The organism is Neobacillus niacini (genome assembly GCF_046591715.1).
Taxonomy (GTDB): domain Bacteria; phylum Bacillota; class Bacilli; order Bacillales; family Cytobacillaceae; genus Neobacillus; species Neobacillus niacini_L.
The window spans coordinates 346028-429358 of the sequence record NZ_JAWVNQ010000004.1; the positions used below are offsets into that span (position 1 = coordinate 346028).

Consider the following 83331-nt stretch of genomic DNA (forward strand, 5'->3'; position numbering starts at 1 on the left):
TAAAGGCGTTTATTTTCAAATTATACTTGCCTGTTTACTTGCTTCAAAGTGTCATTTTCCTAGTACTTTTTGGGGTGAGAATTCTCCCGGACCTAATCGTTGTATTTTTAAATGCCTGCGCGTATGCTGTTATTTGTTTTATGATCCTAAAAAAAGCCATTCCCTTTTCATCTTCTTTTGATGAATACAATCAAAACAGCAACGTTGCCGTTTTTATCGGATTAATGCTGTTTGTTGGCGTATTTGCTGGTCTACATTTTGTCTCGACTTTGTTTTCTTTTGGAATCTACCTTTATTTTGTGCTAGCTGTTCTTTATCTGGGGACCCTTTGGAAACTAGCATTTAATATTACGTGGGATAAGATTTTAGGATAAGTGATTACGGCCAGTGCTAATTAAATCTAGGTAAAAGTAAAAAATACGGCTGCCTGCTTCCTTGCAGGCAGCCGTTCATAATAAAAATCATCTACTTTGTTTTTCTCCAATACTCAACGGTGCTAACTAAGATAAAAATAGCCATAACGACAGAAATTATGATAAGACCCCATTCAGGAAGTTTCTCCATTGAATCCAGCCAGCCAATTTTTTTCATACTGAACAAACTCACATTAAAGGCAATTCCCATGGTAATAACGGACCAAATGGAGGAAGACCGTACATAAATAAATCCATATACAAGACCTAGAGCAATTCCTAGAAGCTGCATCCAAATTCCGCCTGGTGCTTGTATCACTGCAATAATCAAGGCAATACCTAGTATCGGCCAAAAAACAGGTACATTCTTTCTGGATTCATTAAACATAATGCCAATAAATACGATTAATTCTAGGGCAGTGGTAATCACTGAGGAAACAATAAGAGTTGTAAATGAAACAGAGTTAAAATAGCTTTCGGTAAAATCATTAAGTGAAGTTATATTGTAATAGAGTAATAATTTCATTACTGACGCATTTAGCATAGTAAATGCCAATCCGATGATAACCATGAGTATCAAACTGCCCATACTCATCTTAGAAAACCCAAAGACCCTCCAAAAACTTTCCGACGGCTGTTTCAATACTTTGTATTTGGCCTTATACACTAACGCTGAAAGTCCAATAGTTCCTACTAATACAAGAAACATCTGAACCGCTATGTTCTCTCCCGTTCCAAATTGTCCCCACCCTAAGAGTGGGTTTAGAACACTATTATAGAGAAGGATCACCACAATCATAACAGCCAAATAAAGCAAATAATTTCCTACCATTGAAAAATAATTTTTCAAAAGTATCTCCCCCTTAGTAGAAAAGTCCTTATCTATCTGTTATATGATTATTCCTCTCTAGAAAAACATATTCCTTACACAAGATATTCTCAGGTCATAATGAGTGGCTAAATTGTCAACTATCGTAAAGTTGATGTTTTTTATCTGCTTTCGTAAAACTTTCTACAAGACCATCATTAATTGGTAATCCTATTTCGTTTAAAGCATATAAGACTCCACCCATGACGGGCGACAATTGAATAGGGTGGTAAGTATAATTTTTATTTGAATTACTAATGTGTAGTTCTTTCTTAAACAAATCTTCCATATAGGGCGTTTTAATGACGCCTCCACCGAGCGCCAATGGGACGAAATCGGATGTAAATGTCGATGATACCAATAGGACTCCTGTTACTAAAGATTTAACAGCCTGTTTACAAGCTCTCCTTGCTGTTTCACTTCCATTCAAGGCTTCTTTTGTAACAATGGCCCCCATACTGCTTAATCTTTTAATTGCATCCACTTTATCGGCGGTGAAACCTTTAGCTGCAAGTAATCTAAGTTCTTCTATCGTATCTACTCCCCAATAATCAATAACCTGATCAATAAGTTGCTGGTCCTTATACGATGTACGTTGTGTGATAATTTCATATATAACGGAATACGATAAATATCTTGATCCAGCAACAGAGTCGTGATGGAAATCATAATTTTTTATACTATTGCCATCTTCAGTTTTTGCGAAGACAATTGAACCTGTTCCAGCAACCGCTAACACACCATGCTTTCCTATAAATGCACCATACTGTGCAATCTCTGCATCATTTAATAGAATTTTGGGACATGATATTCCTGGTACGTTTAAAAAATTTCCAACCCATAATTTATCGGCGGGATTATTTAATCCAGCAAATCCACCAACAATGCATCGTACAGAGTTAGGCAGATGATTGGCTTTCTGTAAAACCTCGAAGATTGCATCCTTTACATTTTTCTCGGGATTTTTGTTTTTACCTGGATGAGAGCCCTCTTTTTTAGCAGAGGCTAGCACGGTACCAAATAAATCAGAAGCTACAATTCTTGTATAAGTCCCTCCCCCATCGATCCCTAATACGATACCTTGATTCAAGTTGATTCTCCTTAAACATTATTTTTTAACCTTTTGGAAGTATCGATAATGATACACAAAGAACAAGAAATCTAATAATAATACAACACAATATAAGACTAGTCGCCACCCATGGTCGGATATCCACTTTAACCAAAGTTTTTCTCCCTCAAGATTTGTTTCTTTTGCAAATAAGCTAAAATCATGACCGAATCCAAGCATAATGGATAAAATACTGAGAACACCAAACATGATAATAATGGCAATATAATTACTTTTAATCTTATTATTTTTTTCCTGATCCTTTTGAAATAAAAACGAGAATATCCCTGCAAACCAGGAAAGTGTTTTCATGATCCTGGATTGACTTTCTAATTCTAATATTTCTTCATGCTTTGGTTTTCGGAGGAAGGTTTCCCACTCTAATGCGTATTCACTTATACCCGTTCGAAGAAATAACTCTTTATGTATTTTGTCCTCAATTCTTTTAATATACTGACCAGCACGTGACATTCGTCGAACTTCACCGTTCCAAATCAAAATAATTAAATTGCACATAAACGGTATAAATACCATGTAAATTGTTTCGACAATCTTTTCTTTCCCCCATAAATTTGCACTAAAGGCAATTAATACACCAATTGCAGTTAATCCATAGTTAATAATAGATTGTTGATGTTTTAATGATTCAGCAGACTCTCCCCTTAGCGAGTTGTATTCTTGAATAACAATATCGAACCACTTTAATTGAAATTCCTTAAACTGCTCATCTCTATTCTCCAACAATCTCACCCTTCAAACCTTCTGACTAATTCTAAAAAACATAATTCTTCCGTACTTTCCACATACCAATCTGCCTTACTCATCTTTTTATTTGTTCCAATTCCAATGGAAAACATTTTGGCTGCAAGAATAGCTTGCAAACCCGCCTCACCGTCTTCAATCGCAGCACAATTTTCTGGTGAAATATTCAACCCACTGGCTGCTGCAAGAAATATTTCCGGATCAGGTTTTCCCTTTTTTAATGATGTAGGATCGACAATATATTCAAAGTAATTGATTAACCCAACCTTTTCTAAGACAGTTTTTGCATTTGTACTAGAAGAAGCGATGGCCATTTTTATCTTATTCTTTTTCAACTCCATAATGAAGGTTTTTATTCCTGGTAATATGGACTTTTCGTCAATATTATTAATCAATGTTTGATAATGTTGGTTTTTACCTTCTGCTAGCTCTTCCTTTTGTTCCTGACTAAATTGTTGATTTGATTGGGATACCATGGCTTCTATTATCTCCATTCGCCCAATTCCTCTAAATTTTTCATTATCCATTCTTGTAAATGGAATAGAAAGATAGTCTGCTACCTTCTTATTGGTTGCATAATATAGCTCAAACGTATCAACAATAACCCCATCTAAATCAAAAATGATTCCCCTTAACTGCCTTTTCAAGTTAGAAGTTCCTCCCCAAAATGACTTTGATAATTCCTATCTTTTCCATTATACCAAACATTGAATTGTCTATAGTAGATAACTCCGATAAGCTTTTATAAAAATGTTAAAATCCGTCTACTTGCGCTTTCGTTTTAGAAATGGAGGAAATAAAATTTATTTAATATTTCTTCATCAACTTCTCTTCTATGTTTTTTATTATGGAATCGATCTCTCCATAGCCATGATAACGAACATACATAACAACATTTCCTTTAGAAACAAATACTTCTTTCATAGCCTCTTCCTCATGAATTATTAATATATCAAAATATGAATGCTTTGTTAGAACATAATCTTCCTCACTAGATTCATATCTATATCTCTTAATTAAATCCGTAATCAGATGATCCGCCATTTCAGGTATACTAAGCTGATATACCCTTGTATGAATACTTGGTGAATATTCCCCGCTCCCATCCCCCCACATTTTTCCAGGTATCAGCCCGTTTTCATCTGTTTCATATTGCCCAGGTGCCAACGGGCTCCATTTATATGTATATCGGTTTCCCCAATCAACATTGTCACTCATATAGTCAGGTTCCCCGCGAACAAAGGCAGGATTCTGCTCTATATCTGCTAATCTGACAATGGGTAAGTTAGGAGTTGATTCTGGCAATGTTTTTGTATCAGCTTTTATAAGTTGTACAAATGGAAGTACTGCACTCATTCCCACAACAAGTGTAATAAGCAAACCTATAATCGAATTTCTTCTATGATGCTTTTTCCAAGGTGCATGATGATCAATCGGTTTTCCCTCAATAAGATTCTTCCGTATTAGTCGAATGGAGATGGCTGCTTGTATTGAAGTATAAGCCGTAAAACCGATGAATATCGTTAAAATCGTTTGCTGAATCGCCAGCCCTTCAACCAACACGTACACAGGTGTTCCTTCTACTAACCAAATAGAAGATAACATGGCAATCATTAAAATCATCGCAGCCGCAACGATACTCGCATTCAAAGCTAATTTCTGATTCAGTTCACTTAATGTATACGATTGTTCTGCAGGGTCTGTATGAAGCTCGGGGGCATTACGTTCATCGGGTGATGAAAACACATGAAATGATTGATAGCTAGTTACATAATCCCATCCACTATCGGCATATAGTTGAATTTGTTCTGTAGAAATCTTCTTTTTTAGCGATACATCAATTCTGTACCTCATTTTTTTCGGTTCACCTTTAGCAAACTGGACAAATTGTATCCCCATCTTTTTTAGATGTAATCCCCTTGCTGCCATGTCAGTAAACCAACTTTCATGTTCACCGATTCTCCAATAATCACTAGGACGGATTTTGTAGACTTTTTTACTCAATTACATCACCTTCCTCTAAAATGCTGCCGTCTTGAATCATGGCTTTTAACCGCGTATACTCTGTTCTCAGAGCTTGTTCTCCTGATGGTGTAATTCGGTAGGTCTTCCTTCTGCCATCATCTTCAGCTAGTGAAATAAGGCTGTCTTTTTGCATCCGTGAGAGTACACCATAAAGTGTACCGGGTCCCATGGTTATTCTGCCATTCGAAACTTCTGTAACAGCTTGCATAAGCTGATACCCATGGTTAGGATTCATCAATGCCAATAATACATAATACATTGCTTCTGTCATTGGTCCCCCACTATATGCCATTGCTTACATCCCTTCAATTATTTAATAAGATATTCTGTTATGCGATATTATGTATCACGATATATCGTATAACAGAATATTACTTCATAGACTTTCATTTGTAAATCAATGCAACTAAATATAATTGAAGAATCCATTAAAATTTTACTGTCACTTTGTCAATATAAATAAGGAGCAACATTCAATTGAAATGTGCTCCTGGAATCTTATATTTTTAGTTACCCGTGACAGCAAAACGTTTAATTCGATTTCCGATTTCATCACGGACACGTTGGAAGAATGCCCACTTTTCTTCGTCTGTTCCTTGAGCTTTGGCTGGATCATCGAAGCCCCAGTGAACTCGTTTAACATGCGGAGGTGTTACTGGGCAGTGGTCTTCGGCATGCCCGCATAATGTTACAACTAAATCAGCATTATTTAAAATTTCAGGATCAATAACATCAGATGTTTGCTTAGAAATATCTATTCCCGCTTCTATCATTGCTTTTACTGCATTCGGGTTTAATCCATGTGCAGAAAGACCAGCACTCTTTACTTCCCACTCATCACCTAAATACTTTTTTGCCCATCCTTCTGCCATTTGACTGCGGCAAGAGTTACCAGTACATAGAAAATAGATAATTTTGTTTGACATGATGATCTCCTTTTATGATTAAAGTTATATATAAATGATTAACAACCATATATAGAGGCCCACTAAAGTAATGAACAAAGTAGGTATTGTTAAAACAATACCCGTTTTAAAATACGTACCCCAAGAAATCTTAACTCCCTTTTGTGATAAAACATGTAACCATAATAAAGTTGCTAGAGAACCGATAGGGGTTATTTTAGGACCTAAATCAGAGCCAATCACATTTGCGTATATCAGTGCTTCTCTAATTACACCAGTTGTATTGGTATCTGCAATTGCTAAAGCGTCAATCATTACAGTTGGCATATTATTCATAATGGAAGAAAGTATCGCTGCAATAAAACCCATTCCAATGGTAGCGGCAAATAACCCCTGGTCAGCAGTCACCTGGATTAGGTCGGCTAATACATTGGTTAATCCAACATTTCTCAAGCCATAGACAACTACATACATTCCGAGTGAGAAAAATACAATCGCCCAAGGTGCTCCTTTAATGACCCTTTTTGTTTCAACTGCATGGCTTCTTCTGCCCATTAATAAGAAGAATATAGCCACAATACCTGCAATGATAGATACAGGAATATTTAGGAATTCACTAATAAAATATCCCGCCAATAAAATTACAAGAATTCCCCAGGATAATCGAAACATTTTTTGGTCTCTAATAGCTTCAACAGGTTCCTTTAAATGGCCCAAATCATATTTCTTAGGTATGTTTCTTCTGAAGTAGATGTATAAGACTAAAATACTTGCCATTAGCGAGAATAAATTTGGGACAAACATTCTTGAGGCAAACTCTGCAAATCCGATACCGAAAAAGTCAGCAGATACGATATTTACAAGGTTACTCACCACTAGCGGCAATGAAGTTGTATCAGCAATAAAACCGCTGGCAATAATGAACGGAAAAATCATCTTTTCTTCAAACTTTAAATTCCGGACCATGGCTAAAACGATTGGTGTAAGGATAAGTGCGGCACCATCATTGGCGAAAAATACTGCGACAAGTGCTCCCAAAATGCTCACATAAACAAACATTTTTAATCCGTTGCCTTTAGCTGCTCTTGCCATGTGGAGCGCTGCCCATTCAAAGAACCCAATTTCATCCAATATTAAGGAAATAATAATGATAGCAATAAATGAAAAGGTAGCATTCCATACAATTTTGGTTACTTCAAGAACGTCCTGGAAGTCAACCACTCCAACGATTAGTGCGAGAATCGCACCCCCACAAGCGGACCATCCGATGGATAAATTTCTTGGTTGCCATATAACCAGAATAAGTGTAAATAAGAAAATCAATGATGCGAGTATTGCAGATACCAATGTTGAAACCTCCAATTATTCACAAGAAATTCGTAAACCCTGCTCTTCCAATTCCTTTAATCTATAATCTTGGTTTGGAAGATGTCGTAATAAATCTTCAACCAATGGAAAAAATTCACCTTCTTTATTCAAAGAGTAGATGATCCATTGCCCTCTTCTTGTTTCCTTCACCATCCCAACATCTTTTAATTTACGAACATGCTGACTAATGGCTGGCTGACTCGTTTTAAAGATTTCTACAAATTCACAGACGCATGCATCATGATTATCCAGAATTTTCATCATCGTTAAACGTGTTTTATCCCCTAATAGCTTTAATACATTGGCAGAACGCTCTAATTCTAATGCTATTTTCCTCGTTTCTGACATGATTACCCTCCTCACTATATAATTAAATAATTATATCCTAATATTAAGAATAAACAGAGGTGTCCTTTTTATACAAGTCACCACTTTCAAACTAACTATCCTCAATTAGCAATAATATATAACTATCCGCTTATATAATATTTCACTTATAAATAAATTTCAAGAAGCAGAAATAAAGTAATTGTAAAATAGATACGTAACAGTTGTTACCAACAAAATAAAGGGAGTCTATAATAATTTCTCCATTGCCATTACATCCACAAATTCACCATCAAGAATCCCATGGTTTTTAAATACACCAACTTCACGAAAACCCATCTTTTTGTATAATCCCTGGCCAAGCTGATTAAATGGGAAAGTGAATAGCACCATTTTATGAAATTTATTTTCTCTGGCTATGGATTCAAGTTCAACCAAAAGCTGCTTACCAATTCCCTTTCCTCTGAAATCCCTTGAAATATAAACGGAAAGATCGGCAACTCCATCATAGGCCCTTCGATCATTGTATTGATTTAGTGACGCCCACCCAACAATTTTCTCATTATATTCTGCTACAATTACTTTAAACCGGCCTTTGTGTTTTTCATACCATTCCTTCATGTAAGAATAATCTTTTATTTTTACCTCTAACGTAGCTATTCTATCCTCAATCCCTTGATTGTATATATCTTGTATTCCGTTAATATCGGAGTCTTTAGATCCCCTGATAACTAAATTTAACAACATTCTTGTCCCTCCTATTTAATTGGGCTTATATCGAATAAACAAATTTAGTCCATTATTAGGTAACTCTATTATGAGGAATCTGTTTCCCTGCTTCGACTTTTCTCGTCTTTATTACCCATCATATTTTTTAAGTCATTTCCTGACGGATTCTGGAATAAATGAAGACCAAATTCCGGCGCTACTGCAAATAGATGATCAAAGATGTCAGATTGTATGGTTTCGTAAATATCCCAGCGAATATCGTTGGTAAATGCATATATTTCTAATGGCAATCCCATTTCAGTTGGCGCTAATTGTCTTACCAGCAATGTCATTTCCTGACTAATTCCTGGGTGATGCTGAAGATATTGGTTAATGTAGGCTCTAAAAACCCCGATATTGGTAAGGGCACGGCCATTGACTGGATTATTACGATTAATTTGATTCTTGGCATTGTATTCAGCAATTTCTTGTTCCTTAGATGTTATGTAATTTGAAAGAAATTGAATTGACTTGAATTTCTCTATCATTTCTTCGGTGCAGAAAGTAATACTGTTGGTGTCAATGAATAATGATCTCTTTATCCGGCGGCCTCCAGAAACCTGCATTCCTCTCCAATTTTTGAACGAGTCTGAAATAAGAGCATAGCTTGGGATTGTCGTTATGGTTTTATCAAAGTTCTGAACCTTTACTGTATTTAAAGAAATATCAATGATATCCCCATCGGCTTCATATTTTGGCATTTCAATCCAATCACCCACTCGCACCATATCATTGGCCGCCAATTGAATACCAGCTACAAGCCCTAAGAGAGAATCTTTAAATATGATAAGAAGAACAGCTGATAATGCACCAATACCACTTAGAAGAATAAACGGACTCTCCCCCATCAAATTTGCAATTACAACAATTCCTCCAAGGATAAAAACAATAATTTGGACGACTTGAATATAACCCTTAATTGGCTTAGTCTTTGAGATTTCAAAGGTTAAATATATATCATTACATGCTTTTAAAAAGCCATTAATGACCATTAATCCAACAACAATGATATAGGTAATGGCTCCTTTTTCAATTAAGTGCTGATAGTCAGGAAAAGTAGATGCAAAATAATAAATAATAAGGGCTGGAACAATATGGGATAACCTGTGAAAAACCTTCCTTTCTAATAGAATGTTATCCCATTCATATTTGTTATTAGTAATAATATGAGTAATAATTCTCAGCACAATTTTCTTTGTAAGAATGTTCGCTGCAATACAGAGAATCCCTATGAAAATGATTATAATAATAGCAGCAAGATAATCAGTAAGGACTGGATCTATACCATATTCAAGCAGACGATTGCGTATTAGCTTCATAAATTTCCTCCCTTATCACCTATTTCATACGTATATTCAAACTCATTCCCTTAATCTACAGTTATTTTCCCTAATTAGCATTTCATAATACCCCATTGTAATATTATGCTGGTCAAATGTTGTTTTTCCATTTCTTTATTCGCAGCTGACAAAAACTTTAACATAAAAAAAGTCAGATCTCACGAAAATACTGAGAATCCGACTTTATGAATGGGTCTATTATAAAAATCTACTATTATTTATACTTTCGGTATTTCTTCCTTTAACCTGTTTTAATGTCGCTACTATAAGAAAGCTAACAATCACCAATAAAAGCCATGAACTCACTTTTCCAAGATGAACGAGACTCCAGGCATCGGTTTGGTTTGGATATTCCCAAGCTCCAAAAAACGTTGCGATATTTTCAGCTATCCAGATAAAAAATCCAATGAGTACAAAAGCAAGTGCTAGTGGCATACGGTAACGAGTTCCACCAACCTCATATGTGACCCGCGATTGCCAAAAGACAATTATGACAAGAGCTGATAGCCACCAACGAACGTCAATCCAAAAATGGTGGGTGAAAAAATTCAAATAAATTGCAGCTGCAAGAGGAACAACTAATAAATACGGCGGCCACTTAACCAATTCCACCTGTAACCTCCTCCAAGCCTGGCAAAGATAACTTGCTACACTTGCATACATGAATCCGCTGTATAATGGCACTCCGAATATCTTGAAATACCCTTCCTCTGGATATGACCAGGAGCCCATGTGTGTCTTGAAAATTTCAAGCGTAAGTCCAATTAGATGGAACAAGGTGATAACCTTTAGTTCATCAAGAGTTTCAAGCCCAGAACGCACCATCCACCACTGCATCAAGAGGCAAATGATGAGCAGCCAATCATATCGCGGCAGGAAGGGAATTGGGATGATTTTTGTAAAAGCCAAAGAGGCAAAAATAACGACAGGAAACAAACATGATAAGGCCTGCTCCCAGCCAAATCGAACGAGTTGTTTTAATGCTCTCATGATCTTTGCCTCCAAAGTTTTATGGGGTGTCCTCATCACTTCGGTATTCTAAAATATCTCCGGGTTGACAATCTAAGGCCTTACAAATTGCCTCTAAAGTTGCAAATCGGACCGCTTTTGCTTTTCCATTTTTCAAAATAGAAAGGTTCGCCATCGTGATGCCAACTCTCTCCGAAAGTTCTGTTACGCTCATTTTCCTTTTAGCCAGCATCACATCAATATTGATTATAATCGCCATTTTTATCACCTCAGACCGTTAAGTCATTTTCAGATTTTATATCAATCGCTTCTTGTAATAGTCTTTGAAGAACCGCAGCAAAGACGGCAATCACCATCGACGCAAAAACAGGAACCATTCCAATAATGATAAGACCTGGTGCATCGTCTAGGTCTGCTACAAGAAAGACAAATGGTAAAATCACCACATAAACAGCACTGATTGTGATCGCACAGATTTTGATATTCTTTAGAGCTTTAACAGATAATTCAGAGAAAGCTTGGTTCTTGTCAATATAACTTAGAAGTTTAAAAGCCTGGAACAATGCAGCGAAAAATGGTATCACGGATACAAACATACCTACAACAATGGGATATAGTATATGGGCATAATCTGGATTTGCTGGATTTTTTGGTAACCACGTTAAACCATATATAGCTAAAGCAAGAACTGGAGTCCCAATCAGAAAAACAGCCATCCTTAAAAATAATGTTGACCCTCGTTTCATAAAAAGCACCTCACTAATTTATTTTCAATATGATATTAACATGTTATTTATCGTTTTGCAATAAATTATTATCCTTTCTTATTATAACCTTATCGTTACTAAGTTACACAATTTTAGGCATGAAAAAAAGCATTCCCTGATACAAGGAGATGCCTTATTCTTTCAACTATTTACGTTTAAAGCGATTACTTTTCAATTCATTAATGGAATAAAAAGTTCCCTTCCAACTAATCCCTCCCTTAATTAGTGTAATTAGGCAGGAGCGTAAAAATACATAGATTAAGATCAAAACAAAAATAGGGAATAATAGTACATCAAACCCTTTATCCTTTGATAGCTTATTAATATAAATCAAATATAAGATTAATATTAATATAATAGAAACATCATTGATAAATACATACCATCCATCAAACACCCAAATTCCCAAAAATGGAAGTAAATAAAAAACAATCATTCCCAGAATTACCCCAAATAGTACAAAAAGAGAGTAGTTAAGTCCGGCAAATATATTTTTTTCTAATCCTTTTAACATCGCTGAAAAACTTTGGTACCATTCGACCTCAATGAATTCTTTACCAATTAACACTCTTTGTTTTAGTCCTTTCTTTTTGACTAACATCCCTAATTGCAGATCATCGTCCGGTCTTAGTGCAATTTCTTTGTGTGTTCCTATTTTTTCATAGGCTTCACGGGTAAGTAGATTAAAGGCACCTACCCCAATTCCTTGTTTCGTCTGCCGATCATTATTCGGCATCCATGGCCATTTTGATAAATACAATGAAAAGATGAAAAGATGAATGAAGCCTCGAAGCCAAAATTGACGGGATTTTAAATAAGGGAGCAAAGTAAGATGATCTATATTATACTTTTGAAGATATGCCATTGCGGAACCAATGGTATCTGCAGAAAATTGAATATCAGCATCTGTAAAAAGGATATAGTTTCCACTCGCACGTAAATAACCTTGAAGTAAGGCATAATTTTTCCCAAGCCACCCTGTCGGCAGTTTATGGATATGAATGAGTTTGATTTCTTGGATATACCCTTTATTTTTAATTTCTCCCATAAATTTCTCTATATTTTTTGCAGTATTGTCAATTGAACGGTCATTTACTACGATGATTTCTACATTTACATACTTCTGATTGATTAAGGTTTTAAGTGTATGAGCAATAGATCCTTCCTCATCTTTGGCTGCAATGATAATAGATAAAAGGGGATTGTTTCTTATTTCACCTCCTACAACAGGCAATTCAGGGACGCGTTTCAACCCCCGCCAATGAATTAGAAACGTAGTCACCCAATAAGTGAACAAAATGAGAATCATAACTCCACCGCTCATGTTATTTCTCCTCTCCCACAAACTGAAATAGGAAATTTATGATATATAGTAATTATTATTATTCATTAATCTTATGCAGTAATTTTTTTATTGATTTATAAATTTTATAAGTAAACATACTAGATTTCTATGAGATTCTTCAATAATTTATAAGCCTTATGTATTCCCGCTGTGGAACAACACCCTGTAGTTGTTATAAGATTGAGTAAAGCTTCATCGTAAAATAATTTGTTAGAATAAAGGGGAAAGATGCAATGACAGAATCAAAGGATTGGAAAAATGGGGCACAAGGGCATAAATTCATCGCTTCTTTTAGTGGAGGAAAAGATAGTGTCTTAGCTTTATATAAGGCAATGAAAGCTGGAGAAGCGGTTGGGCTGATTGTCATGATGGAGGAAGAAGGAAAACGATCCAGATCTCATGGAATGCCTCCGGAGCTTATTCATGCTCAGGCAAAATCAATAGGTTTGCCCGTTTATTCTGCTGCCGCTAGCTGGAGCGAGTATGAGAAAGTATTTATTCAACTTTTAGAAAACGCTAAGAATCAAGGAGCGGAAGTATTAGTAACTGGTGACTTAGATATACCTGAACATGGTTGCTGGCATGAAAGAGTTGCGAATATTGCTGGATTAAAGCTTGGGATGCCTTTATGGGAAATGAATCATCGGAGAGCAGTAGAAGAGTTCATAAAACTTGGTTTTGTAACGATTATTGTAACTGTTAATCTATCATTAGGAATGCATGAAGACGATTTAGGGCGTGTCTTAACCCTTGATTATGTAAAAGAGCTAGAATCTCGCGGGATAGATCCCTGTGGTGAAGGCGGAGAGTTTCATACCACTGTTATAGATGGGCCAATTTTCGATTATCCTATTCCAGTCCGTAAATGTAAGATCATTCAGAACAGTGATTATGCCTTTTTGCCATTGGAACTGGATCGGGTCGACTAGTTGAAAACTTAGTGGTCATTTTTATTCAGGAACAAATAAACAAAGTCTTACTCCTGTTACTAACAAAGAGTAAGGCTTTGTTTTGCTGTGTACATAAACGTCTGCCTATAATTTAATTAATTATACTATTTTAGTAGAACGGGCAGACAACCAAGGGTCAATGGCAAAAGCAAATTGACCGGTTAAACACAAAGATACATGCCCCGCCTCCACATGCTGATAGGTTTTATCTTTACTTGAAATTAGGTCCATGATTGGAAGGCTTTGTGATTCTAAAACTAATTCATCCCTCGTGGATGTCAGCACCAAGGTACTGCATTTAATATTGGATAAATCTACCCTCTGACCGCCAATCATCATTTCACCTTTTACTAGCTTGTTTTCTTTATATAATTCATTCATCATTTGCTTAAATGCAGCACCCGAAAATGTAACGGCATCCTTCATCCATTTATCCATATTCCGCCACTTTTCAACATACTTCTGATCATGAGCCCGGGTGATGAGATTAATCGTTGGTCCGATGTTAAATCCTTGCAGCGCCATAAAGATTGCATATAAGAACTCCGAAGGTATCACTTCATAAGAATCAGCAAACCGGTCAAAATTGAGTGTCCCGTTTTGAAGTGCCTGCACCCACTTATTTGGCACAATGGCGTCACTGTAGTCAATGGGAACAGCTGCCAGAATGAGATTTTTAATTGGAAGATCTGTTCGTGATGTAAGCATGGCAGAAAGCATTCCACCTATACAATATCCAACCAAAGAGATTTCTTTTGCACTCGAATGCCTTAAGGCACGCTTTACCGCAATTTCTAAATAATCAATAATATAGTTATCCATAGTGAGGTCCTTGTCTTCCAAGCCAGGAGAACCCCAATCTAGCAAATAAACATCATATCCCATTTTTGTAAGGTTGCCAACGACGCTTCCTTCCTCAGAGATATCTAGAATATAAGCTTTATTTAATAGAGAATAAACCAAAAACACGGGAGTGGCATACTTTTTCTCCGGTGCTTGGTGATACCATAACACCGATTTATTTTTTTTCCAGACTGCTTTTCTTGGTGTAGACTTAATATCAGGCTTTGGTTCACTTAAAACTTTATAAATTGTGTTCCATCGTTGTTTCTCCGTATCAAGATTAAGAACAGGGATATTTACTAGTGACTTAACCGCCATCATTTATTCCACCTTCACCATTTTTTTCATGTCAGAACTGGTTCTTTTTTCTGCAATAGCTTCTTCATCTCATCAAACTCTTTTTGCATTTCCGATAATTTTGCCAGCTCCTGTGATGCCTTTTCCCATTCAGAATGGATATATTTGGTGTAATCAATAATTTCTCCAAGCATTTTGTTTTGCTCATTTGTTGCTATAGTAAAGCTTTCTTGCAAATTCCATAGCTGTTCTTCTAGAATATCTATTTTTTCTTCTGCTTGGATAGTTTGCTTGACCGCATTTGCAACATCATTTTTTGTTGGCAGATTCATATAATTAGCCATTAATTCCCGATTTCTTTTCAGCATCTCTATATATCTAGAATTTGCCTGAATGCCAACCTTAGTTATTTGGATCAATGGGTTGTTATTAAGGGATTGAAATAGTAATCCATTCAAACTCTTTTCCCACATTTCACTCACTTGTCTAAATGAATCAAAAGGATTATTTTCGGACATATTTTCTCACCTCTGTTTTTTATTTTGCTGCATTTAATCGACTTATTTCCAGACGATATTATGTCATTCCTCCTTATATGAATGAATACTCATTCATTATCTGTTACCTGTATTTTACATTGAATTATAGTAACTTACAATAGGGCAACTTGAAGATTCTGAAAACAAATTTTAAAAAAACTAGGAATGAATTTCGTTTGAGAAACAAAATTAATTCGAATATTTCCTTATAAAATCACCAATTTCTTTCACTGCCTTTTTGGCTTCAGGTAACTTGTTGCTTATCTGCCATACATGCCACATGCCTTTCCAAACTTTTAACTGTACCTCCACCCCTGACATACGAGCTTTTTCCGCTAGCAATTGTGCATCACTAAGTAGAATTTCTATACTTCCTACTTGGATAAACATTGGTGGAAATCCTCTTAAATCTGCAAAAACAGGAGAAATTAATTCATTGTCAAGAGACTCACCTGCTGCATAATTTTGAGCAGTTAATCGAACAAGCTCTGACCTCAAATATGGATCTTTATCGCTATTTTTACTATAGCTTTCCCCCTGACTCGTTAGATCTACCCAAGGTGACAGACATACTAGGGCACCAGGAAGTGGTTCAGATTGGTCTCTTAGTGCCAGAGTGGTCGCTGCTGATAAGCCCCCGCCTGCTGAGTCACCAGCAAAAATGATTTTTGAAGAATCATAGCCCTGCTTTAAAAGCCAACGATAGATTGTGAGAGTATCCTCAATTGCCGCCGGAAAGGGATGTTCCGGTGCCAGTCGGTATTCAGGAAGAAGGACTTTTACCCCCGCTTCAATCATGACTCTCGCAGCCAATGACCGATGTGTGTCTGCTGAGCAATAACCATATCCCCCTCCGTGCAAATAAAGAATCACCATATCACCTTTTGCGTGCTTATTTGAAATCCATTCAGCGTAAATGCCTTCAATTTGTGTTTTTTCAACCTGACAATTCTTTGGCAGCTTCGAGAATTTACGACCAAATGAATCGATAACCTCTCTGCTTTCATCAATTTTCTTTTCTTCTAATCTAAGCCTTTTTGCACCAGCTTTAATACCCTTCTTGAAAAAATAACTTCTTACACTTGGCAAAACAATCCTCCCCTTTTTTATAGTGTTATATATATATCTTATCAAATACAAGTTGCCATAGGGACGGATCTCATGGTCATTTAGTGAAATTATTGGCATCCAAAAAAACCCCTTCCCCACTTTTATTTTTAGAAAATTATTAATATTTTTTAAAAAAATGTGGTCATTTTCACTCACTGTGTTATATAATAACTAATAATAATATAACTGTTATATAACATAAGAAAAGAGGTAATGGGTATGAACAAAACAGATTCAATCGCTCGGAGAATATTAGGTTGGAAGCTAAATCGATGGGATCGCTGGTTTGATTATGAAAAGGGGATTTTTATTCATGATACTGAATTTCAACCTGAGCAAAACCTTGAGCATGCCATGTTGATAGTTAAAAGGCTTGAGGAAATCGGGTTTACTTTTTCTACGTCTGGGGAATCTGAAGTAAGCTTTAATAACTTCCGTGCAAAGGGTGAAACTTTGGCCGAAGCCATCACCAATGCGGCCTACTCCATTATTGAACAACATTCCGTCACCAACACCACTAGAATGTGGAGCACCTTGTGCTAGAAGAAATGCAGATGTATTAAAAATTAACCAAAAAATGACATTTTACACAAAAAAAGCAGGATACCTTCGTTAGGTTCCTGCTGCTGTCTATTTCATTGGGTGAATGCTTTTTAAGCACATTTTTAAATTAACTCTTCAGCTAATAAGGTATAAGAATGGATTTTGTCCTGGAAGTTCCAGAATTTAGTTTTTTCCAGTCAAAAAACGAGCCTTAAGATAATAGGAAACACCATCTTCATCGCATGTGAATTCTGTAACATCATCCGTGATTTCTTTAATGCGCTCAGATGCGTTTTTCATCGCTACCGAATAATTGACAAGTCTCAGCATTGGAAGGTCATTGTCACTATCGCCTATTGCCATCGTTTCTGTTACTGACAAATCAAAGTGTTTTAACATTTGTTGTATACCTGTTGCCTTATTCACGTTTGCTGCCATAACCTCGACATTATGATCAGACGAAATCGAGGTGGTAAAGTTGATTTCTTTCTTTAATTGCTCTAATTCTTCTTTCCAGCGTTTGATATGTTCCTTTGACTTGGCAAAGAAATAGAATTTAGAAAATTCATTTCCAACAATTTCATCTACCCATATAATTTCCTCTTTAATCGCTTCCTTACGGGAAAGCCACTCATTGATGCCCACACTTTCCGTCTTTGGTTCAGTTATTTCATTTTCCACATAGCTTTGATCCTGTTTCAAGGTGACACGGTCTGAATCATAAGGAAATAGTTCATAATAGATTTTGTTTTTTCTTGCTCTTTTAATTACTTCATCCACAAGTTTAAGCGAAAGGGAATGTTTGAAGATCACATCATCGCCAACATATCCAGCCATTCCATTGGAAGTAACGATTCCATCTACTTGAAAACCTGCAGGTACAATTCCCTCTATTTCATCGAATGCTCTGCCTGTAGCAATAAAAACATAAATCCCCTGATACCGTAATTGATCGATGACATCCTTTGTATGTATACTAACCTGATTTTTATGATTTAATATCGTGCCATCCATGTCTAAAAAAATCGCCTTTGGTTTAAATTTCAACCGTGTTTCCCCCTATATCTGAAAAAGTTCATTAAGTAAGTATACACTTAGGCCATAATCGATACAATTTAAAAACATTAAGCACTAGAGGCAAAAAAAAAGAGTAAGGATGGAAATCCCTACACTCCGTAATCATTTCTATACGCTTTTTGCATTTGGTGTGACTGCTGTAACTTTTCGTTTCTTGATCATCTGTCGAATATTCGAGATACTGAAAATTCCTAGTGCAATCCAAATACATGAAAAGGTCACTGCATGGTCCTTTGTAAAGGCCTCACCGTATAATAGTACTCCAAGGAGTAAACTAATGGTCGGGGCAATATATTGTAAGAATCCCACGAGGTAGAGCGGAATCTTTTGTGCCCCAATACCAAACCATAATAGCGGCAGAGCTGTAGCAATACCCGAACCTAGCAAAAATAAATCATCTGTTAGTGAACCTGCCGCGAAGCTATTCTGGCCATTTACTCCTAAATAAGCCAAAAACAATAAAGCAAACGGTACAATAAATAAAGTTTCTAACAGTAAGCCTAAAATAGAATCTACTTTTATTAATTTTTTAGACAAACCATAAAAACCAAAAGATAAGGCCAAAATCAGCGCAATCCACGGGAAAGTTCCTAGTGACAACGTCATATAAACTACACCGATTCCAGCAACCGTGAATGAGACTGCCTGCAATCTATTCATCTTTTCGCCTAGTACAAAAACCCCTAACAATACGGCAACTAGCGGATTAATAAAGTATCCTAAGCTAGCCTCCACTATGTGGTTCGAATTGACAGCAAAAATATAAACAAACCAGTTAATACTGATTAATAGAGAAGCAAGGAACAGTCCAAGCCATGTTTTTACTTGTTTCATCTGAACTTGAAAAAAGTTTTTTAATAGTTTTCGTTTCAAAATTCCTACAATTAGTAAAACAAAAACAAACGACCAAATGACTCGATGAGCTAGAATTTCCATCGCTGGTATTTGATCAATAAACTTCCAGTAGATTGGCAGTACCCCCCAAAATATATAGGCACCTGCAGTATAGTAAATTCCTTTTGTGTTTTCTCGTTCCATTTCCTTTTTTTCACCTAGTTTCTATTTTTCGTAATTGCTTAAACTACCCTCTAAAAAACAAATGTAATTATATCACACTATTCTTTTTATGACAGGATTATAACACTTCTCAATTACTGTAAATTTACTATTACCAATGACTCATTAACAGGAAGTATCTTCATGATAAACTTTATAAGTATGTTATTTTCCAATAAATACATAATTTTTACCAACTAGAGGAGGATATGTGTGAAACGACATAGCTTTTTTTTATTGCTGCTTATTTCTTTAGTCCTATTGGCATGCAGTAATGAAAAAGAAAATGAGACAGCCAAACCTGTTGTGAAGAAAGACGTTGAAAAGCAGGGTAATAGATTAATAGAAGTAGAGAGTATAAATTTGGAGGTAACCAAGGAGACATTGACCTCTCTCCCGCCTGGGAAACTGATGGCAGGTTTCTCATATGAAGAGGATGTTAAAGAAATAGGCACTGATATTCCTAAAATGGAACCTGCTATTAAAAACCAATTAACTGCACAACTAAAGCAAATGGCAAAAGACTCGGAAGATTTGGACATAATAAAAAAAGGTATGCTGAGTTTGCTTGCCAGTCCCCACTATAAACAGGTCATTGAAAAAAGCATTGCCTATCAACCTCAGTTTGAAGAACCATACCTGCCAGATCCTACAAAATCTGAGGGTGACGAAGATGTGGATACAGCCAAAAAGGCAATTATTTTACTTGATGCCAGTTCGAGCATGCTGATGCAGGCAGATGGCAGAATAAAAATGGATATTGCCAAGGATGCAGTTAAAAGCTTTGCGCAAACAATCGGGCAATCCAGCGAGGTTTCTCTCGTTGTATACGGCCATAAGGGCTCGGAGGCAGACGAAGATAAGTTTGAATCTTGTTCGGCCATTGAGGAGCTATATCCGATGGGTAACTACTCCAAACAAGAATTTCATGCGGCCGTTGATTCATTTGAAAGTAAGGGCTGGACACCACTAGCAGGAGCCATTCAAAAAGCGGCTGAAATGAGCAGTAGTTATTCAGAAGGAACAACCATCTACATTGTCAGTGATGGTGCTGAAACATGTGACGGTGATCCGGTTCAAGCAAGCAGAGATTTAGCTGCGAAAAACAGCAGCAATACCGTCAACATCATCGGTTTTGATGTCGACGGCAAAACAGAAAATCAATTAAAAGCTGTTGCCGAGGCTGGAAATGGCGAGTACTTTAAGGCTGACAGTCCAGAGGAATTAAAAAATACCATCCAATATGAATGGCTTCCCTCCACACTTGATCTTGCCTGGGCCTTTACCATGGCACCTGACGGCTGGGAGTTGGGTGATGAGTATAAAATCGGGGAACAGTATCCATTACAGCTATGGACCATTGGACAGCGCGAGTCACATCGTTTAAGAGATGCCATTACCATAATGAGTGAAAATAATTGGATTACAGATGAGCAGCATACAGAACTAAGAGATTGGGCAATGGATCGAAGTGAAGAAATTAAAGAAGTCTATTTAGTCCTGGCCAAGGAAAATCGCGAGAAAGCTGATGCGAAAAGCAAGCAAATTCGACAGCAGGTCGATGAATGGGTTGAAAAGATGAAAGCATTGAAAAAAGAACGTGGAGATATTTGGTAAACAGGATAGATTGAATTAATTCTTTCTTGTATTAAAACAGAAATGCTGCAGCATAATTAGCTGCAGCATTTCTGTTATTTACTTTAATATTAATGCGAGTACTTTTCTGCTCTCGATTTGCGAATATAATGGATAATGAATGTCACAATAAATGAGGCAACCAAGAAACCGATGAAAATTTCGTTTGCAATATGAATGTCCACTAGCGTTAATCCCATTTTTACCGCTATAAAGGTAATCAAAATATAGGCAGTTGTCTCAAGCTCGGGAACCCTGTCCATTAATGCTATGAAGAAGGTAGCAACACCCCTCATGAGCAGGATTCCAATCATCCCCCCAAGTAAGATGACCCAAACTTCTTCAGATACCGCAAGAGCAGTCAAAATACTATCGACAGAAAAGGCTAAATCCATAAGTTCTACTGAGATTACTGTTGCCCAGAAGAATCCTAATGTCTTTACAAGCCAGCCCTTTGGCTGCAGCTGTTCATCCTCTTCTCCTGCATCCTTGTGAAGAAGCTTGTCCTTAAAGAATTTAACTGCAAGCCACAACAAGTATAGGGCACCTATTAATTTAATCCACCACAATTTAATTAAAAATGTTCCTAAGCCGATAAAAATAAATCGGAAAATATAAGCTCCCCATAGTCCGTATACCAAAGCTTTCTTTTGCTGTTCTTTTGGCAATGGCTTAACAAATGCTGACAATACCAATGCATTATCTGCGGATAAAATACATTCAAGTACGGCTAAGGAAAGGATTAACCCCCAAGCCTTTGGTGAGGTTAATACCTCTGCCCACATATGCCAATCTAACATTGCTGCATAAGTTGATACAATTCCTTCCCACATTGTGCATTTCTCCTTTTAGTTGTACCTCTAGGTTCATTATTCATTTCTTTCGAATCATTAGTCACTAAACACTGTCCATTTTTTCCAGCAATTTATTTAATTTTTTTAGACCATTAATGATTTCGTGTAATGATTGGTCTGTTTCACCTTGAATAGTATTAGAAATTTTCTCGATTAATTCCTGGTTAATTTCCTCTACCACACTTTTACCATGATCTGAAAGAGCAACCTTGACCACTCGTTCGTCCCCTTCATCTCTAACACGTACAATTAGTCCCTTACCTTCAAGCTTTTTGCACATGGTTGATATATTGGTTCCCGCAATATGTAACCGTTTGGCTAAGGATCCGATTGTGTGCGAACCATGCTGCTCTATTTCTAGCAGGATTCTCCCCTGTAAAGTGGTAATCCCATGGTGTTCACATAGAGAAATAATCAAATTACTTGTTTTTTCGTTTATTTGTCTGGTATAGCTCCAGAGGATATTTTTTAGATAAATTACATCCATGCTGACCTCCTGCTAAATATGATTTATAATATACATGATTTATATATATTATAAATCATATGCTTATTCCAATCAAATCGTTTTTTAAATGAGTATTTATTAAGAGTAGTTCAAACAATAATGGTATTCCGTAATAGGAGGAATTTCATTGGAACATACTTGGCTTTCTCTTTTTCCATTTATTATAGTTATTGCCATGTCCATCTGGTTGAAAAACATCTTACCAGGTCTAGTCGTTGGACTTGTTGCAGGTTCTTTGATTTTCACATCAGATTTATTAGATGGGACCATTCAAAGTGTTACCTATATGGTCACTACCTTGTCAGATGAAACCAATATTAAAATTATTGGGTTTCTCTATTTATTTGGCGGTCTTGTGGGAATGATGAACATTTCAGGAGGAATTAAAGGTTTTTCAGAATGGGTTGGGACAAAGATTAGAAATGAACGGGGACTGCTTGGGTTAATCTGGCTCACCCTGCCATTTACCTTTATGATGCCGATGTTTCGGATCATGATGATTGGACCTGTTGTCAAATCCCTTGCAAAAAAATTGAATGTTTCGAAGCAAAAAGTCGGACTAACGATGGACATTTCGACCGAATCTGTCATTGTCCTCTTACCAGTCGCGACCGCATTTGTTGGTTTCATGGTTTCCTTAGTGGAAGGCAGTATACACGATTTGGATTTTGGTATGTCTCCATATGAAGTATTTTTACTAAGTATTCTATTTAACTTTTTTGCCATAACAACGCTTATCATTGGATTGATCCAAACCTTTTGGAATCGCGGTAAGAGTGACTCGAATGTAAAAGGTACACAGGAGCAGCTAGAAGAGGAAGAACATGAATTTCACAGAATAGGAATTAAAAAAGAATTGTCGATGGTGAAAGCTCAGCCTTGGAACTTGATTGTTCCTGTTTTTTTACTGTTAGGGTTCTCATTATTTTTGTTATGGCAGGATGGTAAGAGTAAAGGAGCAAAAACCGTTTTTGATGCCTTTTCTATTGCTGATGCCACCTTTGTCATGCTTTTAGCTGTCTTTATCACCCTGATCCTCTCTTTCATTTTTTATATTATTAGACGACAACACCTAAGTGAGTTATTGTATCATTTTTATGATGGCGGCAATCAGATGATGGAGGCTATTAGCCTGCTCGTCTTGATATGGTCATTAACTCTATCAGCAGAGGACCTTGGTTTTTCAAACTTTATTAGTTCCACCTTAGGTACATTTTTACCAGCATGGTTAACACCTGCTACAATCTTCCTGCTAGGTTCTGTTGTGGGTTACTTTATCGGATCCTCGTGGGGAACTTGGGGATTATTTATGCCCTTGGGCGTTAGTTTGGCCGTCTCAACCGGTGCATCTATCCCCTTAACGGTAGGTGCTGTATTTGCCAGTGGTGCCTTCGGAGCATTGGCCTCACCTTTAGGTGATACCACCATTACGACCGCCTCCATTATGGATTTACCAATCGTCGAGTATGCACGATATAAATTAAAGGTTTCTGTCATCGGAGGGGTCATATCCATCGTTTTCTATCTTGCAGCCGCCTTTTTAATTTAATAACCTTACATTTTGGACAGCTATCGTAATTTTTAAAAATATGCATAACTACACATTTGTAAATAGAGAACGCCCTTAGAAAAGGCAGAATAGCTTTCTTAGGGCGTCGTTTTTTTGAAGCAGAGAATAAACCACACAGCTTGGATTTTTTAATCTTGCATTGCTCCAGCCTCACGGGAAGTCATTGCACCTTGTCCCTGGCTTACATCTTTTTGAATTTGTTGTTTTACTTTTTGTGGATCCGTTCCGGCATATTCTGGCCTAATAATAGAGTTCATGTTATTTCTATCTGGTTGTTTTGGGTGCATAATCGTCCTCCTTAATTATGTTATTTTTTTCCAATCACTACACTCTCCCCTTTTTACTTAAAGTTCATTTGTGATAGTTTTTCCTAATACAAGCCTATTATTAATAGCTTAATAAAAAGGGATGAACGATGAGGTATTTAATTTAAAAAATCTTCTAGTTTATCTGTGGGAACAAGATTATAAATTCTGTCCCAATCCCCTTTTCACTTTTCACTTGTATTTTACCCTTGAAAGATGTGATGATTTGATAACTCACCATCATTCCCAGCCCTGTCCCGCTTTCCTTTAAAGAATAGTAAGGAGATCCAAGCCTGTCCATTTGCTTTTTGGTCATTCCAGTTCCTTGGTCCTTAATGGTAATCTTAATATATTGATCTTCAGTTGCATGACAGGTAACCCAGACAGTTCCACCATTTGGCATTGACTCTATTGCATTTTTCAAAATATTAATCAATGACTGGTTCAATCTTTGAGGATTTGCATAAATCATACAGTCTTCTGAAATATCCGTTTTAATTTCAACATTCCTGTTAAGCGTGTAACTTTGTATAATATTTACTACACGTTGAATTTGATAACCGGTGTTTATTCTTTCCTTATCATCTGTTGATGGTTTTCCAATAGATAAGAAATCATTAATAATTTCATTTGCACGATCTAATTCATCAAGGGATATCTGAATATATTCCTTCTTTTTATCAGGCAGATCTGGGTCGTTTAAAAGTTGCAGAAACCCGCGGGTTGCTTGCATCGGATTTCTAATCTCATGAGCAAACACACTTGTTAGTTCACCAATAATTCGTAATTTTTCTGATTTTTGCATTTCTAATCGCAGCTGATGTATGTCTCGAATGGATTCAATTAACAGAGTGAAACACCAAGTCACTGTCACTGCGAAAATTAGATGAATGATTGGTACGGTAAGATTCTCTTTGGAAAATCCTCTTAAGATACCTAACCAAGTTAAGCCCACTGCACAGTAGTAAAAAGAAAGGCTCACTGCTATTTTAACCCTCATATCTTTTTTCGAATGGGCAAATGATCTTTGAAAATATAAGATGACGGGCAGGGAGAACAGTAAGACAAGGACGGTATTATAAAAACCTAGATCGACTCCAAAGGAAAATCGATATAAGATGATAAGTGCTGATAAGACGATTCCTGGAAAAAACCCACCATATAACGTACCTAACACCAGAGGAATAACCCTTAATTCCAAGCGGGTATTATGTCCAAAAACCACAGGAAAGGACATGCAGCCTATGATTGAAATCCCCCATAAAATAGTCATAATTATTTTTCTATTCTCAGTATTTTTTACCCTTTCTGTAATAAAAGTGTTATAAATAAATATGGGAATTGCCATAAACGTAAGCTGCAGTAAAAAATCCTTTATTATACTCATCTTCGATACCTTCCGCATCTCTTCAATTTCTTATCCTGCAATATTCGCGTTCATTAAACTACAATGTTCCATTTCACCAATCAAAAATTTCAGTTTCATTACATTACACATTATACTTCAACATTACCATAATTTGTCGACCTTTGTATTATTAGAATGGAAACGTTTTCTAATAATATCCTGCTATTATGTAAAATCACACTTCAATTAGGCAGGATATGGTATGATTATAATAATTAGTTAACCACCTACAATAATAGGTTTACATAACAACGGTTAAACCTTTCGAAATGAGGGAAAATAATGTTTAAATTGAGAGGTCATCATCTATTTTGCCTTTTAGGCTATCGGGGTATGGGCTATTCTGAAGAATATGTAGAAAATATGACAGTTCTCCACCAAACTTTGAGAGAAAATCCCAAGACAAGAATACAACTTGTAAAGGGTCCGGATCAGTTGTGTGAAAAGTTTCCAAACTCAGGTATATACCACTGTCAGAATGACAATATTTATGTAAGAGATGCTGCAATCTTAGAAAAATTAGGGCTAAAAATCGGACAAATTGTGAAGTGGGAGGACATTGAATTGCTCATCCAAAAGAACATCATTCCCTCCGATCTTCAACATATATGTAATTCATGTTCTTGGAGATCATATGGAGTTTGTGAAGAAGGTATACAAGAAATTCTTGATGGGAAAGGCTTAAGGAAAGTTAAATAATTCTCCCTCATCTAATAGAATCTTAGTACAGCAAAAATCAGTATCTTTCAAACTATTCAGAATGGATATACTTCACAAATTCAATTACAATATAATCAGACTTCTTATTTGCCAAAACACTTATTAAAAATGATGTTAAGAGAGGCGGAAAACTGCAATGGAAACTTCAAAAAAAATAATTGTAGAAACCACGGTCAAAGCACCAGTAGAAAAGGTCTGGGAATATTGGACAGAGCCATCCCATATCACAAAATGGAACGCTGCATCAGAAGATTGGCATACCCCATATGCTGAGAATGATTTGAAAGTTGGCGGTAAATTTCTTTCGAGAATGGAAGCTAAAGATGGGAGTTTTGGATTCGACTTTGGCGGGGTTTATGATGATGTTAGAGTAAATGAGTTTATTGCTTATTCCTTAGAAGACGGAAGAAAAGTTACCATCACGTTTATTCCTCAAGGAGAAGAAACAAAGGTAATTGAAAGTTTTGATCCAGAAAACAGCAATCCTATTGAAATGCAAGAAGCCGGCTGGCAGGCTATATTAGAGAACTTTAAAAAATATACTAATAACTCAAAATAAGATTTGGAGAAAAACTACTAGAACCGGTTGATGAAAGGAATAATCCTTTATTCGCCCGGTTCTTTTCATGATTATTTATACAATATATCGTCTCTTAGAGATGCTACTTTGGTTAATGCTGTATCTATATCCGTTTCATTCACTCCAAAGTGAGCAAGTGCGTCGTGAAGATGTTTTTCGATTGCATTATAATGAACAGGCTGGAGATTCATCCCTTGGTGGGCTTTGGCCATGGATTGTCCGGTATATTGGTTGGGTCCGCCTAATGCATAACTAATAAATTTTGACTGGTGGCTCCGTTGTTTTTCCATATCCGTTTCTTTAAAGAAATGATTAACAGTATCATCCTTAAGAACCAATTCGGTGTAAAAATAATCCACTACTTTTGCAATCGCTTCTTCACCGCCAACTTTTTCGTAAAGGTTTTGTTCCATATGTACACTCCTATATAAAATGTGATAGGAGTATTTTTCTACAGATAAATATTTTTATTCTTTCATTATTTTCCTCAAGTTTTTAGGTTCTAGGAGAATACGTTTTATCTGTATTTATGATGTATGGGTTCAAACAAGTCTTCTTCACTTTTTCGAACGACTGCGAAGTTGTCGACATTGTAATGCCCATGCAGTGTTTTATTATGATGACTTATGATTTGTTCAGCAGTTAAGACAGAGGAATCTCTTGTAGAATGACCATCTGTTGCTAATGTAACATCAAATCCATTGATTGTGGCCGTTCTCACAGCCGAATCAATACAGTGTTCTGTTTGACAGCCCATAATAATAAGGTGTTTGATATCATGGTCTTTCAAGTAATCTAACAAAGGTGTGCCATGGAATGAATTGGTTGCCTCTTTATCAAATATCATTGATTCCGATGGAACGTTTATTTTCTGATGGACTTGAAAGCCTTCCCCTTTACCGTCAGCCACATCTTTATCTCTTATAAAAACCACTTTTGCATCTGATTCTTTTGCTTTTTTAACTACTAAATTAATATTATCCAAAAGTTGTTCTTTTTTAAAAACACTGCTCTCATTTTCATTTCCCTCGATTAACTCTTGCTGAGCATCAATTACGAGTAAAGCTTGGTTCACTTACAAAACCCCTCTCATTTGGAAAGATAATTTCTTTGGAAAGATACCATTTCCCTCTCTACTTCTATATTTCCATTGAAAATTCCTCTTTAAGATTCGGTACATACAGTTAGTTCTCCAAGTTCTCAACTACATATCATTATTACCGAATATATAAAGCCTATTGATTTTGGGTCACAAATATTCACTTATTGTGACCGAACCTTTACTGAATAATGATTTACGGGGACAATCCTACACAGATTGTGCCCGTAAATATGTTAAAAATTGAGTAACAAACCACCAAGGATGGTTACCCAAACATTGAGCATTGTCTAATTACGTGGAACAAAACCCTAGTTGATAAAAGTTTCTACAACTTATCTTCGTTTTCTTTTTCCCACTTAGCCACTTCTTCACGAACGAATGGTGCTACTTCTTTTCCTAACAGCTCAATGGATCTCATTACATCTTTATGAGGCATGGTCCCAACTGGGCAGTGGAGCATAAATCGTGTGACTCCTACATTTTTTCTCAAGTTAATGATTTTTTCAGCTACGAATTGTGAATCCCCTACATACAAAGCCCCCTGCAGGCTGCGAGCAGCATCAAAGGTTGTTTGGTCATATCTTCCCCAGCCACGTTCACGCCCTAATTTGTTCATTGCTTGTTGAGTAGATGGGAAAAACTTTGCAGCCGCTTCTTCCGTAGTTTCACCAACAAAACCATGTGAATGAGACGCAATTGGCAGCTTGGATGCATCATGACCAGCATGTTCTGCTGCTTTCTTATACAGTTCCACAAGTGGTGCGAAATGCTGCGGACTCCCCCCAATAATCGCTAGCACAAGTGGCAATCCGAGCAAACCTGCACGAACAACTGATTCCTGATTGCCGCCGCTTCCTATCCATACTGGAAGGGGATCCTGAACCGGTCTTGGATACACGCCCAAATTATTTATCGCTGGTCGATGTTCACCTCTCCAGGATACTTTCTCAGACGCCGTTATTTTCAACAATAGATCCAGTTTCTCTTCAAATAACTGGTCATAATCCTTTAAATCATATCCGAACAATGGAAAAGATTCGATGAAGGATCCTCGACCTGCCATGATCTCAGCACGTCCATTTGAGATCGCATCAAGTGTTGAAAAATCTTGAAAAACTCGAACAGGATCGTCAGAAGACAAAACGGTAACCGCACTAGTCAGACGGATTCTGCTTGTCTGTGATGCTGCAGCCGCCAGCACCACGGCAGGTGATGATGCAGCATAATCCTCGCGATGATGCTCCCCTACTCCAAAGACATCAAGCCCCACTTGGTCAGCTAATACAATTTCCTCTACTACTTCACGAATCCGTTGTGCATGACTTATGACATTACCGGTCTCAACATTCGGCGTTGTTTCTACAAAAGTGCTTAATCCGATTTCCACAAAATTGCCCCCTACTTATGTATACTAGTTTAAGAAATATTGTTATTCCACTATCCCTATCTTAGCAAGATATTACCAATTGACAAAATAATTGGATTTTATGGCTAGGGCCCATATACTGCCGCCTGCTAATAGATCTCTTTAAATCCTTTAAAATCTAAATAAATTTTTTGCATTACCTAATCCATTCCTTCCCAAGATCCCGTATATTTAGTTCTTTTTTATTCTATTGGCTGTGTTAAACTAGGCTGTTGATTTACGCTACAGGCGCTATGCTTTCCGCGGGCTCGCCCGTGAGCCTCCTCGATCGTTCCGATCTGCGGGGTCTCACGGTGTTCGTACATCCCGCAGGACATTGAATTTACTTCCTCGAATAATCACCGCACGAAGAAAATGCGATAGCATTTTCGAGGATCGGATCAAGCGCCTTCCGCTCCAATCAACAGGTTCTAAAATCACTAGTATCCTTTAACACAGCCATTCTATTAAAAAATGATTATATCATTAAAATTTTACCATTCTCTGGTTTAAATGTTTGCTGAAATTAAGAGCTGCCATATCTAAAGCAGCTCACTTTTGTAAAGGTACAAAAATTACTCTGTTCAAAAGACAACAATATATTTTCCACTACTCAAAGCCTTTCTCCTCATATTTATAGGAATTAAAATGGAATATCTGTACGTCCACTTTTACATTGTTTAAGGAATTTTTATCTAAATAGAAGTTAGATGTTCTCATTAATTTTTGATATTGCTGTGGGTGTACACGATACCATTTTTCACCCACGTTTAATAAATCTGTATTGTTTTTAACACCCTCATTATAGATTTTCATTACTTTCTTTTTTATATCGGCTTCAACTAATTTGGTTAAATTTGCTAGGGGAATATCCTTTATTTTCTCTAACAAATCAGCTTGTGCAGAAATTTCAATTGAAAATTCTGGTGAAGTCTTTCCTTTTACATATTTTATCTTCATCTTTGGTGAGCTTAGTTTGATTGCAGCTACAAGCTGATTATTATCTTCCACTTTTTGATCTAAAGAAGTACGCTTTTCCATCAGCCAATCAAGATAAACAGCATCATTCATTGAAAGGTCATTCATAAATTTTTGCTTTTGAAAGATTGCAAATCCATCAAAAAATAACACTGGATAGTTTTTTTCAGCCTTCCAACTATCATGATCAATCTTTACAGAAGGCAGCTTTGCCACACCCATTGGTTCATAAAATTCTCTTAAAAAATGCATTAACCTTTTTGGCTTTATCTCATCCTGAAACACCTCGTCAGAATTTTTTTTATAGAGTACAGTATAAACAGCTGGATAGTTAAATAATGCTTTGATATTAAAAATATCAGGTATCTTTTCATCTGTTGTAATAATTCGCATTGTATGCCGTAAAGACCGATTTCTGCCTACTTCCTCTACTACCTCCCTAAAGCGGTGTTTAACAACACTTTTACTTAAGACCAGTGTCTCTACGTGCCCGAAGAAAATAGGAGGCTCCGATTTTTTATAAAGCTTACTTACTGCTAAATTAAGTGTTTCACCAGAAGCTGAAGCGATGAAAATCGGTATGGGTTCAGTCGGTTTTGCGCCTTCCTGCTTCGCTACATTAGCGAAATTTAAGCCTTGAAGATAAGCTTTATATTCCTGCTTTTCTTCCTCGTAATCTATTCCGATTGCCACTATATAAGTTAAATCTTGAATATTCTTTAAACCCGTACAGCCCGTTAGCAGAAAACATCCAGTGATAAAGATAAAAATAAACTTCCTATTCATGATTGATTGCCACCCCTTGTTGGATCGTCAGGGCTTGTCATGGTTGTTCGCGATTTATAGAACTGACGAGGTGCCATGAAGAAATCTTTGATAAATTCATTCAAACTGAAAGGTGATAGGGATCCTAAATATGGAACTCCAAAGGATGATATGGTTGAAAAATAAAAAATTGTTAAAATAAATCCAATAATCACTCCAAACAATCCAAAAAAAGTACTCAATAAAATAATCACGAACCTGAGGATGGTAATGGCTGTGCTTAAGTTTTGGTTCACTAATGTAAATGAGGAAATATAGGTAATAGCAGCAACTACCAGCATCGTTGGTGAAGTTAAGCCTGCACGTATCGCTGCGTCCCCAACAATTAACCCCCCTAACACCGCTACAGTTTGACCAATGGCTCTTGGCAACCGCACTCCTGCTTCATTAAATAGTTCAAACAAGAATAGAACAATAAACATCTCTATTGGCGTAGATAAGGGTAATCCAAAACGCGACACAGAAATGGTCGCGACCAGTAAATAGGGTACTTGTTCTATATTAAAAGCAGAAAAGGCAATCCAAGCCCCTGGTAAAAAAGCTGAAATAATTAGTCCTAACATCCTGACAATTCTTTCTAGAGATACATATGCATAACTGATGTAAGTGTCCTCAGGTGATTTGGTCTGCAATAATAAATTAACGGGAGCGTATATGACAGTCGGATTTCCATCAACCAAAACTACAAAGCGACCTTGATTCAACGCCTGAACAACAAAGTCTGGCCGCCCAGTATAGTCCATACTTGGAAAAACGGAATACGGTCTGTCTCTTACATACGCTTCTAGCTCGTAAATGCTAGTCAAAATATCTAGTTCTACTTTCTCTAATCGTGTATGGATTTCATCTAGAACTCTCTGATCGACTAGATCTTCTATATAGATAAGAGCCACTTTTGTTTTAGTTCTTTCTCCGATTGTGTATTTCTCTAGGCACAATGAGGAGGTGTTAAGTCTTCTGCGTATTAAGGAGATATTGGTTTTTATATCCTCAACAAATCCATCCTTTGGACCTCTGATAGATGTCTCAAGGGCTGATTCTTCTGGAGCACGCTTAGGAAAGTCACATGCAATTATACTTAAAAGTGCATTACCAAATACAAATAGGACGTACCCTTCAAATAGCAAATTAGATAATTCATCTAATGACTTAGAGATAACCTCTTCTGCACGAAAAAAAGATTTAAGCTTATATTCGACTGTCCCTTGTTCATGTAATCCAATTTTCGGCAAAATATATTGATCTAAATAATGAATGTCAATTAAGCTTTCAAAAAATATCATTTCAAATGGTTCATTATCCGAATGGTGCACTTTACAAATTAAGTCATCGCTTTTCATAAATCGCTTTTTTAATTCCTCGGCTTTTTCCTTATACATTCCATTACGTAGGGGATTCGAGCTTATTGTTTTTCCCATGTTGTTTTTCATCCCTTTTCTTTAAAACTAAAACAATTAACGCTGATAACAGGATTTGAAGAAGGAAAAATACGATACAAGCAGGTAAAAAATACTTATAAATGGCTGAATAAAAGTAATAAGATTCTACTTTTATTACCATTAATCCGAATAATAAAAGGTAGATGATACCCACTAATTTTGGACTCAGTCTGTAATGTTTCATTTTCCTTGTAAAGAATGTGCCAAATAAATACATGAACAAACCGATACGAATTAACGCACCAGCAAGCCATTGATATAAGGCGAAAAAATCTAAATGGGAAATATACTCCCCTATACTTAAAACACGCCACTGTTCATATGCAGGGTACATGAAATGGATGGCTTCAGACGGACCAAACTCCATAATTGCAGCAGAAAGTGGTCCAAAAATTAAGCCAGTTAAGACTGTCAATAAAATAAACAAATGCTTTAATTTTATCCGTTCCTGAGAGAATGGCTGCAACAATATCACGATATAGATTTCGAGGAGTCCTGAGAGTACATAGATAACTCCTTTCAAAACAGGTACATACCCTTCCGCCAATATAGGAAATAATAAGCTCGGATCCTTAACGGAAGTATTGGCAAGTGCGATAAAAAAACCTAATAACATAACTAGTGGAAGTAATAACCCACTAGTGATTGCCATAGATTTAATACCAACAAAAGTAATCATAAAACAAGCCAAGACGAGAATGAAATTTATGAAAAAAACAGTAGTTTCACCGAGAAAATAGGACTTTAACCATATCATTAAGTCACGTAGCGTTACATAGGCGCTGGTGAATAAAAATATTATCACTGGAATTGATAATAGAATGGAAACAATCTTTCCCAGCCGTTGCTCGACGAATAAAAAAAATCCTTCCGTTGGGCTATTTTTTACAATGAAATAAATGAGCCATAGGAAAAAAAGCGAAATAGGATATGCAACAATCACACTTACCCAACTATCCCTGCCTGCAGCCTTAAGGAGATTGGGAATTAAAATGACATGATTTAGTAAACCTGTTGAAAGAATCAGCATTAAAAATAATTGCCGTGGAACCAAGATTTTTACCAAGCTCTGCATGTGTACCACCGAATTTCATCATTTTCCTACTATTATTCACCAAAAATTTGAGATATATGTTATTACAAGAATAAGTCATATGGTTCAGTCTTTTGATGTTATAAAATCGGAGTGTGTATAATTAAAACAAGCCAGTTTATAAGGAAACTGGCTTTAATTCTAACATTCACCTAATTCTGAACTAAATATCCAATAAATCTAAACTTCTTTAACACTTGGATAGTCATTTTTGTTTTTGGGTTTACATAATATTATTATTTTATTCAACTAATTAAGATCTTCCAGCTGTCATATCATTATATGGCAGAATTAGTTTTTTCACCTTTTCATAATTCATTGAACTGATTTCTCTCAATAATCGGGGAATCGCTTTTTCGGGATATCCATAGTCACGTAGAAGCTTTTCCATCTTTTTCATTTCTTCCATCTTAATACCTCCACAAACAATCCATTATTTTTTCATCTTTACTATTCCCTAAAGTATGGATGTGCGACATGGAAATTATATTTTTTCCTAATTCACTTTCCAGTAATCCATTTGTATAGTTCTGTGACTACTGCACAACCTATTTCTGTTTAGGAGGTGAACAACAAGAATGTCTAATCAAAAGCAAAGTAATAAAAGTGTGGCAGATGGTATAAAGGAAACAGCGGGTGCTGCTTTTCACACTCTTCATAGTGCCTTGGAAACCACTGAGAATGTGGCTATGAATGCCGTAGACGCTGCTAAAAATGCTGCAAACAATTTAACTGGCAATGGTGAAGGTCAACGCAATCGTGATTAAAAAAGCAAAATGAAAAAAATCCCTCTGAAAGGGATTTTTTTATCGTTGGAGGATTGATCTTTCGCTGCTTATTTTGTAATTTTGTAATTTTTATGGTTTACAATGGTAATCAAAGGTTCATCCTTTTCTTTAGAAACCCCATATTGAACCATTACGGAATTTTCCCTCACTCCCGTAACTACACCTTCAAATGAATTCCCCTCACGTTTAAATGAAATCTTATCGCCAACTTTTGCATTAGCCATTCTATCACCTCGACTATATAATTTCCAATATTAAGGTATTAAATACTTATGAACCCAGATGTCTAACAGCGTGGAATAACTCTATGTGTGTTAGTTAAAAAACGGAAAAAAACGGAAGAACCAATATAAGTAAAGTTAGAAAAAAAACAGCCATTGCACTAATCTTCTGTTTCCCCTTCCATAGAGTGACACCAAATCCAAAGGTATAAGCCGAAATAGCGAGTACTGTAAGGATAATAATAAATTGCAAGCTACTGCCCCACCTTTATCGGTCGATTTGTTTCTTTCCCATAATCAACAATTGTAATTTTAGCTTTTACATGTATATCTGCACGAAGGTATGACTTTGCCCAATTAAATTTTTTGTATTCCTGTATAGTTCGAAAATACTTCTTTGCATATAAAGGTAATGGGTAGGGTACACCTTTTAATTTTGTTTGTGATTTTTTAAGTAAGTCTTCATTCATTTTTTCAATATGTTCAGCGATATGTTTTCTTAATTTTTGTCTATTTTTTTCGTTACTATAATTTGTCTTTGATGGATTAGACATAATCTCAAACTCTAATGGGATCGTTATAAGAATCTTTGGCCTGATTCCTTTCAAATTCATTTTTATCTTATTGCCTCTTGTTTTCATTATTCTTGCTGCAATTTGTTTATTAGAGTCGTCCAAAAATGGATCGGGTATATTGACTAATATATCTTTTATATTCGTTGTATCATCTAGAATATTGACCGTACGTGTTTCTTGACCCGTTAGTTTATCAATCATAACGCCTTTCTTGAACACAGCCGATCCAATAAATTGGGTATCATCTAATTCACCCGTTGCATTTAATTCTCCTGCCATGTATTCGTCTTCCCGCTGAATTCTAGGATTGTCTAATCTTTTAGCTGTCGTGTACATCGCCAAAAAGAGGTCTGTTTCTCTTTCCGCAGATTGAAAATAACGGAACAGAGTAGAATCGGGAATAAGCCCATTTTCAATCCCATGATCGACCATAAATTGAAAGTATTTATGTGGTCTTGTTTCCATTCTTGGTTTATTTTTCAAAAAATATTCTGCTGCCTTTTCCTTAGAAATGGCCAAATAGCTGTTTAAACGAATTTCTTTATCCTTAAGTACCTCAAAAAATGTCGATGTAAAAATGGGATCTCTTGCAAATTCCTCAGAAACAATAAATATTCTTAACAATTCATAACTAATACTTCTTGAAATTACTGAATTTGCCGTTGCCTTAGCAGCAATGAAGTCATTAGCATCAAACGAGATGATTTCTCGCGCCTTTTCTGTTGAACCGCCGCCGCCTTGCAAACTTCCCACTTCTGGATTGGCAAGCAGCATAGTTACCTTAATTTTCCCTTCCTGTTTTGAACGATCTAACCCGAGCCCAATCACATAAGATTTATCTTCTAGTTCTCCCCGATCCCAACAACCTGTTAAGAACATAACCATTATGAAAAACAACATAAATCTACATACTGTTTTTGTTTTTGGCATGTTTAAACTCTCCTTTTAACAGTGCAACCAGCCACAGAAGGATGGAAATGAAGGCAAACAAAGGTCCTGCCATATTTTGTATTAGTGGTTTAAGTACAAGTGTGACATCCATAGGTGATTCCGGATAAATTCCAATCAAAAGATAGATGGTTGTTAGCGACGGAATTAAGTATTCAAAGTCCTTAATTTTAAAAAGTCGGCCGAACATAAGGGCATTTAAATATAAAAATGCAGTAAACCGAATAAATGCCGTCATAATCCAAATGATGAAAAATATGATTTCGACATTCGGGATATATTCTCCCAGGGATATAAAGCGAATGGCTATATGGAATGGATAAGCAATTCCCCCTAGGGACTCATCAAACATACAGATAAAAATGAGTGTTGCTACACTGATTTGGATGCATACATACACATAGGCAATCCATGCACCTTTATTGAAAACTTTGTTTGATTTAACATAAGGAATGACCAATGTCAGGATAAAAAATTCAGCAAATAGAGTCAGTCTCATTGAACTTTGCTTAAATATTTCAACATAACCAGGTCCCCATAAAGGGAACATTGCATTTATATTGCTTTTTTGTGTGCTGATCCCTAATGCAATATACAACGAGAGCAGTGAATAGAAAACAATTAGATAGGAAACAGAACCAACATGCTGCAGCCCCTTTTTAGCTCCATAGGCACAAGTAATCATTAACATGGCATAGATGATGAGATTGGGTGTTGTCGAGAAATAAAACGCCCGGATGATGTTGGTATAAGTTCTTGTATCAAACGAAACAGCAAAAGAACTGATGATAAAGATCAATAGACAAACGACAAAACCTAGATATTTACCAAGTAGTTTTTTAATAACTGCAAACAAATCCTTACCTTGATACAAAGACATTGTCTTTAGTAATAAAAAAAGAGGGATAAAGAACATCACGGCGATTAGAGGCGGTAACATCCATGCTGCATTCTGCACCTTACTAAATAGAATGGATGGGGTATCTTCAGTAGCTTTCGCCCCTACCATTAAGATAGCGATGGAAACAAGTTCACGAATTCCTAGTTTTCCAGGTTGTTGATTCATAATTTTATGATCCCTTTCTTTGTTTAACCATGTCCTTTGGCTTTAAATATCCTGGTCTAAACCGTTCTTTCATTGGAACATGCCGAATGAGTAAGTCCTTGGAAGAGAAGGAATGTGGTGTCATAGGTGCAAAATAGGGAGTACCAAACGATTTTAATGAAACTAAATAATAGAGTCCGCCAATAAATAAAGCCGTCACTCCATATATCCCCATAAACCCTGCTGAAAATATAAATAAAAAGCGAGTAATACGAATAGCAAAATTCATGCTTAAATCACTGATAATAAAGGAACTTAACCCGCTTAATGCAATTACAATAATCACAATTGGACTAATGATGTTCGCTTGCACTGCAGCTTGACCAAGAATTAATGCACCGACAATCCCAATAGTTGGACCAATGGGAGATGGTACACGTAATCCCGCCTCTCGTATAAGTTCAAATGCAATTTCCATCATAAGCACTTCTATTATAGACGGAAAAGGCACTCTCTCACGTGTACCTGCAATCGCCATCAATAAATCAGGAGGAATCATCCCGACATGGAAATTTGTAATCGCAATATAAATAGAAGAAGTAAAAACAGCTACAAACAGAGCTAAGAACCTCAAGAATCGAATGAAATTTCCATAGGGTGTTCTCAAGTAGTGATCTTCTGGTGAATGAAACAACGCCCAAAAGGTAGCTGGCAGAACTAAGCAGGCTGGTGAGTTTTCCATTAATAAAACAATATGCCCTTCTTCAATATAAGCGGCGGCTCGGTCAGGTCGTTCAGTATAAAGTAAAGTGGGAAATAAAGACCTCGGCCGCTCTTCAAGATACTGCTCTAAAATACTTAAATCAATCATACTATCAACATGAAATGAACTTAGTTTATCTTTTATGCTTTTTAGTAAATCTTCCTGTACAAGATCCTTTTGATAAACAAGAAATACATTATTCCTAGATCGAGCTGAGATCGTCTGAGTTTCAACAAGAAGATTTTCATTTTTAATTTTTTTACGAATTAAGGCAATATTGTCAATGACTTTTTCATTAAAAGCTTCTTTTGCCCCTTTAACAATTACCTCATTATCAGACTTTTCAATACCCCGGCCGCTGGTTTGAGTCGTTTCAAACAAATAACATTGTTCATCACCCTCTACAAATAAAGCCGTATTCCCACTAGTGATAAATTCTGTGATTTCACCAATATTTTTATTAGTACTTGCAATCGGGTAGGAAACAATATTAGGAATTTTATCTGATGGATGCTCGTTATCAATTAATGGCTCCATTATGCTTTCCATAATGATTTGTAAATCTGTCATAGTGCTCATGTAAATAATAAAACCCTTGCGGTGAAGGGAAGTAATGGTAAATTCTCGTACCTTGACATCAATATTATCAGGAACCGAGAAAAGAGATTTAAAGGTCGCTAAATTTTGATCATAACTAGTACTAATATCTTGTTTTTTTAGCTCAATTACTTCTATATTCGTTTGTTCTTTAAATTCAGGTTCAGTATTCAAACCCTTCTTCCATAATTTAGTTATCTTCTTCCTCATCCCAGTATCCCTCCCAGTTTTTATATCCTTTTCCATCTAAAGGAGTTTTATGTATGAATAGTACCTGTAAATAAAAGTTTGGTTTTTTGAAAAAATTTTATTTCGATAATCGAAAAAGATGATAAAATACAAGTTATTACATTAGGAAAAATAGGGGACCTGAGATGAAAAAAAAATGGATGATATACGGTATGTTGTTTATTGCAACGGCTACCTGGGGAAGTGCATTTATTGCTGGGAAAATTGCGGTACAAAGCTTTGAACCTGCAACGGTAGCATTTTTACGATTTTTAGGGGCTGCCGTGCTGCTATTTCCACTTATGTGGATCATGGAAAAAAACCGAAAGAAACCAACACTAAAAGATTATGGATTATTTGCAGTTCTGGGATTAACCGGAATTGCACTCTATAATATCTGTTTCTTTATTGCGACGAAGCACGCGCCGGTTATTAAAAGTTCACTATTTATCGCCTCAAACCCGGTATTAATCGTTCTTTTATCTGGATTATTTTTAAAAGAAAAAATCACGAAGAATCATATAATCGGTATGGTAATTGCCCTGTCTGGAGCAGCAGTTATTATCACAGATGGTCATATTCTGGCTTTGTTTCAATTAGGCTTTGAAACCATTGATTTCGTTTTACTTGGTGCTGTCGTCAGCTGGGCTTTGTACAGTGTGGTTGGGAAGGTAGTATTAATTAAATACAGTGCCGTGGAATCGACTACATACGCAGTTGCGTTTGGAACCATATTTTTAGCACCGTTTGCTTTTGTTGAAACCACTTGGCAGGACATTGGGCAGGCTGATTTCTCTGCCTGGGCGGCGATTGTTCATATGAGTATTTTTGTAACTGTCATTTCCTTTATCATGTATTATTACGGAATTAAAGAAGTTGGTGCAGCCAAAGCTTCTATCTTTATTAATGTCATGCCGGTATCTGCAGTTTTAATGGCTACGATCTATCTAGGAGAAACCTTCACATGGGCTCATGGGATCGGGGCTGCATTTGTATTGACCGGAGTCTATATAGGAACGAATACGAAGTTATTTATTAAAAAATGTTCACACATGAAAGCGGCAGATTGTTAAGATATTAGTTCCGATTACTAAGGAAAGCACCACTACTGCCAGTGGTGCTTTCTCATTTTATGCTTGCTACTCCTAATGCAAAATGATTCCAAAGAATATTTTCGACTAAGTCTGCTTGTGTATCTTCACAATCAATAATAAGAATAACCTCAGAATGCTTCCCTTTTAAAACTCTCTTTTTCTTCTTTAATACGGTTTCAGTAAAAAGCCTGATGGCCATGCCTAGTACAAAGCCGATAAAAGCACCAATAAGTCCACAGTATATGGGCCCCAAAGCTAATTTAAATCCAATACTAGCACCAATCACTGAAAAAGCAGTGGCCAGCGCCATCCCAATATCACTGAATGATGTACCATCTGAATGGTGTGTGGAATCAAGTATTTGACGTCCCTCTGTTCTATTGTCTAGAGGGATAGCATATATATTTTCTTTTCTTATCCCCCTTTTCTCCAATTGTGTGATCGCAATTTCTAAGAAGGCATTACTTTCAAAAGTCGAAAAGACCTGCAAATCTATCACTTCACCTTTTGTCCTTTTAATAGTCTAAAACCTGCTGCTTGGTAATTCTTACTCAGGTATTTGCTTTGTACCTCTTTGTAGAGTTTATTACTTTCGATTGCACTCATATAAGCATCAAACGCTGCAAAACCATAATGTGATGGGAGAAATAAGAGCCATTCAGGGTTTAAAACATGAGTGGCCTGACTTACTTTACCTAAAAATAAGAGGGAAACGGCCTCTTGGGCATGCGAAAAATAAAAGAAAACAACTACCCAAAAGATAACAAAAAAGGCTGTCATAATTCTATTTACATAAAGCTGCCCTAGACCTGGCATAAATAACGACCACACCACTGCAATAACAGGATTTCTTTTGTCTAGATAATTGATCTCTACTGCCCCTAGACTGAATGAATTAAATTGATGATCCTCACTATCTGCTAAATAGTATATTTTGTTAAGATCAACGGTTGTTCTGTAACTGTCCCATATAGTGAAAAGGTAAACGGGGATATACATTAAAAGCCATCTTGTGTCTAAAACCTCCTTGGCCAAATCAATATCCCCTTGAAAGGAGTAAATCATCGCTTGATTTACATGTGCTTTGATATTTACAACTACTTCCCAAATAAACAATACATATCCTCTAAGATATTTAGATAGAAGCATATGTCCGAATCCTGGAAACGCAGCGGACCACCACGCAATAATATAAGGATTTCGCAAGTGAATTTGAGAGATGCCTAAAATGCTGACATGTGCTTTGTATCGGCTGGCAGTGTTGTCATTTGAATAATTGTCCATTATTAGCCACCTGTAAAACCCATTTAATTTCCAATAGTTTCCCAAAAAAGTGGATAATTATCCTAACTTTGATGGCAGTTTGAATTTAAATCAAAATAAAAACTCGTCCAAATGAACGAGTTGTCTTTTACTATTTATTTTTCCAATCCCATTCCAAATTCCCCTTTACTCTCCACTCGTTATCATTGTTTTTTCCATATCAATTATTCTTTTTAAGTATTCGTATTCTGATTTTTCGAGAATGTCTATTTCTCTGTTTGTTGCCAGCAGAATTTGCTCCCTGCATTTAGCAACTCTTTGAATCATCGGGTGTATCGTTAAACTTGAAAGATTTACAAAGTCGTACAAATCATTTAAACAAACAGGCAGCTTATAGCCTTTGTTGCTGGAGGCAATTAATAATCCCGCGTCGCGCAGCTTTGAAACAATATTTGAGCGAAAATAGTGCTGCTTGATTTTATTGATTTTAATTGCATTCAGATTATCAAGAATTTCTTCGGTATACACATAATCATCTGGATTTTCTTTTAAATTGAATAAGAGAAACTTTAATAAATCAATCCCTACTTTATCGTCCTCTTCTTCGCTTTTTCGATGTTTCTCAATGTATTGATAAGCCAGATTCACAGATTGTTTAATAATAGTCTGGTCTGTTACATTATCCGTTTTTTCAAAATGGTAGTCATATAGATAGTGCTTATAATCATGAGGCCAGAGGTTAATCGTGATAATTTTATTTTTTAATAGTCTATAAAAAGAAGGATACTGATGGGAGTAGTGGTTTCGGTCATAGCCTTTTCCGATTGTTTCTGCGATAAACTCTGCAAATTCCAGTAGAATCGCTGACTGGCTGTTGTTAAAACCAAAAGTAGAGTAATTAAACAAGTCAGGTATACACTTCTGCTTTACGTATCCAATAAATTCCTGGATAAACTCCTTAGCACCCTGTTCATCCGCAACAAGGTCAAGGTTGTCAAAAGTTCGATATAAATCATCAAAGATTTTTCGATTAAAAAACTTAATAAAGGTTTTTTCATATGTAACGCCGCTGTCATCGCGAATTCGGCGTTTATCAATGACATATGCATACACCTTAAAGGGCAAGTCCTTTATATCCTGTAAGATTTCCATTCGAAGAATATCATCGATATCCCTTATTTGGAGATGCTTTTGTTTTATTCTTTCTACTTCTTGCTCTAGGATTGCTTTTTCAGAATCCTTTACTAAAATAGAAACGATTATAAAATGGGTCGAAGTCTCAGGTTGATCAAAATCGAATCCGTAATGGCCAAATTCATTTATAAAAGCATATTGAATCTCATTCAATTTTTATCCCACCTCACCAATGGAAAAACTTACTATACTTATTTCAACAAAAATTCCTTTAAACCTTTTAAATATGATTATTTTCCTGCAGAAATCCTTCGGGACTATTGTACCTATTGTAAAAAAAATCTCATATTAACGTTTTCTTGAAGAATAATAAAGTTTAAATTTGATTTTTTTGGAAGGAGATTTAGACAAAAGTTGAATGTTCAAAAACATGAAATTAGGAAGTTACATCCAGAAAGTGATGAATTTACGTTATTTATATACCTGGATGACCCGTTATCAGAGTTTGCTGCGGAACTAGGCAGCGAACCGACTACAAATAAAAGCCTGCAAAGAACTGCGAAGCAAATATTAAAAGAACGATACCCCGGTTTAAAGGTTACGATGATCAAGGTCATTCTTGGCGGTATCGCGGTAACATCGATTTCATTAGGTACAAATGATAGTAACACTGTACAAGCGGCTGAGACCACAGCAAATGCATCCCAAACAGACGGTAATTCGATTACTGTTTACACTGTTGTGACTGGAGATACAGTCTATGGTATATCGAAAAGATTTGGAACCACACCGGAGGCATTGATGAATGCGAATCACCTAGTCACTGATTTTCTTCAGATTGGACAAATATTGACCATCCCGGTAACAGGAACTAAGTATTACAATGTTACTGTGGGCGATACTTTATATAGTATTTCTAAACGCTTCGGGATAACTGTAGCGGCCTTGAAAAGTGCTAACTACTTAACAAGTGACATTCTTTCAATTGGGCAGACTTTAACCATTCCGGATGCGGGCGCCTCACCTGCTCAGCATACCGCTCCCGTACCTGCACATTATACTGTGGCTGCGGGCGATACTTTATATAGTATTTCTAAACGCTTCGGGATAACTGTAGCGGCTTTGAAAAGTGCTAACAACTTAACAAGTGACATTCTGTCAATTGGGCAGACTTTAACCATTCCGGATGCGGGCGCCTCACCTGCTCAGCATACCGCTCCCGTACCTGCACATTATACTGTGGCTGCGGGCGATACTTTATATAGTATTTCTAATCGCTTTGGGATAACTGTAGCGGCCTTGAAAAGTGCTAACAACTTAAAAAGTGACATTCTGTCAATCGGGCAATCATTAACCATTCCGGCTGCGGGCGCAACTGTGGGACAGCCGCCTGTTGCCGCGTCCCCCTCACGTGTTCAAGGTGAGAGAAAGATTTAACATATGGTGTTAAATCTGGAGACAGTCTTTCCGTAATTGCGAAGCGATTTGATGTCAGCGTCGACAGTATACGAGCTGCTAACCAATTAAAAAGTGACTTTTTACAAGTGGGTCAGGCTCTGACAATACCGAACGGGCTGAATGCACCTTCTAATGCAGGAACAAATACCATTACGTATACCACCCACACTATTGCATCTGGCGACAACATTTGGGACCTAAGCATTCGGTATGGAGTACCCCAGACTGAATTACTCAAAGCTAACAACCTAACAACTAGAAGTGTGCTCTCAACAGGTCAGAAATTGAAAATACCTGTTCACAACATCGGAGTTAAAGATGTTGTCAGTGAAAGATATGGAGAATATTTGGATTGGTGGACGGAGGCTCAATATATTTTTACGATTGGAAAGACAGCAAAAGTAACAGACTTTGCCACGGGGCGAAGCTTTTACATAAAACGCACGATTGGTGCGAACCATGCTGACAGTGAAACACTTACCACAAATGATTCAAACGTTGCCAAAAATATTTGGGGAGGATTTTCCTGGACCCCGAGAGCGGTAATCCTCGAAATAGACGGGAGAAAACTAGCAGCCAGCATGAGTTTTATGCCTCATGAACGTGAGTATATTACAAACAATGGCATTAATGGCCATTTTGACGTTTATTTTGGAAATAGCACTCGACATGTTGATGGTAAATCAGATTCCAAACATCAAGTCCAGGTGGAAAAGGCTGCTGGAATGCGGTAAATCTATATTTTTTGATTATTATTAAAAATAATTAGGGTATTGCGCTGCTTCTGTGATATACTGTTTCTACCATTTGCTTTACGTTTTACGTTTTTCGGTTACTTGCCCTGCTCTATTACAGAGCAGGGCTTTTTTGTATTGATGGCCCATCATGGATGCCAGGTTAATCTTTTAATCGTTACCTCTTTCGCTGATTTCCCTCAACCAAGGGCACGATTCTCTCCTAATCGTTACCGCCTTCACTGCTTTTCCCCGGCCAAGGGCACGATTCTCTCCTAATCGTTACCACCTACCCCGTTTTTCTTCGATCAAGGGCACGATTCTCCCTTTATCTTTACCGTCTTCTCTGTTTTTCCCCGGCCTTGGGCACGATTCTCTCCTAAGACAGCAAAAAAAGACTCTCAAATGAGAGTCTTTTTATATATGACGGTTCTTAATTAAGCTTTACGAACGTTAGTAGCTTGGGGTCCACGTTGACCTTGTTCTACTTCAAAAGTAACTGCTTGACCTTCGTCTAAAGTTTTGAAACCTTCGCTTTGGATAGCTGAGAAGTGTACGAATACATCGTCTCCTGCTTCTCTTTCGATGAATCCGAAACCTTTTTCTGCATTAAACCATTTTACTTTACCTTGTTCCATTTGTTGTTTCCTCCTCGTGTGCTATGCACACATTGTGTTACTATCCTTGCTCAGTTCTTTAGACGTAAAGTTTGAAAACTTTTTAATCCAACTGACAAACAAAAATAATTCTTCCTAACTATAACAGAGATAACTAATTAAAGCAAACGAATCTCCAAAGTTTTTTCTACACGGTTTCAAATACCTTTTTTAACATCGTACCATGCTGGGCAAAATTCATGTGCCATGAGAAGGCTTTTTCTAATACATGCGGGGTTTGTCCACCCCTTGTTAATGCCTCCTGGTAATAGTCACGAAGCTGCTCCCGGTACATTGGATGAGTACAATTTTCAATGATTAACTCCACTCGTTCTCTAGGTGCCAGCCCACGCAAATCAGCATAGCCTTGCTCGGTAACGATAACATCCACATCATGTTCCGTATGATCCACATGTGAGACAAAAGGAACGATACTGGAAATACTTCCAGCCTTGGCAATCGACTTTGTTACAAAAATAGCCAAACGGGCATTGCGGGCAAAGTCTCCTGAACCACCGATCCCATTCATCATTTTTGTACCTAATACATGGGTAGAATTAACATTTCCGTAAATATCTATTTCTAGTGCCGTATTAATTGATATCAAACCTAAACGACGTATAATTTCCGGATGATTCGAAATTTCCTGAGGTCTCATAATTAATTTGTCACGGTATCTATCAAAATTGGCAAATACCTCTTTCATTTTTGCATCCGAAAGAGTAATCGAGCAGCAGGAGGCAGTCTGCACTTTTCCGGCATCGATCAAATCAAACACCGCATCCTGTAATACTTCTGAATATACCTCTAGATCCTCAAATTCAGAATCAAGCATCCCATGAAGAACGGCGTTAGCAATGGATCCAATCCCAGATTGGAGCGGTGCCAAACGTTTTGTAAGTCTGCCAGCATCCACTTCTTTACGTAGAAATTGAATTAAATGCTGTGCCATAATTTCCGTTTCCTCATCAGGCGGGACAATCGTAGACGGTGAATCTAGCTGGTTTGTAAATACGATGCCTCTTACCTTATTGATATCAATCACTATTCCCTGTGTTCCAATGCGGTCATCTATTTTTGTTAACGGAATTGGATCACGATCACCTTGTTTCCCGGGTTCATATAAATCATGAAGTCCTTCGAGATTTTCATTTTGAGCTAAGTTGATTTCAATGATTATCGACTTTGCATTTAACGCGAACGATAAAGAATTTCCTACAGAGGTCGTTGGAATGACCATTCCATCCTCGGTAATTGACACCGCTTCCAAAATAGCGAAATCAATAGGTGAGATCACATTTGCACGTACCAATTCAGCTGTGTGCGACAGGTGTTGATCGACAAATAACAACTCACCGCTATTGATTTTCTTTCTCATTGTCGGATCAGCTTGAAACGGGAGTCTCTTTCCAAGAATACCAGCTTCAGCAAATAATTTATCTACATCAGAGCCTAAAGAAGCGCCTGTATATACATTGACTTTAAAGGTTTCGGACTTAGCTCGATTTACTAACGCAAACGGAACCGCTTTCACGTCACCTGCACGTGTAAATCCGCTTAACCCCAAAGTCATCCCATCTTCAATCCACTCTGCTGCCTCTTCTGGTGTCACAACTCTATCCCAAAGCCTTGGGTCCCTAATACGCTTTAAATTATTTTCCATAAACCATCCACCCCTTTGCCCTTATTTTAACGGAAGGGTTTCATCTAAATGGAAAATGTGGGATTAACTACGGAATTTTCAGACAAAACAGCAAATTTGATTTCTAAAGCAGCAGATTCAAAACCCAAGCAGCCTGCGAAAATAACTTGAATAAGATTGACTAACAGGAACTCTGTCCCCGTTATCCATTGAGAGAATAAAGGTGGAATGCGTATCAGGGAAAATCTCCTTAATATGATTAACATTCACTATAAACGAGCGGTGACAGCGGATAAAATGATCCTTTGGCAGCAGAAATTCGAATTCCTGCAGGGTATTTTTATGGGTTCCAGAATGTTCCTTTCCATTTACAAAGGTTTTTTTCTCCTTGGCTTCTAAATAAATCACATCAGAAAAAGGCAAGGGAATCCAGCCATCCTCTGTTTTAATCGTTACCACTAATTTACCACTTGTTAATGAAGGAAAAATCGCTGTTACGCATCCTTCCAGATTTCCTTCATGAAAGAATGGAACTGCCATCCCATGATAAGGAATGCCAAAGACATCCCGATCAATAAATTCAGATACCTTCTGTCTAGAAGTGATTGCCTTATGTGCGATGGTCCCTTCCTTCAACCTGTCTCCACGCCGAATCTTCAAATCCACCCTTTTACTAGGACGATAGTAGATGTATTCATTCGTATCAGAGACTGCAATTGAAATTTCCTCCGAAAATAGTTCACTAATGACATCCAAAAGAGAAACAACTGTAATACTCTTCAAATGATTTCTCCCCCATCCCCTATTTTATCGAAATAATATTTTACTAACTCCTGATGCTCTTGCATCTCAAGCTTTCCTTTGTCCGTTATGATATAAGTACCTCTCTTGATCCGTTCAAACCAGCCATAATAGTTTTTTGTTAAGATTGAGGGGACTTTATCGCCTGCTCCCAGATCCTTTAATGCCTTTGGGGATAACGGTCCCATTTTATCTAGGAAACAAGCAATTTGAATACAATTTTCTTTATAGGCAGTCATGATTTTCGTCCGAGTGCTGCCACCCACATTGAAATCAGCACTGCGTCCGCTAATTTCCTTTAAAATGGCTTCCCTCTTCATCTTATTTCTGCCGGCTGCCTTTTTACCAACAAAGGGAGTTGGATGGATAAGGATCTCTGCTTTGGAAGTGTTACCTGGTAAGGAAACAACAATTAAACCAAGCTCCAACCTTTTAACGAGATGGCATTTGTCTTTCCACTGCTTAGAATTCAGGCGGCCTTTTGGTCTAGGAATGGCAATGTAAACCTGATCCGTTAATTTTTGCCTTTTAGCTGCCTGAATAAGAAGGTCCACACTCAAGGTGAGTTTTAATTCCACAATGACCAGCTCATCCTCTTTCACCGCAACCATATCACAGTCCCTTACTTCACCATATACCTCATACCCTTCTCGTGAAAAATACCTTTGAATAGGTCTATATAAATCTACCTCTTGTAGTTTTTTCTTTTCTTTCATCAGAATCTCCTAATATCTTGTCTCCTTGTCATCTTAACATGAAAAGGGGCTTGGTTTAACAAAGATTTTTTAAAGAAAAAGCTGATAACATTTTTTTACAAAAGAAATGTATTGGAAATAGCCTATTCTGTCAGAATTATGTTACTATTATTTTTGTTAAAATAATTAGAGAATGTTAAGCAGTTACATGGGGGATTATTATGAAGAATAAATTCTTAGCACAGCTATATTGGGTAATACCCGGGGTCATCCTTATTTTCGGATTTCTATTATTATTTTATCAAAACTTTACTAGAGTGACAGAACCTCCATCCTCAGATTGGAGCAGGGCCCTAACGATTGGCATAACGGATTTAAATAAGCTGCCTCCTGTAAAAATAACAGAGGATGGAGATTTTGTTTTCACTAGATTTGAAGATGGAAAATTAGCCACTACAACACTAGGAACAGACTTTAAGGTTAAAGAACAGAATTCTTATAACATTCTAGTTGATAAATGGACACAAGTATATCAGAAGGCTGATTCAATTATCTACTTTGATTATAAAAATATTTACGATCAAAGTAAGGAAACGGTAATTACAAATGTAGAGAAGTTCTATCCTCTTGAAAACACCATATTGTATGTAAAAGATAACGAACTCTTTCAGCTTTCACCGGATAATAAGAAATCCGAAAAGATTATGGATGTTGATTTAAAGAAACAGAATATTATACCACAGGAAAACGAAGAGGAAGTGAATATACTAGCTTATTCTTCGGACCCAAACGGAGTGGACCTTACATTACACCAATTAGCGAACGGAAAAATTAGTACCGTTTATCAAACAAGATTAAAGGTTGATCCAGGAAAAGTTGTTAATGATATTTCCTTTGCGATGGAAAATCAAACTTTAGCAATTTTACTCCAGGAGGAACTGCAATCCACACAAGGAAATCCAGAGTTTTTCAATTATTTTATGCAAACAAAGATTACCAAAAAGGATACACCTCCGCTATTTAACCTGACTTTTTATGATCCTGCAGGGACTAAGAGCCTGACCGAAGTATCAGATGTTGTCCTAAAATTAAAGGATGATAAGGCAGCCGTATTATTTCACGCAAATGGGCAGACAGAAACTCAATTCAATGATAGCACCACCTTTAATATTTATAGTGCTGAAATAAATGAGGAAGGCAGAACGAAAACAGAGAGGCGCAGCAATACACCTGAAATTTCAACTAACCCGCAGTGGATAAATGAAGACACCATTGCATGGGTGGATTTAGATGGTGATGGACATAAAATAAAAATCTCAACCGCCAATAAAGATGATATCAATGATTTAATTGAATTCACACAAGATGATTGGCTTCATGCACTTGGAAAAACGCTCGGCATGGTGACCTCCTCGTTTTTTGGCATTGCTTTTTCTGTCATTTGGTTTATATGGCCAGTTCTTTTCATTGTGTTCATGTATATGTTCAGAAATAGAATTGCAGATCGTGACCCTGCTTGGTATTTTTATACAGGAATTGTGCTTTATGCGGCAGCAGCCATTATTTGGAGAGAGCGATTCTTTGTCGACAACATTTATCAGAACGCACCGGACTACTTAACTTTCACTGGCAGCTCCTTTATTTACATGCTTGTATTTGCAATCATATCTTTTTGGTTAACAAACCATACAAAAAAGACAAATCATTGGGCTGGTACAATTAGGATTATGTATTTTGTTGGTGTTCACATCTTACTTTTAACCATATTCTTTGGTCCATATATTATCTAATTGCATATTGAAGCTCCCCATCTGAATCTAAATGGGGAGCTTTTTTATATGGATGAAGCTTACCTTACACTAATGTCCTTCATTTTTTCATTAAGGAGATTGAAAACCTTTGATAATTCTTGTTTTGGAACCTGTGAGTACAAATCCCCAATGCTTACTTCGAAGTAACTGGTTGATTCGGCTTCTTCACGAACATAACTGGTTAAGCCAACGCCAGATTGCTCATATAAAGCTGCTAATATTATTTCCATTTCCTCTTTTGGTGCATGAAAGTGCACATGAAACATATTGGAAACTGGTTCCAATGGTTTGGTGGACACAACATGACATTTGTTAAAATAGCTGGCCAATTCTTTTGCCTCTTCATAATACTGATTCATTTTATTGATTCGTTGATTAAAATAATAATCAGCACTTAGGAAGTACGGATAAAGGCTGATTAAATCTCCGCCATGACGCCTTTTCCATATTTTTGACTCATCTGAGAAGGCTTTGTCCCCTGCAAGAATGGCACCAGCAATCCCGCCAATTCCTTTATAAAAAGAAATATAAACACTATCAAAAAGCGCACAAACCTCTGCAGCAGATTTTTGATAATATGGAAGTATCTCAAAGAGTCTTGCTCCATCTAAATGTAATTTGATACCTTTTTGCTTACAATATGCTGATATATTCTCCAGGGTTTTGTAATCTGGCAGTTGGCCGCCAATTTCCCTTTGCGGCAATTCGAGTAATAAGCAGGCAATCTCTTCCTTTAAACTCATTACATCTTCAAGCTGGATTACGCTCTCTTTATCGGCTAATAAAATAGACTCAATATGGTGTAATGTCTTTAGTCCATCTTCTTCATGAATCTCTAAATGGCTTAATGGATGGTAAGCCACTTTATTGATTCCCTTTTGGTCACACCATATACGCAGTGCGATTTGCTGAGCCATTGTTCCGCTTGGAAAAAAGACTGCAGTCTCCTTTCCAAGATACTCTGCCATTTTCGCTTGGAAATCGTCGATGACTTTGCCCTTGCCGTACATTTCGCTTTCTGTCTCTCCATCGATATTCATGATCGCCTCTTTTAACACTTGTATATTTCTTTGACCATGACCAGGTACCTTATAAGGGGTTTTTTTATAAGCTTCTGCTAAAACATTTTTCTCAGACATTATGTATCTCCCTTCAGGACATGTATTACTGAATATTATCTACTATCTCTATATTAACAGTTGTTTGTCTGACCTAAAATAAATATCACAGAAAAAAAGGACATCATCAATAGGATAATGCCCTAACCTTACTTTAATTTTTTTTGTCATACATTAATGGTTTCATTAACAAAATCTACTTCAAAACCTAAATCCTCTAGCATTTGATGATCTGCTGTAGTTTCTTGTCCTGAAGTGGTTAAGTAATCTCCTACAAAAATAGAATTCGCAGCATATAATCCAAGCGGCTGCAAACTGCCTAGGTTCACTTCACGTCCACCTGAAATTCTGATTTCCTTCGTTGGATTCACGTACCGCATAAGCGCTAAAACCTTTAAACAGTATCTTGGATTCAATTCCTTTGTACCTTCAAGAGGAGTACCATCAATCGCATGTAGAAAATTAACAGGTATGGAATCTGCATCCAATACCTTTAGACTCATTGCCACGTTTACTACATCCTCTTTCGTTTCCTTCATACCAACAATTATCCCTGAGCAAGGAGAAATCCCTGATTCTTTTACTAACTCAACAGTATTAACTCGATCATGATAAGAGTGTGATGTGGTGATGGAGTCGTGATGATCTTCTGAGGTGTTGAGGTTGTGATTGTAGCGGTCAACACCAGCTTCCTTCAGCTTGGCTGCCTGGTCTGGTTTTAAAATTCCAAGGCAGGCACAAATCTTCATCTGATATTTGTCCTTTATTTCCTTTACTGCAGAAACAACCTGGTCTAATTCATGATTACTAGGACCACGGCCGCTTGCTACAATGCAATAGGTCCCAGCATGAAGCTGATAAGCTTGGTCTGCTCCTTTAAGGATGGTATCTTTATCCACCATTCGATATTTTTGAATCGGAGCATTAGAGATACTTGATTGCGAACAATAGCCGCAATTCTCAGGACAAAGACCTGATTTCGTATTAATTAACATATTAAGCTTAACCTTATTTCCATAATAATGATGGCGAATTGTGTAAGCTCCCTGCAAGAACTCTAATAACTCCATATCCGAGGAATTAAGAATGCTTAATGCCTCCTTTTTTGTAATCTCATGTCCATTTAGCACCTCTAAAGCCAATACCTTCCATTTCCTCAAAACAATCCCTCCACTTACTATTAGCTCGCTTTTACAACATTGCTAGTCTGACTTCTCTTCAGGGTGCGTTTTAACCTATGTCCCATGATACCCGCAAAAACTGCTAGAATTATATCTTTTGGCAGTGGCACAACCATCCATAACCAAGCCATTTTATAGGAAAAAGCTTCTGGTGCAGCAACCCAAATTTTATAAGCAGCATACATCCAGTTCGTTCCAAATACATAGTTAATTGCCATCCCTATTAGAGCTGCGAAAGCATATACCCGAACAGTATTTTTCATCTTTTCAATTATGTAACCCGTTGCGTACGCTGTAAAAACATAAGAAACAATAAAACCAAATGTAGGCCTAAGTATATGACCAAATCCACCGCCAAATTGAGCAAATACAGGAACACCTACTAAACCAACAAATGCGTAAACCATCATGGCGATGGCACCCAATCTACTGCCAAGAACCACTCCTGCTAAAATAGCAAAAAATGTTTGCAAAGTAATGGGTACTCCCCCTACAACCATAAATGGTGCAATCGCTGTAATGTTAGCTCCTACCGCCATTAGAGCCACAAACATTGCTGCTAACGTGAGATCAATCGTTCTAAGTTTCATAACCAGCCCTCCAAAATATTCATTAAATTAAGAATAATTGGTCCGTTTATTTATGTCAACCAAAAATATTTTTAAGTTTACACAATTGAACATTTATTTTTGAGTAATCTTTTAAGAAGCACTACAGTATCCACATTAAACCAGTATTCATACAATAGGATAGGTATTCGACTAGATTCTAGGTATGAATTAATCTGGGCTTTAAAGGAGATGAAAAGGCTGATGACAATTAGAAAAGCCACCTACGAGGAGACTCAGCGAATCTTAAATTACCATTTAGAGGTATTAAAAGAAGCCACCATGGGTTATGTTAAGCCAAGCCGTGAAAAAGCAATAGAAATGATGACTCCTTTTTTATATGGCGGAGGGTATTACCTTGTTCGAGTAAAAAATAATGCTATTCAAGGCTGGGTGGGATTAGGACGTATCATCGATCAAAACAGTGATGAAGAGGTTGGCTTTATCAATGAAATGTATGTGCTCCCACCCTATCGAAATCAGGGTGCGGCTGAAAAATTATGTAAGGCCGCTTTCATTCAATTACGAGCGGAGGGTCATAAAAAGGTGCAACTAAATGTTTACGCTGGAAACCATGCTAAGCATCTTTACGAAAAGCTGGGCTTTAAAGACGTTTCCACTCTTATGTCAAAAAACTTAGATTAATAAGTTATGTTATCCATTTATCTTATCATTATATCATTTGCATTAGTTATGTTCCCATATAAGAAGGTCACCAGAAAATTCTGATGACCTTTATCACTTTTCTACCCTGCTGCTATTCTATTCTTTAAAGTATTGCACGACCGTCCCTTTACCTTCATCCACTTCAACCACTCCATATGCTCCATTCACAAATGTAATCTGTGGCGGTACATGGCCGCAGTCAATGTCATAGACAATTGGGATTTGGAGTTCATTGGACAAGTCTAGGTAGACATCCTCTATTGTATAATTTTCAACGGGACCATTAGCAGGACTTCGACCAAACATAATACAAGAACAGTTTTCAAACCACCCTGCTAATTTCATTTGCACTAACGACCTGCGCAGATCCGCTGTAGATAACTCACAATTTTCCAAGTACCATATGACGGGTTCATCCCTAATATGCACTTCCCTAAATTTCTGTAAATCACCATAAGGGGTACCAATTACATGTCTGATGATGTCGATGCAGCCACCCAGCAAACGCCCTTCCGCTCTTACTTTATCACCTGAAAGTGTTTTCCATTTGGTTTCCTCAGTTAGATGAAACACACATGGAGAAGGGTTATCATGCTGCCACTTCTGTTGATATTTTTCAGATGAATATTGGGTAATAGATGCTCTTGTTTTTGTAGATAACACACTTTCCCACATAGCGGTTGTCTTATCAAAATATTCGCCTCTTAAATCAATTAAGTTCGTTCCATGTGCGGTAGCGATACCTGTCTTTAATGTAATAGCCAATAACAGCAAGCTCGTATCCGAATATCCGAGAACCCATTTGTTTTTCATACTATCAAATTCAAGCTCATCAAGAATTTCAATGAGCAGCTCCCCGCCCCATGGTGGAAGGATGAGGTCTATGTTTTCATCCTTCATCATTTCATTTAACTCTTGGGCTCGCTTGGTTGCTGGAGCAGATTTCGCTTTATTCTGGGTCCAAACAGTATCCTTGCAGATAACCTTATAGCCCCTTTCCTCCAAGCGAATGCCTGAAAGTTTCACCAACTCATGTAGATCCTCTTTCACGCCGGATGAAGGTGCGGTTACTCCTATCGTTGCTCTTTTTTTCAAAAATGGATATGTAATCATTCTAGTTCTCCCCTTTCCCTAACCGTAGGATTTGTTACCATTATTCTACAGTTTTCCTCGGAAAGGTACTAGGTCAATTTGTAAGATTCTTTATGAAATGCTGCCATATATTTGAGGGAATCTTCCCCTTTTAATGGAGTGGCAGGCTTATTTTTAAGGAAAAGAACCATCGCCATGTAGTGTTGTGGTCCCCATTTATAACAATGCTGATAATCATCTAACAGCTGGAATCCACATTTTTCCCAGAATTGAATTCTTGCTTGATTTTCAGGCGTAACATCACATTCAACTTCAACCAAAATACGTTTGAATTGGGTCTCCGATCGTGCCCAATCTACCATGCAGTCACAAATTTCTATTCCTATTCCCTGACCGCGCAAATCCTGCCGTACTGCTAAATAATCCAGCAGCAGTACACTTGAGCTGGGCATAGAGCCCGTCAGTGCCATTGCAAAAACCTCATCGCCTTCCATTAACACGTGGAGAGAACTAAGCCCCCTTGCAAACATATTACGAATAATCTTTTCTGGTTTTCTTGCATGTTCTCCGAAAGCAAGATTATAGATATCTCTGGTCTTTTGCCATAGGTTTTCATCCCATTGTTTCGTTGTAATAAATTTCATCCTTTATGTTCCTTTGTTGAGAATTTTCACGATCTTTTCAGCATCCTGCCTGCATAATTTGGCTGCCTTTCCATATACCATTGGAAGAACCAAATCGATGCGGCCAGCCAAAAGCCACTGGCAAAATAACCTCCAATGACATCACTTGGGTAATGGACACCTAAATAAATTCTGCTAACTCCTATCATAAACACTACAAAGGCGCTAAACAGCAGTAATAGGATACGACCTGCTCTAATAAAGATATGGCGCCAAAGCAAAAAGGTTAGAATTCCATACACCGTAAAAGCATTCATGGCATGCCCGCTTGGAAAGCTATACCCTCCAATTTCTATCAGGCGATGTAAATCGGGACGTGCTCGTTGGAAGATTTCTTTAAGTAATAAGTTCAGTAAAGGTGACCCCGCAACGACAGCAATAAATAATATCAATTCTTTTCTGTGGTGCAGTACCTTATAAAGAAAGAAGATAATGAATAAACATAACACCACTACAACTTGTGTTGAACCAACCACCGTAAAAAACTCCATAACCCTGGTAAGGTAAGGAGACTCTTGGGCTTGTACAGCTCCAATAATACTATGATCAAAATTCATTATCATATCTGCCCTTATGAGAATGGCCACGAAACTAAAAGCCACGAGCGAAACCAGACTAACAATAAATGCACGAGTAAGTTGAAACTTAAAATTCATAGCTTTACCCCTTCATAATCGATACACATATAATTTCCCATCCAAACGAATCCTACTAACACATCACAAACAAAAAAGCACCAAATATACAAAAACCGCTGCATAAGCAGCGATTTTTGTATATTTGGTGCCTGTCACCTAGGCGAATTTCTCCGCTAAGGTTGTTTCTTGTTTTACTTGCATGATTTGTTGTGTTTTGATTTCGTTTCTTCTGTTCATTTCGAATAGTTTCAGATGCTCTGACTGAATTTTATTTTCAAATATTGCTTTGGTTAGGATTGGCGCTAAGATATGAGCGTCTTTCATTCCACAATTAATTCCGATTGCTCCTGTTGGCGTCATGGTATGGGCAGCATCCCCGATGAGGATTAATCCATCCTCTACCCATGTTTCACAACGAGAGCTTTGTACCTTTAAACATACAAAATCGTTCCATGATAAAAGGTTCTTTTTTACACTATCCTCAAGTTCTGGAAAACTTTCGATTAATGGTCCTAGAAAGGGCTGAATGGAACCTTTTCTTAGGGTTGGAAAGGAGCCTTCAGGAATATTCCAGCCAATTTGGATGAGCCCTCCAGTCTGTGAAAACAATGCCAACTGATGTCCGTTTACCAAAACCATTCTGGTTGTCGGTTCCCAGTCTTTTGGAGCCGGAATTTTTGCCCACAGAACGTCATACCCGTGGGTCATTTCGATCGTTGCAATTTTTGCAAGCTTCCTGACTGTTGAGTAGCGGCCATCTGCACCTATCGTAACCTTGCTAGAAATGTGGATTTCTTCCCCATTTTGTATGGCTTTCACACCAGTATAATATCCCTGGTCATCTTGAATCAATTCTTTAACAGTTGTGTTAAATAATAGTTGAAAATGGTTATTTTCCTCTGATTCTTCGATAATTGCAGTTAATAAATGTGCTTGTGGCACATGAATTCCTACATGTTCCTCGTGGTTTCTAGGAGTGATACTTTTTACTATATTTCGACCAGCAAAGTATTCAACTTTCTTCATTTTAAGAATACCCAGCTCTTCTATTCTCTTAAATAATTTATGTTGTTTTAGAATTTCCTCTGTTTCAGCGTTAATATGTTCCCCTCTAAATTGACGATTAACTCCAGCAGACCGTTCAATAATTAAGGTAGATACCCCGTTTTTAGCTAGTAAATGTCCGAGTAATGTCCCTGCAGGTCCGCCGCCAACGATACAAACATCTGCTTGTAAGTTCATTATACCCACCTTCTAATGTTATATTATTTTATCAATATATCATAAATGTATTATAAAAATTTAATTTAGTTCAATAAGTTTCTTCATAAGAAAAAAAGTTAAGTATAGAGTAACAAATTAATAGTTCATGGTCAATCATTATTTGTTTATGCAGCAAACAAATAGACGGCCAACAGCCGTCTTATTTTTACATTATTTATGTCTCAACAAAATATCAGACAGAATATTTATCTTCACACTGTTTTTTCTGTTATCTTTAATCTTGTCTCTTAAGAAGGATACTAGGATAGAACTTCCCAGCCAAAACAGGAGGCCAAAAATAATACTCATAGTCCAATTGCCACTGACTTGTAATACGGTCCAAACCGTCGCCACGCAGACAACACCGCCAATCATTCCAAAAACCGATCCATTTGCAATTTTTGCAGCCTTCTTTGAACCAGAAGCTATTCCCACCATTAAAACAGCTGTAATCATCACGGCTGGAAATGCTGCAAAGATTCCAGCAAGGATCTTCCACGGAGAAATAACTGTTATCATGTAGCTTATCATTACGGCTGTCCCGCCAAGAATAAAGCGAATCAGTAAATCTTTATACATAAACAGCATCCTTTCTCATGAGTAAGTTGTAATCATCACAACAGCCATAGATACGACTAACCAAAATCCCATAGCCTGTAAAAGGCCGCGTTTCCATCCTTGTCTGGGCAGCAGGTATCCTGCAAGAATGGCAACCAATATATTAATTCCCATGCCGATGATCGCGCCTTTCGATAATAGAATGGAATGTGCAACTAATTCATTTCCACTAAAATCTAAACCCACTGTCAATAAAGCCGCTAAATACACGGCTGGAAATGCTGCAAAGATACCCCCAGCTTTTTCACCTAAATTCCTAGCAACAAGTGTTGAAACAACGACAGCTGCTCCACCTAATAAAAATCTTATAAGCAAGGCACTTAACGATAGTTCTCCCATGGTGTTCCACCCCTGTTTTTATGTAAAACTAAATGAATTTGCTTATAATTGTGAATTTATTCACATTTAATGATACAATTTCATTCTACCGCATTTTTTCTTCTCCATATGTGAACATTTCCTAACTTTTTTTAAAGCGTTACCATATTAAAGAAAAAAACCCTTTAATTAGGGTTTTGTTTATTCTCTCTATTCTTAATAACCTTTTTTTGTATCAACTTTATTAATCAAAAGCTTGTTTTCTTCGATATTTTTAAGTGTTTCCAGAAAGCAGAGAGCCCCCTCATTTGCTGTTGTAACGGCTGAAATATGAGGAGTAACTTGAACCCTTGGGTGACTCCAAAATGGATGGTCTTCTGGAAGTGGTTCTTGTGCAAAAACATCGAGTACGGCAAATCTAGCATTGCCGTCATTAAGCGCCTGCAGTAAAGCTCCTTCATCTACCGAAGCTCCTCTTCCCACATTAATAAATCCTGCATATGAAAGTTGGTTAAAGATGGAACTGTTGAATAACTTTTCTGTCATTTCTGTCAGAGGCAAAGTATTGATCACATAATTCATTTCATTTAAGCGAGAAAAATGAGAATCCAGCTTAATGACTTCTGTAAAATACTTTTTTTCTTTACCGCTTAAAGAGACCCCATAAACGTTTACACCTAACCCAGAAAAAACTTTCGCAATCATTTGACCAATTTCGCCGGTTCCATACACGAGAACTTTTTGACTTCCTATTAATTTAGGCGTACGCTGCTCCCATTTTTTTTTCTGCTGTTGTTCATGGAAAGTATCATGAAATTGTAAATCCTTCAGGATGTAACTTAAACAATATTCTGCAATTCTTTGCCCAAACGAACAAATTGTTCTGGTTAATAGGATCTCATTATTCCATTCCTTCTTATATAAAAAACGGTCAACCCCTGCACCTAGCGAATGTACCCATTTGACTGAGTTATAGTCATAGTCAGCCTTTAAATTAAAAGAAACAAGAGCGTCTGCCCAGCTTAAATCATCCTGGGTCAGCTCTTCCTCAGGGATAAAACGGAAGGATTTTCCTGGGACTTCATTTTTTATTAATACTTGAAGTTCTTTATACATTGGGCTGACAAATAAAATATTACTAATATCCATTTCTTTCCCCTCTTCTAAACAAAGCTTATTCCTTTTGCACATCGAGTGCTTGGTAGGCTGTCTGATACCTCCCGCCATCTGCTACTTCTGAATGATACAGTGCCTTAAGTGCAAAGTTCTTTTCAAGATCATGTTCATTTATCAATTCTTTTAAATGCGTCTGGAGCTCTTTATTTTCTTTCACTAACTGTTTCATTTGGGATTTAAAATACTTCATTTTGATACTCCTTTTTCATTATAAAAAATAAGGACGATTATTGTATATTTAATCGTCCAAAATTAGGTAAATTATTTTAACGCCTTACTCACTTTTAGCTTTTTCCCTTTTACGGTTGTTTGTTCCATCGCCTGAAGCACTAATGAGCCTTTTCCATTTAAGATGTCCACATAGGTTAGGTTGTCCTGGATGGTGATGATGCCGATATCTTCTGCGGAAACTCCAGGTATATTAGAGATGGTCCCTACAAAGTCTACTGCGCGGAGCTTTTTCTTCTTACCGCCGCTGAAATGGAGTTTGGTAATATCCTTATTAATTCGGGCACTTTTATTATTCCTAACAACTCTCCTGCCGCTTAGTTTTTCTTCAAATGCTGCTTTCCCACTGGTAACCTCTTCAGGGGTTGGTCCTTCTACCTTAGGGATTTCAAAGCCAATGTATCGTTCTATAGCCTTAACAAATTTCACTTCATAGGGTGTTGCAAACGTAATCGCTTTTCCTTTGTTTCCAGCTCTTCCTGTTCTTCCTGTCCGGTGAACATAACTCTCTTTTTCCATGGGTACATCATAGTTAACAATCAACGTTACATTGTCAATATCGATTCCTCGAGCAGCGACATCGGTTGCTACAAGATAGCGGAAATTCCCCATTTTGAAACCATCCATTACACCAAACCGATCTTCTTGTTCAAGTCCGCCATGCAATCTTTCACAAGAATAATGGGCTTTTTCCAATTCTGCATAAACATGTTCCACATTTTCCTTTGTTCGGCAAAAAATGATACAGCTATCTGGATTTTCAACCACGGTTACATCTTTCAACAATGATACCTTCTCTTCATCCTTCACTTCTAAGAGTGCATGTTCGATTGTATTCGTAGTAACTCCAGTCGCACCAATATCAATATGGACAGGATCCATCATGTATTGATGACAAAGGTTTTCAACATCCTTTGGTAAGGTTGCTGAAAATACCATCGTAACACGGTCCTCTGGGAGTTCTTTTATGATGGCTTCCACTTCATCAATAAAGCCCATATTTAACATTTCGTCCGCTTCATCAATGATTAGATATTTGATTTTATCTAATTCGAGCGTTCCTCTTTCGATATGATCAAGCGTACGGCCAGGAGTCCCGACAACTACATGTGTTTTCTGTTTTAATTCTTCCTTTTGTTTTGAGAAAGGTTCTTTTCCATACACTGCCATCGCTTTTATTCGTTTAAACCTGCCAATATTCGTAACATCTTCCCGAACCTGGACAGCCAGCTCCCGGGTAGGTGTAAGGATTAAAGTCTGTGGGTTCTTTTCTTCCCATTCCATCTTTTCACAAATAGGGATTGCAAAAGACGCAGTTTTACCACTCCCCGTTTGTGACTTTACAACTAAATCTAGATTCTTTAATGCCTTCGGAATCACTTCTTTTTGTACTTCGGTGGGATTATCGTATTTTAATACCCTAAGCGCTCTATTTATTTCCTCACTTAATTGATAATCCTCAAACAATTTCTCACTCATTCTCTAACCTCATTTTTTTGTATTATCAAACTTCTAATTAGGATTTCTCTGAAAGAATGATCATATTCAAAATCTGAATATGTCCATTATACTTGAAATACAAGACATTTCGACTTTTTATTTCAACACATCTCTACACTACAACTTTACAAGATATAAGAGAAAGGTTACATTTAATGTATAGGATGTTTAGCACATTTCTCTATACTAATATCAGAAAAGTCAAAAATATACTAAAAAATCTGATATAATGGAAATATCCTGTTTTAGGATAGTATAGATCACTTACATAACAGCAATTTTATACATCTGTGGATCTCTTTTTTTTATTAAACTAAATTTTTCTATTAGGAGGTAATCTATGTATAAGATCAAGGATAAAGAAAAACTATTCATTTACACTGGACCCGATGGCTCTGGGAGAAAAACTATTGCCAAAATGGTCGCGACCGCATTTGATATGGAAACGGTCCTCTCGTACACAACTCGTCCTCCCCGTCATTATGAGCAAGATGGCGTAGACTACCATTTTGTGACCGTAGAAACCTTCAACAAGCTAAATGACAATCAAGAATTTCTTGAATCTGTAGAAATTGATGGATTTCATTATGGAATTCGTGAAGAAGATATTGTCAAAGCGTTTGAAGACCATAATCTTGTTTATTTGACTCTAAATCCTGAAGGCACCGAAAAATTGAAAGAGATGTATGGTGACAAGGTAATGCGATTATTCATTTATTCAGATCGTGATACGGTTATTGAAAGACACCAAGCACGAAATGATAGAGAAGAAGATATCCAAAGACATTTAGCCCACTATGATGAAATCATGGCTTATAAAAATCAATGCGAGCATGTCTTTGAAAACTATGACTCACCCCAGGTTTCCTACCAAGTTAGTGAGGTCATTGAAGCATTCCTCGATCAAAATCGCATTGTTACTGATTATTAAAAAAAGGTCCAGCGATAGGAACATCACCTATCATTGGACCTTTTTCACTTTTACTTGGCCAAAAATCTGAACGCAGTTTCTGCCATTCCGTTTTGCTTCATATAAAGCCTTGTCTGCACACTTCATCAGTGTTTGAATGGATTGTCCATTTTTTTCAGGCAAAATCTTTGCAAATGAAATGCCAAAGCTTGAGGAAACGTTGATTTTGATACCGTTTATATCACTTTCATATTCTACAATCCTGGTCCGGATATTATTCGCTAACGAGTATGCTTCCACTAAAGACGTGTATGGCAAACAAATAACAAATTCTTCTCCCCCATAGCGTCCTATTACATCTGTATCTCTAAGACTTTCCTTTGCTATAGAAGCAATATTTGTTAATACACGATCACCTGTATCGTGACCGTAGGTATCATTGATTTGTTTAAAGTGGTCAATATCAAACATGATTACTGCCACATTTCCCCCGTTTATTTTCAGGGAATTAATAACCTTTTCAGTTCTTCTCATAAAATAGGAACGATTATATACATCTGTTAACCCATCCATTCGGGCTAGCTGCTGAAGTTTTTCCTGCAATCGTACCCGATCGGAAATATCCACAAAGGTAATGATCTTACCTATTTCCTGACTATTTTTATTTAGAACGGGGGAAAAACGAATTTGATAGTGAATAATTTCCCCATCCTGATGAATCTGATAGTCTTTTTCCTTCCCCTCACTGAGAATCTTTGCGAGAGGTGAATTACCCTCCAACATTACCATTAGACTTTTTCCTATAACTCGGGATTTTAATCCAGGGATTACTTTCATGACTGCAGGGTTATAGTCTACAATCATACCCGCCTGATTTAAAACAATGACACCTTCCCTCATACTGGTAAATATGGTATCCATAGCAATTGGAGCCACATTAAACATTTGATACGAAACAATCGCAGCTCCATGAAATAAAAAGGACAAACTCATTGATACAGGTCCAAGGTCAATACCATAAGGACTCAAGCCATTCATATAGAAATACGTAGCAATAATGGGAACAAGGAGGCCTGCTGTCATCGTTAAGATTTGCATACGAAACCGAAATAATGATTTTTTCATTTGTTTAAGCAAAATAATGACACTAAACATAATGCATAAAAACGTAAAGATTGAATGAACGTAGAACCATGGTCCACCGTCTAACTTCAATATTGGAAAAGTCGTATCACTTCTTACTTCCATTGTCTTGTAGTAGAAATGATGAAGATCATTTGTACTATGAACAAAGATAGTTAAGATAGGGGCAGCAAACAGCGAATAAAAGATGCCTTTTTTTATTTTAAGCCCCACATACTCGAAGCACATAAATAAGATACATAAAGGGATGAATGGTAATGCAAGATATTCGAGACGCAGCCAAAACTTCATTTGTTCAAGTGTTACACTCGTAATCTCAAAGACGTAAGAAAAAGTAAAAACAGCTGAAAGGTAAGTTACCAAGATATAATATCTAGCTCCTGGTGCCTCCTTTGCTTTAATAAGTGTATAGCTTCCTAAAAAGGTACTTAACATACCTGCTAAGATAACTGCTATTATATATAGCATTATTTCTTGATTCATTTTTGGGTGTACTCCACAATCTATAGAATAATGATTAGTTAATTATATAGCAGGCTAAAACATCATGACTAGTTTTATTTATAGTGAAATTAGGATATCAATTTTTTCAGCACTTTAAACGGAAAGAAACATGAGAGATACAAGGTTGTAATTATCAAATTAACACTGTATAATTAAGTGTTGAAAACATTATTTAGGGGGAACTCTTTTTGTCGATCGAAGTAGGCAGCAAAGTACAAGGTAAAGTAACGGGTATTACTAATTTTGGAGCGTTTGTAGAATTACCAGGTGGCACAACGGGTCTTGTGCACATCAGTGAGGTAGCTGATAGCTATGTTAAAGATGTTAATGATCACCTCAAGGTGGGAGATCAAGTTGAAGTTAAGGTAATTAGTGAGAAAGACGGTAAAACTGCCTTGTCTATAAAAAAAGCTATTGATAAGCCAGAAGGTCAAACTTCTTCTTATTCCCAACGTCCACAGCGCCAAGGAAGAGATAACAGGCAATCAAAAGACTTCCGTTCAAAAGGCAGCAATTTTAAGCCAAAAGAGAACTTTGAAGATAAGATGGCTAAATTCTTAAAAATGAGCGAAGAAAACTTATCAAGCTTAAAGCGCAATACTGAAACGAAACGCGGCGGCAGAGGCGGAAGACGCGGATAATTATAGATAAAGAAGGCAAGCCAATTTGGCTTGCCTTCTTTTATGGATTCATAACTTCCTTAATTTTTTGCCAAATCTCTTCGATTTGGTGCTAATGGCGGCTGCTCTAACCACTCGTTTTCAATCATTAGATTTGCACCATCCTCAGATAGTTTTAAGACCTCCATATTAAAACGTGAATAATCCACAACCAGATCAGTTCTTTGGCTTTCCGAAATGGCAATCCCATAATTACCTATTCCAGCATAAATCATCAAACTAAAATGAAACAACATTAATTTGTCCGAAAACGGGGATTCAGTTGAATCTGTAACTTCCTGTTCAAAGGAGGTTGGAATAGAAAGTGAGTTCATTTCTAGATAACTGCTTAAGACTTTAATATGCTTAAGCGATACATCTTTACCTCTTAAAAGATATTTCCGAACTTTTTTGGACTTGGCTGCCTGGCTAAATGCGGTTGTAATCGCAGCGCCCAGCTGGTTCGTCAAAATGTTCGCACTTAGATTCGTAATCTCTGTTCCTGTAAGGGCCTCCCTTCTTCCTAATCCTTCAATAATAAAAGATTGCTTATGAACAAACTCTAATTTTTGTGGATACGGAATCACAGGAGGGCGCATCGCGAGTCCTTTTTCTAATAAAAGTACCGTTGCTTTTGTATCCAATTCCAGGGTATCTTTTAAACATTCTGAGTAAAATGAACGGATATCGTTACGATAAACATTCTGCAAGACTCTACCATAGGTAACCAACCCGCCTTTAGACATGTTCCGAATATACCTTAGATAAAAAACATCAGAGAATAACCGTTTTGCAAATAAATTAACATCCTGTTCTGTAAATCCTTGTGGGATTTGGATTTGTTCCTTAATAAAAATCTCCCGAATAAACTCTACATGTTTTTTTGATAAATAAAGTGCATAAGTAATTAGTGCCTTAATATCAGTGTCATCAATATGTACTAGGAAAAACTTTAAAATACAGACAGACATACTATCTGCAAGATAACTTGTCCATAGATAGGACAATTCCGATGCCGTTAATCTAATATTTTCACGGTTTTTTTCCATTAATAATTCCTCCTACAATCTGCAAGTATAATATTTCCAGATTAAGAGGAAATTATTTACGGTAACCTTTAGTCCAAACAACTTTCTGTTCCTAAGAATAAGTATATTTTAATTAACATGCAGTTACAGGAGGTTACATTGTAATGGGGAATAAGGATATGCTCCCAGAAGAACGATTAGAAGCCATTACGTCAGAGGAAAATCAGGGCGGTGACCTAAAGAAAATAGATTATCTCTATTACTTTCTGTTAGGTGTAGTTTTTCCTGGCTTACTTCTTGTTTGGGGCTGGTATTAAATGAATGCCCAAGAACAACATGAAACGGAAAATGCTTATCCGCTGCTTCCGCATGAACGAATTTGGCGACCTCGTGACCTCATGCTGGTGTCGATTAGTACATCAGTCGCCACTTGGTGTTTTTTAATGGGAGGTTTTGTTGGTAATTATTTGAATGCAAAAATGGGAATTGCTGCATTAATAGCAGGTTCCATGATCGGTATGCTGTTAATCTCTCTTGCCGTGATTCCAGCAACAGCAAAATACGGCATTGAAAGTGTTACTTCTACAAAGCCATTTTTTGGGAACCGCGGCTGGGTCCTCGCATTAATCCTTCAGTATTTATCTGTAATTGGCTGGAATTCCATTCTCCTGATATTCTTTGCAAAATCAGCCACCCGAATGCTGGTGATAACGGGTATGGTTGATGAATCCATGGGTCCATTCTCTATAAGCATGCTGTCGGTCCTAGCCGTAGTAACGATCTGGTTTCTGTTGAAACGAGGTGCTAATGCTGTTAAACATTTATCGGCCGTCCTTGCAATGCTCATTATTTTAGTAGGTATTTGGATATTTTATATGATTGTAAAAAACTTTGGTTTCCAAGCGATTATCACAGCATCGCCTTTGGTACCCTCAGGTGATCCATTATGGAATTACACCACAGGAATCGAGGTGGGTATCGTTAGTTTAATGGCTTGGTGGCCTTATGTTGGCGCTATTGTGAGAATTTCTCCAAAAACGAGTCAAACAACGATCCCTTCAATGCTGGGATTGGGTTTGCCAGTAGCGATTATGAGCATTATCGGACTTTTATCGGTATTATTAATTGGTGATTCTGACCCAACCAGCTGGATGGTAGAATTGGGGGGCGTTGCTTATGGCAGCATTGCCTTATCTTTTATTGCTTTTGCTAACTTTGGTTCAGCGGTGATAGGTGTCTATATTTCTTGTATTGGGCTGCGAAATGTAGAAAGTATTAGAAAGAAATCATGGAACCTGACTACCATGGCGGCGTTGATTCCAGTAGGATTAGTGGCGATTATTATACCTGAATTGTTTTTTTCGAAATTTGGTAATTTCTTAGCCTCTCTAGGTGTGATATTTGCCCCTTTAGTTGGTATTCAAATCATCGATTATTTTGTTTTCCGAAAAAGAAATCTAACTATTAAAGAATTGTACAATTCTAGTTCAACCTCGTCTTATCACTTTTTTAAGGGCTGGAACCCCGCAAGTATCATTGCGTTACTTTGCGGTTTTATTACTTATTTTTATTTATTGAATCCTATTACGTATGTATCGAGAGCGCCCTATCAATACTTAACCGCTGCCCTGCCTACCATGGCAGTCGGCGCTATCGTATATTGGGTTATAACTCGGTTTGTCATCATTCCATTAGGATGGGGCGGGTATCCGAAAGCCAATAAACAAAAAGGCTGACCAAGAGTCTAGTAGACTTTTGAGCAGCCTTTTATTCATCTTATTGTTTACCTAAGTTCATCCAGCAGTGGAAAAAGTTCTTCCAGGTGTTGAATTTCATAGTTTGGAATAACTTCATTTCGCTCTTTATCGTGTCGGTTAATCCATACAGACTTAATCCCTGCTCGATTGGCACCAAGAATATCAGTCATTAAGTTATCCCCCACCATGAGGACTTCATCCTTCTCTAATCCCATTAGTGACAGAGCATGCTCAAATATCCTCGGATCTGGCTTTCCTCTTCCAAAAGCACCTGAAATCACAATTTGGTCAAAATAAGGAACAAGTTCTGGTGTAATCGATAGTTTGGTATTCTGCAGATCTGGGGACCCGTTAGTTAAAAGAAGCAATTGGTACTTCCCTTTTAATGAGTCTAGTATAGTAAACGTTTCTTCATACACGAATGGTAAGCTGCTGCGCTCCTGGGGGAACCTTTCCGCTAATTCATGTCCAAATTCCTGGTCATCTATTCCCAATGCCGCAAGACCTGCCGTCCAAGCATCTTTTCGATAACCAGGGACAATTTCTTTCATTTTCCTAAAATCTTCATGATCATCTAAAAAATTACCCCATAATCCTTCAAAAGGATTGATTCCAATCATTTGTGTAAATGAGTATGTCTCATAGGAGGAGTATAGATTTCTTGCTGCCTCCCGAACGGCTTCTTCTAACTCATTTGGGTCTACTCCATAGCGTTCCTCCGCGACCTTACAAGTAGCAACAAATGCTTCCTTAATACTTTTTTGATCCCAAAGCAGTGTATCATCTAAATCGAAAAAAATTGCCTTTATCATATCCGACGCATCACCTTTCGACAAATATATTTTACTAGTTTACCATTATTTAAATTAAAAGAATATTCTTTCTTAAAATAAAAAGGATTCTGGAGTTGAAATATGTTAATTACTATTCCGAATATTTTTAATACTGGTATAATAAATACGAATATAGACTAGTTGAAACTAAACCCAAAAAGGGGATTTAACATGTTGACGTTGTTGATTACCATGGTCGAACGGTTAGGGATACTTGTGATGATTGCTTTTATTTTGACCAGGTTTCCCTTCTTTCGCGATATGATCTATCAAGAGAAATTAAATCATAGACAGCAGTTGACTGCGATTATTTTCTTTGGTTTTTTCGGGATTATTGGGACGTATTCTGGTTTGACACTCAGCACTAATAACCTAGAAATCAGCCGGTGGACTTCGGATTTGAATGCCGATGAGGCGATTGCCAATTCACGAGTAATCGGAGTTGTGTTGGCCGGTCTCCTTGGCGGCTATAAAGTCGGACTTGGTGCAGGATTAATTGCGGGAATTCACCGTTTTACCTTAGGAGGCTTCACAGGGATAGCCTGTGGTCTTGCCACTATTATCGCAGGGGTTCTTTCGGGAGTGTTCTATCGAAAAAATAAAATAGTTAAACTTAAGAAAGCTTTTTTCATTGGTGCTCTTGCAGAAATGCTGCAAATGGGAGTCATACTCCTTCTTGCCCGTCCACTAGAAAAGGCGTGGACCTTAGTAGAAATCATTGGAATGCCAATGATTCTCGCAAACGGATTGGGATGTGCACTATTTCTTCTTATTATTAAAAGTGTTATTAATGAAGAAGAAAAAGCGGGCGCCATGCAGGCTCAAAAGACATTAAGAATTGCTGAAAAAACCCTTTCTTATCTAAGAAACGGACTTACTACCAATTCTGCTAAAATCGTCTGCCATATTTTACATAATGAACTGAATACACGAGCAGTAGCAATGACAAACCTTTCAGAAATATTAGCTCATGTTGGACTTGGTCATGATCATCATCGTTCAGATAGTCCCATTCAAACCGAAATTACGATGGAGGCCATTAACAAGGGAGAGATCATAATAGCAAACCAGCATTCTATACACTGCCGAGTTAATGGCTGTCCACTCGGTGCCGCTGTAATCGCACCTTTAAAGCAAAGAGGAGAAATCATTGGGACTCTTAAGTTCTATTTTCGTACCGAGAAAGAAATCACCCCTGTTACAATGGAACTGATTGCGGGACTCAGTTCACTATTAAGTAATCAGCTTGAACTCGCTGATGCTGACAAGTCGTATCAACTTGCCAGGGAAGCAGAAATCAAGGCGCTTCAAGCACAAATCAGCCCGCATTTTCTGTTTAACACGCTAAATACCATTCTTTCACTTGTTCGCGTCGACCCTGCTAAGGCAAGAAAACTGCTTGTCTCATTGTCTCATTTCTTGCGCCAGAATTTATCTGTCACCACTCAAAACGTAACAACCTTAGAACAGGAATTAAAGCATGTGAAAGCTTATTTAGCAATTGAAGAAGCTAGATTTACAGATAAATTGAAAGTCGTTTATGATATCGAGGAATGCGCCCTTTTGGAGACGATTCCTCCACTCACCCTTCAGCCAATTGTTGAGAATGCAATTAAACATGGTATGAAGGATACCGAAAGAGACGGCATAGTAAAAATCAGTATTCATAAACAAAATCGGGCAGCCTTTGTAAAGGTAGAGGATAACGGAAGTGGAATGAGTGAGGAGCGCTCGAATCAAATATGTAAAACTCCAATCTCTTCAGAAGTAGGAAACGGCCTAGCCTTATACAACGTTAACCGCAGGCTGACAATTATGTATGGTAACTCTTCAGGACTTCAAATCAAGAGTCAGCTAAATAAAGGAACCGAAATTTGTTTTTCTGTCCCATGTGAGGAGGTAAGTTAAATGGAAACATCTATTCGAGTACTCATAGTGGATGATGAACCTTACAGCCGTGATGAATTAAAACATCTATTAGGAGGCTTTCCAGGTATAAAAGTGGTTGGTGAAGCTGAATCTGGTGAATCCGCCATTATGAATGCGATACAACTGCACCCTGATGTGGTCTTCTTGGATGTAGAAATGCCAAAAATGAATGGTATGAATACTGCTAAAGCAATGATGGAACTAAAAAAAGCTCCATTGGTTGTCTTTGCTACCGCCTATCCACAATTTGCAGCGGAAGCCTTTCGATATAACGCCATTGATTACCTTTTAAAACCCTATGATGAAGAACAATTACAGGAAACCATTAACCGTATCGAGAAAAACCTAGCGACACCAATGGAAAAAGATATTGGAAAACCTTCAGCAAAGCTCGCTGTCGAGGCAGATGGTGAAATTATTTATTTAGAACCAAAAGAGATCCTCTATATTGTCAGAGACGATAAGATAACAAAAATCATTACAAAAACAAGTGAATTTGAGACCAAGACACCGCTTAAAGATCTTGAAAGCAGACTAGTAAACTATGGATTTTTTAGAATTCACAAGAGCTTTCTTGTTAATTTAGACATGGTTAATCGTTTGTCGCCATGGTTTAACGGTGCTTATCAGCTGGAGATTGAAGGAAGGAAAGAATTGCTATCGGTCAGCAGGAATTATGTGAAATCATTAAGGTCTAGATTAGAAATATAACCAATAGGTTTTAGCTATTCTAAATCGTTTTGCATCTTAATACAGCTGACGTGCATGATATCCTTGTTTTTCTACCTTTTAATCTAGAATTGCTCTTTTCCTCCTCTTAGTCTTTTAAACTAATATTGAAAACGTATTCATCAATTGAAAAAGGAGGAGTAGAATTTGTATACTTTTTTAGCAGGAATCGCACTTTTAATTATTGGTTATTTCACTTATGGTAAATTTATTGAAAAAATGTTTGGAGTTAAGGAAGACCGAGCAACGCCCGCCTATGTTAATAATGATGGCGTTGATTATGTCCCGATGAGTACACCTAAAAATTCCTTAATACAATTATTAAACATTGCTGGAACTGGGCCGGTTTTTGGACCTATAATGGGAGCTCTTTATGGGCCGGCAGCCTTTATCTGGATTGTCATTGGCTGTATTTTTGCAGGAGCAGTCCATGATTACTTAACGGGGATGATTTCTATTCGCAATCGAGGTGCACATTTACCAGAGCTTGCGAGTAAATTTTTAGGAAAAGTAATGAAGCATGTAGTAAATGCTTTTGCTGTCCTGCTTCTGTTGTTAGTAGGTACGGTATTTGTTTCAACTCCAGCCAGCCTGCTTCATGTTTTAATGGATGGAAAAATTGCCTTAGGGATTATCATCACAGCCATTTTCATTTATTATATCGCAGCAACACTCCTGCCAGTTGATAAAGTCATAGGCCGTCTTTATCCATACTTTGGGGCATTGCTTTTAATCAGTGCTTTAGGAGTAGGAATTGGCATGGTTGTTACGGGGGCACCCATACCTGAATTATCATTGACTAATTTCCACCCTGCTAATGCACCAATTTTACCTTTGTTATTTTTTACAATTTCATGCGGCGCACTTTCCGGATTCCATGCGACACAAACACCGATTATTTCACGTACTACACAAAATGAAAAACAAGGACGTAAAATTTTCTACGGGATGATGATCACAGAAGGAATCATCGCCATGATTTGGGCAGCGGCAGGAATGAGCTTATTCAATGGCTACAATGGATTAAATGACATTTTAGCTGCAGGCGGGCCTGGTGCGGTTGTCAGCCAAGCATCTACTGCTATGCTTGGAGCGATTGGCGGAACACTTGCTGTTCTTGGAGTAGTTGTACTGCCGATCACATCTGGGGACACAGCATTCCGCAGTGCGCGTATGATTATTGCTGAATACCTAAACATTGCTCAAAAGAAATTTTCAAGTCGTTTATGGATTGCAGTGCCATTATTCGTTATTTCAGCTATTCTAACACAAATTGACTTTAACTTATTATGGAGGTACTTCAGCTGGGCCAACCAGGCTACGGCCGTAATAGCCCTCTTTGTCGGTGCCATGTATTTGTATATTGCTAGGAAAAATTACTATGTTGCCCTAGTGCCAGGTTCCTTCATGTTAGTGATGGTTATAACGTATATATTAAATGCACAAATTGGATTTGGCTTATCAATGAATACTTCTTGGATCGGCGGCTTTATTGGTGCAGCTATACTAATCGGGTTATTTTTCCGTGCCGCAAAAAAGGCAAGAGCCAATAATCTGCCTCTGGAAGATGACGTATCTGGCTGGAAGGCAGCTTAAGAGTCAATTTTGGTAATATGAAAGGGCACGCAGCTTAGCGTGCCCTTCTTATAGTTAGTTTCCCAACAAAAATCGCTCAATCGTCTTTTGTATTTCATTTTCTGTAAAGATAAATGTAATTTCACTGCCATCTTTCATAGATGGCAATTGACCAATGGCTTCTTCAGTTAATTGAAATGCTACCTTTTCGCCCTTAACATCAACCTCAACAGTATGGGGATCCATTTGACCAACAAGGATTCCTGAAGTTTTGTTATATAAGGATTTTTCAACAATTAAATCTGTTACCACCTTTGCCTGTTCTTCCTTTGCTGTTAAAAACACCTCAATCCTGTAAGTGCCATTATAAAGGTCAGAAATGGCAAACGAGTTTTGAATTTCTTGATTATTCTCTATTGTCATCTCGCTGATTGCCTGTGTAGCCATGACTTCCTCAGAATATTGTTTAATCTTTTTTCCTTTTTCATCATAGATAATGTAATCAGCTTGAAGTCCTGTAAGGAACGACAGTTTTTGAGGCTCTCCCGATAAATTTTTCACTTTATAATTTATAATGATAGAATTGTTATCTTCTTTTGTTTCAATGGATGGGTGGAATCTTGCAACAATATCATTTTGCTTTGGATTCTCCTCACGGTTCTCTTCTTTCACACCTTCGCCGTTCTGGTTTGTATCATTTCCCGATCCACAAGCACTTAAAATGCCAGCTGCTAATAGAATTATCATCAACTTTTTGTATAGCATAATTAAAAAACTCCTTTTAATCGTATTACCTTAATAGTCGCTTAAAAGGAGTTTAGAGTTACACAAATATCATTTTTTGTTACAATACTTTTCTAATATTTTATACCATTCTAATCCTATAGGCCTCCAAGGTAAGCTTTCTTAATTTCTTCACTTGCCTGTAACTCTGCTGCTGTTCCAGAGATCTCGACCCTGCCAGTTTCAATAACATAGGCACGGTCTGCTACGGATAATGCCATATTCGCATTTTGTTCCACCAGCAGGATTGTTGTTCCATCTTGGTTGATTTTCTCAATGATTTGAAAAATCGTTTTTACCATTAACGGAGCCAGTCCCATCGACGGCTCATCGAGTAATAGAAGCCTTGGCTTAGCCATTATCGCTCTTCCCATCGCCAGCATTTGCTGTTCACCGCCAGATAATGTTCCTGATAATTGCTTCCGGCGTTCTTGCAGTCTTGGAAAAAGTTCGTAAACGCTTTGAATATCATTGCGGATTCCGGCGTTATCTTTTCTTAAATAAGCACCTAATTCCAGATTTTCCTCTACACTCATATTTGCAAATACACGACGTCCCTCAGGTACATGAGAAATACCCACCTTGACAATAGACTGCGGAGCCTTGCCTGCAATCGAACGATTTAAGTACTCAATTGAACCTGATTTTGGTTTCAAGAGCCCAGACAAAGTCTTAAGCAAGGTACTTTTCCCTGCTCCGTTTGCCCCGATTAACGTCACAATTTCCCCTTCATTGATTTCTAAGGAAACACCTTTAAGAGCATGAATATTTCCATAAAAAACATCAATATCATTCACTTTAAGCATGGGTGCCTGTCACTTCCTCTCCTAGGTAGGCTTCGATCACCTTTGGATGATTACGAATCACATCCGGTGTTCCCTCCGCAATCAGTTGTCCATGGTCTAACACATAAATTCTTTCACAAATCCCCATAACCAAGGCCATGTCATGTTCAATGAGGAGAATGGTTAAATCAAACTGTTTTCGAATAAAAGCAATTAATTCCATCAGCTCATGTGTTTCCTGGGGGTTCATCCCAGCAGCAGGTTCATCGAGCAGCAATAATTTTGGACTTGCTGCCAATGCCCTGGCAATTTCCAATCTACGCTGCTGACCGTAGGGTAAATTCTTGGCCTTTTCGTCTTTATAACGGTCCAATTGAAAAATCTTTAAAAACTCTAGAGATTTTTCTTCCATTACCTTTTCCTCTGAGAAATGGGAAGGGAGACGAAAGATGGAGCTTAATATAGAATGCTTCGCTAAAGAATGATAAGCCACCTTTACATTATCTAAAACAGATAATTCGCTAAAAAGCCGGATATTTTGAAACGTACGGCTGATTCCATTACGTGTTACTTGGTAGGGTGCAAGTCCATTTAACCTTTTGCCATCGAATAAAATGTCACCCTCTGTGGGTACATATACGCCCGTTAACAAATTAAAGCTCGTTGTTTTCCCTGCTCCATTCGGGCCAATCAAACCTACCAATTCACCCTGTTTTAGTTCCATATTAAATCCTGAAACTGCCTTTAGACCGCCAAACTGAATTCCAGCATTTTTAACCTGCAGCAGCGCTCCCATGTTAAATTCCTCCTTTCGCACTATTCTTTTTTCCAAAGAAATCTGTAATCTCTCGGGTACCCATTAACCCTTGTGGACGGTAAAGCATGACTACCACTAATACCACACTATAAATAATCATTCGAGTCTCAGGATATTGCTGCAAGAATGTTGAGATAATTGTTAATAATATTGCAGAAATCACGGAACCCGATAAACTGCCAAGTCCGCCTAGAACAACGAATATTAAAATATCAAATGATTTTAAGAAACCGAAATTAGTCGGCTGAATAATGTAAAAATTATGAGCAAACAAGCCGCCGGCAATTCCGGCAAAGAATGAACCAATGGCGAAAGCACAAACTTTGTAAAATGTCGTATTAATTCCCATTGCATCTGCCGCAATTTCATTTTCCCGAATCGCTATACACGCTCTGCCATGACGCGAGTTGGTAAAATTCGATATTACGAGAATCGTGATGACAAGACATACAAATGCGCTTGTCCATGTTGTCATATTAGAAACCATCATTCCAGCAGCGCCGCCAACATACTCAATATTTAGGAAGACAATTCTAATAATCTCACCAAAGCCTAATGTTGCAATAGCCAGGTAATCTCCTCGTAATCTTAAAGTAGGTATACCAACAAGCAGTCCTGCTAATGCTGCTACAATTCCTCCAATGATGATCGCTAACACGAACGGCAGTTCAAATTTCATCGTTATTATTGCTGAAACATAGGCACCAACAGCAAGGAAACCAGCATGTCCAATTGAAAATTGTCCAGTAATCCCAATGACCAAGTGAAGGCTCACTGCTAAAATAATGTTAATAATCATTAAGGTTAACATATTGCTATAAAAAGCATTTAATATGCCTGTTTGAATTAAGGCTTGGCCAATTCCATAGATAACGCCTGCTAAAATGAGAAATAGCCAGAATTTATTTGCTTTTTTCATCTGTCTATCTCACCTACACTTTCTCTCTTGTATTTTTACCAAAGATGCCTGTTGGTCTAAAGAATAGAATAAGGATTAAAATGATAAACGCTGCTGCATCTCTCCATAAGGAAAAGCCTAAGGCACTTACAATCGATTCAACAACCCCTAAAATAAGTCCGCCAACCATGGCTCCTGGGATAATTCCAATTCCACCTAATACCGCCGCAACAAATGCCTTTAATCCAGGGATAATTCCCATTAGCGGCTCGATTTTTGTGTAATAAACACCAAAAATGACACCAGCTGCTCCAGCAAGTGCAGAACCAATCGCAAATGTATAGGAAATGGTTCTGTCTACATTAATACCCATTAATCGCGCTGCATCTATGTCATGTGACACTGCCCGCATTGCTTTACCGACCTTAGTACGATGAACAATAATTTGTAGAATTATCATAAGGCCAAGTGACACAGCTAAGATAAAAAGGGACTGACTATTAATTTGTGCACCAAACAAGTTAAATGTAGTGCTCGGTAAAACATTCTCAGGGTACGCCTCAGGCTGGGCTCCTCGGGCGTAAATCACTCCGTATTCAATTAGCAATGACATTCCAATTGCTGTAATTAAGGCTGCAATTCTAGTCGCATTTCGAAGACGTTTATAAGCAATTCTTTCGATCAATACACCAAATACAGCACAAAAGGCCATTGATAATAATAATGCTGGAAAGAAGCCCAGCCCCCATCCCTTAATCGCATAAAACCCTACGAACGCACCTACCATAAAAACATCACCATGAGCAAAGTTAATTAGTTTTATGATTCCATAAACCATGGTATAGCCTAATGCGATTAAGGCATAGATGCTTCCGAGTGAAATTCCGTTTATCAATTGTTGTAACCACTCCATGTTCTCACTCCTTTTTCTTCCATAAATAGTTCTTAATAAAAGTAAAATGGAAGGAGTATCCTTCCATTCTACTTAACTAGTATTTTTAAGGATTTACTTTTGTGTTAAACACTTGTTTACCATCTTTGTATTCTAAAATCGTAGCTGTTTTAATTGGATGATGATTTTCATCAATCGTTACTACTCCTGTAACAAGGCTTAAATCTTTTGTTTTCGCTAATTCTTCCTGAATCTTACTTGAATCTGTGCTTCCAGCACGCTTAACGGCATCCGCTAAGAAGTAAACTGTGTCATAGCCAAGTGCATTGAAGGCATTAGGTGCATCACCATTGTTCTTATCCTTAAATGCTGTTACAAAGTTTTGTACCTTTTCATCTGGATCTTCAGATGAGTAATGATTGATTAGGTAAGTATTATTTAATGCTTCCGCTCCTGCTAAATCAACTAACTTAGGAGAATCCCAGCCATCGGCACCCACTAATGGAACATCGATTCCTAATTCACGTGCCTGCTTTACAATTAAGCCAACCTCTTCATAATATCCTGGGATAAAAATGAATGATGGATTTTTTGATTTAATTCGAGTTAATGTTGCACGGAAATCTGTATCCTTTGCTACATACGCTTCTTCTGCAACCACTTTTCCGCCTGCTGCTTCAAAAGTTTCCTTGAAAGCGTCTGATAAACCTTTCGCATAATCACTAGAGTTGTCAGCAAAAATTGCAGCGTCCTTGATATTTAACGTATCTAAAGCAAAATTTGCAGCAACTGTCCCTTGGAACGGATCAATGAAAGAAGTACGGAATACAAATTCTCTAACTTTCCCTTTTTCATCCACAGTAACAGTTGGGCTTGTCCCTCCTGGAGCGATAAGAACAGTCTTTGTATCGTTTGCAATCTGAGCCTGTGCAACTGTATTACCGCTAGTTGCTGCTCCAATAACAGCCGTTACCTTGTCTTGGCTTGTTAATTTGATAATACCGTTTGTCGCCTCTGCTGCTTCAGATTTATTATCGACTTTCACTACATCAAATTTTTTACCATCTACTCCGCCATTTTTATTGATTTCATCAACAGCCATTTCAATCCCTTTTGCCATTGATTCCCCATAGGACGCAACATTACCGGAAAGCTCCAAATTCACACCCAGCTTAATGGTATCGGAATTGCCGCCCCCTGAACTTTCTTTCGCTCCTCCTGCACATCCTGCCAGCACCCCAGCAAAGATAGTAGAAGCCATAAACACACTAGCTAATTTCTTTTTCATGGTGTTTCCCCCTTTGTTTGAATTTTCAGATACTAATATTCATAGTTTAGTATCTTACTTAACCCCACGTTTTGTTTACTTCCTAAATTAATTAACATAAGTTATTGTAGTACTTTTTTCATTGCTAGTCTAGTATATTATTTCAATATTTCAGAACTTTTTATTTTTTATAAAAATTAAAGCGCTTTCTTTGGTATTATTAATAAATCTGCTCAATTCAATTTTTTAATATATAAAAATTACCACTAAATTATTATTCCATTTTATGTATTTTTCACTTGATATAAAATAGTAGAATAAAAAAAGAAAGAAGACCGATTCGTCTTCTCTCTTTTTCCCAGATGTATCCTTTACCACCTATGTGCCTTTGCATTTGATTTAGCGATAATGGTATGTTGAGAAATTCTTGTCTCTCCATTAACTTGAGAACTAGCACGCTTAGGCCGTGTCGAGTTTTTGAAAAACTTCAGAGAGTGTGGATCCAAATTTTGAGTACTCACAAAGAATCACCTCAATAGTTAGGATAGGATACTCTGATACGCGATATTACAGGAATATCAGTTATAGTATTTGGTTTAGGCTGTTTAAAAATACATGTATTTAACAAATTGTCTAATATGTTTAAGACTATGACATGATCCTTTTCTCACCGTCTATTGCTTTAATAGGATCAATATTTTGTGTAAATTCTAGTGTTCCAATGTAATTACCACTTTCATCTCTAACCGCAAAATAACGAATGTATACATATTTATCACGAAACTTAATCCAGAAGTCCTCTGTATCCTTCCTGCCTGCTTTAAAGTCTGCCAGCAATTCCTCCACCACATGTACACTTCTTGGGGGATGACAGTTTTGAACGGTACGACCTATAACTGCTTTTGTACGAGCAAAAATTCTTTCTTTACCATGTGAGAAGTAACGAACCACATCATCTTGATCTATAAAGGTGAGATCTACAGGCAAATGGTTTAAGAGTAATTCCAGCTGTTTTAAAGATAGTATTCCTGTCTCCATTTTTATATATCCTTCAGAGATGGCTTTCTCATCCAAGGCATGTCTTTCAGGCTTCCATACCTCTCTTGGTGCAATTAAACAATATCCAATTTCGTCACTTTCTCGTGCAATTTTCACCCATTCATCTTCGGTAAAATTGCTTAAAGCCATAGGGAAGAGTATGTTTTCTTCTCTGTAAATCATGGTAATAACTTCTTGAATTACAAATTTAATCACTTCAATGACAGCCTGTTTCTCCCCATGATAAGAAGCTAATTTTTTTCTTGCGTCTTTAATACCATCTCGTATAAAATCGTTAATCCGCCACATGTTGTTTGTTGGGCCATAAATGCCGTATGTTTCTAAATAAGGGAAGATTAAATTCTCTTTCCGGCTGTAATGCTTATCAATATCAAGCAATAAATTGATATCTTCCATAAGTAAAAGTACATTTTCTTGACTATCTTCCATCTCAAATTGATCTAAATGTACTTGTAGTTGAGTATTAACCAATTTATCTAACTCTTTATTTTCCAATACAAATGTGTGTATCGGGTGGCCTGGTTGTTCCTCTGGCTTACTTGTTTTATCAACTTCTTCGATTGCCCCTTTAAATATTTCTGTATGTTTTGCATGTAACCGGTGCATTTCTTCTACTGAAAGATCACCAAAATCATGCTGCAGCTGTGAAATTTCTTCAATTGTAATTTTTCCAATAAATGCATCAAAATGCGCTTTTACCTCATTTACATTTTTTCCATCGTGGAGGTCTTTGAAAATTTGCTTTAGGATAGCTTGTCGATTATTTGGGTCCTTCGTTAATTGTTCACGGTTATTAATTAATTCACTCATAGGGATTCTCCTTCGCATATTGCTGTATGAATTATGCAATTGATTATTAATCTCATACATAAAATAACACCTTTTAAAAAGTCTGTTTGTGATTAACATCATTGGTACAGAAATAAACTTTATAAATGTGATAAATTTAAGAACGAATTAAGGAGGTAAATTTGACAGCAATTATGATCCATGATATATTTACCTTGAATTAAAGATAAATGATTTCAAGATATTAAATATCCTCTTAACCTTTGATTGTCTTGGATTTTAAGGGAAAAATAAAAGAAGATATACAAAATGGAGGAATTCTTTTGAACCATTTAAAAGGGATACATCATGTAACAGCTATAACAAGCAGTGCCGAAAAGAATTATGAATTTTTCACTTATGTATTGGGAATGCGTCTTGTTAAAAAAACAGTAAATCAAGATGATATACAAACCTATCACCTGTTTTTCGCTGATGACACCGGCAGCCCAGGTACTGATATGACATTTTTCGATTTTCCTGGTATTCCAAAAGGCGTGCACGGAACAAATGAAATCTCAAAAACTTCCTTCCGTGTTCCAAGTGATGCAGCTATCGAATATTGGTTGAAGCGCTTTGACCGATTAAACGTTACCCATACCGGAATAAAAGAGCAATTTGGTAAAAAAACGTTATCGTTTGTTGATTTCGATGATCAACAATACCAATTAATTTCCGATGAAAATAATGATGGGGTTGCTTCAGGTGTACCATGGCAAAATGGTCCAATTCCATTGGAATTTGCAATTACCGGGTTAGGTCCTATTTTCGTACGAGTGGCTAATTTTGATTACTTTAAAGAAATGATGGAAAAAGTCCTACTGTTTAAAGAGATTGACCAAGAAGGAGCCTTTCATTTATTTGAGACAGGCGAAGGAGGAAATGGTGCACAGGTAGTGGTTGAGCACAATGCGGTTTTACCACAGGCTCTGCAAGGATTCGGTACAGTTCACCACACAGCGTTTCGAGTTGAAAATCGTTCCGTTTTAGAGGAATGGGATCAACATATGCGTAACTTCGGATTCCAGACATCCGGATTTGTTGATCGATACTTTTTCGGCTCTTTATATTCTCGGGTAGCACCTCAAATTCTATTTGAATTTGCAACAGATGGTCCTGGATTTATGGGAGACGAACCTTACGAAACTCTTGGTGAGAAACTTTCGTTACCTCCATTCTTTGAAGCAAAACGAGACCAAATCGAAAGACTCGTACGTCCAATAAATACAGTTAGAAGCACCATAAATTTTAAAAAGGAATAAAAAAATGTGCGGACCCTTAGGGATCCGCATTTTTTTGATAAAAAAAGTGCCTTGCACATAAGCAGGCACTTGATCTTATATTATAGAGTTGTAATGATTGGTCCATTTTTCGTAAGAATAATGGTATGCTCGTACTGCGCAACAAAACTTTCTTCTGTTACATAAGTCCAATCGTCGCCCTCAACTTGAAAAACTTCTTCCTCTTTAGTTGAGATAAAGGGCTCGAATGCGATTACCATGCCTTCCTTTAAAAGTTCGTCATCCCATGTATCATGGTAATTATAGATATGATCTGGAGCTTCATGAATTCTTCGGCCAATTCCGTGTCCAGTTAGATTCATAATGACTGTTAATCCGTGCTGACGTGCTGTTTGGATGACAGCTTTTCCAATTCCACTCTTCTTAGAGCCAGGTTTTGCCTTCTTCAAGCCTGCTTCAAAAGCCAATTTTGCGACATCACAAATCTTTGTTAATATCGCCTCTCCTTCACCTACCACAAATGAAATACCTGTATCAGCGAAGTAACCATTCTTTGAACCGGAGACATCAATATTTACGATGTCACCTTCTTGAATGACCCTTTTACCTGGAATGCCATGTGCCACTTCTTCATTGACACTTATACATGTGTAGCCGGGGAAATCATATTCACCCTTTGGCGCAGAAATGGCACCAGCTTTTTCGAAAAGTTGTCCAGCTATATCGTCTAGTTCCTTTGTAGTTATGCCAGGTACCGTTCTTTGTACTAATTCATCTCTAATTTCGGCACAGATTTTGCCGATTTCTTTCAATGCTTTAAAATCTTCTTCTGTTTTTGCAATCATGTGTTTTCCCTACTTATCCTATTTTATCGTTGTAAACTTTCCGTTCTTATATTTTAGGCTTACTTATATTAAAAATTCAAGTATGTTTCCTTTTTGTATGGCTCTGTTAAAGCTGAATGTTGATTTTACTGTGCTTTTGGAAAATAAGCGGAGGATTTCTGTTTATTTTGAAAAATACCCAAATTTACTTAAAAATAAAAGGAGTTTTTCCACTTATTGGATCAAAAACCTTGGATTCCGTCTTATTTTTAGCAATTAACTGGAATTTCTCCGCTTATATTTGACTCATAAGCTTCCTCTAAATACAATAGCCGGAAAATCTCCGCCTATGTATTCTTAAGGCTATATGAAAATCAACAACGAATAACAACATAACCTTTTGTATAGAATGGATTGATTCCTAGAACCTATTTTCCTTGCAGCCAATGGGCTGGTGTCACTAATGGTGCTGGTAATTTTGTATGTTTATTCCCCTTTGCTGCGTTTACTTGAGCTTGAGTAAGAAAGATACTCCCAGTTAGATTAGCCCCGCTAATATCCGCATCCCTAAAATCAGCGCCGATGACATCACTCCATCGGAGGTCAGCGTTCCTAAGATCTGCAGCTATAAGTAAAGCACCTCTTAGATTTGCTCCCTTTAAATCCGCACCTTTTAACTTTGCACCTAAATAATCCATTCCCCGTCTTGTGTTTTTTTTACTTTTAGGTACTTGAGCACGAACCAATTCACTTGCATGAATGAGTAACTTGTTTACCTTTGCTCTATGGTCGGCAACATCAATACTAAGAATATACTTTGGACTCTTATTGATTAGATTTTCTGTATCTTTAATAATTTGTTTTACTTCTTTATGAATTGATTTAGCTGCATCAATTGTTAGTACTTCATTTAAGTACCAAAGCATTTCATGGAGTTGCTGTACAATCGGATAAACATCAAACATTTCTTGCGCTATTTCTTTGTTCGAGAGCCAATCAATACCTCTATATATTACTTTTGATACCTTTTGTCCAGCTCCAAAACATTCATAAGCCGAGCAGCCCCGAAATCCTTTATTCCGAAGGTCCTTATGTATACCGCATAGGTAATCCGTTTGCAGGTTACGACAAGGAGTTCCTCCGTCTTTGTCAAAGGCGAAATCAGCTGATTTAGAATATGGTAAAGCTACACAGCATAAACCAAAGCAATTTGCACAATCTGCACGTAAATCTTTTAAAATATTGTCGTCTACTGTAAAGGTACTAGACAATATAAGCACTTCCTTCTATATTAAAACTCACTTCATGTCATTTGGATAAAATTTATCTTATCACAGAAGATACATTTATGTCTTTTCTTTTGACTATCAAAAAATTAAACATTAATAATATGTATTCTGAGGGATTCTATTTTGTTTTATTTACCAGCCTTTAGTTACTTAGGACAACACAACAAAGCACAACCCTAATCAGGTTGTGCTTTGTTTGCCTGGCAACGTCCTACTCTCACAGGGACTTTCGTC

89 protein-coding genes (1 of these 89 running past the window's edge) are annotated in these 83331 nt (G+C 37.2%); 21 read left to right on the forward strand and 68 right to left on the reverse strand.

Annotated features, from left to right (window positions below; all coding sequences use genetic code 11):
• A protein-coding gene (locus tag SFC47_RS13920; RefSeq protein ID WP_411254889.1) for a hypothetical protein crosses the window boundary here: on the forward strand, positions 1-374 show its end. 1270 nt of this gene lie to the left of the window's left edge; only the last 374 of its 1644 coding nucleotides appear in the window; the start codon falls outside the window, past its left edge; its stop codon occupies positions 372-374.
• Positions 375-465: 91 nt separating this feature from the next.
• Here the strand turns inward: SFC47_RS13920 and SFC47_RS13925 are convergent, their stop codons facing one another.
• From SFC47_RS13925 to SFC47_RS13995, 15 genes are all read right to left on the reverse strand, one after another.
• Positions 466-1263: a CPBP family glutamic-type intramembrane protease gene (locus tag SFC47_RS13925; RefSeq protein WP_411254890.1), complete on the reverse strand. Its 798-nt coding sequence runs from the start codon at positions 1261-1263 to the stop codon at positions 466-468.
• Between the two features lie 115 nt (positions 1264-1378).
• Complete coding sequence (locus SFC47_RS13930) at positions 1379-2371, reverse strand: BadF/BadG/BcrA/BcrD ATPase family protein (protein WP_411254891.1); 993 nt, start codon at positions 2369-2371, stop codon at positions 1379-1381.
• Positions 2372-2389: 18 nt separating this feature from the next.
• The gene (locus tag SFC47_RS13935) at positions 2390-3133 is read right to left on the reverse strand and encodes a hypothetical protein (RefSeq protein WP_411254892.1); all 744 of its coding nucleotides are present in this window, start codon (positions 3131-3133) and stop codon (positions 2390-2392) included.
• Positions 3134-3138: 5 nt separating this feature from the next.
• Positions 3139-3801: a beta-phosphoglucomutase gene (pgmB, locus tag SFC47_RS13940; protein ID WP_411254893.1), complete on the reverse strand. Its 663-nt coding sequence runs from the start codon at positions 3799-3801 to the stop codon at positions 3139-3141.
• Between the two features lie 160 nt (positions 3802-3961).
• Positions 3962-5158 carry a DUF2812 domain-containing protein gene (locus SFC47_RS13945; protein WP_411254894.1) on the reverse strand — a complete coding sequence of 399 codons (1197 nt, stop codon included), beginning with the start codon at positions 5156-5158 and terminating at the stop codon, positions 3962-3964.
• Positions 5151-5471 carry a PadR family transcriptional regulator gene (locus SFC47_RS13950; RefSeq protein WP_411254895.1) on the reverse strand — a complete coding sequence of 107 codons (321 nt, stop codon included), beginning with the start codon at positions 5469-5471 and terminating at the stop codon, positions 5151-5153. Before SFC47_RS13950 ends, SFC47_RS13945 begins: the two co-directional genes overlap by 8 nt.
• Before the next feature lie 214 nt (positions 5472-5685).
• Positions 5686-6105 carry an arsenate reductase (thioredoxin) gene (arsC, locus tag SFC47_RS13955; protein ID WP_411254896.1) on the reverse strand — a complete coding sequence of 140 codons (420 nt, stop codon included), beginning with the start codon at positions 6103-6105 and terminating at the stop codon, positions 5686-5688.
• 24 nt (positions 6106-6129) lie between these two features.
• A complete protein-coding gene (locus SFC47_RS13960) occupies positions 6130-7431 on the reverse strand; it encodes an arsenic transporter (RefSeq protein ID WP_411254897.1) in 1302 nt (433 codons plus the stop codon).
• A gap of 15 nt (positions 7432-7446) precedes the next feature.
• On the reverse strand, positions 7447-7800 hold the full coding sequence (locus SFC47_RS13965) for an ArsR/SmtB family transcription factor (RefSeq protein WP_411254898.1): 354 nt from the start codon (positions 7798-7800) through the stop codon (positions 7447-7449).
• Between the two features lie 228 nt (positions 7801-8028).
• Entirely contained in the window at positions 8029-8526 is a 498-nt protein-coding gene (locus SFC47_RS13970) for an arsinothricin resistance N-acetyltransferase ArsN1 family A (protein ID WP_411254899.1), read from the reverse strand.
• Positions 8527-8594: 68 nt separating this feature from the next.
• Complete coding sequence (locus SFC47_RS13975; RefSeq protein WP_411254900.1) at positions 8595-9866, reverse strand: mechanosensitive ion channel family protein; 1272 nt, start codon at positions 9864-9866, stop codon at positions 8595-8597.
• Between the two features lie 219 nt (positions 9867-10085).
• A complete protein-coding gene (locus SFC47_RS13980) occupies positions 10086-10877 on the reverse strand; it encodes a DUF817 domain-containing protein (RefSeq protein ID WP_411254901.1) in 792 nt (263 codons plus the stop codon).
• A gap of 19 nt (positions 10878-10896) precedes the next feature.
• Positions 10897-11115, reverse strand: a complete 219-nt coding sequence (locus tag SFC47_RS13985; RefSeq protein ID WP_063251737.1) for a helix-turn-helix domain-containing protein — start codon at positions 11113-11115, stop codon at positions 10897-10899.
• A 10-nt stretch (positions 11116-11125) separates the two neighbouring features.
• The gene (locus tag SFC47_RS13990; protein WP_411254902.1) at positions 11126-11602 is read right to left on the reverse strand and encodes a DUF2975 domain-containing protein; all 477 of its coding nucleotides are present in this window, start codon (positions 11600-11602) and stop codon (positions 11126-11128) included.
• A 166-nt stretch (positions 11603-11768) separates the two neighbouring features.
• Positions 11769-12947: a glycosyltransferase family 2 protein gene (locus SFC47_RS13995; protein WP_411254903.1), complete on the reverse strand. Its 1179-nt coding sequence runs from the start codon at positions 12945-12947 to the stop codon at positions 11769-11771.
• Positions 12948-13201: 254 nt separating this feature from the next.
• Between SFC47_RS13995 and SFC47_RS14000 the strand changes: the two genes are divergently transcribed.
• Positions 13202-13897 (forward strand): Dph6-related ATP pyrophosphatase, encoded by a 696-nt coding sequence (locus SFC47_RS14000; protein WP_411254904.1) that lies wholly within the window; start codon positions 13202-13204, stop codon positions 13895-13897.
• 120 nt (positions 13898-14017) lie between these two features.
• Here the strand turns inward: SFC47_RS14000 and SFC47_RS14005 are convergent, their stop codons facing one another.
• The 3 genes from SFC47_RS14005 to SFC47_RS14015 form a co-directional block, all read right to left on the reverse strand.
• The gene (locus SFC47_RS14005; RefSeq protein WP_411254905.1) at positions 14018-15082 is read right to left on the reverse strand and encodes an alpha/beta fold hydrolase; all 1065 of its coding nucleotides are present in this window, start codon (positions 15080-15082) and stop codon (positions 14018-14020) included.
• Between the two features lie 23 nt (positions 15083-15105).
• Positions 15106-15576, reverse strand: coding sequence for a polyhydroxyalkanoate biosynthesis repressor PhaR (locus SFC47_RS14010; RefSeq protein WP_411254906.1), 471 nt, complete (start codon positions 15574-15576; stop codon positions 15106-15108).
• A gap of 210 nt (positions 15577-15786) precedes the next feature.
• Positions 15787-16686 carry an alpha/beta hydrolase gene (locus SFC47_RS14015; RefSeq protein ID WP_411254907.1) on the reverse strand — a complete coding sequence of 300 codons (900 nt, stop codon included), beginning with the start codon at positions 16684-16686 and terminating at the stop codon, positions 15787-15789.
• A gap of 240 nt (positions 16687-16926) precedes the next feature.
• Between SFC47_RS14015 and SFC47_RS14020 the strand changes: the two genes are divergently transcribed.
• On the forward strand, positions 16927-17250 hold the full coding sequence (locus SFC47_RS14020; RefSeq protein ID WP_411254908.1) for a BC1872 family protein: 324 nt from the start codon (positions 16927-16929) through the stop codon (positions 17248-17250).
• Positions 17251-17433: 183 nt separating this feature from the next.
• On the opposite strand, the gene SFC47_RS14025 is transcribed toward SFC47_RS14020, so the two are convergent.
• Complete coding sequence (locus tag SFC47_RS14025; protein WP_411254909.1) at positions 17434-18297, reverse strand: Cof-type HAD-IIB family hydrolase; 864 nt, start codon at positions 18295-18297, stop codon at positions 17434-17436.
• A 138-nt stretch (positions 18298-18435) separates the two neighbouring features.
• The gene (rarD, locus tag SFC47_RS14030; RefSeq protein ID WP_411254910.1) at positions 18436-19365 is read right to left on the reverse strand and encodes an EamA family transporter RarD; all 930 of its coding nucleotides are present in this window, start codon (positions 19363-19365) and stop codon (positions 18436-18438) included.
• Positions 19366-19596: 231 nt separating this feature from the next.
• On the opposite strand from rarD, the gene SFC47_RS14035 reads away from it, so the two are divergent.
• Complete coding sequence (locus tag SFC47_RS14035; RefSeq protein ID WP_411254911.1) at positions 19597-21000, forward strand: vWA domain-containing protein; 1404 nt, start codon at positions 19597-19599, stop codon at positions 20998-21000.
• Positions 21001-21089: 89 nt separating this feature from the next.
• Here SFC47_RS14035 and SFC47_RS14040 read toward each other — a convergent pair whose 3' ends face one another.
• Positions 21090-21851, reverse strand: a complete 762-nt coding sequence (locus SFC47_RS14040; protein WP_411254912.1) for a TerC family protein — start codon at positions 21849-21851, stop codon at positions 21090-21092.
• Positions 21852-21915: 64 nt separating this feature from the next.
• The gene (locus tag SFC47_RS14045; RefSeq protein ID WP_411254913.1) at positions 21916-22359 is read right to left on the reverse strand and encodes a MarR family winged helix-turn-helix transcriptional regulator; all 444 of its coding nucleotides are present in this window, start codon (positions 22357-22359) and stop codon (positions 21916-21918) included.
• Between the two features lie 148 nt (positions 22360-22507).
• On the opposite strand from SFC47_RS14045, the gene SFC47_RS14050 reads away from it, so the two are divergent.
• Positions 22508-23929, forward strand: a complete 1422-nt coding sequence (locus SFC47_RS14050) for a Na+/H+ antiporter NhaC family protein (RefSeq protein WP_411254914.1) — start codon at positions 22508-22510, stop codon at positions 23927-23929.
• 149 nt (positions 23930-24078) lie between these two features.
• On the opposite strand, the gene SFC47_RS14055 is transcribed toward SFC47_RS14050, so the two are convergent.
• Together SFC47_RS14055 and SFC47_RS14060 are read right to left on the reverse strand one after the other, a co-directional pair.
• A complete protein-coding gene (locus SFC47_RS14055; protein WP_411254989.1) occupies positions 24079-24237 on the reverse strand; it encodes a hypothetical protein in 159 nt (52 codons plus the stop codon).
• A gap of 154 nt (positions 24238-24391) precedes the next feature.
• Entirely contained in the window at positions 24392-25660 is a 1269-nt protein-coding gene (locus tag SFC47_RS14060; protein WP_411254915.1) for an ATP-binding protein, read from the reverse strand.
• A gap of 285 nt (positions 25661-25945) precedes the next feature.
• Between SFC47_RS14060 and SFC47_RS14065 the strand changes: the two genes are divergently transcribed.
• Both SFC47_RS14065 and SFC47_RS14070 read left to right on the forward strand, forming a co-directional pair.
• Entirely contained in the window at positions 25946-26362 is a 417-nt protein-coding gene (locus SFC47_RS14065; RefSeq protein ID WP_411254916.1) for a DUF1284 domain-containing protein, read from the forward strand.
• A gap of 157 nt (positions 26363-26519) precedes the next feature.
• Positions 26520-26942 carry an SRPBCC family protein gene (locus SFC47_RS14070; protein WP_411254917.1) on the forward strand — a complete coding sequence of 141 codons (423 nt, stop codon included), beginning with the start codon at positions 26520-26522 and terminating at the stop codon, positions 26940-26942.
• A 71-nt stretch (positions 26943-27013) separates the two neighbouring features.
• Here SFC47_RS14070 and SFC47_RS14075 read toward each other — a convergent pair whose 3' ends face one another.
• The 7 genes from SFC47_RS14075 to SFC47_RS14105 form a co-directional block, all read right to left on the reverse strand.
• Complete coding sequence (locus SFC47_RS14075; RefSeq protein ID WP_411254918.1) at positions 27014-27376, reverse strand: group I truncated hemoglobin; 363 nt, start codon at positions 27374-27376, stop codon at positions 27014-27016.
• A 104-nt stretch (positions 27377-27480) separates the two neighbouring features.
• Entirely contained in the window at positions 27481-28038 is a 558-nt protein-coding gene (locus SFC47_RS14080) for a cysteine hydrolase family protein (protein WP_411254919.1), read from the reverse strand.
• A 352-nt stretch (positions 28039-28390) separates the two neighbouring features.
• Positions 28391-29452 (reverse strand): LLM class flavin-dependent oxidoreductase, encoded by a 1062-nt coding sequence (locus SFC47_RS14085; protein ID WP_411254920.1) that lies wholly within the window; start codon positions 29450-29452, stop codon positions 28391-28393.
• Positions 29453-30079: 627 nt separating this feature from the next.
• A complete protein-coding gene (locus tag SFC47_RS14090) occupies positions 30080-31234 on the reverse strand; it encodes a Ger(x)C family spore germination protein (protein ID WP_411254921.1) in 1155 nt (384 codons plus the stop codon).
• Positions 31231-32691 (reverse strand): spore germination protein, encoded by a 1461-nt coding sequence (locus tag SFC47_RS14095; RefSeq protein ID WP_411254922.1) that lies wholly within the window; start codon positions 32689-32691, stop codon positions 31231-31233. Before SFC47_RS14095 ends, SFC47_RS14090 begins: the two co-directional genes overlap by 4 nt.
• Entirely contained in the window at positions 32657-33787 is a 1131-nt protein-coding gene (locus tag SFC47_RS14100) for a GerAB/ArcD/ProY family transporter (RefSeq protein ID WP_411254923.1), read from the reverse strand. Before SFC47_RS14100 ends, SFC47_RS14095 begins: the two co-directional genes overlap by 35 nt.
• A 271-nt stretch (positions 33788-34058) precedes the next feature.
• Positions 34059-34214 (reverse strand): hypothetical protein, encoded by a 156-nt coding sequence (locus SFC47_RS14105; protein WP_411254924.1) that lies wholly within the window; start codon positions 34212-34214, stop codon positions 34059-34061.
• Positions 34215-34383: 169 nt separating this feature from the next.
• On the opposite strand from SFC47_RS14105, the gene SFC47_RS14110 reads away from it, so the two are divergent.
• Positions 34384-34572, forward strand: coding sequence for a hypothetical protein (locus SFC47_RS14110; protein ID WP_411254925.1), 189 nt, complete (start codon positions 34384-34386; stop codon positions 34570-34572).
• 68 nt (positions 34573-34640) lie between these two features.
• Here the strand turns inward: SFC47_RS14110 and SFC47_RS14115 are convergent, their stop codons facing one another.
• The 5 genes from SFC47_RS14115 to SFC47_RS14135 form a co-directional block, all read right to left on the reverse strand.
• The gene (locus SFC47_RS14115) at positions 34641-34817 is read right to left on the reverse strand and encodes a DUF2187 family protein (RefSeq protein WP_411254926.1); all 177 of its coding nucleotides are present in this window, start codon (positions 34815-34817) and stop codon (positions 34641-34643) included.
• Positions 34818-34911: 94 nt separating this feature from the next.
• The gene (locus tag SFC47_RS14120) at positions 34912-35067 is read right to left on the reverse strand and encodes a hypothetical protein (RefSeq protein WP_411254927.1); all 156 of its coding nucleotides are present in this window, start codon (positions 35065-35067) and stop codon (positions 34912-34914) included.
• A gap of 1 nt (position 35068) precedes the next feature.
• On the reverse strand, positions 35069-36319 hold the full coding sequence (locus tag SFC47_RS14125; RefSeq protein WP_411254928.1) for a Ger(x)C family spore germination protein: 1251 nt from the start codon (positions 36317-36319) through the stop codon (positions 35069-35071).
• Positions 36294-37403, reverse strand: a complete 1110-nt coding sequence (locus SFC47_RS14130; protein WP_411254929.1) for a GerAB/ArcD/ProY family transporter — start codon at positions 37401-37403, stop codon at positions 36294-36296. Before SFC47_RS14130 ends, SFC47_RS14125 begins: the two co-directional genes overlap by 26 nt.
• A 4-nt stretch (positions 37404-37407) precedes the next feature.
• Positions 37408-38952 (reverse strand): spore germination protein, encoded by a 1545-nt coding sequence (locus SFC47_RS14135; RefSeq protein ID WP_411254930.1) that lies wholly within the window; start codon positions 38950-38952, stop codon positions 37408-37410.
• A 164-nt stretch (positions 38953-39116) separates the two neighbouring features.
• Between SFC47_RS14135 and SFC47_RS14140 the strand changes: the two genes are divergently transcribed.
• Positions 39117-40043 (forward strand): DMT family transporter, encoded by a 927-nt coding sequence (locus tag SFC47_RS14140; RefSeq protein WP_411254931.1) that lies wholly within the window; start codon positions 39117-39119, stop codon positions 40041-40043.
• A gap of 52 nt (positions 40044-40095) precedes the next feature.
• Here the strand turns inward: SFC47_RS14140 and SFC47_RS14145 are convergent, their stop codons facing one another.
• The 3 genes from SFC47_RS14145 to SFC47_RS14155 form a co-directional block, all read right to left on the reverse strand.
• The gene (locus tag SFC47_RS14145) at positions 40096-40554 is read right to left on the reverse strand and encodes a hypothetical protein (protein ID WP_411254988.1); all 459 of its coding nucleotides are present in this window, start codon (positions 40552-40554) and stop codon (positions 40096-40098) included.
• 5 nt (positions 40555-40559) lie between these two features.
• Positions 40560-41348: a hypothetical protein gene (locus tag SFC47_RS14150; protein ID WP_411254932.1), complete on the reverse strand. Its 789-nt coding sequence runs from the start codon at positions 41346-41348 to the stop codon at positions 40560-40562.
• A gap of 165 nt (positions 41349-41513) precedes the next feature.
• Entirely contained in the window at positions 41514-42674 is a 1161-nt protein-coding gene (locus SFC47_RS14155) for a hypothetical protein (RefSeq protein ID WP_411254933.1), read from the reverse strand.
• A 201-nt stretch (positions 42675-42875) separates the two neighbouring features.
• Here SFC47_RS14155 and SFC47_RS14160 point away from each other — a divergent pair, with 201 nt between their 5' ends.
• Positions 42876-43898, forward strand: a complete 1023-nt coding sequence (locus SFC47_RS14160) for a LysM peptidoglycan-binding domain-containing protein (protein ID WP_411254934.1) — start codon at positions 42876-42878, stop codon at positions 43896-43898.
• A 107-nt stretch (positions 43899-44005) separates the two neighbouring features.
• Positions 44006-44653 carry a LysM peptidoglycan-binding domain-containing protein gene (locus SFC47_RS14165; RefSeq protein ID WP_411254935.1) on the forward strand — a complete coding sequence of 216 codons (648 nt, stop codon included), beginning with the start codon at positions 44006-44008 and terminating at the stop codon, positions 44651-44653.
• A 437-nt stretch (positions 44654-45090) separates the two neighbouring features.
• On the opposite strand, the gene SFC47_RS14170 is transcribed toward SFC47_RS14165, so the two are convergent.
• The 4 genes from SFC47_RS14170 to SFC47_RS14185 all read right to left on the reverse strand — a co-directional run bounded on the left by SFC47_RS14170 (position 45091) and on the right by SFC47_RS14185 (position 48468).
• A complete protein-coding gene (locus tag SFC47_RS14170; RefSeq protein ID WP_026568674.1) occupies positions 45091-45291 on the reverse strand; it encodes a cold-shock protein in 201 nt (66 codons plus the stop codon).
• 166 nt (positions 45292-45457) lie between these two features.
• Positions 45458-46972 carry a succinyl-CoA:acetate CoA-transferase ScpC gene (gene scpC, locus SFC47_RS14175; protein ID WP_411254936.1) on the reverse strand — a complete coding sequence of 505 codons (1515 nt, stop codon included), beginning with the start codon at positions 46970-46972 and terminating at the stop codon, positions 45458-45460.
• A gap of 117 nt (positions 46973-47089) precedes the next feature.
• On the reverse strand, positions 47090-47734 hold the full coding sequence (locus SFC47_RS14180; RefSeq protein WP_411254937.1) for a LytTR family DNA-binding domain-containing protein: 645 nt from the start codon (positions 47732-47734) through the stop codon (positions 47090-47092).
• Positions 47731-48468 carry a DUF2161 domain-containing phosphodiesterase gene (locus tag SFC47_RS14185; protein ID WP_411254938.1) on the reverse strand — a complete coding sequence of 246 codons (738 nt, stop codon included), beginning with the start codon at positions 48466-48468 and terminating at the stop codon, positions 47731-47733. Before SFC47_RS14185 ends, SFC47_RS14180 begins: the two co-directional genes overlap by 4 nt.
• A 200-nt stretch (positions 48469-48668) precedes the next feature.
• Here SFC47_RS14185 and SFC47_RS14190 point away from each other — a divergent pair, with 200 nt between their 5' ends.
• Positions 48669-50237 carry a hypothetical protein gene (locus SFC47_RS14190; protein ID WP_411254939.1) on the forward strand — a complete coding sequence of 523 codons (1569 nt, stop codon included), beginning with the start codon at positions 48669-48671 and terminating at the stop codon, positions 50235-50237.
• A 59-nt stretch (positions 50238-50296) separates the two neighbouring features.
• Here the strand turns inward: SFC47_RS14190 and SFC47_RS14195 are convergent, their stop codons facing one another.
• From SFC47_RS14195 to SFC47_RS14205, 3 genes are all read right to left on the reverse strand, one after another.
• The gene (locus SFC47_RS14195; RefSeq protein ID WP_411254940.1) at positions 50297-51397 is read right to left on the reverse strand and encodes a threonine aldolase family protein; all 1101 of its coding nucleotides are present in this window, start codon (positions 51395-51397) and stop codon (positions 50297-50299) included.
• A 146-nt stretch (positions 51398-51543) separates the two neighbouring features.
• A complete protein-coding gene (gene bioB, locus SFC47_RS14200) occupies positions 51544-52536 on the reverse strand; it encodes a biotin synthase BioB (RefSeq protein ID WP_411254941.1) in 993 nt (330 codons plus the stop codon).
• Between the two features lie 20 nt (positions 52537-52556).
• Positions 52557-53147 carry a biotin transporter BioY gene (locus tag SFC47_RS14205; protein WP_411254942.1) on the reverse strand — a complete coding sequence of 197 codons (591 nt, stop codon included), beginning with the start codon at positions 53145-53147 and terminating at the stop codon, positions 52557-52559.
• Between the two features lie 222 nt (positions 53148-53369).
• Between SFC47_RS14205 and SFC47_RS14210 the strand changes: the two genes are divergently transcribed.
• Positions 53370-53810, forward strand: coding sequence for a GNAT family N-acetyltransferase (locus tag SFC47_RS14210; RefSeq protein ID WP_411254943.1), 441 nt, complete (start codon positions 53370-53372; stop codon positions 53808-53810).
• A 117-nt stretch (positions 53811-53927) separates the two neighbouring features.
• On the opposite strand, the gene SFC47_RS14215 is transcribed toward SFC47_RS14210, so the two are convergent.
• The 9 genes from SFC47_RS14215 to SFC47_RS14255 form a co-directional block, all read right to left on the reverse strand.
• Entirely contained in the window at positions 53928-54944 is a 1017-nt protein-coding gene (locus SFC47_RS14215) for a S66 family peptidase (protein WP_411254944.1), read from the reverse strand.
• 68 nt (positions 54945-55012) lie between these two features.
• Complete coding sequence (locus tag SFC47_RS14220) at positions 55013-55567, reverse strand: GNAT family N-acetyltransferase (protein ID WP_411254945.1); 555 nt, start codon at positions 55565-55567, stop codon at positions 55013-55015.
• 26 nt (positions 55568-55593) lie between these two features.
• Complete coding sequence (locus tag SFC47_RS14225; RefSeq protein ID WP_411254946.1) at positions 55594-56262, reverse strand: phosphatase PAP2 family protein; 669 nt, start codon at positions 56260-56262, stop codon at positions 55594-55596.
• Positions 56263-56400: 138 nt separating this feature from the next.
• Positions 56401-57486: an FAD-dependent monooxygenase gene (locus SFC47_RS14230; protein ID WP_411254947.1), complete on the reverse strand. Its 1086-nt coding sequence runs from the start codon at positions 57484-57486 to the stop codon at positions 56401-56403.
• Between the two features lie 192 nt (positions 57487-57678).
• A complete protein-coding gene (locus SFC47_RS14235; RefSeq protein WP_411254948.1) occupies positions 57679-58086 on the reverse strand; it encodes a DUF3147 family protein in 408 nt (135 codons plus the stop codon).
• Between the two features lie 15 nt (positions 58087-58101).
• Positions 58102-58464: a DUF3147 family protein gene (locus SFC47_RS14240; protein ID WP_411254949.1), complete on the reverse strand. Its 363-nt coding sequence runs from the start codon at positions 58462-58464 to the stop codon at positions 58102-58104.
• Positions 58465-58659: 195 nt separating this feature from the next.
• Positions 58660-59634, reverse strand: a complete 975-nt coding sequence (locus tag SFC47_RS14245) for a D-2-hydroxyacid dehydrogenase (protein WP_411254950.1) — start codon at positions 59632-59634, stop codon at positions 58660-58662.
• Positions 59618-59809, reverse strand: coding sequence for a hypothetical protein (locus tag SFC47_RS14250; protein WP_411254951.1), 192 nt, complete (start codon positions 59807-59809; stop codon positions 59618-59620). Before SFC47_RS14250 ends, SFC47_RS14245 begins: the two co-directional genes overlap by 17 nt.
• A gap of 71 nt (positions 59810-59880) precedes the next feature.
• On the reverse strand, positions 59881-61326 hold the full coding sequence (locus tag SFC47_RS14255) for a DEAD/DEAH box helicase (RefSeq protein WP_411254952.1): 1446 nt from the start codon (positions 61324-61326) through the stop codon (positions 59881-59883).
• A gap of 361 nt (positions 61327-61687) precedes the next feature.
• Between SFC47_RS14255 and SFC47_RS14260 the strand changes: the two genes are divergently transcribed.
• Positions 61688-62278: a guanylate kinase gene (locus SFC47_RS14260; protein WP_411254953.1), complete on the forward strand. Its 591-nt coding sequence runs from the start codon at positions 61688-61690 to the stop codon at positions 62276-62278.
• 30 nt (positions 62279-62308) lie between these two features.
• On the opposite strand, the gene SFC47_RS14265 is transcribed toward SFC47_RS14260, so the two are convergent.
• Positions 62309-63883, reverse strand: a complete 1575-nt coding sequence (locus tag SFC47_RS14265) for a histidine kinase N-terminal 7TM domain-containing diguanylate cyclase (RefSeq protein WP_411254954.1) — start codon at positions 63881-63883, stop codon at positions 62309-62311.
• Positions 63884-64092: 209 nt separating this feature from the next.
• Here SFC47_RS14265 and SFC47_RS14270 point away from each other — a divergent pair, with 209 nt between their 5' ends.
• Complete coding sequence (locus tag SFC47_RS14270) at positions 64093-64545, forward strand: S1 domain-containing RNA-binding protein (RefSeq protein WP_411254955.1); 453 nt, start codon at positions 64093-64095, stop codon at positions 64543-64545.
• Positions 64546-64604: 59 nt separating this feature from the next.
• On the opposite strand, the gene SFC47_RS14275 is transcribed toward SFC47_RS14270, so the two are convergent.
• Positions 64605-65612, reverse strand: coding sequence for a DUF3231 family protein (locus tag SFC47_RS14275; RefSeq protein ID WP_411254956.1), 1008 nt, complete (start codon positions 65610-65612; stop codon positions 64605-64607).
• Positions 65613-65755: 143 nt separating this feature from the next.
• Here SFC47_RS14275 and SFC47_RS14280 point away from each other — a divergent pair, with 143 nt between their 5' ends.
• Entirely contained in the window at positions 65756-65908 is a 153-nt protein-coding gene (locus SFC47_RS14280) for a hypothetical protein (protein ID WP_411254957.1), read from the forward strand.
• Positions 65909-67327 (forward strand): purine-cytosine permease family protein, encoded by a 1419-nt coding sequence (locus tag SFC47_RS14285; protein ID WP_411254958.1) that lies wholly within the window; start codon positions 65909-65911, stop codon positions 67325-67327.
• A 47-nt stretch (positions 67328-67374) separates the two neighbouring features.
• Here the strand turns inward: SFC47_RS14285 and SFC47_RS14290 are convergent, their stop codons facing one another.
• The gene (locus SFC47_RS14290) at positions 67375-68160 is read right to left on the reverse strand and encodes an HAD family hydrolase (RefSeq protein WP_411254959.1); all 786 of its coding nucleotides are present in this window, start codon (positions 68158-68160) and stop codon (positions 67375-67377) included.
• A 192-nt stretch (positions 68161-68352) separates the two neighbouring features.
• On the opposite strand from SFC47_RS14290, the gene SFC47_RS14295 reads away from it, so the two are divergent.
• The 3 genes from SFC47_RS14295 (at position 68353) to SFC47_RS14305 (ending at position 72435) form a co-directional block, all read left to right on the forward strand.
• Positions 68353-70089, forward strand: coding sequence for a LytS/YhcK type 5TM receptor domain-containing protein (locus SFC47_RS14295; RefSeq protein WP_411254960.1), 1737 nt, complete (start codon positions 68353-68355; stop codon positions 70087-70089).
• Positions 70090-70821 (forward strand): LytR/AlgR family response regulator transcription factor, encoded by a 732-nt coding sequence (locus SFC47_RS14300; RefSeq protein WP_411254962.1) that lies wholly within the window; start codon positions 70090-70092, stop codon positions 70819-70821.
• Positions 70822-70986: 165 nt separating this feature from the next.
• Entirely contained in the window at positions 70987-72435 is a 1449-nt protein-coding gene (locus tag SFC47_RS14305; protein WP_411254963.1) for a carbon starvation CstA family protein, read from the forward strand.
• A gap of 54 nt (positions 72436-72489) precedes the next feature.
• Here the strand turns inward: SFC47_RS14305 and SFC47_RS14310 are convergent, their stop codons facing one another.
• The 8 genes from SFC47_RS14310 to SFC47_RS14345 form a co-directional block, all read right to left on the reverse strand.
• The gene (locus SFC47_RS14310; RefSeq protein ID WP_411254964.1) at positions 72490-73161 is read right to left on the reverse strand and encodes a BsuPI-related putative proteinase inhibitor; all 672 of its coding nucleotides are present in this window, start codon (positions 73159-73161) and stop codon (positions 72490-72492) included.
• A 134-nt stretch (positions 73162-73295) separates the two neighbouring features.
• A complete protein-coding gene (locus tag SFC47_RS14315; protein WP_411254965.1) occupies positions 73296-74003 on the reverse strand; it encodes an ABC transporter ATP-binding protein in 708 nt (235 codons plus the stop codon).
• Positions 73996-74778 (reverse strand): ABC transporter ATP-binding protein, encoded by a 783-nt coding sequence (locus SFC47_RS14320; protein WP_411254966.1) that lies wholly within the window; start codon positions 74776-74778, stop codon positions 73996-73998. Before SFC47_RS14320 ends, SFC47_RS14315 begins: the two co-directional genes overlap by 8 nt.
• Before the next feature lies 1 nt (position 74779).
• Positions 74780-75718: a branched-chain amino acid ABC transporter permease gene (locus SFC47_RS14325; protein ID WP_411254967.1), complete on the reverse strand. Its 939-nt coding sequence runs from the start codon at positions 75716-75718 to the stop codon at positions 74780-74782.
• Positions 75719-75731: 13 nt separating this feature from the next.
• The gene (locus SFC47_RS14330) at positions 75732-76610 is read right to left on the reverse strand and encodes a branched-chain amino acid ABC transporter permease (protein WP_411254968.1); all 879 of its coding nucleotides are present in this window, start codon (positions 76608-76610) and stop codon (positions 75732-75734) included.
• Positions 76611-76695: 85 nt separating this feature from the next.
• Complete coding sequence (locus SFC47_RS14335) at positions 76696-77877, reverse strand: ABC transporter substrate-binding protein (RefSeq protein WP_411254969.1); 1182 nt, start codon at positions 77875-77877, stop codon at positions 76696-76698.
• 350 nt (positions 77878-78227) lie between these two features.
• Positions 78228-78377: a YpzG family protein gene (locus tag SFC47_RS14340; protein ID WP_221826301.1), complete on the reverse strand. Its 150-nt coding sequence runs from the start codon at positions 78375-78377 to the stop codon at positions 78228-78230.
• Between the two features lie 127 nt (positions 78378-78504).
• Positions 78505-79725: a DUF438 domain-containing protein gene (locus SFC47_RS14345; RefSeq protein ID WP_411254970.1), complete on the reverse strand. Its 1221-nt coding sequence runs from the start codon at positions 79723-79725 to the stop codon at positions 78505-78507.
• A 302-nt stretch (positions 79726-80027) separates the two neighbouring features.
• Between SFC47_RS14345 and SFC47_RS14350 the strand changes: the two genes are divergently transcribed.
• Complete coding sequence (locus tag SFC47_RS14350; protein WP_411254971.1) at positions 80028-81005, forward strand: ring-cleaving dioxygenase; 978 nt, start codon at positions 80028-80030, stop codon at positions 81003-81005.
• 80 nt (positions 81006-81085) lie between these two features.
• Here the strand turns inward: SFC47_RS14350 and map are convergent, their stop codons facing one another.
• Both map and SFC47_RS14360 read right to left on the reverse strand, forming a co-directional pair.
• Positions 81086-81829, reverse strand: coding sequence for a type I methionyl aminopeptidase (gene map / locus SFC47_RS14355; RefSeq protein ID WP_411254972.1), 744 nt, complete (start codon positions 81827-81829; stop codon positions 81086-81088).
• 407 nt (positions 81830-82236) lie between these two features.
• Positions 82237-83079 carry a pentapeptide repeat-containing protein gene (locus SFC47_RS14360; RefSeq protein WP_411254973.1) on the reverse strand — a complete coding sequence of 281 codons (843 nt, stop codon included), beginning with the start codon at positions 83077-83079 and terminating at the stop codon, positions 82237-82239.
• Positions 83080-83331 lie beyond the last annotated feature (252 nt).

Coding starts and splice junctions, on each gene's coding strand:
- SFC47_RS14220 (WP_411254945.1), bottom strand. CDS start 55,567: ATGAAATTTATTACAACGAAACAATGGGATGAAAACCTATGGCAAAAG.
- SFC47_RS13980 (WP_411254901.1), bottom strand. CDS start 10,877: ATGAGAGCATTAAAACAACTCGTTCGATTTGGCTGGGAGCAGGCCTTA.
- SFC47_RS14075 (WP_411254918.1), bottom strand. CDS start 27,376: ATGGAACAAAACCTTTACGAAAAAGTTGGCGGTGAAGAAGCGATTGCA.
- SFC47_RS14250 (WP_411254951.1), bottom strand. CDS start 59,809: ATGAAGTATTTTAAATCCCAAATGAAACAGTTAGTGAAAGAAAATAAA.
- SFC47_RS13985 (WP_063251737.1), bottom strand. CDS start 11,115: ATGGCGATTATAATCAATATTGATGTGATGCTGGCTAAAAGGAAAATG.
- SFC47_RS14210 (WP_411254943.1), top strand. CDS start 53,370: ATGACAATTAGAAAAGCCACCTACGAGGAGACTCAGCGAATCTTAAAT.
- SFC47_RS13950 (WP_411254895.1), bottom strand. CDS start 5,471: ATGGCATATAGTGGGGGACCAATGACAGAAGCAATGTATTATGTATTA.
- SFC47_RS14260 (WP_411254953.1), top strand. CDS start 61,688: ATGTATAAGATCAAGGATAAAGAAAAACTATTCATTTACACTGGACCC.
- SFC47_RS14040 (WP_411254912.1), bottom strand. CDS start 21,851: ATGTGGGAAGGAATTGTATCAACTTATGCAGCAATGTTAGATTGGCAT.
- SFC47_RS14295 (WP_411254960.1), top strand. CDS start 68,353: ATGTTGACGTTGTTGATTACCATGGTCGAACGGTTAGGGATACTTGTG.
- SFC47_RS14230 (WP_411254947.1), bottom strand. CDS start 57,486: ATGAACTTACAAGCAGATGTTTGTATCGTTGGCGGCGGACCTGCAGGG.
- SFC47_RS13995 (WP_411254903.1), bottom strand. CDS start 12,947: ATGAGCGGTGGAGTTATGATTCTCATTTTGTTCACTTATTGGGTGACT.
- SFC47_RS14315 (WP_411254965.1), bottom strand. CDS start 74,003: ATGCTTAAAGTGAATGATATTGATGTTTTTTATGGAAATATTCATGCT.
- SFC47_RS14300 (WP_411254962.1), top strand. CDS start 70,090: ATGGAAACATCTATTCGAGTACTCATAGTGGATGATGAACCTTACAGC.
- SFC47_RS14055 (WP_411254989.1), bottom strand. CDS start 24,237: ATGCACCCAAAACAACCAGATAGAAATAACATGAACTCTATTATTAGG.
- SFC47_RS14290 (WP_411254959.1), bottom strand. CDS start 68,160: ATGATAAAGGCAATTTTTTTCGATTTAGATGATACACTGCTTTGGGAT.
- SFC47_RS14215 (WP_411254944.1), bottom strand. CDS start 54,944: ATGATTACATATCCATTTTTGAAAAAAAGAGCAACGATAGGAGTAACC.
- SFC47_RS14325 (WP_411254967.1), bottom strand. CDS start 75,718: ATGAAAAAAGCAAATAAATTCTGGCTATTTCTCATTTTAGCAGGCGTT.
- SFC47_RS14195 (WP_411254940.1), bottom strand. CDS start 51,397: ATGTCTGAGAAAAATGTTTTAGCAGAAGCTTATAAAAAAACCCCTTAT.
- SFC47_RS14130 (WP_411254929.1), bottom strand. CDS start 37,403: ATGAATCAACAACCTGGAAAACTAGGAATTCGTGAACTTGTTTCCATC.
- SFC47_RS14045 (WP_411254913.1), bottom strand. CDS start 22,359: ATGGATGTAATTTATCTAAAAAATATCCTCTGGAGCTATACCAGACAA.
- SFC47_RS14095 (WP_411254922.1), bottom strand. CDS start 32,691: ATGGGAAAAACAATAAGCTCGAATCCCCTACGTAATGGAATGTATAAG.
- SFC47_RS14255 (WP_411254952.1), bottom strand. CDS start 61,326: ATGAGTGAGAAATTGTTTGAGGATTATCAATTAAGTGAGGAAATAAAT.
- SFC47_RS14310 (WP_411254964.1), bottom strand. CDS start 73,161: ATGATAATTCTATTAGCAGCTGGCATTTTAAGTGCTTGTGGATCGGGA.
- SFC47_RS14060 (WP_411254915.1), bottom strand. CDS start 25,660: ATGCGGAAGGTATCGAAGATGAGTATAATAAAGGATTTTTTACTGCAG.
- SFC47_RS14240 (WP_411254949.1), bottom strand. CDS start 58,464: ATGGGAGAACTATCGTTAAGTGCCTTGCTTATAAGATTTTTATTAGGT.
- SFC47_RS14115 (WP_411254926.1), bottom strand. CDS start 34,817: ATGGCTAATGCAAAAGTTGGCGATAAGATTTCATTTAAACGTGAGGGG.
- SFC47_RS13970 (WP_411254899.1), bottom strand. CDS start 8,526: ATGTTGTTAAATTTAGTTATCAGGGGATCTAAAGACTCCGATATTAAC.
- SFC47_RS14065 (WP_411254916.1), top strand. CDS start 25,946: ATGTTTAAATTGAGAGGTCATCATCTATTTTGCCTTTTAGGCTATCGG.
- SFC47_RS14070 (WP_411254917.1), top strand. CDS start 26,520: ATGGAAACTTCAAAAAAAATAATTGTAGAAACCACGGTCAAAGCACCA.
- rarD (WP_411254910.1), bottom strand. CDS start 19,365: ATGGAACGAGAAAACACAAAAGGAATTTACTATACTGCAGGTGCCTAT.
- arsC (WP_411254896.1), bottom strand. CDS start 6,105: ATGTCAAACAAAATTATCTATTTTCTATGTACTGGTAACTCTTGCCGC.
- SFC47_RS14205 (WP_411254942.1), bottom strand. CDS start 53,147: ATGAAACTTAGAACGATTGATCTCACGTTAGCAGCAATGTTTGTGGCT.
- SFC47_RS14170 (WP_026568674.1), bottom strand. CDS start 45,291: ATGGAACAAGGTAAAGTAAAATGGTTTAATGCAGAAAAAGGTTTCGGA.
- SFC47_RS14320 (WP_411254966.1), bottom strand. CDS start 74,778: ATGGGAGCGCTGCTGCAGGTTAAAAATGCTGGAATTCAGTTTGGCGGT.
- SFC47_RS14275 (WP_411254956.1), bottom strand. CDS start 65,612: ATGGAAAAAAACCGTGAAAATATTAGATTAACGGCATCGGAATTGTCC.
- SFC47_RS13990 (WP_411254902.1), bottom strand. CDS start 11,602: ATGAAACGAGGGTCAACATTATTTTTAAGGATGGCTGTTTTTCTGATT.
- scpC (WP_411254936.1), bottom strand. CDS start 46,972: ATGGAAAATAATTTAAAGCGTATTAGGGACCCAAGGCTTTGGGATAGA.
- SFC47_RS14225 (WP_411254946.1), bottom strand. CDS start 56,262: ATGAATTTTAAGTTTCAACTTACTCGTGCATTTATTGTTAGTCTGGTT.
- SFC47_RS14090 (WP_411254921.1), bottom strand. CDS start 31,234: ATGAATAGGAAGTTTATTTTTATCTTTATCACTGGATGTTTTCTGCTA.
- SFC47_RS14140 (WP_411254931.1), top strand. CDS start 39,117: ATGAAAAAAAAATGGATGATATACGGTATGTTGTTTATTGCAACGGCT.
- SFC47_RS14005 (WP_411254905.1), bottom strand. CDS start 15,082: ATGATGGCGGTTAAGTCACTAGTAAATATCCCTGTTCTTAATCTTGAT.
- SFC47_RS14285 (WP_411254958.1), top strand. CDS start 65,909: ATGAATGCCCAAGAACAACATGAAACGGAAAATGCTTATCCGCTGCTT.
- SFC47_RS14280 (WP_411254957.1), top strand. CDS start 65,756: ATGGGGAATAAGGATATGCTCCCAGAAGAACGATTAGAAGCCATTACG.
- SFC47_RS14235 (WP_411254948.1), bottom strand. CDS start 58,086: ATGTATAAAGATTTACTGATTCGCTTTATTCTTGGCGGGACAGCCGTA.
- SFC47_RS14150 (WP_411254932.1), bottom strand. CDS start 41,348: ATGGACAATTATTCAAATGACAACACTGCCAGCCGATACAAAGCACAT.
- SFC47_RS13975 (WP_411254900.1), bottom strand. CDS start 9,866: ATGAAGCTAATACGCAATCGTCTGCTTGAATATGGTATAGATCCAGTC.
- SFC47_RS14105 (WP_411254924.1), bottom strand. CDS start 34,214: ATGGAAGAAATGAAAAAGATGGAAAAGCTTCTACGTGACTATGGATAT.
- SFC47_RS14335 (WP_411254969.1), bottom strand. CDS start 77,877: ATGAAAAAGAAATTAGCTAGTGTGTTTATGGCTTCTACTATCTTTGCT.
- SFC47_RS14010 (WP_411254906.1), bottom strand. CDS start 15,576: ATGTCCGAAAATAATCCTTTTGATTCATTTAGACAAGTGAGTGAAATG.
- SFC47_RS14185 (WP_411254938.1), bottom strand. CDS start 48,468: ATGAAAGAAAAGAAAAAACTACAAGAGGTAGATTTATATAGACCTATT.
- SFC47_RS14135 (WP_411254930.1), bottom strand. CDS start 38,952: ATGAGGAAGAAGATAACTAAATTATGGAAGAAGGGTTTGAATACTGAA.
- SFC47_RS14190 (WP_411254939.1), top strand. CDS start 48,669: ATGAAGAATAAATTCTTAGCACAGCTATATTGGGTAATACCCGGGGTC.
- SFC47_RS14110 (WP_411254925.1), top strand. CDS start 34,384: ATGTCTAATCAAAAGCAAAGTAATAAAAGTGTGGCAGATGGTATAAAG.
- SFC47_RS14345 (WP_411254970.1), bottom strand. CDS start 79,725: ATGAGTGAATTAATTAATAACCGTGAACAATTAACGAAGGACCCAAAT.
- SFC47_RS14330 (WP_411254968.1), bottom strand. CDS start 76,610: ATGGAGTGGTTACAACAATTGATAAACGGAATTTCACTCGGAAGCATC.
- SFC47_RS14265 (WP_411254954.1), bottom strand. CDS start 63,883: ATGAATCAAGAAATAATGCTATATATAATAGCAGTTATCTTAGCAGGT.
- SFC47_RS14125 (WP_411254928.1), bottom strand. CDS start 36,319: ATGCCAAAAACAAAAACAGTATGTAGATTTATGTTGTTTTTCATAATG.
- map (WP_411254972.1), bottom strand. CDS start 81,829: ATGATTGCAAAAACAGAAGAAGATTTTAAAGCATTGAAAGAAATCGGC.
- SFC47_RS14245 (WP_411254950.1), bottom strand. CDS start 59,634: ATGTGCAAAAGGAATAAGCTTTGTTTAGAAGAGGGGAAAGAAATGGAT.
- SFC47_RS14000 (WP_411254904.1), top strand. CDS start 13,202: ATGACAGAATCAAAGGATTGGAAAAATGGGGCACAAGGGCATAAATTC.
- SFC47_RS13965 (WP_411254898.1), bottom strand. CDS start 7,800: ATGTCAGAAACGAGGAAAATAGCATTAGAATTAGAGCGTTCTGCCAAT.
- SFC47_RS14100 (WP_411254923.1), bottom strand. CDS start 33,787: ATGCAGAGCTTGGTAAAAATCTTGGTTCCACGGCAATTATTTTTAATG.
- SFC47_RS14020 (WP_411254908.1), top strand. CDS start 16,927: ATGAACAAAACAGATTCAATCGCTCGGAGAATATTAGGTTGGAAGCTA.